This is a genomic window from Verrucomicrobiales bacterium, assembly GCA_016793885.1.
Classification (GTDB): domain Bacteria; phylum Verrucomicrobiota; class Verrucomicrobiia; order Limisphaerales; family UBA11320; genus UBA11320.
In genome coordinates, this window is record JAEUHE010000179.1 from 1 (window position 1) to 115,343 (window position 115,343).

Consider the following 115,343-nt stretch of genomic DNA (forward strand, 5'->3'; position numbering starts at 1 on the left):
AGGCGCTCCGGCTTCGCGCCAACCCTGGGCTTTGAGGCGGAATCCCTGTGGGATTCTAACATCTGGTCGAAGAACTTGTGGGTAATGCTCAGGGCACGACACCGCTGTTCCTTCACGCTGCCTCAACCTCTTCGAGCCACGCATTTACCAGGGGCACCTTTAGCCACTCCGTCGCGTGCAGGAAAAGCGGAGACATGTCTCCGCACTCCATAGGGCTAGGCCTCTAGCACGTCGTTGGGGAGCGGGAGCGAGATATGGACTGCGGTAGCCCTCTGCCGCTTTTGTCCCCCCGGCGGAGCCGGGATCCCCCTCACTTGCCTTGAGTGAGATACTTCCGAATCAACGCTGCGGCCGTCTCATCGGTCGCTTGTGCCGCCACATCGCCGCCCAGATTGGTGCATACCACCACGGCAAAGTTTCGCTTCGGAGCGATCCAGATGACCGCGAAATTCTTAGTGTTCGACCCGTTATGGGTGAGGACTTCGCCGTCGCCCCAGGCACGCGGAACTACATTCCAGCCCCCAGCATAGGTCGTCGCACCGCCCCCTCGGTAGGGCTGATGTAATCGCGAAAAGGTTTCCGGGCGTAGCAGGGTGCCTTGGCCTCGTGCTCCGCGGAGGTGCCACCGGGCGTAGCGAGCAAGGTCGAGAATGGTGCAATGGACGGTGCCTCCGGGCCCGATGGCCGCTGGGTTGTCACCGTTGGGACCGGGTTCGTCCGGCACATTCACCCCAGTGTCGTCACGGTGATGGCCCCACGGGCCGTTCAGCTTTCCTGGACTGGCGGTGCAACCAAACCCAACCGACCGCAATCCGATCGGACGGGCCAAGCGCTTCACCAATAGGGTTTCCCAGGGTGTTCCTAACTTCAGTTCGATCGCGTGGCCAGCGAGTGCGAATCCCGCATTCGAATACCGGAAATGCGTCCCGGGTGCATCCTGCGGTGTTTGCTTGGTGAGCAAGACGCGCGCGAGCATCGATCGTTGTTCCATCGCCGGAAGGCCGTGGCGGAGCCACAGAAGTGTCCAGAGACCGTCCTTGTCCAGGCTCTCCGGAGCGCCTGCCTGGTTCTTGAGCAACTGTTCCAAAGTGGCTGACCGCCACTCGGCTTGCATCGCATCCCGCAGATCTGGAAACAATTCGCCTACAGGCGTCGTCCACTCAAACCGTCCTTCCTGGATCAGTAGCCCTGCGAGCGAAGCCGTCATGGACTTGGTGCAGGACCCAATATGCCATCGGTCGCTCAGCCTGACTCGACGGGTAGCTCCTTCCTTCCTGACGCCCACAGCTCCCGCCGCTTGCACTTCACCATCCACCACCACCGCGGCCGCGAGGGCGGGCAAGTGATACTGTTGCCGAATCGGATTCAGGAGGGTGTCGAGAGAGGGGAGCGCCGCGACCGATCCGGTCCAACACGAGAAGAAGAGAATGGCTGTGAAATGGAGGGTGCGAGCGCTTGCCCAAGGCTGGTACCGCGGGCTACGGACACGCGAGAGGGAAAACTGGCCTTTGCTATCGAATGACTGCATCAAAGCTGGTTCTTGAGTCGAGCCCGCCGCGGCAGGCGGCAGGAACTCCGAGCGCCGTCCCGCCGAGTTAGGTGACCAACCAGTTCACGATGGACTTCTGCACGTGCAAGCGATTCTCGGCCTGCTGGAAAATTGTGTCGGCATGACCTTCGAAGGTCGCTTCATCAATCTCTTTGCCTCGATAAGCCGGCAAGCAATGCATCACTAAAGCATTCGGTTTGGCGCGATGCAGCAGCGATTGATTGATTTGATAACCTTGCAAGGTGCGAATTCGGTCCGCGGCTTCAGCCTCTTTTCCCATCGACACCCACACATCGGTGTAAAGCATGTCGGCACCGTCGGCCGCAGCCTGCAAATCGGCCGTGACAACCACATTGCCTCCGGCACGCTTCAGAATCGCTTCGGCCGGCTGAAACTCCTTCGGGGCGGCGATCCGGAGCTCGAAGCCCAGCTTCGCTGCCGCAAAGATCCAGGAGACCGGCATGTTGCACGCGCCATCTCCCACAAACGTTACCACCCGCCCCTGGATGGGCCCGCGTTTCTCTTGGAACGTGAAGATGTCCGTCAAGACCTGACAGGGATGCTCGTCGTCCGTCAGAGCGTTGATGGTTGGGATACCCGAGTACTGAGCGAACTCCTCCACATCCGCCTGCGCGAACGTGCGGATGACCGCTCCGTGCAACATGCGGCCCAAGACTCGGGCGGTATCCTTGATGGGCTCGCCTCGCCCCAGTTGGATGTCATTCGCATTGAGGAACAGCGGACGACCACCGAGTTCGTGGATCCCAACCTCGAAGCTCACGCGAGTGCGCGTGGACGATTTCGAGAAGATCAAAGCCCAGGTCTGGCCCTTCAGAGGTTGGGTGGATGGCGCTCGACGCTGTTGCTTAAACGCGACGGCATCCCGGAGGACGGCCTCCATGGCGTCGCGTGACATCGTCTCGAGGCTCAGCAAATGTTTCATGGCATCGAAATCCTGCGTTGCAGGAAAGCGGGTAGTTTGAGCAGGTCAGGCCAGCTTTGCCAATACCGATTCGAGGATTTCTATCCCGGTTCCCGCCTCGTTCCGACTGAGGTTCAGAGCGGGTAACAGGCGGATTCGATGCGTGCCGGAGGGGATCACCAGCATTCCGGCATCCTGAAGCCGGCCCACCATCTGAAGCGATGCCGCCTTCTCGGATCCAGCGAACGCTCGAATCTCGCGGGTCAGTTCGAATCCCACCATAAAGCCGACGCCTCGGACGTTCAGAATCAGCTGGGGGTATCGCTTCATGAGGCGGGTCAGCTCGGCCTGCAGAAACTCACCCGTCTCTCGGGCATTGCGCGCCAACCCGTCCCGTTCGATCACTTCCAACACCTTAAGCGCCACCGCACAGCCCAGAGGGGTGCCGCCATAAGTCGTTCCATGGGTCCCAGGTCCGAGAAGCTCGGTGTGCTTGGCATTCACCCAAAACGCTCCCATGGGGAAGCCACCTCCGAGGGATTTCGCCATGGATAAGCCATCCGGCAGGAACCCTTCCGCACCCATCACTCCCTCCAACGTTCGCTGAAAACTCTGGAATCGTCCGGTCCTGAAATGGCCACACTGCACGCCATCCATGAGCAGGAGCATCTTTTTTTCATCGCAGAGCCGACGCAACCCCAACAGGTACTCGGCGGTGGCTGGCGTGATGCCGCCCTCGCCCTGGATGCCCTCGATCAGAATGGCAACGGTGGAGGGTGACAGCGCCTCGCGGGCGGCCTTCAGGTCATTGAAGGGAATATGGCGAAAGCCCGAGACCATCGGCTCGAACCCCTTCTTCACCTTCTCTTGTCCCGTCGCGGCGATGCCCCCCAGGGTTCGGCCGTGGAACGAATCGAACGCGGTCAGGATTTCAAAACGACCTTCCTCGTGACCGAATTTGCGAGCCAGTTTGTAGAGGCCTTCGTTGGCCTCCGCGCCGCTGTTGCAAAAGAAGATCTTACCCGGGGCGAGGTGCTGGTTGAGAGCCTGGGCGAGTCGGCCCTGAGGCTCATGGTAGTAGAGGTTGCTGACGTGGACCAATCGCTGCGATTGCTCGGTCAGGGTGGCCGTGATCTCGGGATGCGCATGGCCGAGCGAGCAGACCGCGATCCCGCCGCCGAGATCCAAGAATCGCCGTCCATTGACGTCAAATAACCAGCTTCCCTGGCCGCGGCTGAGCACCAGATCAAAACGTGAATAGGTGGGAAGCACGTTCTTGTGGAACAGCTCCTGAATCGACTTTTGCTCCTGCCGAACAATGGCGGGAGGGGCCGGAACGAGATCTTTCATGGGTTGAAACGGGTTCTCACGGACAATGCAGCGAGCATAAAAGACAGAGGTTCGTCCGAAGCGCAAGCAGATGCTGCGAATGACCGATTATTTGAACGTACGTACGGAATAATCGGTAGGGGTGGGAATGCACTCCAAGAAGCCAGCGGCCTTGGCGAGGGTTTCCTGATACTCAGCTTCCGGCTGGGAATCGGCCACGATCCCAGCTCCCACGTAAAAGTGGGTTGAGTCCGGTTGGCAAATGGCGGTCCGAATCAAAATGCTCAGCTGGCTCTCGCGGTTGAATCCTAGGTAACCCAAGCTGCCCGTATAGGGTCCCCGGGTGACCGGCTCCAATTCTTCGATGATCTCCATCGCTCGGATTTTCGGAGCTCCGGTAATGCTGCCGCCCGGAAAACACCGAGCGAACGCATCCAGATGAGTGGTTCCAGGCCGGAGGCGTCCCTCCACAGTGGACACCAGATGCTGCACATGCGAATAGCGCTCGAGCTGCACCAGCTCCGGCACCTGAATGCTTCCATACTCGCAGACCCGGCCCAAGTCGTTGCGCAGCAAATCGGTAATCATGACCAATTCCGCCATCTCTTTGGCACTGGTCTGAAGCTCATAGCTCAGCTGCGCATCGCGAATTGGATCGTTCGATCGCGGCCGGGTGCCTTTGATCGGCCGGGTAACGATCTGGTCGGCACTCAACCGCAAGAACAGCTCCGGTGACGACGACGCCAAGGCGAAATCGCCAGCATGGTAGTAGGAAGCGAACGGCGCGGGCGACAAGGCCGAAAGACGCTGATACAGCGTCCACGGCGGCAACCCCGCCTCCACCGTCAACCGCTGCGCCAGATTCACCTGATAGATGTCTCCCGATCTGATATAGGCCTGCGCTTTCCGGACCGCTTCTAAAAAGGCTTCGCGCGGGAGACTCGAACGCCACAGCCCCGAAGCCAGTGCGGGTAGCAGCCGCGTTGAGGCGGTCGGGCTGTCGTGCTCCTGTGCGGAAGCGCTGGCCTTGCGCCAAAATTCGGTGGCCTGGGCAGCTCGCGTTTCGTCTCGGGATCCATCGGGGGACAGCCCCGTGCTCACGATCCAGGCTTGCTGCAACTCATGATCGAAGACCACCAGACTGTCATAAAAACCGACGACGCAGTCGGGGAGTTCCAAATCGCCGGTTGCCCTGCGGTTTAGCCGGGGCTCTACGAAATTCTTCAAGTCGTAACCCCAGTAGCCAAAACAACCGCCCAGCGGGAACGGGAAATCGATTTCGTCCAGAAGCTCACACCGGGCGAGGAGCGAGGCTTGAAGTTTCCAGGGGTCGCCATATTGGACCTGGGTTCCGGCGGCCGTGGTGATTTCGCAGCGAGCACCCCAGGAACGGAACGTGAGGAAGGGGCGGGCGCCCACCAAGGAATAGCGCGCCCGCTGGGGTTGAAGCCGGGCGCTTTCCAACAAGAAGCTGCCCGCCTCCGCATGAAATCGAGCCGCGAGCCCCTGGGGACCTGACTGCCACGGGACCTGTTCGATCAGCGGTCTCATGCGTCAGTCCAGATAGAGAAACTCGTTCAGGTTCAGAAGCACCCGGCAAACCTCGGTCAGGCTTCTTTGAGAAAGGAGCTGCTCGCACTCGCGCAGTTCCTCGGGAGCCGGGGGGCGCTGCAGCACGAGCTGGAAGGCACGCCGGATCTGGGCGGAGCCCCCAGCCTCGGACTCGCGCGAGACGCGCTCGGCTAGCGCGCGAGCACTCTGCACGGCCAGCGGCCCGTTCAGAAGTGCGAACGCCTGGGGGGCGACGATGGAAACCGTGCGGCGAGCGCAGGACGTGCTGTTCTCCGGAAGATCGAAAGTCTCCAGAAACGGCACCCGCACCGTTCGCTTCTGCACCAAGAAAACGCTGCGAACATGCTGGTCGCCCGCCGGGGAGGGATACCAGCCCTTGGTTTTCTCGGCATTGTCGTCGAGGAAGGCGGGATTGGCCTGCAGCACTTCGGGCGGGAGATCCGGCCAGGCGGGGGGGCCTCCAGGCCGGAGCTGTAGCTGACCGCTGGTCAGGAGCAGGGCGTCCCGAAGTTGTTCGGCTGAGAGCCGCCTCAGACTCTGCGTTGCATAGAGCGCGGCTTGGTCAGCGTTCTGCCCGGGCAAAGTCGCAACGCTTGGCGGGTTCCCCAAGCTGCGGCTTGAGCTTTGCCGGTAGGTGGCGCTGAGAACCACCGTGCGATGCAGGGCTTTGATCGAGTAACCACCCTGGATGAACTGCTCCGCTAACCAGTCGAGCAACTGGGGATGCGTCGGGCGCGACCCCGCGAGTCCAAAATCGTTGGGAGTTGCCACCAGAGCCCGATCGAAGTGTTGCTGCCAGACCCGGTTGACAAGAACCCGCGGCGTTAGCGGGTTCTGGGGATGCGTGATCCAATGGGCCAAAGCCAAGCGACGTCCGCTGGTCTTAGGGTTGGCTGGCTTGACTACCGGCGCAGGGTTGGGATCTAAGGCCGATGGAAAACCAGGCTCCACGGGATCGCGGGGACTCTTGTAATCGCCCTGGAACAAGATGCGCGTGACTGGGATTTTCTCTCCGTTCTCAGACATTAACAACCCCTGAGTCCAAGGCTTCAGCTGAGCCTTCAGCTCGGAAATCCGTTGCGCCACTGACTGTTCCGCCGCTTTCTCCTGCTCGCGCTTAGCCAGCGCGGCCTTCACTTCCTTGTCGGAGGGCTCCACCTTTTTTCGGATCCCCTCCAGGCGGCTTTTGTCCGCGTCTGAGGGAGCTTCCGGAGGCTTTTCGAGCAGTGTTCGTTCGTCGGCCGATAGCTTGGTCAGCCGCTCCTCGCGCAGGCTCTGACGGACTCGATCCAGGATGGCTTGGCGATCTTTCTCCAAGGGTGCGATGTTGCGCTCGAGGTTCTGGTTGAACGCACGGATCCGTTCTTGGTCGGCGGCGAGATCGAGGGGGAGATCGTCGGCTGGCCTCACGCCCTCAAAGAATGCCCGCATTCTGAAATGATCGGCCTGGGAAAGTGGATCAAACTTGTGGTCGTGACAACGGCAGCAGGACATCGACAACCCGAGGAAGGCCGAGGAGGTGGTCTCGGTCAGGTCAGCCAGGAGCTCGGCACGGCTCCGGTCCTGTTCATTGAACGCGGCCGAGGAATTATCCTGCGGTCCCAGTCGGAGGTAGCCGGTTGCAATGAGATAATCCTGCTCGGCGGGAGAGGACGGAGGGCCTGCTAGCAATTCATCACCGGCCAGCATCTCGCGCACCAGCTGGTCGAACGGTTTGTCGGCATTCAAGGAGCGAATGACGTAATCCCGGAAGCGCCAGGCCTTCGGCCGGAACTCATCCCAGTCGAAGCCATTGCTGTCGCTGTAGCGAATGACATCCAGCCAAAGCCGGGCCGCATGTTCGCCGTAACGCGGGGAAGCCAGCAATCGATCTACCAGATGTTCATACGCCAACGGAGATGGGTCCGAGACGAAGGCGGCTACTTCGGTTGGGGAGGGTGGAAGGCCCGTGAGATCAAACGTCAGCCGACGGATCAAGGTCCGGCGATCCGCTTCAGGAGCCGGCTGGGATCCAGCTTTTTCCAAGGAGGCGAGAATGAAGGCATCCAGGGGACTTCGAACCCAAGGGTTCGTGGCCGATGCGGGTAAGGCGGGCCGGGCTAGGGGACGAAACGACCACAGGTCCAGCCTCTGGCCCCCGAAAAGGCGGGTGATGGGATTCTTGGGATCGCTCCAGGCGTCGCCCACTCGCTCCCCCGGCGTCTGAGCGGCTGTCGAATTCGTAGAATGCCCCTGAGGCCACGGCGCGCCGGCGCCGATCCACCTCTCCAGCACCGCGATATCGGCGGGCGTGAGGCGTTCCTTCGGTGGCATTTCGAGGTCCTTTTTCTGGTGAAGCACCACTTGGACCAGCAGGCTTTCGGAAGGTTTTCCGGGGATCAAGACCGGGCCTGACTCGCCCCCTTTCAGCATCGCTTCCCGTGAATCCAAGCGGAGCTGCCCCTTTTGCTTGTCTGGGCCGTGACAGCTTACACAACGGGATTCGATCAGGGGTTGGACTCGGTCCTGAAAGAACGTCGGCGCGAGGGTGTCCTGAGCCTCTAGCAGAAAAGAGCTCCCAAGCACCATCGGCAAAATGCACCATGCAACCGTCACAGCGGGAATATGTCAGAGGAAGGTTGGTTTGACCAGTGGCCTGTGCGGGTTAATCTGCGGGTGGAGGGGGCAGGGAACCTGCCCGGGCCGGAACTGCCGGCCTCGGCAGCGTTAAACCCGAAATCGAAAATCCTAAAGGAGAATCCTCCTCCTTCTTCTGGCATTTTTGCCGTCCGCCTGCCATTCTTTCCCTCATGTTCGCCATCCCACAGAACTACACCCGGCGCGGGTTCCTCGCTCGTTGCGGAGCTGGTTTTGGCTCGGTGGCCTTGGCGACGTTGGCGGCCAGCCACGCACGGGGTTTGGGATCTCAGCCTCCCACGATTGATCCCCTGAATCCGTTTCTCTCCCGCGCTGGGCACCACCCCGGCCGAGCCAAGTCGGTGATCTTTCTTTTCATGGTCGGAGGTCCGTCGCAGGTGGACACCTTCGACTATAAACCCACGCTGCAAAAACTTCACGGCAAGCCAGTACCCGAGTCGATTCGCAAGGCCGTCACCGGCACCAAATTCGCCAATGTGTTTCACGGGTGCAAGGATGAGCTGCTCGCCAGCCCGTGGGGTTTTCATCAGTATGGTCAAAGCGGCATGTGGGTCAGCGACCTGTACCCGAATGTGGCCCGTCATGTGGACGACCTTTGCTTTGTTCATTCCTTGCAAGCCGATAGCAACAATCACGCCCCCGCCAGCTACCAGCTCCACACCGGCGACATTCGGCCGGGGAAAGCCAGCCTGGGATCCTGGGTGACCTACGGGCTAGGCACTGAGAATCAGGATTTGCCGGGATACGTCATGCTATTCGATGCCGGCCCATTGGGGGGAGCGGCCAACTACTCCAATGGCTTTTTGCCGGCGGCTTTTCAGCCCACGCGATTGCGCGATACCGGTTCTCCGGTTCTGGATCTAACGCCGCCTCCCGATTTCGCTTCCGGACAAAGGCATTCTCTCGACGTGCTGCGGACGCTGAACCTGCGACATCGTCAGGGACGGGAAACCTACACCGAACTGGATGCGCGGATCGCGTCCTACGAATTGGCCTACCGCATGCAAGCCGCGGCCCTGGAAGTCGGTGGCCTGGATAAGGAATCTGACAGTTTGAAAACCAGCTACGGGGTGGACCATTCCGACAAGCGCCTGGCGAGCTTTGGGCGAAAGTGCTTGCTCGCACGTCGGCTGGTGGAGCGCGGAGTGCGCTTCGTTCAGCTCTACGACATGCCGGACAAGGATGGATGGGATGCCCACGCCAAGCTCACGGACAACCACACCCCGCGCGCCCGATGGACGGATCAACCGATCGCTGCGCTCCTCGCCGATCTGAAGCAACGCGGTCTTCTCGACAGCACGCTGGTCATTTGGGCCAGCGAGTTTGGTAGAACGCCCATGATGCAAGGAGACCTGGGACGCCAGCACAATGCCGCGGGTTTCACCGTGTGGATGGCCGGTGGGGGCGTGCGACCCGGGATGCGCATTGGATCAACCGACGAGATCGGGCTCATGGCCGCCGACCCCGGGCATCCCATGAAGGACCTGCATGCGACCATCCTGGCTGCGATGGGTTTGGAAAACGACGCCTTGTATTTTCCTTTGGAGGGAAGACAGGAACGGCTCACCGGAGTGGCGAATAGTGCCAAGAAAATTCCGGGGGTATTGGGGTAAGAGTCGCCCCTGGTCGGAGGACAGGAGTCAGGGGAAGCCGGGTTACCGCGGCTCTTACCCATCTGGGTTTTCAAGAGCCTCTTGACGCCATGGACTTTCGCCAGCGAACCTCCGTTCATTCATGAGACCTACTTTGATCGCCCTCATCATCCAGGCGATGCTCCTCAGCGGCCTAGATGTCGTCTGGGCTCAGTCCAAGGCACCGTTGCCCGGCACGTTTCGTGTCACTCCCGCCGCGACCGGCACGCAGTGGATCCGCGCTTCGATTCCCTTGGGCCCTCAGGTGCTGACCAACCCGGCGTCCCTCCGGCTTCATGACGGCCAATCCCAAATGACACCTGCTGTTCGTCCGCTGACCTGGCACCATGGCGAGGGCCCTTCGATCCAAGGAATTCGGCGAGCCTTGGTGACATTTCTTTACGACTTCCGAACTTTGGACCCGGTTGATTTTCGACTCCAAACCGAGGCAGCCTCCGAACCGCGCATCGGCTCCTTCCCCCTGCGGCTCGGCTTCGAGGGCGATCGCTTGCTGGCGCGAGGTAGTAACGGCCCACTTTGGTCCGCTCGACTTCTCGCTCCACCCCGCACCGCGTCGACGCCTCCACGCGCCGAGCTCGTGGAATCGAATCAGTGTTTCCTTTGGACGCGGTTTCATTTTGCCGATCCGGACTGGCCGCGCATTGTCGAAATTCGGCAGGATTCCATGGGCGGACTAGTCGTAGTTGCACACCTGCAACGGAACCAGCCCACCAATGGGTGGGCGCCTACGCTGGGATGGGAGATCCTGCTCACAGCGAATCAGGCCCAATGGGTTGCGAGTCCCGGCTCTCCTTCGTCCGCCAGCGGTCCTGCCATTCACTCTTACGAGCAGGGGGCAGGAGGTAGGTTGGTGTTTGGGGAGGACTCCGCTCAATTGTATCACCCAACAGCTCCCTTCCAGCGGCGCGGATGGAGTGAGTGGACGCGAGTGGAGGACCTCAGCTGGCGCTATCGTTACTATCGCTCCCGTGTGGAGGAGAAGATTCCCATGCAGCCCATGAGTTGGCGTCGCGCCGAATTTGTGATCACCCCCCGCGGGGTCGCCCCGCTCACCCCCGCATTGGAACCACCTCATGCCATCACCTTCGCCATTCCGGATTGGCAGCGGCTCCATGCGTTCGCGGAGACCCCTGATCTCAGCGCTTACCCGAGACTATTGGAACTTTTGGAGTATCATCGCCTTGCCATGAGCCGCAGCGCGGCGATGGGCGATGACTGGGGAAATGTGACCGGGTATTCCGACGGTTCAACCCAGGCGGGGAACTTCGGCATGAACCGGCTCAACCACTGCCCGCCCCTGTTCGAAGAGGGATGGCGCAGCGCCGATGGCCGACTGCGGCAGGTAGGCTTGCTCTGGTGTGACAACTTTTACGATCTCAGCATCTGGTGGGGTGCGAAGGCCCGCGGCGGCACCCGCTACAACAACATTCGAGCCCAGAATCAAAGCCCACCGGATGACGACCAGGCCTTCATGTGGAGATCCAACAGTTCAGTCAACTTCTGCACGAAAGGGTACGATTCTTTCTATCTAGCTTACGAGGAATCGGGAGATCCCCGGATGTTGGAGGCGTTGCAGGCTCAGTTGGGCTACGCCGAGGAACACCTGCATGTGGATCGAGGGGAATGCCGCAACATCGGTGATGCACGAGACTTCGTGCGGCTGTACCGCTGGACAGGAGAACGCAAACACCTGAACGAGGCGCTTCGCCTGTTCCGTCAACTGCGCACCAAGCTGTCCACAGGAGATCTGTTTGACCAAGGAGGGAAACCTCTGACGGCGGAGCCGCCTTTCATCGAAGACGATGCAGCCGGTTTAAAGGTAGGATATGCCAAGCCCTACATCATCGGTTACGCGCTGGCGGGTCTACCGGAACTGGCAGGATTCGTCCCAATGGAACCGAAGCTTCGGGAGGTCATCGTGGCGGTGGCTGATTTCATGGCCGCCAGCCAGGACCCGGTGGGCGGCTGGCGCTACCCGCATCCGCGATCGAGTCATGTGATTATGGGACAAGCGATCGAACACGCCTGGCAACTGGTTCAGGCCGATCGCTATCTCGGACCCCAGGCTTCGCATCTCGACGCGATCGAACGAGTCTTGCGCCAGCGAATTCAGGGTTGGCTGCTGACAGGGAAACTCTTCGCCGGGCTGACCGGCTGGGAACTCGCCACTGGAAAAGTCAAAGTTCAGCAGGAGATCAACGCGCTCTACCCGCATCCTGAGGATCGGGATTTTCGACGGGACTACACCGAAGGGCGCGCCGATTGGGGCTCAAGTCCCCCCGAAGGGTTGGTTTACTTTCCGGAAGTGTTGGCCTTTTACCTGAAGCATCGTCCGGCCAGCCGACTGATGGAGGCGCCCAAACCGGACGAGCCGTTAGGCCAGGTGCTCAGTCGAGTGAAGGTAAGGTAGGCTGAAGATCCGCGATGCGCCCTGTATCGTCACGGCGGTAGGGCGAGATTCCACTCGAGCCCACTCTTGCCCCAGCTCGGGATTGATAGGTGGGCAACTCCGCGAGGGTCGACAGGCGGTCGTTAACCACTTGGCTCTCCATGAACTCTTTCCCCTCCGCGTTCTCCGCGCCTCCGCGAGAGATTCCGGCAGTCCTTCCGAGTTAGGGGAAGGATCTTTTCTCGCGGAGGCGCGGAGAACGCGGAGGAGTACTAAACCAGTGAGAACCGAAGGATCGTGCTGATCAGCCCGATCAAAGCCTGCTCCCCTCCATGAACCAAGCCTCGTCAACCGGCTCCTACACTTCGGACTGTAGGCGAATCTCGCCCTATGCCATCCCAAAAAACCGCTTCGCATTCTTGCTTAAAATCTTCTCGGCCAAACGCAACGCATCGTCGATGGCGAAGTAGCCTTGGTCGACCTTCTCGGCCAGGACCTCGGACAGAAGACGTCGGGCTAGTCGCATCGTGGCCCAAGTTTCTTCAGCATGCCAGTTATCGCCGCCGATCATCAGGCGCGATTCATCGGGCAAGAGTTCAATCGCCTCATGCAAGGCCAGTTTAAAATGCGAAGGACTGAGCAGCAGAGACCACGTCAAATCAATCCAGATATTGCGGTAAACGAAAGCCATCGCCAGCAGGTCCCGACTCCACGGATACGCCAGATGCATCAGCAGGAAACGCGTCTGCGGATGCCGCTCGATCAACGGTGCGACATTCAACGGGTGGGATCCTTGAATGATGGCGGTGCCGAGGTGCATCTGCATGGGAACTCCGGTTTGGGCGGCGATTCGACACAAATGGTCGACGACAAAGTCTCCGAAGGCCTTCTTCTCGGCGGGGTCGGGTTTAGGTTTTCCCCACACGGCGCGAGCTTCTTCGATAGATCCAGCGTCGAAGTGAAGGTCGCGGTCATACGCCAGAGCGTTCTTCAGTGCAACCTGTCCCCGGTCCGCCAAGGTGGCTACCAATCGGGTGCAACCCGCGCGAAACTCATCGAAATCTCCCGCCGGCGACCCGATGCGAGCCAGCAATTCCCGGCCGGAGTTGCCGTTATGGTCCCGCGATTCGGGATTCCACGCACAGGCGAGTGAGTTAATCCGCATGACGGATCGGTAAGAAGCGCCCAGCGCTTGACGGGCGTCCAGGAGCGGATCGGTGTAGGGGTCGGTGATGGTGGACTCGATTCCAGCCTTCGACTGCAGTTCGGCTGACCAACTGGGCCGGGCATGGGCCGATCGAATCGCGGCATCGATTTGTTCCCAGTTGCCTTGATGGATTTTTGATTCTCCCGGCGCGTGGAGGTCGAGGATCGCGTGAACGAGGTTCCGAACGAAGTGGTTGGATCCACAGTCCTCCGTGAACCGCCGGATGTCCTCCCAACACGCGTTGCTCGCGTCTTCGAGCATAGGGTCCGACGTGCGCGACTCGCTGGGTAGCGGGTAGGGACGAGCGACCGACCAGCCCGCATAGCTCTGTCGGAGTAGGTTGAGCAGGCCGACGGATCGCGAATTAAAGATCTCCGGAATATGATGTTCGTGGACATCCACGATTGTCATCCTCGACACGGCCTCTCGAATGATAGGTAGCGAGCTCATGAGCTCGTGAGCATGCGCCGAGCCGGGGCGGGTGACAATCTGAGAGTTGCCTGAGGTTGGCTCGCGAGCCTGAGTGGAAGCGGGTCAGCCAGGTGGTGAAGTTATCACAGACTCGGCGGCCTTATGTCGGGCTTTCAGCCCTGGATGGGAAGGGCTATGGGTGCCTCGGATTGTCACCCCAGGCTGGGATGGGACGCACCATTGGTGCTTGGGAGCGAGAGGTTACCGTTCCGGTATCGTGGTTCAACCCGCGTGGATGTAACGAGGTGCCTTAAATCCGCCTGCGAATGATCTGAGTCCAGAGAGCGTAGCCATCGGCGTTGAGGTGAAGGCCATCGGATTGAAACAACTCGATGCGAAGCTCACCCGACGACCTCAGCATCGGGGTGAACACATCTATGTAGCCCACCCGACTCTGCGTCTTCGCCCACTGCGCGATGGACTCGTTGGTGGTCTTGATCCGGTCGAACAGATGCCAGCGTGCTTTGCTGGGTTTGACGGCAATATAGTCAATTCGAACGCGAGGCAGTCGCGCTCGAACACGGGAGACAAAGGTCTGAAAGTCAGTTAGCACTTGCTCCGGGCTCTTCCCGCTCGCGAGATCATTGTCGCCCTCGTAGACAAGAATATGTCTAGGAGAATAGGGGAGCACGATGCGTTCAAGATAGTGGTTCAGGTCGGACATCTCCGAGCCGCCAAACCCGCGTCCCAACACATAGCGCTGGGGAAAGTCGGTTTCGAGGGTCTTCCAAAGCCGGATACTGGAGCTGCCGGTAAACAGGATCGCGCCGGGTTTGGGGGGGTGAGCGCGATCCTTTTCCTCGAACTGCCGAATCTCCTTCTCCCAGCGTTCGGCGGACTTCGGAGCCGCCGCCGATCCAGATACAACCAGGCCGAATAGAGCGAGCGCCACGACGAAAGGATTCAGGAGCCGGAAAAGATTCATAGGATGGGGCCCACTAAGGAGAATTGAAGGACGGGTGTCAATTCGGCAGTGGCGGTTCACCTCGATGCTCGTCGGATTAGAGTTGTCAGGAGTCAGGTGAACGAGGTCACGCCTTGGCGGTCGAAGTCCCGAACCCGGAGGGATCGCGGCTGGGAGAGCCTAGCTTTCTGACTAAACAAGGGACCCTTCTTGCGTTTGCTTTAGGCGCTGCGCTGCGATCCTCCGAGGCCCTGCATCGTGGAGACTACGATTTCCATACGCTTGGAGATTTCCGTCGTGGCCTCCACCTGCTCCCGCACCGAGGTGGAGATGCTCGAGGTGTTGCCATGGATCTGATGGATAAACTTCCCAATGCCTTCGATCGCGGACTGAACGTTCGTGGAAGATCGCCTCAGCAGATCAACTTGGGTGGCGATGTTCTCGATGGCGTTACTGGTGCCTTGCGAGAGATTTTTCACTTCCTGAGCCACGACATTAAAGCAGGCCCCATGCACCCCGGCTCGAGCCGACTCGATGCTGGCATTCAAAGCGAGCAGCTTGGTCTGACTCGCGATCTGGCTGATCAAGGTGACTACGCTCTCGATCTCCTGGGTAGCCTTCATCAGGGCGTTCATGGCCGACAACGTGCGATCGGTTTCGGACACCGCGGTGCTGGTAAGCTCGCTCGACAGGCCCGCTTGTCGAGAAATCTCGTTGGTCGTGGCGGAGAGTTCCTCGCAGGCCGCCGCAATCGACCCCGTGGTTTCGGTCACATCCTTCACGACGCGTTCCCGCTCGGCCTGGAATTCGGCTATGCGCCCCGCATCTGTCTTCATCTTCAGCGCGGCACGATTAATGGTGATCGCAGCCTTGCGATACGATCCCGCCAACCCTTGGCACAAGATGGGGCGTTCGTAGTGTCCCTCACTGCACTGGTCCATGGCCGCGGAGGATTCCCGCACGTAGGCATCGGCGACATCAAGCAGGTGATTAATCGAGCGGGCTAGAGGGCCGAGCGACGTGTCGTCGCAAAAACCGCTCAGGCGAGCTTCCAGATCACCGGCCGCAGCCCGGGCACAAACCTCGGCCATGTGATTGAGTCGGCCATCCAAATCCCCAGTGGGAAGCGCGCGCGATACCAATTGTAGGGAGTCGGTTAGCCCTTTCATACCGCCGCCTCCAATCGGGTGCTGGCAGACAGGCCAAAGACGAACCCTCGATAGTCGATGTTCTGGTTTCGGAGCATTCCGAGGAACAGGTTGTAACCTGCGCCAACGGCTTTTGCTCGTTCGTGGTGTCGCTGTTCTTCGGCTAGAAGCTGGGCATAGAGTTTTCTCACCTTGGGCAGGGCGTCGGGCGCGGGAACACGGCGATTCGAGTGGTATCCAATGCACTCCCCGGAGGCGTCAAAACTAGGCGTCATGTGGGCAAACACCCAGTAGTGCCCACCGTTTTTGGCAAGGTTGATGACATAGGCGAAAATCTCCTGGCCGCTCTTGAGGGTGTCCCAGGCCAGCTTAAAGACGCATCCCGGCATATCCGGGTGGCGGATCAGGTTATGAGGCTGGTTCAATAACTCCTCTTCGCGATACCCGGAGACGCGCATAAACACGTCGTTGGCGTAGGTGATGATTCCACGAGTGTCTGTTTTACTCACGATAAACTCGTCATCGCGGAATCGGATCTCTTCTCCGGTAGGGGCTAGCTTGCTCAAGGTGGACATGATCGTCAGGTGAACCGGGATTCACGGCTCTAGTGGAATTTCGACAATCCGGGGCAAATCCTAAGGGGGATATCCTCAACATTTCTTGGCCTAGCCGCCGGTCCGCCTTGTCCCCACTGCACTTGCGTCCGGTGGAGACAAGCCAGACAGGCTTGCGAGTAACGATTTCAATCGAGCAAGCCTTGATTCAGGCGAAGGCTCACAGCGAAGCCCTCCACTCGATCCGCCTGCTGATTGACCAACCGGTCCAGGTCATCGAGTGATCGGATAACCGTCTTTCGATAATAACCCAGCGAGCTGTCGTTCTCGATCATGGCTGGGTTGGCCCCGCTGGCCATGGAAGTCACACGATCGACCGCGGGAGGGAGGACTGCGGTTCCAGATCGATCGAACTTCCAAGCCCCGATGAGGAGCGCCAGCACCGCCGCTGCCGCAGCGAACCTTGGCAGCCAACTCCGCCTTGGATCGACCAAGCACGGCGGCGAAGCAAGTGGCGTTGAGTTCCTGATCTCCAGGGCCACGCGCTCGTAGATCTGAGTGGGTAGGGTAGCGGGTTGGAGATGATCCGCCGCCTCTGTCTGGCGTTGGCAGAGGGTCAGGATTTCTTGGTGGTACTCTTTGCACCCGGGGCAAAGGTCTAAATGTTCTTGGACCGGGGCACTCGCCGCTGACGAAAGGCTGCCCGCCGCGAAGAGGGCGATGGATTTGCGGTGCTGAGGACAAGGCTTCATAGGGTTGGAGTGTCGTTGGAGCGGGACTGGAGCTTCCGGAGACGTTCGAGGCCATGGAATAGGCGCGATTTCACGGTGCCGACCGAACAGCCGATCGCCCCAGCGATACCCTCCAAGCTCTCGTCGGCGTAGAATCGCAAGTAGAGAACGAGGCGTTGCTTTTCCGGCAACTGATTAAGGCTTCGAAGGAGTTGACCGGCCTGTTCGCCTAGCTCTGCTTGTAGACTCGGGCCGGGTTCCGGATCGGACAGTTGAAGGAGGTGAGACTGCACCTGCTTTTCTGAGCCGCCAAACAGCCAGCTAAACGGGGTGGGAAGACGCTTCCGCAAACTGTCTCGGTGTCTATGGATGAGAATGCTGCAGAACCAGGTGAACAATTGGCACTGGCCGTTGTATCGCCGCAGCGACTTCCAGGACTGGACGAGCGTTTCCTGCACGAGATCTTCTGGAGACCCGCGTCCGCCACACAGCGCCTGGGCTTGGCGGAGTAAACGGTCCCCGTACAAGCGGCAGAGGCGATCGAACGCCTCTGTGTCCCCCCGTTGAGCCCGCGCCACAAGCAGCAGTTCATCGGGCGCGGGCTCAACAATGGTCAGGATTTTCGGGGGGACGTTCACGATTTTAGCAAGCGAGGGGTGACGCTGACCGTCGCTATTTCAGCGGTTTTCCGGCGTCCTTTCCATAAGGATAAAACGCTGGGCCATCCTTTTCCGCGAAGATCAGCACGCCCGGCGCGTCCCCGAACCCGAACTGGGCACGCAGTTGGAAACCTCGCCGGGCTCCGTTGAGTGAAAACGGTTGGAACTCGAAGGGCAAGCGGGTTGAAGGATCGATCACGCTGTTCAAACCGGTTTCGCCTTGGGTGGTGTAGGCAACCGCGGCTCGGAGCATCGAAAGTTTCACCTCGGCCTCAAACTGCTTCGCGAGTGACCGATCGAAGGGCCCGAGAAACTCTCGAGCCAGCAAGTTCGGCTGGTTCTCGATCTTTTGGTTGAACTGCTTGATTTGAACGGAGGCTTGCGAATAGGGAAGGCGGAGTATGCTTTCCAGCTCCGTGTAGAGAGGATCCAGTTGCTTGACGTAGTTCATGAGCCCGTCCATGGATCCCCCCGCCGCAGCCAAAACGTCCTTCGCCCATTCGGGTCTAGGTTGATCCGGAGTGGACACGATCATCTGTAGGAGGGCTTGCGCCTTCTCGAGCATCTCTGGTTCGTTCTTGGCCTCTGCTTTTAGGTCGGCGAGTTTCACCAAGATCCATCCATACATGGATGATCGCTCGGTCGAGATGGAATCGGCGATGCTGCCGCGAGCGGGAGCGGCAGCGAACCCTGCCATTACTTCCTTCAAGGTTTCTGGTTTGAATCGGTGATAGTTGTCGACGACCGCGTTCATACAGATGTTTTCGATCGCGAATTGGACCAATGCCGAGATGAGAATCCGGTCGGTGGCGAGGTTTCTTCCCTCAATGAATGCAGCGATCAGTTCGTCGCGTGCCGCGGCCTGGTTGCCTTGCTGGAGATGCCAGCTCACCCGAAGCCGGGCGGCCTGGGCTACCGCCTTGGCCTTGGCCAACCCAGGGAGGAGCGCTTCTGGACCATCCGTGAGGTCGTATCCCCAGACACAGGGGACCTGCGCCTTGCCCCCGCGATACAACAGTTTGAAGACGCTGTTATAGCGGGACAAGAGCTCCCCGGCTCGGGGGGGGAGAACCTGGCCGCGCCACTCGTTGGTGAATAAGTAACCCCGGTCAGCTTCCGAGAAGTCGGGGATCTGAGCCCAGGCCTGCCAGTAGAGCAGGGCGGGGTTGATGTCTGTTCGGAATCGTTCGGCCGCCTGGAGATGCGCCGCGTTACCAAGGTATAAACCTATCAGAGAAAGAATGATGCGTTTGAGCATGGGATCTATTTGGTTGTGCTGATTGGAGTTCAGTTCGCGGCCGCTTGGGTGTTCATCGCAGAGGAGACGCAAAAGGTTCAAAGTATTTGTAGGGTTTACGGGATGAGAACCACGGATAGAGGTCTGTCCCTGCCTGCGAGGCGGCAGCGGATGAGGTCTGTCCCCAGTGAGGCGGTTCAGGGTGAGGCCTGTCCCTTGTCGGGGATTCTTGGGTTTGATGCGGTTGGATTGCGGCTCGGCCAGCGCGCGACGACAGAGGGGCGGGGAAGGGGACCTGCAGCGCGGATAGGCCCGATTTTGCTCACCTGGCGTAGGCTTTAGGCCCCACCCGCGGTTATGAGAATGGTGAGTAAGAATAATACCTCATGCAAAAACCTGAAAAAACCCTTGTGAAATAATTCACACTCCGGCAATTTCACGCCGCTCTTAGCGGTGACCCTTCATCTCGCGTCGTTTCTTTATCGTCGAGATGGCGACTTATTTATCACTCATGCGGCTGACAAAATTGATCTTGGCATTGGCTTTGGTTCTGGGATGGGTATCCCTTTCCCAAGCGGCAGAAGGCACCCACGCTGCGGCTACGGCGGTCGCGCACGCCGCTGAAGGAGCACATGGGGACGCCCATGGCGACGGCGGCCACGCTGGTTTGCCTCCCGCGGCCCTTGAGGTGTTTAACATCGGCGGTTTACCGGTCACCAACTCCATGGTGGTAACGTGGGTGGTGGCTCTGCTGGTGATCCTGTTTGCACGAATGGCGACTGCCAACATGAAGCAGGTGCCCGAGGGGGCTCAGAACTTCTGGGAGTGGCTGGTGGAGAGCTTGCACAATTTCCTTTCTGGAATTATCGGCGGTGAACTGGTGAGCAAGACCTTCTGGTTCTTCGCGACGGTCTTCATCTTCATCCTCTTCACGAACTGGTTCGGACTTATCCCGGGTGTTGGCACCGTCGGATGGGGCAGCCATTCAACCGGCAACCTGATCCTCCCAACTTTTGATCACGTCGAGAGGCCGCTTCTCCGCGGTGGTAACGCGGATCTGAACATGACCTCGGCCATGTCGATCGTGTTCTTCGCTTGCTGGATCGTTTGGGCTCTGCGGGCGAACGGTCCGGGCGGTTTTATCAGCCATATCTTCGGATACCGCGGCGATGCCAAGGGCGGGATGCGCGCCCTGCTGGTTGCGGTCTTTTTGGCAGTTGGCCTGCTCGAGGTCATCTCCATCATGTTCCGTCCAGTCTCCCTTTCCTTCCGTCTTTACGGAAACATCTTCGCCGGTGAGAACCTGCTCGAGGCCATGGCCGTCATGGGCGGTAAGTATTTTGGCTGGTTGGTCCCGCTGCCGTTCTACGGCATGGAGCTGATTGTCGGTTTGGTTCAAGCGCTGGTGTTCACGTTGCTCACCGCGATTTTCACCTCCTTGATCTGCGCTCATGGCGACGGTCATCACGAAGAGCATGCTCACGATCATGAGCATGGGCCTGACTGTAAACATGACCACGATCATGGTCATGGTCACAAGAACGCGGCGCACTGAGCCACGCTCAATTTAAACGATTTCGGACGTCGGACCGTGGCAAGACTGCGGGGGCGAACGAGAACAAAAGAAAGGATAGTCTATGGAAATGCTCGCAGAAATCACGGGCAGTTTGCACGTCGGTCTGGCTGCTATCGGTTCGGCCATCGGCGTGGGTATCATTGGTATGAAGGCATCTGAAGCGGTCGGACGTAATCCGGGCGCGGCTGGTGCTATCCTGACGCAAGCGATCATCAGCTCAGCGTTGGCTGAAGGTATCATCTTCTTCGCCATCTTCTTGGTGAAGTAACACCTTAGCCTCCTGGGCTCCGGCCCGGGAGGCAACCCCTTTTAAAAGAGCGACTATGGTTAACTGGTTTTTGATGGGAGCAGCGGCAGCGGGAGAACAGAGCATTCCGGCGAAGATCGCCGAGACGTTCGGATGGAATCCGACCTTGTTCATCTCCCAGGTCATCAGCTTTTGTTTGGTGGCTTTTCTACTGTCCAAGTTTGCTTACGGCCCGATTTTGAAGGTGCTGGATGAGCGGCGCCGGAAGATCGCCGAAGGTCTAGCCAACGCGGAAAAGATCAAAACCGAACTCGCCAACGCCCAAGCCAAGTCTCAGGAAATCCTGACCAAGGCCAGCGCGGAAGCGAACAAGCACATCGAAGAGGCGCGCCAGGCCGCTGCCAAGGTGTTTGAGACCGAATCGCAGAAGGCGATTGCCACCGCCAACGACATCATTGCCAAGGCTCGTCAGGCCAGCGAAGCGGAGCTCGCCCGTATGAAGGCTGAACTCCGTCGCGAGGTTGGACGTCTGGTGGTTCAGACCACCGCGAAAGTTGCGGGCAAAGTGCTCTCGCCTGAAGACCAGCAACGTTTGGCCGACGAGGCCACCCGCCATCTGGCCGCCTAATATTCCGCTGGAGCTACGCCTCGCATGAAAATCTCCAAGAACGCTCGCCGGGACGCCAAGTCGCTCTTCACTTGCTGCAAGGTGAACGGCATTCTGGACGAAGCGAAGGTTCGCCAAGCGGTGACGTCCGTCATCGCTCAGAAGCCCCGAGGCTACGTGGGCGTTCTTTCCCACTTTCAACGATTGGTGAAGTTGGAAGTCGCCAAGCGTACCGCCCGGGTGGAAAGCGCGGTGGCCATCACCCCAGCGATCCAAGCGAACATCGAACGCAGCCTGATCCAGAAGTACGGACCGGGTCTCACCACCACCTACAGCCAGAATGCCGCCCTGATCGGCGGATTGAAGATCCAAGTCGGCAGCGACGTGTATGACGGGAGCATTCAAGCTCGCCTGAATGCGTTGGATGAGAGTTTTTAAACGAAGTGACTTTTTCCATTTCCACTAAGAAGACAGAACTATGAGTTCACTACTCCAGGACATCGAAGCGCAAATCTCCGGCGTGAAAACGTCGGTCTCCAAGCAAAACGTCGGCGTCGTCCGCGAATGCTCCGACGGTGTCGCCAAGATCGAAGGGCTCTCCGATTGCATGGCCAACGAAATGTTGGACTTTGGCAACGGAACCGTCGGTCTGGCCTTGAACCTTGAAGAGACCGAAGTCGGCGCCATCATCCTCGGTGACTACCTCGCGATTCGCGAAGGCACCGAAGTGCGCACCACCGGCAAGTTGCTGTCCGTTCCGGTCGGCAAGGGCCTGCTGGGTCGCGTGGTCGACGTGCTTGGCCGCCCCTTGGACGGCAAGGGGCCGATCAAGGAAACTGCTTTCTATCCGGTCGAGAAGATCGCGCCCGGCATCGTCAAGCGCCAGTCCGTGAGTCAGCCGCTCCAGACCGGCATTATGTCCATCGACGCGATGATCCCCGTTGGCCGTGGCCAGCGCGAACTGATCATCGGCGACCGTTCGACGGGCAAGACCACGATCGGGGTGGACACGATGATCAACCAGGCGCGCATCAACAAGCAGGGGCGCGCGTCGGGGGACAAGAGCTTCCGCCCGGTTTATAACATCTACGTGGCTGTCGGTCAGAAGCAGTCCAACATCGCGCGAGTGATCGCTGAGTTGGAGAAGGCGGGCGCGATGGAAGACACCATCGTGGTGGCCGCCGGCGCGTCCGACTCGGCTGCGAACCAGTATCTCGCTCCGTTCTCGGGAGCGTCGATGGGCGAATGGTTCATGGATAACGGCATGGACGCGCTGATCATCTTTGATGATCTCTCCAAGCAGGCCGTAGCTTACCGCCAGGTCTCATTGGTTCTGAAGCGCCCCTCCGGCCGTGAAGCCTATCCTGGTGACGTTTTCTATCTGCACAGCCGCTTGCTCGAGCGTAGCGCTCGTGTGAACGAGAAAAACGGTAACGGTTCCCTCACCGCGCTCCCGATCATCGAGACGCAGGCGGGTGACGTTTCGGCTTACATCCCGACGAATGTGATTTCGATCACGGACGGCCAGATCTACCTGGAAACCGACTTGTTCTACCAAGGTATCCGTCCCGCGATCTCCGTCGGTCTGTCGGTGTCCCGCGTCGGTTCCGCCGCGCAGATCAAGGCCATGAAGCAGGTCGCGGGCAAGATCAAGCTGGAGCTGGCTCAGTATCGCGAGCTCGCCGCCTTCGCGCAGTTCGGATCCGATCTGGATGCCAAGACTCAGGCAACTCTCGAGCGCGGTAAGCGCATCGTCGAGTTGTTCAAGCAGAACCAATACAACCCGATCCCGGTGGAGATTCAGTCGGCGATCTTGTTTGCGATGCAGAACAACATGCTGGACGACGTCGCGGTGGAAAAGGTCAAGGACTTCCAGAACAAGCTGACAACCTTCCTTCAAGACCGCAAAGAACCACTGCTGGCCAAGATTCGCGCCGAGAAGGCGTTCAGTGACGCGCTGGGCGCGGAACTGAAGGCGGCAGTGACCGAGTTCAAGCAGACCTATAGGTAATTGCTTCCATGCCGAGCACACGCGACATTCGCCGCCGGATCAAGTCGATCAAGAACACGGCGCAGATTACGAAGGCCATGCAGATGGTGGCTTCGTCCAAGATGCGGAAGGCTCAGCTTGCCGCACTGGCGGGGCGTCCGTACGCCACGTTAATGAACGACATCCTCGCGGCGGTGAGCGAAGGTTCCGGCGATTTCTCCGATCCGTTGATGGAGAAGCGACCCGTTCGCAAACGGGCGGTCATCGTGGTGAGCACTGACAAGGGGCTCTGCGGAGCGCTCAATTCGAACTTGCTGCGCGAGGCGGGCAAGCTGGACAAGGACACAACCCTCTACATCTGCGCCGGCCGCAAGGGGTCGCAGTTCATCGCGCGCACCAAGCGTCAGCTGGCCGCCGAGTTCAACTACAAGGACGCCCCCCAGTTTGTGGAGGCGCGCGCCATCTCCAAGTTCGCTCAAGACTTGTTCTTGAAGGGCGAGGTGGATCGGGTGGATGTTCTGTTCACCAATTTTATCAACACGCTCACGCAAAAGCCGGAAATGCGTCAACTGCTCCCCATCGGAGAGCTGACCGCGGTCGATGCAGGAGTGGATGGGCAGGGTGCTGCCACCAGTCTGAAGAAGACCGAGCTGGAGTACTTGTTCGAGCCGGGCGCCGCCACGGTGCTGGGCAACTTGCTCCCGCACTATCTTAACTTTCAGGTGTTCCAATTCCTCCTTGAAGCCAAGGCCTCCGAACATAGCGCCCGAATGGTCGCCATGAAGAGCGCCACCGACAACGCGAAGCAGCTGATCAAGGATTTGACTCTCGAATACAACAAGCTTCGCCAGGCCAACATTACGAAAGAACTTTTGGAAATCACCAGCGCTGCGATGGCGATGGGCTAAGACTATATCTCATGAACAAAGGCAAAATCGTTCAAATCATCGGTCCTGTAGTGGACGTGGAGTTCCCCGGAGCACTTCCGGCGATCTACAACGCCCTGACCATTGAATTCACCCCGCCCGGCGGATCCAAAACCAAGTTGACCCTCGAGGTGCAGCAGCATCTCGGTGACAACTGGGTTCGCGCTGTCGCGATGAGCACCACGGAAGGTCTGAAGCGCGGTCAAGAAGTGACCGACGTGGGCGGGCCGATCATGATGCCTGTCGGTGAAGGTGTCATGGGTCGCGTGTTCAACGTGACGGGTGATCCCGTCGACGAGCAAGGACCGGTGGTCGCGGATAAATATAATCCGATCCATCGTAGTGCCCCCGCGCTGGTGGACCAGTCGACCAGCCCTCAGATTCTGACCACCGGCATTAAGGTCATCGATCTGATCTGCCCGTTCTTGAAGGGTGGCAAAGTCGGAGCGTTCGGTGGCGCCGGCGTCGGTAAGACCGTCGTCATCATGGAGCTGATCAACAACATCGCTAAGCTGCACGGCGGTATCTCGATGTTCGCGGGTGTCGGTGAGCGAACCCGTGAAGGTAACGATCTCTACAACGAAATGATCGAAGCCAAGGTCATCAAGGTGGAAGAGGACGAGAAGGGTCATCCGAAGAAGAACGCCGATGGTCTTCCGATCATCAAGAAGGGTTCTCGAATCGGGTTGGTGTATGGCCAGATGAACGAACCGCCCGGAGCGCGTTTGCGCGTCGCTCTGTCGGCTCTCGCGGTGACCGAGTACTTCCGCGATGAGAAGAACCAGGACGTGTTGCTCTTCGTGGACAACGTCTTCCGTTTCTCGCAAGCCGGATCTGAGGTGTCGGCGTTGCTCGGCCGCACGCCGAGTGCCGTCGGTTACCAGCCGACCCTGGCAGCGGAAATGGGTAACTTGCAAGAGCGCATCACTTCGACGAAGAAGGGTTCCATTACCTCCTTCCAAGCGGTGTACGTCCCTGCGGACGACTTGACCGATCCGGCTCCCGCCACGACGTTTGCGCACTTGGATGCGACCATCGTGTTGGAACGTTCGATCGCTGAGTTGGGCATTTTCCCGGCCGTCGATCCTTTGGCGTCTAACTCCCGTGCTCTAACCCCCGACATCGTCGGCGAGGAGCATTACAATGTGGCCCGCGGCGTCCAGAAGGTGCTGCAGCGCTATAAGGATCTGCAGGACATCATCGCGATTCTGGGCATGGATGAGTTGAGCCCGGAAGACAAGATGACGGTCTATCGCGCCCGTAAGATTCAGAAGTTCATGAGCCAGCCGTTTACCGTCGCCCAGGTCTTCACCGGCCGCGAAGGTAAGCAGGTTCCTCGTGAGGAGACCGTGCGCGCGTTCAAGGAAATCTTGGAAGGCAAGCACGACGACGTGGCTGAGAACAACTTCTACATGAAGGGTTCCATCGACGAGATCAAAGAATAGTTTACGAGAGGTGGCGGCGGTTCCATCTGGGACCGCCGCTCCTCGAGAAGGCCCGGGTGGGTCGAGTTCCGACTTATAGAATTTGCAGAGATCGCTTATGCCCCTCAAGCTTGAAATCGTCACTCCGGAAGCCAAGATCTATTCGGAGACCGTGGACATGGTGACCTTGCCCGGCGTTGAGGGCGAGATGGGAATCTTTCCCAATCACGTGCCCTTGATGACTCAAGTGGCGGCCGGCGAAGTGATCGCCAAACGTGGGGGACAGAACCAACACCTGGCCGTCGGCGAAGGGTTCGTGGAAATCACGGGCGAGCGCGTCGCGATCCTGACCGACATGGCGATCAAGGCGGACGACATTGACGAGGTGAAGGCTGAAGAGGCACGTAAGCGTGCCGAAGCTCGCCTCCAAGAGAAGCTCAGCGAAGAGGAATCGGTCGCCGTCACCGCTGCCTTGGCTCATTCCTTGGCGCAGTTGAAGGTGAAGCGCCGGAATCGGTCGTAGCAACTTGGATTCTCCCTGACGGCTTCTCGCCCTACCACGTCACGTCACTGAGGTAGGGAGAGACTCCGTCGAGCCCACAATGGCCCCCGGCTCCGCGGTAGATGGAGGGTTAACCCCGATGAGGGTACCTTCGACGTAGATGATCTCTGAGCGCTTCTCGCCGCGCCCCAAACAACCCTCTCACACGCTGAGCATTCATGGTCTCGAGCAGGGTCTCTCCCTACCCCGTCACGTCACTACGGTGCTCACTAGTTAGCCTTCTTCCCTGAAAGGGCGTTGCTCATTTCTTCCACTAAATCTTCAGGCTTCCACTCGTTTCCGATCAGAATCTTGTGAACTTTTCCCTGAGGATTCACGACCACCGTTCGCAGATTGTGGTTGAGCACTCCCGACTCCCGATAGAAGTTCAAACCGAAATGGCGTGCCAGTAACTCGATCTGAGCCTCTTCGCCGGTGAGGAAACTCCATCGGCTCGGGTCGTACTGTAGACTGGTCCCGTAGCGCTTGAGCACCTCGGGTTGGTCCGTGGCTGGGTCAATGGTGATACTAAAGAAATGCCAATTGGTCGGCCCGTTCGGTTGAGCTCCCAACAACTGATACGCCTTCTGGAAGTTCGAGCTCATCCGGGGGCACATGGTCGGGAACGGGCAGGTGGTAAAGATGAAGGTAAAGGCAATGGCCTGGCCTTCATACTGACTCAGCAGCACGGGACGACTGAACTCGTTGGTGAAGGCATAATCGGGAAGTGTGTCTCCCGGGAACAACGGCTCAGACGGGGCAATCTTGGGACGAGAAACCGAACTGTTCGTGCTAGCTCCCACCTTGGCGCCGGGCTCTCCGGTGCGCTTCAGAGCCTCGATCCACCCATCTTCCTCCGTGACCTTCATTGTGAAGCTGACGCGGTCACCAGGCTTGAGTACGGTCAAATCGCTTTGATCGCGGATCTCAAACTCCATGGTCATCTTGCGCATGTAGCCGGGAATCTCATCATGAGTGATCCGGGCGATGCGCTTCGAAACGTTGATCTCCTTGAGTTCGCCTCCCACTTGGTAGCTGGTAGGGGCTGCCGCTGCGTTGGTGGCAATGGTTGCGGCTGGACTCGGCAGGGCCGTCGCGGATGGGGAATTTGAGTTGGGCCCGCACCCGGTGAGAGCTAGCACGGCCCAGCCCAGGCTCAGAAAACCACACAAACCGCGAAAGGGCTGAGAATGGCTGACGACGATCAATCTCATGGCAGTTTTAGACCTTTGGACCAACTTTCTCCGGCCTTATTCATCCCGTCAGTAAACCCGGGCTGGGCAGCTCTTTACTGCTCCAGCTTTTCCCAGAATGCTTCGAGCTGATCGGTATCAAAATCCGAAAGGATGGTGCCATCCACGTCGAGAACCGGGGCCAGAGTTTGCCCTGATAGCTCCTGCATTTCACTACGGGCGCTCGCATCGCTGATGACATCGATGACCTCGTGGGGAATTCCTCGCTCGTCGAGCCAATCCCGGGCTTCCTGACACCAATCACAGTAGGGTTTTACGAAAAGTCTAACGTTACGAGGTTTCATGAAAAGGGAGGGATTCAGGGTTCGGTAAGGATGGTATCGGCGTGTTCATAGGCGGGAGCGCAGCAGCACAGGAGGCGAAGTGGCTCGGATCCTGTGTTCCAAAGTTTGTGCTTCTTGCCCGGAGGGATCGCGATGGCATCACCGGCCACCACATCGCAGGTCTCGGACTCGATTCGCATCTGTCCCCGACCGTGCGTGATGAAATAAATCTCCTCAGTCTTGAGATGATAGTGCTCCTGCGTGCTACCTCCGATCGGCAGCCGCGCTTCCGCGAGACTCTGCTGACGGATCGCCGAGTTGCGGTACGCCAGGAGTTCGCGGATCTCGGAACCATCCTTCGTAATGAAGGCAGGGATTGCCTCGAGATTTTTAACATCCATACCCCCATAAAATGCCCGACTGGGATCCAACTGCAAAGAGGAATTCTATCGTAATTTTCGTAGACTTTGGGCTTCCCAAGCGTTGAACTTTTGCATTCCTCAATGCGAAGTCGAGTCGGCGGTGCTCCTCGGCTGCGAAGAAACAATGCGATTTATGGGTCAACAAGTTTATCTCGGAATCGATCTGGGCGCGGAGAGCGGGCGGGTGATGGCCGGTTTGTGGAACGGCAACACGATCCGATTGGAGGAACTTCACCGATTCTCCAATGGCGGGGTCTGGTTGGGGGATTCTCTGCGCTGGGATATTCTTCGGCTTTGGGCAGAAATTCAGAACGGTCTTTCGCTGGCCGCACGGAGGTTCGGGGACTCGATTGTTTCCGTGGGCATCGACACGTGGGGCGTGGACTTTGTGCTCCTGTCCAAGTCGCAGGAGCTGCTGGGTTTGCCGTATCACTATCGCGATCCGCGTACGCAGGGGATCATGGCCCGGACCTTGCAGCAAGTACCACGGGAGCGCATCTTTCAGACAACCGGTCTCCAGTTCATGGAAATCAACACCCTGTTCCAACTGATCGCCTTCAGGGACAAAAACCCAGAGCTCCTCGCCGCGGCGGATTGCTTCCTGATGATGCCTGACTTCCTGAACTGGTGTTTGTCCGGCGAGCGGGTCTGCGAGTTCACCAATGCAACGACCACCCAATTCTTTGATCCGACGGCACGCGGCTGGGCGGTCGATCTGCTTCGTGACCTCCGGCTTCCTAACTCCATTTTCCCACGGGTCGTGCAGCCAGGATCGGTGCTCGGAGGCATTCGCCCCTCCGTGGCCTCGCGGACCGGCCTTAAAAAGGTCCAAGTGGTCGCCCCGGCTACACACGACACCGGATCGGCGGTGGCGGCAGCTCCCACGGCCAACACCGGTCATCCAACCTGGGCCTACATCAGTTCGGGCACATGGTCCCTGATGGGGGTTGAAGTTCAACAGGCCATTTTGACATCCCGCAGCCTCGAACTGAACATGACCAATGAGGGAGGGGTTGATGGCACATACCGCCTCCTTAAAAACATTATGGGCCTGTGGCTGTTGCAACAATGCAAACGGTCCTTTGAGAGGAGCGGCACGGTCTACTCCTATGAGCATCTGGTTAGCCTGGCCGCTGCGAGTACGCCACTCCGGAGCCTGGTCGATCCTGACCATCCGAGCTTTCTGAGTCCTGAAGACATGCCCTCCGCCCTCCAGGAATTTTGTCGCAGGACGGGGCAGCCTGAGCCTCAGTCCGAAGGCCAACTCGTCCGGTGCGTGCTAGAAAGTCTGGCGCTGAAGTACGCCACCACGCTCGGAGCCCTAGAAGACTTGGTCGGGAGGCGCGTGGAGGTAATCCATGTCATGGGCGGGGGATCGAGGAACGCCCTCCTCAACCAATTCACGGCCGATGCTTGCGCTCGTCCGGTGTTGGCCGGACCGGTCGAAGCGACCGTTTTGGGCAATCTGCTCGTGCAAGTGCAGGCCCGCGGGGAGCTGGGATCTTTGGCCCAACTCCGCTCGGTAGTTCGTCAGTCGAACGAGCTGCAGAGCTTCGAGCCTCAGAACAGTGAATCCTGGTCAGCGGCGCGGGACCGCTTCCAAACCCTTTCGCAGGCCTGAGATGATCCGGAAAGCCTTCAAGATGTTCGTTCATCCGGATCAGCATGCTGAGTATGAGCGTCGACATCGTCCGATCTGGCCAGAGTTGGAAGCGGTGCTCCGACAACACGGGGTGCGATCCTATAGCATCTTCATCGACAGCACTACGAATGAGCTGTTTGCGTACGCGGAGATTGAGGATGAATCTCGTTGGGAACAGATCGCGGCCACTGAGGTTTGCCAGCGATGGTGGAAGTCCATGAGCTCCCTGATGGAGAGTCATCCCGACCACCGACCTAAGTCGGTGGAGTTACGTGAAGTGTTTCGGCTAGGTGACCGAGGTGGATCTGCCGTTCGGGGCGCTGAAGAGGTTTAGAGGCAAGCGCGAGAAGGAGCCTCGGTAGATCGATCAAGCGTTGGCTCTCGGCGAGGCGGCTTCGTTCCCAACCCGAAAGCTTCTGGCCTATCGGGGCTCGAGTCGAATGTCGCCCTACCTCGTCGTAGCGTGAGGCTCCGTCGTCCTTGTGTTCTCTGCGCTCTTCCCGTCTCTGCGGTGCAAATCGGGCCTGTTTAGAGGAAGAACCTGGCTTCGCTTTTTTATTGATGCGGTTGCGGTCCCCTCTCACTGTCGCGCCATGCTCCGAATACTCCTCATCGCTTGGATCATTGTCTCGAGTGGCTTTGCAACTGCCGCCGCGCTTCCGCCGGTGGAGCTTTGGCCGGGAACGCCTCCGGGAGAACAGAAACCTCTGGGCGAGGAGAAGGATCTTTCCAAGCCGACCGATGGGTTAGTTGCCGGCAAAGCTGTCATTCGTCTGGGAAATGTTTCGAAACCCACTCTGCAAGTGTTTACCCCACCGCAGGGACAGGCCAATGGCTCAGCGGTGCTGGTTTGTCCCGGGGGAGGCTACCATATTCTGGCCATGGATTTGGAAGGGACCGAGGTTTGCGAGTGGCTGAACTCGATTGGCGTCACGGCCCTGCTGCTGAAGTATCGAGTGCCGAAACGGGAAGGGGCATCGGAAGGTCTCGCCCCCATCCAGGACGCGCAACGCGCCCTGGGGCTGACGCGGCTGAACGCCAAAGTCTGGGGGATCAATCCCGACCGAATCGGTGTGATGGGATTCAGCGCCGGAGGACATCTGTCCGCGCGATTGAGCAACAACTTTCGAGAGCGGAGCTATCCTGCGGTGGACGAGGCGGATCGACTGAGCTGCCGTCCCGACTTCACGCTGCTCATTTATCCCGCCTACTTAACCGACAAGGACAAGGGCGATCAGCTGCGACCCGAGATGCCGGTGTCGAACCAAACTCCACCTACTTTCATAGCGATCTCTCAGGACGATCCGGTTCGGGTGGAAAACGTATTGCACTACTCGATCTCACTTCAGGCCTCCAAAGTGCCCATGGAACTGCATATCTATCCCAAAGGCGGGCACGGCTACGGGCTGCGTCGCACGCAAGAAAACGTCACGAGTTGGCCGGATCGTGCCACAGACTGGATGCGCGGGCGAGGTCTCTTGCGGGCGAACTAGTGGAAGACACCAGACTAATTTTTACCGGGAGCAGTCGCATCGACCGCGGTTTTCTCAGCGGGCTTCGGCTGCTGCTCCTTCAGGAGCGTTTCAATTTTGGATTCGAGAGCCTTCTTGGTTACGTCGTACATCGTATTGGTGATGGCGGCCATCGCTTGGCGGGCGATGTCATATCGGCCAGCATTGATATTGAGGCGGGCGAAATGGATCTGGACCCCTTGACGTTCGATATCGTCCCTCGCCACCCGGAACGCGTTAGTCCAGGCTTTGAGGGCGTCGTCGGCCAGCTTGATACGCGCCAGCAAATCCGCTTTAGGATCTCCTGATTTCGGCTGGGGAAAGCCGTAATAGCTCTGGGCGAAATCGGCGGCGAGGATGAAGTTGGTGGGATCGAGTTCCAAGGCCCGACGGTACAGAGCCATCGCATCGTGCATCACAGCGGTAACGTCCTTCTTGAGGACTTTGGCACCATCCGCTCGGAAGAGATACAGCGTGGTGGCTAGATTGTGATAGTAAGTGGGTTCCCAAGGATTCAGTTCAATGGCTTTGGCATAGTGGAAAAAAGCGTTGGTCACGGGGCCTCGATGCCCGTAGAGGTTTGCCAGATTGTTCCAGGCCGCCGGATCCTGGGGATTCAGTTCCTTCGCTTTCAACCATTGGACATAGGAGCCCTCCTCGTCGTCGCTATCGCTAAGGAAAGCGCCGAAGGCGCTGCGTCCCTTGGCGTGGTTGGGGTAGAGCTGAACGAAGTCCTCGTAGGCTCGTCGGACCGGAGCCAGCTTAGCCTGAACTCGTGCCTTCAGCAGTTGGTCGGAGCCGGCCAAGGAGTTGGTGCTGGATTGCGTGATGAGGTCATCGATCTCGGCGCGAGACTGGTCATCCAGTTCCATGACGCGCTTGAGAGCCAGGTCAGCGGGGGAGTTGGTAGCTACGGGGCCGGACTTAGCGGTGTCGAGCCGGCTCGTCGAGAGGGTAGGCCGAGCGATCAGCCAGTTGCTGACCGTTGTGGGCGAATTCGTGGCCAGGAGGGCGGTGAGCACACCGACGAGCAGATCATTCACGTCCGGCAAGCTAACAAGGCCACTCCGCGAATTCCACAGGAGTTTTCCGCCGATCTGGCATTGTCTGATTCCGGAATCCGTCTAAGATCATTGGAACATGCATCTTGCAAACCGCATACCCCACTTCCCTCGAGGAAGGTCCGTCGGCTTCCTGGGGGCCTTGGTTCTCAGTCTTGGCTTCTTGCTCGGTTCCAATGCCTGGGCCGCTAGTCCCACGGCGGAACAAATGGAACGCGGACGAACGGTGTACCAACAGAACTGCTTTATTTGTCATCAGCTCAACGGATTGGGACTGCCGGGCACCTATCCGCCGCTGGCAAAGTCGGACTACCTTTTCGAGGACCGAGCCCGCTCCATCCGTGTCATCATCGAAGGTCTTTCGGGCGAAATTCGGGTGAACGGGCGTCGGTTTGCCGGCGCCATGCAACCTGTGCTCATCAACAATGAGCAGATCGCCGACGTTTTGACGTTCGTAGGCAACAGCTGGGGCAACGAATGGGAACCGTTTACGGCGGAAGAAGTGCAGCAAGTCCGCAGGAAGACCCCCTATAAGACTTTTGAAGCCCTGGTGGCTGCCAGTCAGTTTCCACCCTTACCTACTCCTCCTGAAGGCTTTACGATTCGCGAGGTGGTCAAAATGCCCGCTAACCCGCTCCGTATCGCCAGTGATGGCTCGGGCCGAATGCTTTACGTTTTGACCGGGAACAATGGCGACGTATGGCGAGTGGATCCGGTCAACAACGCGCTCAAGCAGGTACTCTGGGGTAGCAAGTATTTGGAAAAACGGCCGAAGGATCTTGGTGGGCCGATCATTCTGGTCGGGATGGTGATGGACAAGGAAGGTCGGCTCTATATCGGATCGAATCAGCAGAACGAAGAGACCTTGCCGGTGCAAAACATTGTGACGATCTATCGCACTACCGAAACCCTGGCTGGCGACCCGGCCAGCCCGAAGCCCTGGTATCAGACAAACTATCCGGGAAATGGGGCCTACGTCCATGGCTTGGAAGGCATGGCCTTCGCTCCGGACGGAGCCTTGTTTGTGGCGAACGGTGCCCGTACAGACGCCGGACAACTAGGCGGTGAGCCTCGGTTTTATGGAAAAGGGGAAACGGAACTGACCTCTTCCATCTGGCGGATCGACCCGAAGACCACCCCGCCTTCCATGGAGGTTTTCGCTCGTGGGATCCGCAACGGCTACGGGTTGGCGTTTAACGAAGCCGGCGAGCTCTTCGAGAGTGAGAACGGCCCGGATGCTCACGCTCCTGAGGAACTCAACCTGATCGAGAAGGGTAAACACTATGGCTTTCCCTATCGGTTCGGAGACTGGACCCGCAAAGCCTATAGCCATACCCCCGACGCCCCCGAAGGCCTCGAGTTCACGCTCCCGATCGTGAATTTAGGCCCGGATGGAGGTTACGGCGGAACCCCGCTCTACAGCTTTCACCCCCATTCCTCCCCGGGAGGTATGGCATTCCTGGGCTCCGACTTTCCCGAAGGATGGCGGGGAACCCTGCTGATGAGCCGCTTCGGAAACTTTATTCGCAGCCCGGAGCCCCATATGGGTTTTGATGTGCTTCAAATCAAATTGCACAAGAACGCCAAAGGAGTCTATGAGAGTTACGTCCACACGGCTTTGGCCCCTTTGGGACGCCCCAACGATGTTCATGTTAGCGGCAAGGGTAAGGTGTATATATCAGAGTACGGTCGAGCCACCAACAGCTTCGCTTCCTATTCTCTGCCCGGCCGGATACTGGAACTCGCCGTTAAACCCTCTTCAACAGCTCAGTAGACAAACGATAAGGTCCAAGGCAGGTTGGAGTGTCAGCTACACAGATCAGCCATTTGTATCATGGCCTTGAACGATAAGCGTCGTATTCGAGACCGAGTCGTGGGCAAAAATCCCTCGCCGGGCTGCTCTGCCTTCACGCATCCCCTGCATTTTGTGAACTCTCCGTTCCATTGCCTCATCCTGGCCTGGTGGTTGATGACCGCTGTAGGCTCCCTTTCAGCGGGAGATATTCTGTTCCATGAAATCCTGTTCCATCCCAAACAGCCGGTGGATGGACCGGAGCCGGTGGGAGAAGAGTTCATCGAACTTTACAACCAGGGTACAAACGCCGTCAGCCTGAATGGTTGGCGGCTAACCCGCGGAGTGGATTACGTGTTTGGCGATATCACGATGCCGGCGGGCGGATATCTGGTGCTGGCGGCCGACACCAACATCTTTGCTGCTCGATATCCGGGAGTGGCGCCCGTGGTGGGAAACTGGAGAGGGCGACTTAGCAATCGATGGCAGAGCCTGGACTTGGTGGAACCGACCGGGAGGATTCATGATAGCCTGAGTTATGCCACCGACGGAGACTGGGCGGTTCGGATTAAAGGCCCACCGCTGTCCGGCACCCGAGGTTGGGAATGGCATTCATCAGCTGATGGGCCAGGAGCATCCTTGGAAGTGATCCACTCCGATCAGGCCAATGAACACGGCCAAAACTGGAGCGCCAGTTTGATCGAGGGCGGCACACCGGGAGCACCCAATTCGACCGCCAGTTCCAGCATTCCTCCGATGATCCTTCAGGTGGAACATGCTCCGGCCATCCCTAGGTCCACCGACCAGGTCACGATTCAAGCGCGACTCGTCGACCGAAGCTTAGTGGGGGTCACGGCCCTGGTGCATTACCGCGATGCTAGCACGACGACTCCGGCTGACTTTGTGGCGGTTCCCATGTCTGACACCGGGCTCCTGGGCGATGGGGCTGCCGGCGACGGCGTATTCGCGGCCCGGCTGCCGGCTCAGCCGAACGGAACCATTATCGAATTCTTCATCGAAGCCAAGAGTCCAGCGGGCGGTCAGCGTTTTTGGCCGGCACCGGCGCTGAACGAGGCTGGACAGTGGGAGCAGTCAGCCAACGCACTCTACCAAGTCGACGAAAGCCCAATCGAAAGTTCGCAGCCGTATTACCGGATTGTGATGACGCAAACCGAGCGTCAGATCCTCCGCAATATCAATCCCTCGAGCGATGCTGCGATGAACGCCACATTCATCAGCTCGGATGACCGAGGCATCGAGATTCGCTATCTGTGCGCGGTTCGAATTCGCGGCGCCGGCAGCCGGTTTCGAAACCCGACCAATTTGCGGGTGAGCTTTCCCAACGACAAGTTGTGGAAAGGTATTCCCGACATCAATTTAAACACTCAATACACCTATCTTCAGCTGGCGGGAGCCCGGCTCGCTCAAAAGGCGGGGCTGAGCATGGCCGATGCGCGCGCCGTCCAGGTGCGCGTCAACGGGGCGAACCTCGCGGCGACCGGACCGGACAGCGTTCAACAAGGCTCCTACGTGGCGCTTGAGCCCTTGGGTCCCGACTGGGTGGAGAATCACTATCCCCTCGACTCGAATGGCAACCTGTACCGCGTCTCGGTCGGGAATCACGCTGGAACATTAAGTCCACTCGCGAACAAATCTCAGGCGGTCTCCATCGGTTACACCAAGAATTCCAACTCCAGCGAGGACGACTGGTCAGATCTCCTCCGACTCACCGAGGTTCTGAATAATGTCCCGGATGAGGAATACGTCGCGGAGGTTCGCAAGGTGATCGATGTCGAACAATGGATGCGCTACTTCGCCTTCATGACCTTGGCGACTTCCCTGGAAACCTCTTTCGCAACCGGCCGAGGCGACGACTATTCCCTCTATCGAGGAGTCACCGATCCACGCTTCCATCTGATCGTTCACGATCTGGACACCGTGTTCGGGTTGGGCGACACCACGAGCAATCCGGGGATCAATATTTTCCGCATGGTACCGGTTGTGAATCGGAACGCGAACACGACTGTGTTGAACCGCTTCATGCTGCATCCCGAATTCGTTCCCATCTACTTTCAGGAACTGATGCGGATGATCGAGACGATCTTTGACGCTCGATACCTGAACCCTTTCTTGGATTCCACGCTGAAAGAGTTTGTGAATCCCGACTTGATCGCCGCCATGAAGGCGTTCCAGGTGGCCCGGAACCAAGGCGTGCTCACCCAGATTCCCCGCGAGATGGTGATTACCAGCTCTCTGCCGATCGTTGACGGCTATCTGCGAACAGCGATTTCCGAGGTGGACCTCAGCGGGCTCGCCGACGTGGTCCAGACTCGATCCGTCGAAGTGAACGGCATCAAAGCCAACTGGACGGCGTGGAAGGGAGAGTGGTCTCGGACGGGGATCGCTCTGCAGCCCGGGATCAATCGGGTGCAGGTCCGATCACTCGATGCGGGCGGGAAGGAGCTGCGGCGACAGTTTCTGGACATCTGGTACGATGCTGGCCCCGCCCAGGCGGTGACCGGCCCCATCACCTCCGATACCACTTGGACGGCTGCCGGAGGGCCGTATGACATCTCTGCATCCCTTACCGTTCCCGTGGGCAGGACTCTCACGATCGAGCCGGGTGCCACCGTCTGGTTTGGCAACGGAGCTGGCTTGGTGGTTGCGGGTCGTTTGGTCGCAGAAGGAACGGAGACGGCCCGCATCCGATTCACCCGGCCGCCCGGGGGAACCGGCCGATGGAACGGTATCCAGTTCAACGGCACGCTCGCCGATAATCGGATCCGTTTCGCTGAGTTTGAGTTCTCCGACGGTGGCTCGCATCATGTGGGTGGCTCAAACTCCAAGTTGTGGATCGAAGGTTGCACCTGGCAGGCTGGGGGATCGAAAAGCATCATCGAACTGGCCAACTCTTCGGCACTCATTCGTGGAAACCAGCTCCCTGATCTGGTCGGAGCGGAGCATATCCATGGCGGGCCAGTGCCAGCCGGAGGCTTCGTTCGCATCGAGGAGAATATCTTTGGCACCACCACCCTGCTAAACGATATCATCGACTTTACGGGGGCCAAACGCCCCGGGCCCGTGCTCGAGATTCTCAACAATGTGTTTACTGCCGCGAGTGACGATGTGCTGGACTTGGACGGCACCGACGCCTGGGTGGAAGGGAACCTGTTCATGCACGTGCACAAGGCCAACCCCAACGCAGGGGACACCTCTAGCGCCATCTCGTTCGGAGAAGACAGCGGCTACGGGCCGCACGTGCTCGCGATTCGGAACTTCTTCTACGACGTGGATCACGTGGCCTTGTGCAAAGAGGGTGGCACACTGAGTCTGCTGAACAACACCGCGGTCGGAGTTCAGGTTGCTGCGGTGAATTTCAGCGAGCCCGAGCGCAACACCAGGCCCGGGGCCTCCGCCGTCTTGGATGGGAACCTCTTTTGGAACCCCCCAGGCTGGGCTGGCACCAATTTTCAGAATCGCTTTCCCACCAATGGGAGCGTTCTCCTGACCGCCCACCGCAATCTCCTGCTGCCGGGGGACACCGTCCTAGGAGGCACCGATAACTGGGTGGGAGATCCGATGCTCTTCGATGTCAGCTCCAATGCGGTTAGTGCCACCGGCTTCCGGTCTGCCCTTGCTCCACGATCTGGCTCCCCAGTGCTGGGACGCGGGCCCAATGGGATCGATCTCGGGGCAGCGGTGTCCTCCTGGGCTTCGCTCTCGGGTGTGCCTCTCGCCTTCAGTGGCCAGAGGGCAGTCACGCTCACCGTAGGTGGGCCGGGCATCTCCAATTATGTGTACCGGGTGAATTCTGGACCGTGGAGCCCGGAGCGCCCCGTCGCCTCCAAAATCCAGCTCAATGATCTAACGACCGGCGACTATCGCGTGGAAGTCCTCGGACGGAAGGCCGATGGAGCGGTTCAGCCTGCTGAGCAGCCAACGCAATCAACTTCCTGGACCGTCATCCAGGATCTCGCTGCCGTGCAGCTGAACGAACTCTTGACCCGGAATGATCGCGCACTCGAAGTCGAGGGTGAGTTCCCCGACGCCGTGGAATTGCTGAACCTGGGCACTACGAGCCTGGACTTGTCGGGGTTCGGCCTGAGCGACGATCCAGAGGACTCCTTTAAATTTACCTTCCCAGAAGGCACCGCCATAAGTCCATCCGGTTACCTCGTGCTTTACGCAGACCGGGGATCAGACCCCACCAAGTATCTTGGGTTTGGTCTGGGGCAGGCGGGAGGTCAGCTCCTGCTCACGTACCCGGACGGCACGATTGCCGACTCGATTCACTACGGACTTCAGCTCGCCGATTTGTCCCTGAGCCGCAAAAGTGACGGTACCTGGGGCCTAGGGCGGCCGACTTTGGGTTCCAGCAACCAAAGCATCCCCACCTCCGATCCCTCACATCTCCTGATCAACGAATGGCTCGCCAATCCTCAATTCGAGTCGAACGACGATTTCGTGGAGCTTTACAACTCCGGAGCTGCTCCAGTGGACGTGGGCGGATGTTACTTCTCGGATCAACCGGTGGGTGACCCCAAGCGACATCTCATTCCCGCGCTCAGCTTTGTAGCGGCCAAGGGCTACGCGGTGTTTCGGGCGGATGGGAACATCGGCCAAGGAGCCGATCACTTGGGATTCAAGTTGACTGCCGATGAGGGCCTTATCGGCCTGGCTGACCCATCGGGCATTCTCATCGACTGCGTGACCTATGGTCCTCAACCGGTGGACCGATCCGAAGGTCGACAGCCCAACGGCGGCGAGGGGTGGGCGCGATTTCAGGTTATAACTCCCGGTTCGGCGAATCCTTCCTTGGGCGGGGGGACAACCTCTGTCACCAACGAACTCAAGCTTTTGGTTCCGCTGGAAGCGACCTGGTCCTATGACGAGTCCGGCCAGAATCTGGGCACGGAGTGGAGTGCGGAAGCGTTCGACGACACGACTTGGGCGGAAGGGGTTGCCCTGTTCGGTGCTGAGACGACACCGGAGATTTATCCAATCCCATTCAGCACGCCGCTCACTCTGGCCAATGGCCGAGTGACTTACTACTTCCGAACTCGCTTCCTTTACGATGGTCCGCTCTCGGGTGTGCGACTCATCACGACCAATCTGCTTGACGATGGGGCAGTCTATCATCTCAACGGAATTGAAGCTGGGCGCCGTCGGATGAACGCAAATTATGACTTTCTAACGCGCGCGACTGGAGGTCCCGCCAACGAGGGGGCGTTTGAGGTGTTCGATATTTCCGCCAACACTCTTCGTCAGGGAGAGAACGTGTTGGCGGTGGAGGTGCATCAGAATAGTCTTAACAGCACTGACCTGGGGTTCGCGATGTCCCTAACTGCGTCCCGCTCCATCACTAACATCACCGGCCGAAGCGTGGTGCTGAACGAAGTGTTGGCCAGCAATGCCGGCTTGACTAATGAGTCGGGGGCAACCCCTGATTGGGTGGAGGTCTTCAACCCCGGCCCGACTAGCATCGACCTGGGCGGAATGAGCCTCACGGATGATCCGGCCTTACCAAAACGATGGGTGATCCCGGCTGGCATCAGCCTCGCTTCCCAATCGTATTTGCGAATCCGCTGTGATGCGGATCAACCGGCTACTCTGGTCGCTGGTCCCGATCTGAACGCCGGATTCGGCCTGAATGACCGAGGCGACAAGGTTCTGCTCTACGACGCCGAAAGCCGAGGCTCGAGTCTGCTGGATTCGATCAGCTTCGGACTACAGGCGGCGGACGTGGCCATCGGACGAGTGCCGGATGGGGAAGGGGCTTGGGGTGTCACCGCGCCGACCTTCACGGGCGATATCCCCAATCGGCGCACGCCAACCGCTGATCCGCGGAATCTGCGTCTCAATGAATGGATGGCCAATCCCAAGTCCGGTGAAGACTGGTTCGAACTGTTCAACCCCACCGCCCAGCCGGTGGCGCTGGGTGGTCTCTTCCTGACTGACGATCTGAACGACCGTCAAAAGTCTCGTATCCCCGCGCTTTCATTCATCGGTGCTTCAACCAACGGCTTCGTGCGCTTCGAGGCCGACAACGATCTCTCCAAAGGTGCTGACCATGTCGCCTTCAAGTTGAGCAATGCTGGGGAGTCTTTGGGTCTCTTCCTTCCCGATGGTGCCCTGGTGGACTCCGTCATCTTCCGGCAACAGTATTCGGGTGTCTCGGAAGGGCGCATTCCCGATGGAGGCGAGGCCATCGTCCAATTTACCCACACAAGCTCACCGGGGGAGGAAAACCATTTGGCGCTTTCGACGGTAGTGGTCAGCGAGATACTCACCCACACCGACCCGCCCTTCGAGGATGCCATCGAGCTGCAGAATCTTGCCGAGGAAGCAGTCGACATCGGGGGCTGGTTCTTGAGCGACAGCACGGGGGATCTGCGGAAGTATCGAATTCCCGACGGCCGAGTCATTCAGCCCGGTAGCTTCGCAGTGTTTTACGAGTACGAGTTTAACGCGCTTCCCGGGAATCGCAGGAGCTTCTCGTTGAGTTCCGTCAAAGGGGATCAAGTCTACCTCTCCGCTGCGGATCCTGCTGGCAACTTGCTGGGCTATCGGTCCACCGCCAAGTTCGGTGCTGCGAGGAACGGCGTGTCCTTCGGTCGCGTGGTCACGACCAGCGGTGTGGATTTCTCCTCGCTGTCCACACGTTCATTGGGAGTGGACAATCCTGCCACCACCAATGCATTCCACTTAGGCACCGGCGCAACGAACTCCACCCCGATGGTGGGACCCATCGTTATCAGCGAGATCCATTATCATCCGCCCAATCTCGGAACCAACGACAATCTCCGCGACGAATTCATCGAACTGCGCAACATCACCGCCTCGGCTGTGCGGCTCTTTCATCCCGTCTACACCACCAACACCTGGCGGCTGCGTGATGGGGTGGACTTTGAATTCCCCGGCAACACGACTCTTCCGGGCGGCGCCGCGCTGCTTCTGGTTGGCTTCGATCCCAAGACCAATGCTGCTGCGCTCGCCAGTTGGCGGACCCGGCTCGGTGTTCCTGCCGCTGTGACGATTCTGGGCCCCTACCGTGGCAAGCTGGACAATGGCAGTGATTCGATTGAATTGTATCAGCCAGACGACGTTCAACTGCCGCCCCATCCCGATGCTGGGGTGGTGCCCTTCGTCCTGGTAGACCGCGTCAAGTATTCCGACGAGGCTCCTTGGCCGACGCTCGCCGACACGGCGACAACCGGCAATGGAGCTTCCCTGCAGCGCCGGAGCCTCCCGGCGTATGGCAACGAAGCCACCAATTGGGTGGCTGGAACTCCCACCGCCGGCCAGGCTAACGCCTCCGCTCTGGTGACTCTTCCTGCGATTACCCTTCAGCCTCAGGGGGCACGGGTCTCCGAAGGGCTGAGCCACACGCTCAAAGTCACCGCCAGCGGAGCACCGCCGCTTGCCTATCAATGGCGTCTGGGAGCCGAGAGCTTGCTCAACGCGACGAACTCAACCTACGCGATCGGTGCCGTCGGCCCCACGAATGTGGGCCTTTATACGGTCGTGGTGAGCAATCCCGGCGGGGCTGTCCTGAGCAGTGGCGCGGTGATTCGCTCAGGCGGAGCTCCAGCCATTCTGGAGGAACCCGTGCCGCAGTATGTAGAGGTCGGGAGCACGGCTCAGTTTTCGGCGCTGGTCGGAGGGACTCTGCCGATTCGCTACCAGTGGCGGCGCGAAGGCGCAAACCTTACCGGAGCGACGAACCGGCTGCTCACGCTGACCAACGTCCAGGCCGGTAACTTGGGCCGATACGCCCTGGTTGCCACCAATGTCTTCGGGGCCGTCACCAGCACCCCGGCGGCTTTGGTGCTGGGGCTACGTCCATCCCTCTCCGCCACGCCTCAGAGCCGCGAGGTGCTCGCCGGCCAGAATGCGCTCTTCTCCGTCAGCGCTACGGGCACCGCACCGTTCTCCTATCAGTGGATGCGCGGAACGGTGCCCCTACCTGACGCCACTAATTCGACGTTACAGCTGAGTGCTGTCAGCCTGGGGCAGAGCGGCGACTACTCAGTCGTGGTGTCGAACCTGTTTGGGGCGGTGACCAGCCCCGCCGCCCGACTTTCCGTCTTTCCTCTACCGGCCGTGACGGTGACAGCCCTCGACGAGGTTATGTCGGAGTCAGGTCCCGATGCTGGAGCCTTTCTCATCACGAGATCCTACGCAACCAACCAACCCCTGACCGTCGCCTTTGGCTTCGGAGGCACGGCGATCCCTGGAAACGATTACACCGCTCCCGTCCAAGCCACCATCGAAGCTGGCGCATCATCCGCGGTTGTGTTGGTTACCCCCACAGATGACTCCATCAAGGAAACCACCGAGACCGTTCGTCTCACCTTGGCGTTCGGGGCTGGTTACGTGGTCGGGGTGCCTGGGAGTGCGACTCTCAATCTGAGTGACAACGACACGGTCCCCATCAACGGGACCAACGTGGTGGAGCTGGTAACCTTGACCAATCTCTGGCGTTTCGAACAAACCGACGACCTGTCGTCGGTGCCCTGGACTCAGCGTGGATTCGATGACTCAGGCTGGCCCGTCGGTCTGGGCGCGCTCACGGCGGAAACGGCCAACCTACCGGTGCCTAAGTTGACCCCGTTGGTACTCGGACGCTGGACCTATTATTTCCGAACCTCCTTCCAGCTCCTATCGACGCAATCGCTGACACTGAATGCCCTGATGGCGATCGACGATGGAGCCGTGGTCTACCTCAACGGACAGGAGGCGTATCGAGTCGGAATGCCGTCGGGTGACATTGTATACTCCACCCCTGCCACGCGCACGGTTGGTAACGCGACTTTGGCTGGACCTATCAGCCTACCGACCACCAATCTGGTGGTGGGAGACAACGTTGTCGCTGTGGAGGTCCACCAAAGTGATGTGGACAGCTCCGACGTCGTGTTCGACTTGGCCCTCACCGGCCAGGTAGTCGAAGAGGTTCCGCTCGAATTGGTGGACCCGCAGCAGGCGCCCAATGGCGATTTTGCCTTCAACGTGGTAGGGACCCCGGGTTCGGTGATCCAGATCGAGGTATCAGTCGATCTTGAGACCTGGGCATCCTGGCTGACCGTCGATCTTCCAGCCTCCGGAGTCCTCCGGGTGAGCGAGCCAACCGGGCTAGGGGCAGGGCCCAGGTTTTATCGTGCCAGGCTCGGTCCGTGATCGCCCTCGGCGGGATCCGGCAGAGGCGATCCCAGCCTTTTTAAATTCCTTGCAACTCTTTGCCCTTCACGCGGGTCCTTCAAGTATGTTGAGCTGGACGCGCTCGGGAGCGCCGGATGGATGATCTCCAACAATTCGAGGCTTTTATGCGAGCCTATCAGGACATGGTTTATGGAACAGCGGTGCGGCTGGTCGGAAGCCCCGCTGAAGCCCAGGACATTTCCCAGGAGGTCTTCCTCAAGGCCTACGAGCGCTTCAGCGAGATCGGGCAGAGCCCGACTGCAGGCGGCTGGCTCAAAACCGTAGCCCGTAACCTGGCCTTAAACCACCTGACTCGGTACCGGGCACGTTGGAACTTTTTTTCGGAGCTTGCGGCCCCGGGACAGGATGATCATGACCCCGTCGCCGATCTGCCGGCGCCGAACTTGGAATCCGAACGTTGGGATGCCGACGCGCGTAATCGTTGGGTTGAGGCCGGGTTGGCCCGTTTGCCGGCCGGTCAGCGGATCCCGTTGGTGCTGTATCACTTTGAGGATCTGAGTTATGAAGAAATTGCGGCCCAGCTCAAGATATCGCTGAGCAAGGTCAAAACCGACATTCATCGGGGACGCGAGTCGCTGAAACGTCACTTACAGCGGATACCGGAAGGAATCGATGACTTATGAGTGAGAACATGGATCAAGATCCGGAATTGGACCAAATACTGCGCCGTTTGCCCTATCCCAAGGCTCCGGCGACGCTCACCCCCTCCGTGCTCGCTCGCCTGACCGCCGAACGCCAGCAGGTGTGGTGGCGTCGTCCGATTCTTTCCTGGCCTTTGGCCGCTCGTGTTCTCGGGATGAGCTGGCTGTTCGCCCTGGCTCTCGGGGTCGCGTATTTCGCGGGAGGCTTGGCGGCAGAATCCCCTTTATTGTTTAGCGAAAGCACCTCCAGCGGGGGAGCCTCGTCGGTATTCGGACTCCTGGCTTTGTGCCTACAGGTCATCTCCAGCTTGGGGGCGGCTGTCGAGGCCTGTCTAGCGGTGGTTCCCATGACCGTGTGGTGGTTGCTCGGCGGCGGGCTTGCCATTGTCTATCTGAGCTGCCTGGCGGTGGGAACCCTCATTTACCGACGCATGTTTCCTCATCACTCATGAGCTGCCTCTCCGTAACCATCCGATCATTCTGGGGACAGGCAGCAGCGTTCCTCGGCATCTTGATATGGGCCGCAGGCCGAGCCCTGGGGGCTGAGGCGGAGCCCGAACCAACCCTACCCCAGCCGCCCCGGCTCCATGAAGTGGTTCGCTTTGGAAACGACGGAGCGGTTGCCGCTGAAGATAGCGTTTCCAAAGTCGTGGTCGTCAGCGGCGACGCCACCGTCGATGGCGAGGTGCGCGAGGGAGTGGTGGTGGTGGGCGGGAACCTCAAAGTGACCGGAAAGATTCGGGGAACGGTGGTGGTGGTCTTTGGAGATATCGAAGCATCGTCGAGCGCGGTCCTCCGTCGGCCGGCGTTTGTTATCGGGGGCAAGATTCAGCAACAGACCGGCGCTAAACTACGATCGGACAATATTGTCATCAACCAAGACAATTTCCCGCTCCTGACCGGCTTCTTGAAATGGGTGACCCAAGGCGCAGTCTATCTGCGTCCTCTTCCGCCCCGCGTGCTCTGGGCATGGTCGGTTCCGGCCGCCTTCCTGTTGCTCTATGCTTTGATGGGTTTGATTCTGGCAGGCCCCACCGACCGCTGTGTTCAGGTGCTGGCCAACCGCCCCATGGCCTGCTATTTGGCGGGATTGCTGGGCTGCGTTCTTTTTTCGCTCTGCTTTCTCTTTTTTCTAATTCTCGGCACGATCGGGATCGGACTGATCCTCGCGTTCGCTCTGCTCATGCTGGTGCTGTTCGGACGAATGGTGGTGGTCCGGTTCATCGGATTTCAGCTAGGACAGCAGCTTGGTCTAGCCTTCCTGCAGCGACCGTTGGTGAGCTTGATCTTGGGGAGTGTCGTGCTTTGCCTGATGTATATGATCCCGGTCATCGGTCTGGGGGTTTGGATTGGAGTGTTCCCTCTGGCGGTCGGGGGACTCATTCTCGCCGGTTTTCAAGCCGTGCGTCCCGCCCGCCCCCCCGAAGGCGAAGCCATGCTTGCCACCGAGCACGGCGCAGGGCAGGGGGGGCGCTCAGGGGAAGCCCCCATCCCTCCGATGCCTCCCCCCTACACCGTCGGTCGGCCGGTAGGATTCTTTGTCCGCACGGTGGCCACCCTGCTCGATTTCATCGTGGTTATCTGCCTGGCGCATCTAGTGGGTGCGGAAGGGCGGGGTTTTCTGCTGCTGTGGCTGGGATATCATGTGGCTCTCTGGTCCTGGTCGGGCGCTACACTCGGCGCTCGCGTTTTCGGCTTGGCGCTGGTTGAAACCGATGGCCGGGCCGTTGGCTTTCAGGTGGCCCTGGTTCGCGCTCTCGCCTCTTTTCTGTCCGCTATTCCCCTGTTCCTGGGGTTCCTTTGGGTCGCCTGGGATGTTCGCAAGCAGTCGTGGCATGACAAGCTGGCGGGAACGACTCTGATCTGGCGTCGGGGCTGAAGCCAGTTGGAGCCTACCCGCGATGAGCGTCGGCAAGGCTTCGGGAAATCTCCTCGGGAGATACCACCGCCGTGCCAATTTTTCCCACGACCACCCCCGCCGCGTGATTGGAGAGCAGAGCCGCCTCCACGGGCGAAGCCCCACTCGCGATGGCCAGCGTGAAGCAGGCAATCACCGTATCGCCCGCCCCCGAGACGTCAAATACCTCCTGGGCAACCGTTGGGATGTGCAAGGGAGGGGTGTCACGTTGACAAAGCAGCATGCCTTGTTCTCCCAGGGTGATCAGCAGGAGCGCCGGTTCCAGCTCCTCGAACAATGCGCGCGCGACCGCCCTGAGCCCTTTATCGCGCAGCGGATCTCGGTCTCGGGGAGCCTCGGTCATTCTCGCCAGCTCGAAGGCCTCTTTCCGATTCGGCGTGATTAAGGAGAGGCCGCGTAAATCCAGCCGGTGAACGGGCTTGGGGTCGAGGCTCAGCCACACTCCGTGGGCACGACAGAGTTCTTTCAGCGCATCCAGGAGCGTCTGGGAAACCAAGCCTTTGCCATAATCGCCCACGATGACCGCATCGCAGTGTCTGATGTCCCGTGCTACCGCCGCAATCAGGCCGCGAGTGGCCGCCTCGTCTAATTCCTCCTTGGATTCGCGGTCCACCCGGACCACCTGTTGCCGGTGAGCTACAATGCGCGTCTTGATGCTGGTGAACCGTTTCGGATGGCGGAGCAGGTGACGGCAGTTCACATGCTGGGCAGAGAGCAGGTTTTGCAACTGCTCTCCCGCACGGTCATCCCCAACCACACTATAGATCTTGGCCGGGCAACCCAGTGCCGCCAGGTTCCGGGCGACATTGGCCGCTCCGCCGGGAATAAAGCTTTCCCGCTCGAAATCGACGATCGGCACCGGCGCCTCCGGTGAGATTCGACCCACGCTGCCCCAGATGAACTGGTCGAGCATGACATCCCCGATCACCAAAACACGGGCGTCGCCGGCCCGCTTCAGCAGTGCCTGAATGCGTGCGGGTTTGGGGTAACCGTGGGAGGAATTGGACGGGGAGGATGCCATGGGAGATCAGATGAGGCGGTTTAGGTTAGTTGAGAAAAGCGGTGAGTGGACTGGTTGGCACGGCCGACGTCCCCGCCTCGGCCAGGCCCATCTCGTAGGCGGCGCGTCCCGCTTGAACCGCCTGGCTGAACGCTGTGGCCATTCGGCAGGGGTTGCTGGCGATCGCGATGGCCGTGTTGATCAGCACCGCGTCAGCTCCTAGTTCCATGGCCTCAGCGGCATGACTGGGCGCCCCCAAACCGGCATCGACCACCACCGGGACAGTTGCTTGCTCGATAATGATGCGTATCTGGTCCCGGGTTTGAACCCCGCGATTGGAGCCGATCGGCGCCCCCAACGGCATGACAGTCGCCACCCCCACTTCCTGAAGTCGCTTCGCGAGGACGGGATCCGCATTGATGTAGGGCAGGACGGTGAAGCCCTCTTTTACGAGCTGTTCGGCAGCCTTATACGTCTCGATGGGATCCGGCAGCAGGTAACGGGGGTCGGGGTGGATCTCCAGCTTTACCCATTTTGGCAACCCGGCCGCTGCCGCCAACCGAGCCAGCCGAACCGCTTCCTCGGCATTCATCGCTCCACTGGTGTTGGGCAGAAGGAGGTAACTGTCTCGGTCGATGAACTCCAGAATGTTGGCGAACGGGTCCTTCTTGCCGCTTAAGTCGGCCCGACGTAGAGCCACGGTGACGATTCCAGTGCCGCTGGCAGCCAAGGCATCTCGCATGGATTCCGGGGACGAAAACTTACCCGTCCCCACCAGTAACCGAGAGCTGAAGCTGCGGCCTGCAATGACCAAATCGGGCGCGAGTGACAACATTGCAGAAGAGCCTATAAGCGGCCGGGTAAGTTTGTCGAGAGTCCCGTTAGCCAGCCAATCCCAAGGACTTCTTCACCTGCTGAATCCCCAGCACCATGTGACGTAACTTGTCCCGGGCCGCCCACCGGGCCGTTTGACTCAGTCCACAGTCGGGCGCAAAGACGAGCCGCTCCGGAGGGGCATATTGGAGGCAATGCCGGACTCGTTCGGCAATTTCGGCCGGGCTCTCGATGTAATAGCTTTTAACGTCGATAATTCCAACGGCAGCGTCCATCCGCTTCACCACCTCACCGATCAAATCGATTTCCGTGAAACAGGTGTTGGCCATCTCGATATGCATTTCATCGACGTGCATGTCTAGAAAGTCGGGAAACAGCGCACGCGCCTTGCGCCCGCCCACGGCCCGGCCCTTGTAGTTGCCGAAGCAGAGGTGGGTGGCGATACGGCATTTGCCGCGCGCTCCCTCGACGGTTCGGTTAAAGATATCCACCAGTCGACGGCGATCCTCGCGATGCCCGTAGCAACTCATGGAGGGTTCATCGACACAGATTTCCTGGCAGCCGGCGTGGGCCAGATCAATGAGTTCTTGCCGCACGATGGGGAGCAGGGCCTCCGTGACAGCATAACGATCAGGATAGCGCGCGTTGGGCAACAGTCGGCCGCTCATGGTATACGGCCCGGGGACGCTGACCTTCAGCGTCGGCCCTGCGGGGGCAAGACGTTGCAGACGCCGAAACTCCGCCACACAACCCAATCCCCCGGGAGCCCGCAGCTCGTCTTGGATCTCATGACGCCCGCGCTGGTCATGTGCTGGTGGGCCCCAACGCCTCGGCGGCTGGCCTTCCAAGGAGATCCCTTGAAGATGTCCATAGAATGATAAATTGAAATCGAGACGGGTTTGCTCGCCATCTGTGATCACATCGAGCCCAGCCGCCGTCTGGTCGTGAACCGCCGCGATCACCGCATCCTCCTGAAGTTCCTCCACATCCTTGGAACCGAAACGGTCTAGATTCTGGCTCGCGAATTCGAGCCATCCTGGAAAAGGGTAGCTCCCGACGACCGAGGTGCGCAGTGGACAAGAGTTCATAGGCGAAAAACCTGCCCGATTCGGTTTCATCAGGGAAGGCAGAAGTCGCGGGGGGGAATAAGGGGGGGAGGGTGTGAGGCTGGTCAAGCGAAGGTAATCACACCCAACGCGCTCTCGTTGCAGATTTCGGTTAAAGTCGAATTGGGTTCGTTCCGATAGTGAAATCAGCGATGTGAGGTGTTCGGTTTTCTGACCGACCGATGCACCACAGTGGGACTGTCAATCCGACCATCTGGTTTTGCGCAGCTCGAGCGATTCCAAGACCGCTGCCGACGAACGAGCCAACCCTAGAGTGATGAACATGCGTTTAGTAAAACAAGAACGGGGATTTACCCTCATCGAGATGATCGGTGTGCTGGCGATCATCGGTATCCTAGCAGCGGTGCTCGTTCCGAAAGTGATGGATGCGGTGGCTCGGAGCAAGGTCAGTGGAACAGCGCTGATCTATAACACCCTGCGAACTGCGGCGGTGGACTACTATTCCAAGAGTAACGCGTTTCCCGTGCGGAACGGTACCGGAACCGCGGATACCGCCGTCGCGGCCGGTCGGTTTGACGCCGATCTGGTCATCGGGGGCTTCATTGATCGTTTGGTCAGCGTTCCTCTCGGCAGCCTCCTGACGTCTGGCGCACTGACGGCCCGCACTCACGTGCGCAGCCGGACCGCACAGGTCTCCGGCACCGTCACGGTAACCGCCGCCAACAGTGGCAACAATTTTGACCTCGACAACAATACCGCCACCTCCGACTTCTCCTCCGGTATTGTCATCGTCAGCCTGATGATTCCAGGGGTGCCGCTGAAGGATGCGATCTCCCTCAATCTTCTCATCGACAACGTGAACAATAACGGCAGCACTGCGTCGGACAACCGCGGGCGGTGCATCTATTCAGCGCCGGCGGCGAACGGAACGGTCACGGTCTACCTCTACATCGCCCATCAGTAACGGGGCCTCCCGTCCATGAGCCATCTGTCCAGGTTCGAATTCCTGCGGAATGCGTCTCTAGAGACCCGGCTCGGGAAACCCGGACACGAAGCCTTGCCCCGAATCCCGCGCTTACAGCCTTTCGAAAACAACGCGGCTCCGATGGCCCTTAGCCCTCGGGGCCGCAGTTTTCCTTTCAACCCTTAGCCTACCTATTCGTTACTCATGGCTGCGACTTCCCCCTCGCCACGACTCGGTGACTGGCTCCTGAACCAGGGTCACGTCTCCCAAACCCAGCTCGACCTTGCGCTGCGCGAGCAGAAGCGCAAAGGCGGCCTGTTAGGAGAGGTGTTGCTCGAGTTGGGCTTTGTCGAAGAACAGTTGCTGGCTTCGTTCCTGGCATCCAAGACCCAGGGCGAACAAATCACTCTGGGTAACCGTTCCATTCCCCCTGAGGTGATCCGGCTGGTTCCCCAAACCCTGGCTCGGCGGTTTACTGCGATTCCAGTGGAACTGGTCGATGGCACCCTCAAGGTTGCGATCTCGGATCCCCTCAACGTCATCGCCTTCGACGCGATCGAGCAATCCACCCAGCTTCCGGTGGAGTTTGTCGCCGCCACCGAGGGCGATGTCCTGCAGTCCATCGATCGCTGTTACGTCGAGGGTCAGCGGCTCGACCAGCTGGTCGATGAGTTGCTGAAGATGGGCACGGAGCGGCTGGCGACGACGACCGAGTCGGATGCCCCGATGATCCGGCTGGCCGACCGCATCATCAACGAAGCGATCCTGATGGAGGCGAGCGACATCCATATCCAGCCGGAGGAAAAGTATCTGCGTATTCGGTGGCGGAAGGATGGTATTCTGCAGCCTGGCTACCTGATGCCCAAGGAGCTGCAGGCAGCATTGATCGCGCGGTTTAAGATTCTCGGCAAGATGGACATCGCGGATACCCTAAGGCCGCAAGGCGGGCGCACCACCGTTACCGTGGGTGGTCGCGAGGTAGGATTACGGTTGTCGAGCCTACCGACCTCCTACGGCGAGAGCGTGGTTCTGCGGCTGTTGGATCGATCGGACAAGCGCTTGGACCTCCAGCGCCTGAACATGCCTCCCGACATGGAGCGCCGGTTCAAGGAACTGCTCGAGCGTCCCCATGGAGTGATTCTGGTCACAGGCCCCACGGGTAGCGGCAAAACCACCACCCTCTACACCGCGCTGGGGCAGATCAACGCAGCGGAAAAGAGCATTTTCACGCTGGAGGATCCCATTGAGTATCAGCTTCCACTCGTGCGGCAGACCCAGATCAACGAGACGGTAGGACTCACCTTCGCCGATGGGTTGCGAACGCTGCTTCGTCAGGATCCAGATGTCATTCTGATCGGAGAGACGCGCGACAAGGAGACCGCGCAGCTAATGGTGCGGGCCGCCCTGACCGGTCATTTGGTGTTCTCGACCTTGCACACCAACGATGCTCCGGGAGCCATCCACCGATTGATCGACCTGGGCGTGGAGCCATACCTTATCGCCCCGACGCTCGCCGGAGTCATCGGGCAGCGTCTAGTCCGCCAGCTCTGTCATGAGTGTCGCCGGCCTCTAGCGAATCCGGAGGCGGCTCTCGCCAAGCTGCGCCTTAAGCCCGCGGGAGATCTACCAGTCCAGCTCTGGGAACCCGTTGGATGCCCAACGTGTCGTCAAACGGGTTACACCGGGCGTCTGGGTATCTATGAGTTGCTGGCTCTGGACTCCAGCCATCAGGGGCTGATCGCGATCGACAATGATGAGGAGCGGAGGCGCCGTATCGTAACCGAGGCCGGCTTTGTGCCCATGCTGCAGGATGGGCTCAACAAGGCCATGCGGGGCCTAACGACACTGTCGGAGGTGCTCCGAGTGACGCAACTGTAGAGAGGCTCGCGCCATGCCAACTTATGCCTTCACCGCCATATCAGAGAAGGGCCTCGAATACACCGGCCAGGAGGAAGCCATGTCGGAGGTCGCCCTGGAGATGCGGTTTCGCAGCCGCGGCCACTGGCTAGCGAAAGTCAGGGAGGCACGCCCAGGACTCGCCTCAGGCGCAGGATTCACCAGAGGCATTCCCGCCCAGGTTCTGACGGAATTCTTTTTCCAACTCTCGCTCCAGCTGCGAGCTGGGATTCCGCTGGTGACTGCGCTCAGCAACGACATTACCGAGAACGCTCACCCGACCCTTCGAAAGGTCATGTTGGACCTGGTCGAGCGCGTCCAGTCTGGTCAGACGCTGAGCAGTGCTTTGTCCATGCACCCGCGGTCGTTTCCGCCTCTCGTCGTCAATTTGATTCGAGCGGGTGAGGCGAGCGGGAAGCTCTCCGAGACCTGCAATCAGGTTCGCTTGTATCTCGAGTGGTGCGATCACCTTCGCGCGGATGTGCGCCAGGCGCTCATCTATCCGATGTTTATCCTCGGTTGCGCTTTAATGTTCGTTGTGGTGGTCTTCACGTTCTTGGTTCCGCGGTTCGCCAAACTCCTAACGGAGCTGAACATCCCGCTGCCGGGGCTGACTCAGGCAGTTCTGGGAGTGAGCCAGTTCTTCGTGCAATATTGGCTGCAGATGCTGCTGGCTCTGGGGGCAGCCGCCGTGGGCTTCAAATTGGTGGTTCGATTCTCGCTGGCGCTCGCTACGGCCATTGATCGCTTCAAGCTGGCAGTGCCGTTGCTGGGGCCCATGTGGAAAATGGTGGGCCTCTCCCGATTCTCTCAGAACCTCGCGATCATGTATCAGGCAGGTTTGCCCTTGTTGGACTGCCTCGATCTCACCCGAACACTGACCGGCAACCTGGTGATCGAGCAGGCCATCGGAGATCTTCGCCAAGCGGTCAACGAGGGGCGTCAAATGCATACGGCCATGACTGCTCATCCGATCTTCGCCGGCATGCTGGTGCAGATGGTTCGGGTCGGGGAGAACACCGGAAGCCTGGGCACCGCGCTTGAAAACGTCGCCGCGTACTACAACGAAGTGCTTCCACGTCAGATCAAGCGGCTCTTCACTTTGATAGAGCCGATTCTGATCCTCTTCCTGATTGGTTTTGTTGGGATCATCGCGCTCTCCATTTTTATGCCCATCGTCAGCCTGCTAACCGTGCAATAACTCAGAATCTCATGAGCTCGATTGTCAGCCTTTTCGCCCAGAAAGACCACCGGCGGGGCAGGGGAGGATTCTCCATGATCGAGATGATCGGCGTGCTGGCGATTGTCTCCATCCTTGCCGGAATGGTGGGCCCAAACCTCATTCGGCGGGTCATCGAATCGAATGCTGCGCGGGAGGCCAAAACCCTTCAGACACTCGCTGACGGACTCAGCTCACACGTTCAGGCCTGGCAGACGATTCCCGGCTCGGCCTCGTGGGTCACCAATGTCAGCAGTTCCTTGGGGCTTAGCCCGACCGACGTGGCCTACAGTGATCCTGCGAATCCAGCAGGAAGCGGGCGTGTCTATCTGATTCATCCCGCATTCACCCCGTCCAACGGCACCGACCCGCTCTTCACGTCTTCGGCCTCAGGAAGCGTGGCGCCGACCAACGCTAGAATCCTGATCATTAGCTGCACCAAGCGAGGTCTGACGATCCCGGTGACAAGCGGCAAAGCGGCTAACACGGCCGGCAATCGGAACCGGTTCGACAATATATGGAACTGGTCCTTGAATCCATTCACCAAGGCTCCTCCCACCGGCTGGCCAGCAGCCTGGAACGGCAACGGACACCACCTCCACGTTCAGCGCATCAACCTGGCACCTCACTTTTTTCGCCTAACCGTGAGCAATCCCAGCTTCCCCGGTGAGATCCCGTTTGCCCAGTTCAACCAGAATCCCACCTTTGCCTTTGATGTCACGAACGCTGTGGATGCCTACTACTTGCGCGGCACGGTGGTGAGGTTCTATCGGCACGACACGCCCTACACGTCGCCTCCGGCCAATCCTGACGAGTTAAACCTGGTCCATACCGTTCAAGGGCCCGCGAATTTCATCTACGACGGAATTCCCTCGCGGTGGCGGTTACAGTGAGCCCGAGCCATGCTCCCGGACCTTCCACCTACCGTCGGCCGACGCGCTCGTCTCAACTCCGGGTTTAGCCTGGTCTGGGTCTTAGTGCTGCTGGGCGGCATGGCTGCGGTTGCCTTGGCTCTTCTGCCAACGATCGTCGCCCAGGCGCGCAAGACCGCCCAGGCCGAGGATGCGATCCTCTCCCAGTTGACGGAGGCCCTCCAAAAATCGGTTCTCTCGACTCGTACCGTTCCGGGAGCGAATACCTGGGCCCAAGCTGTGGTGCAGGTCAGCGGAATGAATTTGATCGCGGTGAGGCAGGTCTTCCCCCAGTTTCCCTCCGAACTCACCAGCCGCCGGATTTACCTGATCGATCCGCGCTTTCAACCGAACTTGGGTTCGGGCATCCTGCCGTTCAGCCAGCCCAACGGTGGCTTGGATCCATCCGTGCCCACGCAGGTCCCCAACGCCTTCGCGCGTGTCATGATTGTCAGCAGCACCAAGCGGGGGCTGACGCTGCCGTTCTCATCCGGTGTCGCCACCCAGCCGGCTTTCGATAGCTTGTGGGATTGGACGCCCAGCCCCTCCAACCCGGACCCACCGGTGGCCGCCGGGTTCGGCGCCGCATGGCAAGGCAAGGCGTCCCATCTGCACGTGGCGCGCCTCAGCTTCGCGGAGATGTTTAGCTACGTTGTATTTCGCTCTCTCGCCTTCGCAACCGACGGCGGCACGCCGATCGCCGCGCCTTCCACCGTCGCTCGATACCTGCTGCAGGGAACTCCTCTGAGCCTTTACGCTCCCTCGAATGGAGCGTTGGTCCAGCGGCATGTGGTCCAGGGGGACGCTCATTTTGATTTTCGATCTCCGCTGCCACCGATCGGTTATTGGTCTTTTGATGAAGGGGCTACCTCGATCATCTCAACCAACCTGGGAACTGCGGGTGTGCTCGCCAACGCCGCTCTCTCAGCAGGTGCGAGCGTGTCCAATTGCACTCTGGTGGTGCCCGCATATACCGGCTTCAGCGCCACCAACACGGCGTTAGCATTGAACGGCACTACCGGCTTCTCGGATGTCTCGCAATCCCTGATGAATGGATTGAACGAGTTCTCCCTGGCCTGCTGGGTGAATCCGACCAGCCTTTCGGCCTTGAGCCCCGCCGGTCTTTGCGGCCAGCAAGGAGTCGCGGTGCTGGGGTTTGCTGCCGGCGGCGACCTGGTCGTTACCACCCAGCGCGCTGGGCAGGCGGCCATCGCCTATCCCTTTCCCATGGGCGAGTGGCATCATGTGGCGGTCACTGCGGATGGTCAGGCCTTGCGGATCTACGTGGATGGCACTCTTCGCGCCGCCGGTGGTCAGCGGTTGAACCGTACGGATTTTGGCAGCTCGATGCACTCTTTTAGAATCGGTGGCGGGGGACTTTTTGACGGTGGCGGCAACTACTTCCAGGGAAGTTTGGACAATGTTTCTCTCTTCGATCGCGCCCTCTCCGCCGCTCAGATTGCTCGCCTGATGTTGAACCAAGGTCCTTCCGGACTTTGATGGAGTAGCTTCTCCGACACTGCCTCAAGACCAGCGTCCGACCATCGGTCAGGCTCCTCTCTTGTTCAGAAAACACTTTTGCGCACGGGTTGGCCGCAGAGTTGCTTGGAGAGGAATAGTGTCGTGCGCGATGCAGAAATTGCCTCTGTCGCGAGCGGTTGACCGTTGATCGGACCAATCCTCTTCGCGCACACCAACTATGAACCGAAGCATCTTGTCCCTGAGTTGGTTGAACGGGCAGGTGAAAGCCGTCCATGTGCGGGGATCCAAGCTTGTGTCCAGCTGGGTCTGCCCGACGGTGACGGATCGGGTCGAGGAGTTCGAACGGATCCTGCGGGACGCCGTTTCCAACACCGGATTCCGCGGTAAGGACGTGATGGTGGTGGTCGAAAACCGAAGCCTGCTGTACCATCTCCAAGAGGCTCCCATCGGCCGAAGAAGCCTCGTCCGAAGCTTCCTTGAGCGGCGAGTGCAGCAGAGTCGATTCTTCGAGGACCAGCCGGCCTGTTACGGGCTGAACACCCCGGTCCCGATGAAAACCAATCAGCGTTTCCTGCTCACCCTACTGCCTCGGGATTGGGTGACCAGCATTCGAGAGGCTTGCTTGGCGCAAGGATACAACCTGAGAGCGGTCTTCGCCCCCGCGACGGTCCTCACTCGGCAAATCCAAAAGCTCACGGCCTCCACTAACAAGCCAATTCTCCTCAGTGCTGATATCGGAGGCTCCATCGCCCTGGTGGTGGGACGGAAAGACCAAGTCTGGTTTGCTCGTTCGGTGGCCATGTCCGCGGCACCGTCTAGCAGTCCGCTTGATCCTACGAAAGCGGGGCCCACTCTCAAAGTTGTCAAGGCTGTTGCGCGTCCAACGGAACGACTGGAACAGGAGCTGAACCGCACCCGATTGTTCTGTCAGCAGCAGTTCGAATCAACCCTGGACGAATTCTGGGTGATTGGGGAGACAGCGAAACGGGCTCTGGAGAACGTCAAGGTGCCTTCCGGAATGAGCCAGCAGGCCACGGACGGTGCCGAGAATGAATTTCTGCTGGCCTGGGAAACATCACAGCTATCGCCTCGCACCCCGGGGAACCTGCTGAGTCAATTTCACAGCGAGGATGTCTACCGACGGCGGCTGGCGGCTGTCGCAGTCGCTGCCGGCCTTGTTTTCTCCGTCGGGTTCAGTGGGTGGATCAACCACTTGATCAAGGACCGGGATCTGCAACTGCAGAGCATTCAGTCTCAGATCGAGGAATCGCGGACACAGCATGAAGAAACTTTAAGCGTTTGGAAGATCGCCCTCCAGAAGCAGGCCTTTGTCGCGTCCGTCGGGAGCCCCACGGATCCGCCTGTCCCGGTTCTCTTGCTACGGTATCTCGGGTCGCATCTTCCCGAAACCTTTGTTTTAGGGCGCCTCGACCTCAACCGTGCCACCAATCGATGGTACTTCCGCTTGGAAGGGCGTCAAATGGTCTCAACGATGGACTTCTTCACCGCCTTGGAGGCGTTTGAGCGTGAGCTGACCAACAGCGTTTTCAAAGCCCAGATTGCCGCCAGCACCCGAACTCGCCTTTTTCAGGAGTCTTCCACTGAGATTCGGGGGCTAACCGCAGCCGGGTCCGGGAACGATGGCGAGAAGCCGTTTTTTGTGGAGGGAGTGATTCCATGAGCGACACGCCTGTACCTCGGGTTCCACCGGCTCCGGCGCAGCCGTCGCTCCCTCAACCGTCACCCGCCTTGAGCAAGGAGCCGCTCACGGTTGCCTCGCCCACGGATAAACCGGCCGTGAGCCGGATGCAATCCTCCGGAAAACCTCTGTCCTTGGTCGAGCAATGGGAACGTCGGCTGACCAGCATGACCTCCCTCGGCATCGGAATCGCGGTCTGCCTGCTGCTTACGCTGCACGCTTTGGTTCTCCAGCTGCCGAGGGCATCCCTGGCGCAGGTGGTGGCTGCTCGCGAAGAAGCCGCGGGCCTGGCGCAGGATATCGTGGATGCAACCGGATCCCAAGTGGTCGACCAAGCGAGCCTCAGCAACCAGGTCGCCCGTGCCGAGGATTTCCTGATCCCCAAACGAGAGAATGTTGTGGGGCTCGTGGTTGAAATAGAAAAGCTGTGTCGCCTGTCCGGCTGGAAGCCGGACCTGGTGGTGCGGACTTCCAGCGATCGAGTTCAGGCGGTGGACGGTGCGGTGATTCTTCCCGCCACGCTGCGCCTCCATGCTCAACCCGTAGCCGAAGGGGTGGCATCGTCCTTCGAGAGGCTCGTCAGCCTCCTGAGCCAAATTGAGCATTTCCCCCACAAAGTGGAAATTGTATCGCTCAGCGCTGTCGCCGAGAAGGACTCGTCCGTTTCGTCAGTCATCGTCGAACTCCAGTTCTGGACGCGGAAAGCCAATGACAAAGCTGCTGCAAAATAAAGTGGCGGTGGCCTTCCTGCTGGCAACCGCTGTGGGGATGGCCGCCTTCCAATTCAATCTGTTCACGGGATCTGGTCCCTTGCTCGTCTCCGGAAGGGAGGCGGACAGCGAAGCGCCGCCCGAAGGCGATGAAGGGGAAGGACTGAGCACGACCAACTCCCCCCCACGCTACCTGACGGGGCTCCGTGACTGGCCGCAAATGCTCATCAGCGAGCCGTTGCGACGGGATCCCTTCCAGCCAAGGCCCCTGCAGTCTGGTGACCTTGCAGCCCATGCACCTTTGGCACCAAGCCGAACGAACTTTCGACTGCAGGCAATCAGTCGACACCAAGAACGGCGCTTTGCTGTAGTCGATGGTGGCGTGTTCGGCGAAGGCGACCGGATCGCCGAGTTCAGAATCATCCTTATTGATTCTCACTCGGTCTTGCTCCGGGGGCACGATGGGACCGAGAAGAAGCTCGAACTACACTTTGACGGCGCCACCGCTAGACCCGGTCAGACCACGGATGAAGGCTCCGCCACTGATCCGTCCGACCCAACTGAAGCAGAACCGCGATGAGCGAGTGGCACACTCCAAAACCGATGAATACCATGATCGAACCTTCCCCGAGCCCCCTGGCTCGAGCCATGCGACAAGGCCGCGCCCTGAGTTGGCTTCTCCTGCTGCTCTGCCTGGTTACCCCGAGCTGCAAGAGCGGCTCCGCCAAGAAGAAGGTTGATGTGGCCGCCGCAAAGCCCGCAGCGTCGAAGCCCCCTCAGCGCCTCGAAAGCGAGTTTGCTCCGGCACCTCCACCCAAGACGACACCTCCGACCGCTCCGCTTCCCATCCCTCCACGGACTTCCCTCCTGCCACGTGACGCCCAGGCGGCCGCGGGTGGGCTTCCGGGTGGCGACCGGACCTATAGCTTCAGCGCGAAGGGACTCGATCTTCAAGATGCACTCGCTCTCTTCGCTCGCACCTTCGATTTGAACATCGTTCCCGATCCCGACGTCGCCGGATCTATCACCGTCGATTTCAAAAACCTCCCCCTCGACAAAGCGATGGACGCCTTGCTGGAAGTCTTCGGTTACTACGCCGAATACGATCGTGGATTGATTCGTGTGAAGAGCGTCACCAGCGAGGTGTTTACCATCGATTATTTGCGGTTGGTGCGTGGTGGAACCGGAAACAGCTCGGCTAACATCGCCTCGGGAGGATCTTCCGGGTCGAGCGGTGGATCCTCCTCGGGTGGATCCAGTGGCTCTTCTGGCGGGGGTGGAGGCGGAGGTGGCGGCGACGGCGCCGGTGTCTCCATCAACCAGACGGATACCGTCAAATTCTGGGAAGAACTTGATGAGCAAATGAAGGCGTTGATTTCCGACAAGGGCAAGTACGTGATCAATCGTACCGCGGGTCAGGTCTTCGTCAGCGACCAGAAGGCGACCATGGATCGGATTCGAAATTTCCTGAGCCATGTGCGTCAGACCCTTCATCGGCAAGTGGAGATCGAAGCCCAAATCTTCGAAGTGGTACTGAACGATGAATACCATCTGGGCATCGACTGGCAGAACGTGATGGGCAAGGTGGGTGACTACTATGTCTCCTCCGGTGGCGGAACGACCCTCATCCCCACGTCCCGGATGATCGTGGACTCTCCGATTGGAGGCAACGAACCTGCGGCTCCCGCGCTTTCAATGGCCATGGGACGGAAGGACGCCCGCGCCGTGGTGGACGCACTGAAGCAAATGGGCACCCTCCGAATCGTGTCGCAACCGCGCATCCGGACCCTGAACAACCAGGCCGCGATGATCAAAGTGGGCCTCGATAAGCCGTTTTTTCGTCGTACGACTCAGGTCATCGCTACCACGGGAACACCCATCACCCAAAGCAGCGTTGAGATTCAGGTGGTGACGGTCGGAACCATCCTATCCATCACTCCGCAGATTTCGGATGACGGCCATGTGAGCATGGACATTTCGCCGATTATCACCCGACTCATCCAGACGGCCCGCGGTCCCGACTCCTCGACCGCCCCGGAAGTCGACATCAAGCAGACTTCCTCCCTGGTGCGCATGAAGGACGGAAACACGGTCGTGATCGGGGGACTGATTCAGGACGAATCCTACAAGACGGTCCGGAAGGTGCCATTCCTCGGAGACATCCCGATCATCGGACGGCTGATGACCGGGAATTACGATAACAAGCGCAAAACCGAGCTGGTGATCTTCATCACCCCGACGATCGTCGACTGAGCAGAGAATTGCTGCCGCTTCTCTGCTCAGGTTGTTGAGCCCAGTCGGGTACAATCGACGGGCTGCTAGTGGCAGCCGCAGCCACTACCACAGCTGCCGTCTTGGAAATCTTCCTCGCCTGGAGTCCGACCCAGTTCGAACGTCTTGGTGACGTAGTCAGCAATGAAGCGTTGGATGGTTTGGATCTCCTGCTGAGCCTGCAGAAAATCCTTGATGATCGCGTTCTGGAGAACCGCGTCACGCTTCCCCTCGAAATCGGCCACCTCTTCCTGAGTAATGGTCCCACCGGTCTGCTGGCGATGTTCCAGCATCTGCCCCTGTTCCACCAGCGCATTGTATTGATCGCGGGCTGAGTCGTTGGTCAGGAAAGCGTCGACCCTTCCCTTAAGACTCAGAAAGTCGGGATGGGTCGTGATTGTTTCACAAAGCTCGACCGTCTTTTTTTGAATTGCCGACTCTTGAGTGCTGGTTTGCATAATGCGTTAGCGGGTATGATATCACACGATGACACGGACCGCCACATTTGTGGCCGCCTTTGGACCATCGCCCAAGGAATACAGCACAAACAGGGCTCGGTGGCAAATGAAAGCTGACCTGTTGGACGAGAGGCCCCTCCGCGCTTAGGGTGTTAAAGCGAAGCGATCGAGAAGTCGCTGATGGATGTTTCCAAACCCACCATTGGTGAACACACAGACGACCTCTCCGGAGCGGGCGGTGGTCCCCAAATGATCGACGATGGCATCGACCCCGGGTAAAAAGGAGGCATCCTTGCCCCTGGCTTTCAGCTGTCGAGTGAGCTTCTCGGGGTCAAGCCGCAGATCGGCCGGGATAAGCTCCGGATTGGCGATGGCGGCAACTACGACGTGATCGGCATCATCGAACGACGTGACGAGGTCCTCCTGGAAGACGTTGCGCCGGGTGCTGTTCGTTCGAGGCTCAAAAATGGACCAGATGGGCTGAGCCGGAAAGCGCACCTTGAGCGCTTTGAGGGTCTCACGGATGGCCGTCGGGTGATGGGCAAAATCATCGATCACCGTCACGCCATTTCGAACTCCGCGCACTTCCATGCGCCGCTTTACCCCTTGGAAGGTATCAAAAGCGGCTTGGATCTGAGCGTCGGTAAGGCCGCAGTGCAGCGCGCACGCTGCCACGGCCAGCGCATTGCGGACGTTGAGTTCGCCCACCAGGGGGATTCTGAAGCGGGAGGATCCGACGGAAAACGAAGATCCGGCTGGGGAGAGGTCGAGGGCGGTAGCACGGAAATCATTTCCTTCTCCAAGGCCGTAGCGGCGCACGGGGGCGTGCTTGATATCCAAAAGGGGAGCAAGATTGGGGTCGTCTCCGTTCGCCAGAACGAGGCCATTCCGTGGGACCAGCACGATCAGCCGTTTAAACGAAGTCTGGACCGCGGCGACATTCTCAAAGATGTCCGCATGATCCAGTTCGACGTTGTTGATGATGGCAACCTCGGGCAGGTAGTGAACAAACTTGCTCCGTTTGTCGAAGAAAGCCGTGTCATACTCGTCGCCTTCGATGATAAACCACTCGCTGTCGGTGAACCGAGCGCCTTGCGAAAGATTGTTGGGAATGCCGCCGATGAGATAACTCGGTCGCAGCCCGCTGTGCTCGAAAACCCAGGTCAATAAGGACGTGGTGGTGGTCTTGCCGTGCGTGCCCGCCACGACCAGACACCGCTTGCCACGGATGAAAAACTCTTTGAGCAGCTCCGGAAGCGAGCAATACCGCATCTTCTGCTCGAGGACCGCCTCAGCCTCGGGATTGCCACGTCCGATCGCGTTGCCGATGACCACCAGGTCCGGACGATGCGAAAGGTGGCTTTCAGAGTAACCGGAGAAAACCTGAATCTTCCTCTCCGAGAGGAAGGTGGACATCGGCGGATAGACATTCGAATCCGAGCCGGAGACTTGATATCCGCGCTCCTGCATCGCAGCGGCCGTTGAAGCCATTGCGGTGCCGCAGATCCCGACGAAATGAACCGAGCGAATAGTTGAAAGCATGATTGATTCGACGCGCAGAGCGCTGACTAGGTTTCAGCCTTCGCTGGGAAAGACTTCTGGTCAAGGCGGAAGATGAATTTGAGTGGGTAGGGTGCCAGCCAGCTAAGGGTTGTCAACGGATCAACTTTATCCCAAAGTCATCCGCCTATGCCACGCCGACTCTTGCTCGCCCTTGTGATTTGGAGCCTCATTTCCCCTCAGAGTTCATTCAGTGCGGACACCGCAAACGACTCCCGGGATCCCGCGTCGGCCTGGATCGAGCTCTTTAATGGCAAAGACCTTGATGGCTGGATCCAGCGCGGAGGCAAAGCCCGGTATCGGGTAGAGAATGGTTGCATTGTGGGTACCTCGGTTACCAATACGGGAAACTCGTTCTTATGCACCCGCCGTGATTTCACGAATTTTGTGCTGGAACTGGACTTTCGAGTGGCCACCGGCGTGAACTCGGGCGTTCAAGTGCGCAGCCATTGCTTCACGAACGCCACTGAACTGAATTGGAAGGGACGTCAGATTCGTGTCCCCGCGGGCCGCGTTCATGGTCTGCAAGCCGAGATCGACACCTCCGCCCGGGCTTGGACAGCGGGCTTGTATGATGAGGGGCGTCGCGGGTGGCTCAACGATCTCAAGGAAAACGAGGCTGCCCGCAAAGCCTTCAAGGCCGGAGAGTGGAACCAGCTTCGCGTTCAGTGTGATGGCTCCCGGGTTCGCACCTGGCTCAACGGCGTGTCCGCCGCAGATCTCCAGGATGATCTTTCCCCCGCTGGTTTTATTGGGCTTCAGGTGCATAGCGTGGGAAAAAATGGCACTCCAGGGCACGAAATTTCCTTCAAGAATATCCGACTACGGGAGCTTTAGTTAATGGCGGCTCGCCCCCCATGAGTGGCGCTGCCGCTACTGGGGTGATCGGACCCCTTACCCTTCAACCCTTTCGCCGACGGCCTCCCAAGCTGGAAAGCTGCTGAAAGCCTTCGCTTGCCCGAGCTTGAACTCTGCCTATAATCGGCCCCGTGCTTGATATTAAATTAATTCGAGACCAGGCGGACATGGTGCGTCAGCGGTTGGCGACGCGTGGGGCAGGGGACGAAGCGAAGATTGATGAGGTCCTGAAATTGGATGAGCAGCGCCGCAAGCTGCTGGTCGAGGTGGAGGAGTTGAAGGCCGCCCGAAATCGAGTGTCCAAGGAGATTGGCATTTTGATGGGCAAGAAGGAACTCGCGGCCGCCGAAGCCAAGAAGTCTGAGACGAGGACTATCGGCGACCAGATCACAGTGCTCGACAAACAAGTGGCCGAGGTGGAGCAGGCGCGCGAGGATATCCTGCTGCGACTCCCGAACCTCCCGCACACGAGCGTCGCGCTCGGGAAGTCGGCCGAGGACAATCCGGAGATGCGCACCTTCGGAGCCAAGGCGCAATTCGACTTTAAGCCCAAGGACCACATTCAGCTCTGCCAAAGCCTCAAGTTGGTGGATTTTGAACGTGGTGCAAAACTTTCTGGCAGCGGCTTTCTGCTCTACACCGGGTGGGGTGCGCGCTTGGAGCGAGCCCTCATTCAATTTCTCCTCGACCTCCATGTGCGGGAGCATCACTACACGGAAGTGTCGCCGCCGTTTATCATCAATCGCGAATGCATGGTTGGGGTGGGCCAATTCCCGAAGTTCGAGGATCAGGCCTATGCCGTTCAAGAAGGCAAGGACGCTTCCACCATGGGCAAGCTCTACCTGCTGCCCACCGCTGAGGCTCCGGTGGCGAATATCCATCGTGATGAGACTCTGAACGAATCCCAGCTCCCCATCCAATACGTCGCCTACAGCCCTTGTTTCCGCGCCGAGGCCGGCGCCGCAGGGCTCGGTACTCGCGGGATGATCCGTGTCCATCAGTTTGACAAGGTGGAACTCATCAAGGTGGTCAAGCCCGAGCACGGCTATGAGGAATTAGAGAAGATGGTGGCCAACGCCGAAAAAGTCCTCCAACTCCTGGGACTGCATTATCGGGTGATCATGCTCTGCACCGGCGACATGGGTTTTGCGAGTGCAAAGACGTATGACATCGAGGTTTGGGCCCCAGGGCAGGGGACCTACCTCGAGGTGAGCAGCTGCTCCAACTGTGAGGATTTCCAGTGCCGCCGCATGAACTTGAAGTTCAAGACCGCCGCTGGCGACAAAATCGCGCCCCATCTGCTCAACGGAAGCGGAACTGCTTTGGCTCGGCTCTTCGTCGCGCTCTTGGAAACGCATCAGCAGGCCGACGGCTCGATTCGGATACCGGAGCCACTGCGGCCGTATCTGCAGACGGAGCGCATCGTGCCATGAGCTCCCGGAAACGGGCCCAATCAGCCCGGAAAACGAGCTCACCGACGGTTTCGCCCTCAGCGACTCCTCCGGGGCTCCGCTTGCTGATCGGCTGCAGCGAAGTGCATCCTTACAGCAAAACCGGAGGCCTGGCGGACATGGTCTCCGCTCTGGCCAAGACCATGGCGCGGCGAGGACACCGCGTCGGTGTGGTCACACCTCTGTACCGTGGACTGCTGGAGAAACTCCAGGGACTTCAGCGATTAGACTACTTCATGCGATTGCCCATGGGGCCGACCGACTGGGTTGAAGCTTCTGTCCACGTGCTGGAGCCGGAGCCAGGGTTGACGATTTACTTCATCAACCAGCCCATCTACTATGATCGTGGCGGGTTGTATTCCGAAGCGGGTCGAGACTACCCGGACAACGCCCAACGCTTTTTCTTCCTCGCCAAGGCCGTGGTGCATCTGGCGCGCTATCTGCCATGGCAGCCTGAGATCGTTCATGTTCACGACTGGCAGGTCGGTATCGTGCCCGCGCTCATTCGCCACCAAGCCGAGCGTGAGGGATGGCACAATCCACCGCGCTCCATCTTGTCCATCCATAACCTGGCATACCAGGGTGTATTCGGCCCGGAGGCCTTTCCCTGGGCGAATCTGCCTCGCGAATATTTTACCCCCAGCAGTCTGGAATTCTACGGAACCGTGAACTGCCTCAAGGCCGCGATTGTAGGATCCGACCTGCTCACCACGGTCAGCCCACGCTACGCGCGCGAGATCACCACGGCGGAGTACGGCTGCGGCCTGGATCCTTTGCTGCGCCACCGGCAATCGATCCTCAGTGGCATTTTGAACGGCGTCGACTACGAGGAATGGCAAACGGAAAAAAATCCGCATCTGCCGGCCGTCTATTCGGCCAGGGATCTGGCGGGTAAAGAGACCTGCAAGGTCGAGTTGCAAAAGCAAATGCGCTTGCCGGTGGATCCAACCGTGCCGCTCTTTGGCAGCGTCACGCGTCTGGCTGATCAAAAAGGCGTCGATATCCAGTTGGGCGCACTGGAGGAAATGCTCGCCTCCGGAATGCAATTTGTCTTGTTGGGATCCGGGGCCGCCGACCTCGAGCGCGCCTACCGAGAGCTCGCCGCCCGGTATCCCACCAAAGTCGCCGTTCAAATTGGCTATAACCACGCGCTCTCTCATCGAATCGAAGCCGCGGCGGATTTCTTCCTGATGCCGTCGCTGTTCGAACCGTGTGGATTGAACCAGATGTACAGCCTCCGTTACGGGACAATTCCCATCGTTCGTGTGACCGGCGGATTGGATGACTCGGTTATCGATATTACCGAGGATCCCAAACACGCCGATGGCATCAAATTCCACGAGTACAGCTCCCGGGCCTTGGCAAAGGCGATCCGGAAAGCGCTAGCGCTCTACCAGCAGCCGCGGTTGCTGAACTGGTACCGCAAGCACGCCATGGCCGCCGATTTCTCCTGGGACCGAACCGCCAGCCAATACGAAGCGGCCTACCGATCGTTAAAAGCTTAACCACACCAGCTGTCCAACTTAGTAAAGGCAACTTCTTCAGCCTGAAGTATTTATAGTATTTAACACACATTGTGCGAGTACTGAGAATCCGACGAGTCATGCCTGGCTTTTCAATCCGATGGCATGCGTGATTTGGGAACCTCGATGACCAAGGAGCCTAGGCTGTGCCGGCGGACGGCGGTTCCGGATTTCAAGAGCGCTGAGATTCCTGGTGCGGATGCGCTTCGGCTCTAATCGTGCCCCCACCAACCGAATCGTTTGCCGAACGGCCAGTAGACGAAGAACGATTTACCGATGACATTTTCTTTCGGGAACGTGCCCCAGTAGCGGGAGTCGGAACTGTCACAGGTATGATCGCCCATGACAAAGTAGTGGTCTTCGGGAACGTTGAGCACCGAATCTCCGTCCGGGAACAACGGGATTCCCAAGCTGGGCCGAAACCTCGCGTTGACGTGGCCCATGTAACCGTCCTCAGCCCACTTGGACTCATCGTAGATTTTCTCGAAATGAGGCGTGGAAGAATCCAATCGCTTTCCATTGATCACCGCATGGCGATCATTGCCAATCTGAATCTTCTCGCCGCCCAACGCGACCAGGCGTTTGATGTAGTGCTGATCCTCCGACATGTTGCGATACTTGATGCCGTAAGTCTTGAACACGACGATGTCGCCCCGAGTGGGCCGGCGAAAGTTGTACGTCATGCGATCCACAAAAAGATGGTCGCCGCTGACCGCACGCATTTTTAGAACATCCTGACCAGCCCTGAACGTGACTCCATATCCCAACTGGGCGTGCTTGGGAAACAGGTTCTCTGGCGGGAACCAAACGGTGTACACCTCGTCGCCGATCTTAAATCGTTGCCGCAGATTAAAGAGCAAAAATCGCGAGGGTTGTTCGTCCATCAAGCTGAACTCGCCGTCGTTCCTGGCCACGATGTGATAGTAGGTCGCCCCGGCGCTGATGAAATCCCACCAGCGCTTCAGGGTGCCCGGAATCACAAAGGTGGGATCCCCGGGACGATTCTCAGCCGTGACTCCATACAGGGTTGGCTGCATGGATCCGGTCGGAATTTTGAACGGTTGGAGTAGGAATGTCCGGATTCCCATGGCCACCGCAATCGCCACGAGAAAGACCTCAACATTTTCCCGGTAAGAAGCATGAGGATAGCGCTTAAGCCACTTTTCCGCAGTGTCGTTGAGCACCGTCATTTTCTGCTCTATCACCGCGCGGTCGATCGATCCGCGAGTGGAATCGTAGAGATCTTTGGTAGCTTGTTGCACCGCACTGATGGCCGAGGGCGTTAGCAGATCGCGCTGAGCGGAGATCAGCTTGTCGGCGTGTCCACACATTTGACGGGCGTGGCGGACCGTGCGAGATAGAAACCAGTTCAAAAACGCTTTCATCAGGAGTTTAGAGATCGTGCCTCATCCGCTCCGAGCCCCGGGGCCCGGATGCACTAGCAAGGTCGTCTTAGGCCTTAAGCACCTCGATAAAGGCCTCTTGAGGAATATTGACGCTGCCGATGGACTTCATCCGTTTCTTACCTTCCTTCTGCTTTTCCAGCAGTTTGCGCTTCCGCGTGATGTCACCGCCGTAGCACTTGGCGGTAACGTCTTTGCGCATGGCGCTGATACTTTCCCGAGCGATGATCTTTCCTCCAATAGCCGCCTGGATGGCCACCTGATACTGCTGCTTCGGAATCACTTCCTTGAGCTTCGCTGCCAGAATACGTCCCCTGCTCTCCGCCTTCTCGCGATGTACAATACACGAGAATGCGTCGACCACCTCGGCGTTAACCAACATATCGAGCTTCACCATGTCGGACTCCCGATAGCCGGCATATTCATAATCCATCGATCCGTAGCCCCGGGTGATGCTCTTGATCCGATCGTGGAAGTCGATCAGGATCTCGTTCAACGGAATCTTGCAGGTGATCATGACGCGACGTATGTCCAGCGTCTCGGTATGATCGCAGGTGCCACGTTTCTCCGAAACCAGTGACATCATGTCGCCGATGTACTCATTCGGACAAATCACGAAGGCCTTAACCATCGGTTCCTCAATCGAGAAAATATAGTTCGGCTCTGGCATGAAGGCGGGGTTGTCAATGTCCTTCAGCGTGCCATCCGTGAACGTAACCCGATAGATGACGCTGGGATACGTGGCGATGATGTGCATGTCGTACTCCCGACGGAGCCGTTCCTGCACAATCTCCATATGAAGGAGCCCCAGGAACCCGCAGCGGAATCCAAAGCCCAGGGCCACCGAACTTTCCGAGCTGTACACAAAGGCGGAGTCGTTGAGCTGAAGCTTAGACAGGTTGACCTTGAGATGCTCGTAGTCGGCCGTGTTAATCGGATAGATACCGCTGAACACCATCGGATGGATCTCTTGAAACCCAGGCAGAGTCGGCGAAGGAATTCGCGTATCCGTCAGGGTATCGCCCATCTTCACGTCCTTGGGACTCTTGATATTCGCCGTGATATAGCCGGTTTCACCCACTTCCAGCTTCTCGCGGACATAAGGCTTCGGATTGAAGCTGCCCACTTCCTTGATCTCCACCGAGCGGCCTGAGTGAAGCAGCTTCACATGCAGCCCAGGGCGCAACTCCCCGTTGAACACGCGCACATGCGACACGACGCCTTTGTAGGTGTCGAAATAGGAATCGAACACCAAGGCCTGCAGCGACGGCGCGCCCGTAGGCTTGGGCGGCGGCACCCGTTTAACGATGGCCTCGAGTATGTCCTCGATCCCGATACCTTGCTTGGCGCTGGCCAGGATCGCGGAGTCGCCAGGGATGGCCAAAATTTCCTCGAGCTGCACTTTCGCCTGATCGACGTTCGCATGAGGCAGATCAATCTTGTTGATGACCGGGATGATCTCCAGATTCTGCTTCATGGCCAGGTGGACGTTGGCCACTGTTTGAGCTTCGACCCCCTGGGCGGCATCGACAATCAGCAAAGCGCCTTCGCATGCGCTCAGGCTGCGCGACACTTCGTAGGCGAAATCCACATGCCCCGGAGTGTCGATCAGGTTCAGCTCATAGGTCTCCCCATTCTTGGCCTTGTAATACATCGTGACCGGATGCGCCTTGATGGTGATGCCCCTCTCGCGCTCCAAATCCATGGAGTCCAGGTGCTGTTCCTCAATGTTGCGATCCGCCACCGTGCCCGTGTGCTGGAGCAATCGATCGGAAAGCGTAGTCTTCCCGTGATCGATATGAGCGATGATGCTAAAATTTCTTATGTGTGCGACGTCCATCAGACAACCCTATCTCAAAACTCACCTGTGGCGGCGCAACTCTTTGCACCGCTGGCAAGTGGCTCGTGAGTATGCGAAATTTCCCCCCGGACAAGCAATCGTAGAAAATTTAAACCTTTAGGGAGGATGAAATCGGTGTTCTTGATGGATCCTCTCGAATTTTCCTCCTTGAATCACAGTCTCAAAACCGTTAACGGATCTGACGTTTGACTAAATCAGCAACCAGTTCAGCCACCCCGGTTTGCCCGTCGCCTGCCCTTTGCCCCTTGAATCAGGTCAAAGCCGGTGCGTCCGTGCGGGTTCGCCAGTTGTGCGCACCTCCCGATGTCAACCAGCGGCTGCGCGAGATTGGCTTCGCGGAACAGCAGCAGGTACGGCTCGTGAGCACCCAGCAAAGCGTTATCTGCATGGTGTGCAATGCCCGCTTAGCGATCAGTCAGCAACTTGCAGAAACAATTATGGTGGAACCACTTGAGACTGGATTACCCCATAAACGCTAAATACCCACCTCAATGGGTTACGTTTCTGAAGCCAACCACAACCCTCAGATACCCGCGGCTGTATGCCTGAGGCTCCCCTTCCTTTAAGCAGCATGACTGCCGGCGCCACCGGCACCGTTGTCGAGCTTCGTCTGCCTCCTGAAAGCCGCGGTCGGCTGCTCGAGATGGGCTTGCTGGTCGGTACCGCCATCGAACTTGTGCGTTTCGCACCGCTGGGGGATCCAGTGGAAATTAAAATCCGAGGTTATCACCTGTCGCTGCGTCGTCACGAGGCGGAGCTGATTCTGGTCCGGCCTAAATAGGACCGCCGCCACTCATGTCGACGCCGGAGTCATCTCCCCCATCCCCCCCCGTCTTGAAGGGCCCCTCCTATGTGGTCCTGACAGGGAACCCCAATTGCGGTAAGACCACCCTTTTTAATGCCCTCACGGGCTTGAGGGCTCGAGTGGGCAACTACGCCGGTGTGACCGTGGAGCGCAAGGAGGGTTCCTTGCAGCATTCGAAAACGCTCATCCAGATTCTCGACCTTCCGGGTACTTACAGTCTGAGTCCCGCTTCCCTGGACGAGCAGGTAGCCCGCGATATCCTGTTCCATCGCTTGCCCGAGGTGCCTCCCCCTGCCCTGGTGGTCGTGGTCGTGGATGCCTCCAACCTCCAACGGAATCTCTATCTGGCCACCCAAGTCATCGAGCTGGGTTACCCTACTCTGGTGGCGCTGAACATGGTGGATGTGGCGGAAACCGCCGGACATTCCATCGATGCGACCCAACTGTCCAAGGCCCTGGGCGTGCCGGTCCTGCCCCTGGTGGCCACTTCCGGCCAAGGGCTCGATGAACTGCGACGACACATCGAAGGGCAGGTGAGCACCCCCGCCCCGCCCTCTGCCCCCCGTCTGTTCTGCGAGCTTTCGGAGAGCTTTGGGAAGGAATGCCAGCACATCGCCAAGCTGCTCGAGTTGAGCTTTCCTCAGTCCCGCTATCACGCACTGGCCGAGGCTCTGCTGCTGCTGGGCGATGAACGCATTCTAACCGCCCTCCCCGTTCGCTATCCCGAGTCCCTGGTCGGCGAGGTTCGATCGGCGCGGCTGCGGCTCGAAGCGCTAGGGGTTGATTGGCGCAGCGCCGCGATCGAGGCGCGCTACGCCCGCGTTTCTGCCATCGAGGAAATGGTCACGACAGTGACTCAGATCGAGGGCGAGAGCACTACCGATCGATTGGATCGCATTCTGACACATCGAGTTTGGGGCATCCTCATCTTCCTGCTGATCATGGGAGCGATGTTTCAAACCATCTTCTCGTTCGCTGAACTGCCGATGAGCTGGGTCGAAGCCGGGGTAGATTGGCTCGGCGATAAAGTCTCTCACCTCATGCCGCCTGGCCCCTTGAACGAGCTGATCCAGCTGGGCGTGTTTAAGGGGGCGGGTGCCGTGGTGGTCTTCCTCCCCCAGATCTGCCTGCTGTTTTTCTTCATCGGTCTGCTGGAGGACACCGGCTACATGAGCCGAGCGGCCTTCCTGATGGACCGTCTCATGAGCAAGGTCGGCCTACATGGCAAGAGCTTCATCCCCATGCTCAGTTCGTTCGCCTGCGCCATCCCGGGAATCATGGCCACCCGAACGATCGAGAGTCCTAAAGACCGGCTGGTGACTATTCTGGTGGCCCCCTTGATGAGCTGCTCGGCCCGACTTCCGGTCTACACTCTGCTCATCGCCGCCTGCATTCCCAATCTCACGCTGTTTGGCTTTCTGAAGCTGCCCGGACTGGTGATGCTGGGTATGTATCTCCTGGGAATCGTCGTCGCACTGTTCATGGCCTGGCTGTTCAAAAAAACGCTGCTCAAAGGGCCTACTCCCATGTTGATCCTGGAGCTCCCTCCATACAAATGTCCGCTGCTGAAAGTGGTCGCCCGCCACATGTGGGACCGGGCGCGGTTGTTTCTGCAACGAGCCGGCACCGTCATCCTGGGGATCAATGTGCTGCTGTGGTTTCTGGCGACGTATCCCAAGAGTAGTCAAACCGAGCAGAGCTTCGCCGACCGGCGCGCTGCGCTGGTGCAGCTGCCGACCGGCAGCCCAGCCGAGCAGGAGGCAAGGGCGCTGGAGCTGAAGGTACTGCATGATCAGGAGTCGGGAGAACGACTGCGCAACAGTTTCGCCGGCCGGATGGGGCGAGCCATCGAACCATTAATCAAACCGCTGGGTTTTGACTGGAAAATCGGCATCGGGATCGTGGCATCGTTCGCCGCTCGGGAAGTGTTCGTCAGCACCATGTCCCTGGTCTACAACGTGGGTGAGGAAGCGGATGAATCGGAGGGCATGCAGACTCTCGCCGCCACGCTGCAAGAGCAGAAAACCCCCGAGGGCCAGGCCCTTTATCGGCCACGGGTGGCGTTAACCCTGATGGTCTTCTATGTCTTCGCCCTCCAGTGCGTCAGCACGGTCGTCGTCGTCCGACGCGAAACAAACTCCTGGAAATGGCCCCTGTTTCAGTGGTTATATATGGGTGCTTTGGCCTGGGTGCTGGCCTTCGCGACGTATCATCTCTGCCCGCTGTTCGGATTGACCTGAGTGCCAACGTCGCGTGTCGGTGTTCCGCAGCCTAGACCTGATCACACACTTATGACTTTAACACGCACCTGCCCCGGTTGGTCTTTCGGATTCTGCCTGGGCTGGATGGCGCTAGCCACCATGACCTGGGCGGCGCCACTTCAGCTCACCTTGGACACCAATCTCTCCACCATACGCGTTTCGATCGATGCCTTCGGCCAGCGTGACACCCAACAAACCAAGCTGGCGGGAGAAATCCAGGTGGAGGTGACACCCGCATCTGCTCCGACTCAGATCGCCGTCGGAGATTTCTCAATGCGCACCGTCCAGGACATGAATTTCAGCATCAGCTTCGGCTTCCTGGGCAAAGCGACGGCCAAAGTGAACGACCTAGAGCTAACCCGCATTGAAACACCCGTCCCCTTGCAGTACGTTCCGCTCTCAGTCACGGGCGGGTTCGCGGTCGACAACCTGCGCTACCGCACCTTTGGCGATGGCTCCTACGCCCTCAGTGGACTCCCCTGCTCTCTGGCTCAGGGTTCCGGTCGAGAGTGCAACGACTCCGTAGATTTCGATAGCGGCCCTCCGGGAACCATTAGCCAAATGACCGGCAAACTCGACGTGAACGAAGGCAAGCTCAGGCTCGAGATCGAATACTTCTTCTCCCAACCGCTGGACCCTTCAACCCCCGATTTCGCTACTGTCAGCGGACCGGTGACCATCGTGGCAACGGGAGATTTACCCCCCGCAGAGGTACGACTGCAGATCCAGGCTCAGTCCACCGGTCAAGGGATCCTGCTTCGCTGGCCAGCCTCGGCGAAGGGACTCAACCTCGTGGCGACTCCCGATCTGGAGGCCCCCATTAATTGGCGGCCGGTCGACACCGCACCTGTCACCAACGGGGAGTTTCTCGAAGTCCTGCTTCCTGGGACTGCCCCCAAGCGCTATTTCCGACTTCAGTGAGTCGAGGACATCGCAAATCCGGTATGTAAGTCAATCCGAAGGAGGGCAAGGAGTTCGGGTCCGTCGCGTGCAGGAAAAGCGGGACATGTCTCCGCACTCCATATCCGTCACGTCCGTCCCGAAACGTCTTGGAGTTGATCGAGAACCGATCCGGCTAAACTTTTAATTCATTCTTCGTGTAAGCCTCTCTCAACCTTGCCCTAAGTATCGAGGCTGAACACGAGCTGAGGATTTTACCCCTGATGAGGCAGGGAGAGACTCCGTCGAGCCCATGAATACTCTAGGTATGTATAGGCTGAAGGGGACACCGCGAGGAGCGATCATGGGCAATCGACGTCCAGAGGTCCTTTTCGGGCTGACTCGTTGTTCGCACGAGAGCTCTGGGCCATTGTGGGCTCGACGGAGTCTCTCCCTACCTTGAGATGGTGTTAGGAAGAGTAACCCTCTGGCGCATTTGTAATGCCGACGAAGACAGGGTTTTCCATAGGCGCAGAAACGTCCTCAAGCGAAATGAGTCACACCATCAAATCCCCGGAACGGACCATCGCACTACGACAACCTCAGTTCACTTGCTCACGACACAGCGAAACCCGCTGTGGTTGAGCCCAGTGTCGGGAGAGGCTTTCATCCGGGTGCTGGGCCGATAGCCCGAGCAATAGACATCGTTGCAGAGAAACGATCCGCCACGCTGGACGCGCTTCGCGACCCCTGGCTCGTTGGGGTCCTCGCTCGTCGATGGACCGGGGGGGTTCTCGGCCGGACAGGTTCCATAGTAGTCAGGCAGGTACCAATCCTGACACCACTCCCACACGTTTCCAGAAATGTCGTACAGCCCATAGCCGTTGGGCGGATACGACGCCACCGGAGCGGTGGTAAGGAAGCCGTCTTCTCCTTTGTTCGAGTTGGGAAATTTGCCCTGCCAGATATTGGCCTGCCATCGGCCTCCGGGAACCAGCTCTTGTCCCCAAACATAGTCGGCCCCTTTCAACCCCCCGCGCGCCGCAAACTCCCACTCGGCCTCGGTCGGGAGACGCTTTCCGGCCCACTCCGCATATTTGGTGGCATCGAACCAACAGACCTGCACCACTGGATGCTTCTCCTTGCCCGCCAAATTAGACCCCGGGCCCTCCGGATGACGCCAGTTGGCGCCAGGAATATACTCCCACCAGCTGAGAAAATCAGCGAGTGACACCTCTTCCTTCGGCGCATGAAAAACCGCCGCACCAGCCACTAGCTTGTCCAACGGCACACCCGGATACTGGGCGGGATCCGGTTTGCGCTCCGCCACCGTCACATAGCCGGTAGCTTTCACGAACCGCTCGAATTCCTCATTGGTCACTTCCGTTGAATCCATCCAAAATCCAGAAACGGTGATCTCCCGAACGGGTTGCTCATCCGGCGCCCCGTTAGCAGCGCCTCGGGCAAAGCTCCCCCCTGGAATCCAAACCATGCCGTTGGTGCCGCGCGCACCCGCCGGCGCCGTCCTGGCCTCGGGTGACGCCGGTTTGACGGGCGTCGTTTCCGGGGGACGCGACGTCGGAGCCGATGGCGGGGCAGCCGGCTGCCCTGAAGGAGTCGTCTGCTCGTCGCCCGCCGGAATCCGCTGCATGTGATACACGCGCCGGATCTCCTTGCTCATCCAAAAGCAGGCAAGTAACAAACCCAAGCCGAAGGCTCCCCCAACGATGAGCAGGGTCCGCCGTTGAACCGCCGGATCAATAGGTGCCCGTGGTGGCTTGTTCACAGATGAGGTAAGTGTTTCTTCGACGGATGATGCTCGAGGACACCAAAGTCGTTCGAGGGGCCGGTTGATTCAATTCACCGCCATAGGCCAGATGAAATACATATAGCCCGAGCGAAGCTTCGACTTCTCCAGGCCGAGATCGACCTTCACCGGACGGGCCTTCGCGTCGCCAAACAGGCGGAAGAGATGGCTGAAGTCGAGGACGGGCTGATACTCCACGAGTTCCGGACGGCGCAGCCCGGCAATCTGCATCGTACGTTCAACCGCGGTTTGGAAGTTTCCCAATTCGTCCACAAAGCCATGTCGAAGTGCTTCCTTGCCCGAGAGAATCCGACCGTCCGCATACGCCATCCATTCGGGAACCAAAGTGCGACCTCGGTCTTCAACTTCTTTCTCCTCAGCGTTGAGCTTGTTGGCATTCTGTCGTCCTTCGGCCACGACTGCCTTAAAGCGGTCGAAAGTTTCATTGACCATGCGCTGAACCATCGCTCGCTCCTCCTCACTGATCTCCTCCTCGCGCTTGTCGCCGCTCAGCATGTCCTTGAACTTCCCACTCTTGAAGACCTCAGGTCGGATGCCAACTTTGTCCATCAACCCGCGATAGTTGAATCCATGCATGATCACCCCGATGCTGCCGGTGATGGTCAGCTCGTTGGCGACGATCCAGCGGCATGGAGCGGACACGTAGTATCCTCCTGAAGCGGCTAGATTTGCCATCGAGGCGATGATGGGCTTGCGATGCTTTTCCTGAAATTCCTTGAGCAGCTGATACATGTCATCCGAGGCCAGCACTTCTCCTCCCGGGGAGTCCACTTTGAGAATGACCGCCTTGATGCGGTCCTCATCGGCCGCCTTCTCAAGCTGGTGTTTCAGCAAGTCCACCATGCTGTGCCCCACACTTTCCAACGGAGCCGAGGTAATGATTCCTTCCATCGGAATCACCAAAATGCGCTCGTCCGAGTCCCCCTCCTCCTGAATTATCTCCACCAGCCTGGGGCCGTGATCCGTCGCCGCCATCGGCCCACCGGGTATCCCACCTCCGAACAACCCTCCAAGCATGCTCCCTAACATGAGAAAAACCAGAAGCACGAGTCCGCCTCCGCCCAGCAGGATGAGCATCAGCCAGAAGAGCCCGCTTCGTCCGCGACGCGGTGCAGATCCCGTCGGAGCGGGGCCAGCTTGGCTGAATCGCTGCGGCTCGCGCGCAATGACCGGGGGCACTTGGCGTGGGGGGGCAGACTGAGTCGGCTCCGGCTCGGCCGCCGGCACTGGCGGAATCGGCGGAGGCACTGGCGAGGTTTCACCCGGAGCATTTTGTTGATCCATACCGGCGCAACCTAGACAAAGATCTGGCCCCCAGCAAGTCCTAGCATCATCGCCGGCCTAGGAGGGGCCGATGCCCCTCTTCAGGCCTTCCTTCCGTCACGCCGAAGGTTTGGGCGCAGTGTCGCGACGAGGAAACAGCGCTGCGGGTTCCCCTACCGGGTGCCCCGCTTCGAGTTTTCCCCAGGCAGAGTCGGCAAACCGATCCGGCGTGCCCGACAAGCCGAGCTGTTGGAACATCTTCTGGGAAGTCGCTGGGACGACCGGCCAAACCAGAATCGCCAGGATGCGACACACCTCGACCAGGTTATAGAGCACCTCATCCAGCCGCCCTGCTTGGGCAGGATCCTTGAACAGCTTAAAGGGAGCGGTCTGGTCGACATATTGGTTCGCTCGAGTCACCAGCGCCCAGGTGTTGACCAAAGCCTCCTGCAGTTCGTAGCCCTCGTAGCACTCGCGAACGGCTTGAACCGCCCGCGCCGCATCTGGCGCCAATTCGTCGTGCCGAGCCGGAACGATGCCATTCCGGTACTTCTTGAGCATGGACAGGGCCCGATTCACCAGGTTCCCCAAACCGTTCGCCAGCTCCGCATTATACCTCGACGCGAAGCCACCATCGGTCCAGTTGCCGTCCGGCCCCACACTGAGTTCCCGAACAACATAGTATCGGAATGCATCCACTCCCCAATCGTTGATGACTTCGACTGGATCGACGGTCACCCCCGTGCTCTTGCTGATCTTCTGACCGTCCTTCTGCCACCATCCATGAACCACCAGCTTCTTCGGCAATGGAAGCTCCGCGGCTTTCAGCATAATCGGCCAATAGACCGCATGAAATTTGACGATGTCCTTGCCCACGACATGCACGTCGGCCGGCCAGAGGGAGGGTCCCGAGCTTGGGCCTGCACCCGCGGCCACCCTGATCCATTCCGGAAGCCCCGGATCGCCCAGCGCCGCCGGAACCGTGATGTAGTTTGTTAAGGCGTCGAACCACACATAGGTCACGTAGTCGGGGTCGAAAGGCACCTGGATGCCCCAGGTCAAGCGTGCCGAGGGACGAGTGATGCACAAATCCTCCAGCGTGTTGTTCTTCAGAAAACCGAGCACCTCGTTACGACGGTAGTCGGGATAGATGAAATCCGGATTGTTCTCGATGTGATCAATCAGCCACTGCTGGTGCTGTCCCAGCTTGAAGTAGTAATTGTTCTCCTTGAGTTGCACGACATCGCCGTATTCGGGATCGAAGGTGCCGTCGGGCCGACGGTCTTTCTCGGTGAGAAAAGTCTCCGCCTTCGAGGAATACCATCCCTGATACTCCTGCACATAGAAGTGTCCGCGTTCGTGAAGTCGGTTCAAGACCGCTTGAACGACTGCCTTGTGACGCGGCTGGGTGGTGCGAACGAACTCATCGTTTGTGAGGTTGAGCGTGCCAGCGAAGCGCTGCCAATCCACTGCCAATCCATCACAATACTCCTGGGGGGACTTGCCTGCTTTGACTGCAGCCTGTTGCACCTTTTGGCCGTGCTCGTCGAGTCCCGTCAAGTAGAAGACTTCACCCCCCATGCTGCGCCGCGCGCGGGCGATCACATCCGTGATCACCTTCTCATAAGCGTGGCCCAAATGCGGTTGGCCGTTGACGTAGTCAATGGCGGTCGTGATGTAAAAGCGCTTCGACATGCGCCCCCAGTCTGGCCGAGGATTGAAAGCATATCAAGGAGTTGCGATTTTGGATTTTGGATGGCCGATGGCTTTCCTTCGGCAAATCCAAAATCGCAAATCCAAAATCCAAAATCGCCACCCCTTTCCCATTGCCTTTGCTTTCTTCCTCCCTAAATACTGACCTCCTATGAAGCCGCTGCTGTCCTGCATCGCATTTGCCCTGCTGCTGTCCCTCAACCTTCAGGCCGCTATCCAGACCGAGACTGTCGTGTATCGCTCCGACGGTGTGGAGTTGGAAGGCTTTCTCGCATACGACAAAGCCAAGTCCGGCCCCCGGCCCGGCGTGTTGGTCGTTCACCAGTGGAAGGGCTTGACGGATTACGAGAAGAAGCGCTGCGAAATGCTCGCCAAGCTGGGCTACACCGCGTTCGCGGTGGATATCTATGGCAAGGGCATTCGTCCGGCGACCACTGCGGATGCGGGCAAACTGGCCGGACAATACAAATCGGATCGCACCCTTCTTCGCGCGCGCGTAAACGCCGGCCTGGAAGCCTTGCGCAAGTCAGGCCAGGTGGACGCGAAGCGCATCGCCTGCATCGGCTACTGCTTTGGCGGCACCACCGCCTTGGAATTGGCCCGGAGCGGCGCCGATGTAGCAGGCGTTGTCAGTTTTCACGGAGGCTTGAGCACGCCCAGTCCGGAGGATGCCAAGAAGATTCGCGGCAAAGTGCTCGTGCTCCACGGCGCGGACGACCCTTACGTTCCTGCCCCGGAGGTCACTGGGTTTCAGGAGGAAATGCGCCAGGCCAAAGTGGACTGTCAGTTTGTGGCCTACAGCGGAGCGGTTCATAGCTTCACGCACTGGGATGCCGGTTCGGACAATAGCAAAGGCGCGGCCTACAACGAGAAAGCTGATCACCGTTCCTGGGAAGCCATGCGCACCTTCTTCGCCGAGCTGTTTGGAGAACATTCCCGTTAGCAGATCGCTGTCTCGCTCGGCTCTCCGCCTGCCGCAAGTTACCTGGCGGATGGCCCATCCAGGCTGACGGGGGTTTCGCCCTGCTGTAGATCCAACCTTCCCCACGACCCAAACTCACGACCAAACGGTCGAACGTACGTTCAGCCGGTTGGTCGTCCGATTCCGGGGAGAGGGGCAAGCGTATTCCATCTCCACCAGTCGCAAGTAGTTGACAAACCGAAAGCTGCAGTGGGGCCTATGACTCCCCCCGCTCCACCTCCCAAGACAAGTCCGCCGAACGTACGTTCGGCGATCTCACTCCGCCTCCAAACGCTCTGCGTGGACCCATTTGACATGTCTAGCGCGCTTCTCCTAGCATGCATGGAGTTGTTAAATGCGTTTATGAAGTACCACGTCCTTACTCCTCGGTGGGTCGACCTGTCACGTTCCACGGTTCCATCACGCGTTTCGGGTTCCTATCGGGGCTGGGTGAGCTGGATTTGCACCTGGTTCCTGGTTCTTACGGCCATCCCCCTGCTTGGCGCTCCTCCCAAAGTGGTCTCCGTATCTCCAGCCATCGGGGCTACGGGCATACCACTTAACACGGAACTCGTGATCGTTTTCGATCAGGATATGGACGTCGAAGCTGCGCCCATCCCCAGCTTTCCTCAGATCTTGGTCGGCAACACCCGGTTTGCCCCCGACGGCGTGACCTTAACCGGCAGCTGGGAAGAGGACGGCCGAACCTTGCGGCTGTTTCCGCAAAACGACCTGCCCGCCGACACTCTCATCCAATGGACACTCAATCCGGCCGGGATGTCGGGGTTCGTTCCTCCCCTCAGGAACGCTGCCGGTGAAGCGGTCCCTACCATCACGGGCAGCTTTCGAACCGTCGCAGGCGGTGGCCAAGTCCCCACTTTGGAATCCGTCGAACCCTTGGATGGGGAGACCGAGGTGGATCCGGCGTCTCCTTTGACGTTTGTGTTTTCCGAGATGATGAATGTGGCCATCCCGCCTTTGAACGGGAGCGGTGGAGGGGTGGTGGGAAATCTGCTGATCTCTCCCCCCACGGTTACCTACACCGGAACCTGGCAAGCCGATGGGCGAACCTTGCAGCTTCAACCGATAGCGCCAATCCCCGCCAATACGGTGGTGACTTGGACGCTGAATCCGTCCGGGAGCGCCCTGCCCTTCCGAAGCGCAACGGGTGAGAATCTGCCCAGCATCAGTGGAAGCTTTACGATCGTCTCAGGCGGGCCCACCGAAACGAACAAGGAAGACTGTGTGGGCATCGATATCGGCGCAGGGTATTACAGCTTTAACAAGGGCATTTGGTACGAGCAGATCGGGGCTGCCGACCCCGTGGTCAGGTCGCAGTTCCCAAACTTCGTGTCCGTCCAAGTCGGCCCCCCCGATGCCGGCCCGGTAGTCACCGGTGCCAGTCTCACCTTGCCCGGAGGCAGTCGCAAAGATCTGACCGGGTTCTCGTCGCTGTTCTCCACCACGCAGACGGCAACGAATGAGGCGGCACTGGATGCGAGTTTCCCTTCGGGCAACTACACCCTGCGTTTTGACCAAGTCAACCAACCAGAGCGAGTCGTTCCGATGACGATGCCTCCCACGCCGTCGACGGTGCCGCGCATCGCCAATCTGGCCGCTGCCCAAAACATCGATTCATCCCAGAATTTCACTCTCAGCTGGAATGCCTTTAATGCAGCTGGCTCGGGAAATTACATCGTGGTGATACTTTCGGATTCGAGCGGTGAAACCGCATTTATGGCTCCTAACCCGTGCATCCCCCGCCCACTGGCCTCCACGGCAACCTCGGTCGTGATTCCGGCGGATACCTTGAAGCCCGGCTTAACCTACGATGGACTCATCCAATTCGGGAAGAACTTCTACTCCGCGAGCAATGCCATCCCGAACATGTTCGGCGATGGGCGGGTGATGCGAAGCACCTATTTCAAAGTCCAGACGAAGTCTTCCGGAACCAATGTCCCACCGGCAGCGGCACGTTTTGTGGATTACCAACTGCCCACTGATGGACGTCCGCGGTTGACGCTCACGGGTACTGCCGGACGGACCTATACGATTCAGCGGACCACCTCAGTGTCCGCACCTCAGTGGGCCGATGCGGGTGCAGTTGTGATGAGCAGCGAAGGTCGGGCTGTCTTTCAGGACACCCTAACTTTCAGCACCGGCCGGCGCTTCTATCGGGCGGTCAGCCAATAAGAACCGGCAGAGGAACGCCTCAGGAGGCGTTGGAACTCGGGGGCTTGGCAGCGCGAATGAGCTCGGCCTGGTTGTTCTTGAGAACTGCCGCAACGTCGTGGATCGGAGCCAACGTGACGGGCACTCCTCGCTGCTTTTCGGTTTGGGAACGGCGATAATGAGCCAGGGTTTTGCCCAGTTTGACGATCTCTACGAATCCTTTGGGCAAACGCCACACTTGTCCTTCGGCCAGCGTCACCGCTGGTTTGCTCGTTTTTGCGTTTCGTGTCACGGTCGCGACCCTATCAAAAGTGAGGGCTGCTTTCCAGCCTGGAATGAGAATTATTTAATTTTGCTAAAGACGATCGAGCGCACAGATCCCAGGTTTGTCAACTGGGCCGCCGAGGGGCGCAAAAGGCCCCTATACAAGGCGAAGGCTTGCCGCAATGTCTCAGGATTTAGCCGGGCCGGAACGGGACACCGGCCGGTTCAGAGTCACCCACGTCTTGATAGCCAAACCGAGCACAATGCCCGCAAAGAAGATACCCCAGAAGAGAAGGACTCCCATCGATTCAATGCCGCTGGGCAGGTTCATGCCAAACACGCTCGTGAGAGCGGTGAGCGGGAAGAACAGAGCGGCCAGGGTATTGAGACGGCGGCTCTCCTGAAGGGCCTCCTGACTGAGGCGTGATTCGATCTCCGCTTCACGAGCCGTTTGGCATTGGATGGCATTACGCACGTCTTGCAGCAGCAAGTCCAGGTTGCGATCCACTTCATACGCAAGATCTCTCATTTCAATGAGAAAGGGGTCGTTGTTCAGAGACTCCCTGGCTGTCTGAAGTGCCGCATGCAGGTTCGACGCCGTGCGAGCCAAAGGCGTCACCGCTTCGAGGACATCGAACAGCGCTTGAACATCCTTGGCCGATTCGTAATCGGTGCTCAACTTCTTCTCCAGTTCCGCGAATGCTTGGACGTGACGTTTGAGCGAGCCCGGGCCTGCCCCACCACGATTTGCCATCCATTCGCCCCGCTCGTTCCTCCAAAACAGCACACCTTCTCGTGACCGCTCCGCTGGCGATGGCGGCTTATGCAACACCAGCAACACATGCCCGTCAGCGGGGATCGCCCGCTGGCGGCCGTAGGTTGTTTGTCCAAGGCGAAGCTGAATGGCCTGTGGGAGGGTCCAGGTCGGTGGAATGAGCATAGGGAGTGTCCTCGTGGTTATGTTTGTCCAAATCTAGGAGACAGCTGATCATCTATCAATGCCCGGTTTTTCTCAGCTTTTTCTCAGCTTTGACTTGCCCGATCGTGGGCTTTTTGTTAAGGTCTTCGTACCAAATCCCTCTGCGTTCGTCTCGGGTCTTCCCGTGAACTCCGTGGAGGCGTTATGTACAACCCAAACCGTAAAGCCAACCGCCTATGCATCCTCGTCCCCGTGCTAGCTTCTTGTCCCTGGCGATCTTGTGTCCCCTGCTCTGTCAGTCGGCCGGATTGATCACCACGGTGACTCAACTCAATGGCGATACCGACCGACCCGACGCGAAATTCACGGGTCAACGGTTCGATGTTATCAACGGTGGAACCACCCTCCGCACTGGATATACCGTGCCGTCTTACGGAGAAAATGTTCTGGCGATGACGGATCGGATTCACGAGCACAACAGCGCCACCGCCGATCTTCCATTGCCGGATTATCTGCTGGGACGCGAGTATATTCTCATCGCCAACAACAATCGCGATAATCTGAGTTTCCAATTGGACGTGGGCCTTTCCGAACGCTGTGTGGTGTATCTGCTCATCGACAACCGGGTTGGCGACAACAATGCCGCGACTCCCCCCGACTTTTCGTCGCTCATGTCCTGGGTAGTTCGGGATGAATGGCAACCCGTGATCAACGGGTTGAACCGAACCGCCAATGGCGAATGGCCAGATGAAACCGGGTACGATGAGAATGGGGATGGATCGATCAACCAGTACGCGTCGGTTTACATGAAGGTGTTCGAAGCCGGAGAGGTGGCGTTCTCGACCTATGAGATGGGCCAGGGAATCAATATGTATGGTCTTGTTGTCGATTCGGCGGTTCCGCCCTCGGTGCCGACCGACCTGGCGGTGGCCTTGAATGGTGACGGTTCCGTTAAGCTGGGGTGGACTCGCGCCAAGGGGGCCACCTCTTACTCGCTCAAACGTGCTTCACTGCCGGGCGGACCCTACACGACCATCGCCTCTGACCTGCGGGATCCTAGCTACGAGGATACGGGACTGGCCAATGGCACGACCTATTACTACGTGGTGTCCGGCCTCAACGGCTTTGGGGAAAGCACGGACTCCAACGAGGTGCAGGCACGGCCGAATGTGCCCGTCACGGGCCTCTCCGCCATTGGCAGGACAAGCAAGATCTCGTTGGCTTGGAACGCGCTTAACGGTGCCACCAGCTATCTCGTCAAGCGCAGTGGGACGCCCGGAGGCCCTTACAGTGATGTTGCGACCGCGGTGCCGGGAACCCAGTACGAAGACACAGGCCTGGCCGGAGGCACGGTCTACTACTACGTCGTTCTCGGAAACCTGCCGGGAGGAACGAGCGGGGCGTCCGTCGAGGCCTCGGCGCTCACTGCGGCCGGAATGCCCAGTGTCTCGATCGAAACCTTTTCCACGACGGGACTGCGCGTCAATTGGACGAGCTCCGATCAAGTGGTCAACACCTTCGTGGTGGAGCAGTCCGCCGATGGAGTAAATTTTAGCGAGATAGGGCGGGTCGATTCCCCGCTTCGCTACTTGATCGTTTCCGATCTCACTCCGGATACGGTGTATCATTTTCGCGTGCAAGCTTCCAACGACACTGGTTCATCGGAGTTCTCCCCCGGGGCCAGTGGACGAACGGCCGCAACCGGGCTTTACATCAACTTTGCCGCCGCCGCTTTTACCGACGGAGTGAGCGGCTATCCGCTGCCGGGATTCCTCAACGACTACGGCGATGAGTTCGGAGATCGAGGAAACGGCTACAGCTATGGGTGGGATGTTCCGAATGGGGCCAATGCCCGTCTTCGCAACTCGGCCAATTCCCGCGATCGGCGTTACGATACGCTCAATCACATGCAAAAGCCGCAGCCCGCCGGACAGATTTGGGAAATCGAGGTTCCCGCAGGGAACTACTCAGTGCGGATTGTCGGCGGTGATCCGGACAATGTGGATTCGGTGTTTCACTACCTCGTGGAAGGTGTGCTGTCGGACAGGCGGGCTCCGGGCGGAGGATCAAATTTCGCTGATCTCACCATGACCGTGGAGGTCACGGACGGCCGCCTTACCATCGAGAATGGACCGGAAGCAGCCAACAACAAGCTGGCCTTCATCGAGATTCAGCCAGCCGTTGAAGTGCGGATTACGCGTGCGGAGTTGAACGCCGGGAAACTGAACATCGAATGGATGGGTGGCGGGGTCCTCCAGTCCAGTGCTTCGTTGACCAATCCTAGCTGGCAGGACATAGCCACCGGGGGGAGTGCTGCTATCGATGCTCAGGCGCCCGCGCAGTTCTTTCGGGTGGTTAAGTGACGTCGCAACTTCAAAGCCGTCGGGAAGCGTCTTGGAGTTGGCCGTGAAGCGGTCTGAGGGTTATAGTTCCAGGGTCCTGTAGGTCCTTGCAGCTTTTGGGGGACCGAAGAGGGATGCCAGCTACGCTGGGGGCACCAAAGCGGCAGAGGGCTGCCGCACTCCATAGGGGTCAAGCGCCTCGCGTGACCTCTTGGACGGCTATAGCCCCTTTGCAGCGTTTCGGGGTCCCTCCCAAAGGGGATTGCCCCGCCTCCTGGTTGTTCACGTCCTCCCCCGGTCCCTGGGCTACTTTCTTTGATGCTTTTGGTCATCCTCCACGTCAAAGTGGACGTAGATCTATGCTCCGATCCGACGCTCTCTGGATACAGTTCTATTCGGCGACTGGCCACCAGCAGTGGTGGAAGCTGCTGTGTTGCGTCAGCGTGCTGGCCTTGCTGCCGGCTGCCCTGCCCGCCAAAACTCGCGCTCCCGACGGCAAGGCCATCTACCGTCAGCAGTGCGCCAAGTGCCATGGGCGGCAAGGCGAGGGCGTCGAAGCCAAGTACAAAGAGCCACTCGTAGGCGATTGGTCGGTCGAGAAACTGACTCGATACATTTCCAAGTCGATGCCCGATGATGCTCCCGGTACCTGCGTGGGTGACGACGCCGAGGCTGTCGCTCAGTTCATGCACGACGCGTTTTATTCCCGCGAAGCCCAAGCGCGCCTGCATCCGGCCCGGGTCGAGTTGGTGCGGCTAACCAATCGACAATATGTCAACACGGTGGCCGATCTGTTGCGCTCTTTTACCGGGGAGGACAATCCCGCGATCACCGATCGGGGGTTGAAAGTCACGTACTACCACTCGCGAAATTTTCAGTCGGACAAAAAACGGCTGTCGAGGATCGACGCCACCATCGATTTTGACTTTCTTAAATCCGATCCCGAAGGCAAGGCGCTTGGGACCAACGAGCTCTCGGCACAATGGCGAGGGTCGGTGCTGGTGGAAGAGTCCGGAGATCACGAGTTCATTCTCAAGACGGCCAATGGAGCGCGGCTCTGGATCAATGAGGAGGAGGATCCTGCGATCGATGCCTGGGTCGCTTCCGGGGAGATGAGCGAGCATCGGGTCGTCCTGCGCCTCATCGGCGGCCGCAGCTATCCACTCAAGCTGGACTACTTTCGCTTTAACGACAAGACCGCCTCAGTATCCTTGTTGTGGAAGCCGCCCCACGGAGTCCTTTCGGTGATTCCCAAGCGGAACTTGATACCGGCAAGATCTGCTTCGACGTTCGTCTGTTCAGTCCCCTTCCCTCCCGATGACAGCAGCGTGGGCTACGAGCGAGGGGTGGGAATATCCAAGGCTTGGGATGAAGCCACGACCCAAGCGGCATTGGATGTAGCGGCGGGAGTGGTGAAGCGGCTCGATTCCTTGAGCGGATCCAAACCCGGTTCCAAGGATCGTCTGGAGAAAGTGGAAAGCTTCTGCGTGCAGTTCGTCGAGCGAGCGTTCCGACGTCCCCTCAGCCCGGACCTTAAACGTAATCTGGTCAGCTCACCCCTTCGACGAGCTCACAAGCTGGAAGACGGGGTCAAAAACGTCGTTCTACTCACGCTCAAGTCTCCGCGCTTTCTCTACCTGGGACTGGACCGCGGTCAGGCGGACAGCTTCGAGATAGCCAGTCGGCTGTCGTTTGGCTTGTGGGATTCGCTTCCCGATCGTTCGTTGCGCGAACTGGCGTCCGGCGGTAAATTGCTGGAAGCGAGCGAGGTTCGCGCGCACGCGGAGCGCATGCTGAAGGACCCGCGCGCACGCTCGAAGATTCAGTCCTTCCTTCACCACTGGCTCCAGGTCAACCATGTCGAAGACCTGTCCAAGGACGCCGAACTCTACCCGGGATTCAGCCCGGAGATCATCGCCGACTTGCGAACCTCCCTCAATCTCTTCCTGGAGACCACCTTCTGGAGCAAGTCCTCTGATTACCGCGACCTGTTGCTGGCGGATACCCTTCAGGTGAACGGCCGGCTGAGAAAGTTTTACGGGCTGGAGGAGGTTCCACCGGCGGAAACGGCCGAGTTTACCCCGATCAAGTTCAGCCCGAGCGAGCGCTCCGGGGTCATCACTCACCCTTATCTGCTGTCGGCATTTTCCTATCAGCGTTCATCCTCGCCCATCCACCGGGGCGTCTTTCTAACGCGGAATATTGTGGGACGTGCTTTGAGACCTCCCCCCATCGCGGTCGCCTTTAAGGATGCCGAGTTTGCTCCCAACCTGTCCATGCGGGAGAAAGTAGCCCAACTCACGCGTCCGGACGCCTGCCAGACCTGCCATTCCGTGATTAACCCTCTCGGCTTCAGCCTGGAGCAATACGACGCCGTGGGGCGGTTTCGAACGGAGGATCGCAACCGTGTCATTGATGCGGTGAGCGACTATGTGACCGATGATGGCAAAACCATCCGCTTGAAGGGAGCGCGGGATATTGCCGAATTCGCCGTCAACAGCGAGCAGGCCCAGACCGGTTTTATTGAGGCCATGTTTCATCAGGTTGTCAAACAGCCCGTTCGTGCCTATGGTAGCGACGCCATGGCTGGTTTGCGCCAATCCTTCGTCGCCTCTCAGTTCAACATGCAGCAGCTGCTGGTGGACATCGTGACTCTTTCTGCCCGGCACTCCGATCTCGTCGCCAAGAACCCTTAAATCCCTCCACCATGACTCCTCTAGATCGTCGCCAATTTCTCCGCTCCTTGGGCATCTCTTCCGCCTGCCTCCCCTTCCTGATGGGCTTGCCGAGTCTCGGAATGGGAAGCCCGGTACGTCCACGCCAACGTTTGGTGGTGATGTTCACCCCGAACGGCACCGTTCCGCCCGCCTTCTGGCCCGAGGAGACGGGCAAGGATTTTAAACTCAAGCCCATTATGGAGCCGTTGGAGGCGTTCAAGCAGCGCATGCTGATCCTGAAGGGGCTCAGCAACCGAGTTCGCGGCGATGGTGACAACCATATGCGGGGCATGAGCTGCCTCCTGACCGGCATCGAGCTGTTCCCTGGAAACATCCAAGGGGGTTCCGACACGCCCGCCGGATGGGCCAGTGGCATCTCGATCGATCAGGAGATTCGCAATTATCTTCAAGGGCGTGAGTCCACCAAGACTCGCTTCGGTTCGTTGGAGTTCGGGGTGGGCGTTACCGACCGGGCCGATCCGTGGACGCGCATGTCGTATGCCGGTCCGAACCGACCGATCGCGCCGATCTCTGATCCCTACCAGATGTATGCGAAGCTCTATGGGCAGTCCCAGGACCGCGAGCACCTGAAAGGGATTCTGGGCGATGTGCGAGCCGATTTGAAGAAGGTGAGAAAGCAGTTGAGCAGCGAGGATCGCCGGCTACTTGATGAGCATCAGGCCCTCGTGGCGCAGATGGAGAGGGACCTCAAGGACCAAGGCCAGCAGGCACTCCGCATCTCCCCTCCGACGTTGGAGGCAGGAATCGCCGACCAAAACGACAATGTGCCCCGGCTCAGCCGGATGCAGATTGATCTCCTCGTAAACAGCTTTGTGAATGACATGGCCCGGGTGGCCACCTTGCAGTACACCAAGTCGGTGGGCATGGCCAAGATGAACTGGCTGGATATCAAGGATGGGCATCATTCGCTCTCCCATGAACCGGATAAGGACGAAGCCTCACAGGACAAGCTGATCCGCATCAACCGATGGTTCGCCGGCGAGCTCAGCTATCTCGCGGAAAAGCTCTCCACCACACCTGAGCCTGGTGGCGAAGGCACACTGCTCGATAATACTCTCATCGTTTGGACCAATGAACTTGGGAAAGGCAATTCCCACACTTTGGACAACATTCCCTTCGTCCTGATCGGCGGAGGCTTCGGTTTCCAGATGGGACGCTCCCTCAACTTTGACAAGGTGCCGCATAACCGGCTTCACCTCGCCCTCGCCCACGCGGTTGGCCACAAGCTGGAGACGTTTGGCAAGGCGGCGCTTTGCGACAAGGGACCGCTGTCTCTGAGTTAGTGATCATTTTTGGATCTGCTCCATCAGGGACTGAAGGCGCTTTGGCGACACCGGTTGCGCCGTGCCCAGTTCCTGAGCGAAGACCGAGACTTTGTACTCCTCCAGGAGCCACCTGAATTGCTGCACTTCGTCTCTCTCCTGCATTCCTGGAGTCTGCCAGCGCGTGAGGGCATCGCTGAAGGGTTGGACCAGGCGCGCCCGCTCCTGATCCTTGGCGGGGTTTACGCTGGCGCGCTCCGCTCGCACCAGCATTGCCTTCAAATAGCGCAGCAGATGGGGAAGCTGCTCGTGGGGGGTGAGTTCCAAAAAGCGCTTGCCGATGAGACGATCCAAGTCCGAGCGCAGCGAGGTGTAGGGCTTCTTGAAGACCAGCAGTTCCTGTCGCCGCTGCAAGATCATCCCTACCAGGTCCACGAAGGGAGGGACGAGGCCTTTGGTCCGCTCCTGCGCCATGGTCACGGCCGCGCGGAAACTGGGTTCATCGAGTTGCGACGGCGGTGGAAAGAGATGCTTCTTGAGGTGCGTAAGCGCGCCCTGCACCAACTCGTCGCCGGTTCCCAGAGTGGCGAAGAGAATTTTGTGGCGCTCGAGTGACTTCAGGTCCTTTTGCAGCCATGCCAACTCGCGGGTAACTGAGAGTTCCACGAGCCGAGCCCAGGCGGGAGCGGTGGACCGTTTGGCCTCGTCGGGCTTGCGGAACAGGCGAAGGCAGACTTCCTCATCTTCCAGCTTGAGACCAGGGAAAGCCAGCATCGCGCTTCCGCCGGGCCCGCTGAGCTCCAATCGCTCGGGGATCGCTCCCAGCGACCACGTGGTCAACGCGTCCTTTTCCCACTGCCGAGTGGCCGTTTTCCACAGCTCATCCAGCGCCGGGGCCTTGACGGTGGTCAGCCGCTTTTCCAGGGCCAGGAGATCGCGGCTCCAGGCTAACGTTTTGCGGTCGGGCCCGAGCACCTCCACGCGCGGTCGCAGATGGTTCGGCAGCTGCTCCGGAGTCCAGGTGCCGGAGGGGACGATCACCCGATACTTCTTCGAAATAAAGGCGGCCAGCTCGTCGAGAAACCGATCGCCGGTCGGACGAAATTCCGCAGCAATCTCCTTCACCTTGGGCGCGAAGGGCTGAAGGTCACGGCGTAAGGCTTTCGGAAGCTCCCGCAACAAATGGCTAATTTGCTCTTCCCGCAGCCCGGGAACGCTCCAGACCACCGTTGTGTCCTTCAAGGCAGCGAGCATTCCCAGGGGCACTTGCAGCGTGGGACCGTCATGCTCCTCGCCGGGAGCGTAGGCGTAGGTGATCGCCACGGGCTGTGCCCCGACTTGAACCGAGGTGGGAAAGGCCGAAGCATCGAAACTGAGATCGAGATCGCCGATGAGCTCCGACTCTGGAATGCACAGGAAGTCGGGCTCGATGGGGAGCCGACGGCGGAGGAGCTCGTTTAACTCGTGAACAGAACTCACCCCCGTCAACTGGGGGAGGTAAAAACGGAACAAGGCATCGTCGACGTTGCCCAGCGCATGATGCCGGGTGCGCGTGCGCCACATTTCGATTTTCTCCCGCAGCAGGCGGTTTTTCTCAAAGAACCCAACACTATGGATCTGCCATCTTCGGCGTCCCGGAACGTGTGGAGTCCGGTGTTGCGAAGGAAGATGGGCTCCTCCTTCGGCCCGGGCGGGCTCGGTTTCGTCCTCCCCCAGCAGTCCCTCCTCAACCAGCGCGGAGCGCACAAAGATCTCCGTAGCCGTCTGAGGTTCGATCGGTCCGTAGGCCACTCGACGCGTGGCCACCTCCAGGCCTTGAAAGGTGATTCGCTCCCGGGCCATCACCTGGCCAAAGGCCGGTTCCCATCTCGGCTGATCATAGGTCCGCTTACACAAATGGGCACCCAAGTCCGCGATCCATTCGGGCTGAATGCCCACCAAGGTGCGGGCGAACAGCCGACTGGTCTCGACGATCTCTCCGGCCACGATCCATTCGGGCTGCTTCGACTTCGGAGCGGGGGGCCGATCCTTGGATTCTCCTCGTCTGGCCGGAGGTGGCTGGGGAGTCGGTTTGTCGTGCAAAGCCGACCCCGGAAAAACGGCCACCTGCCGATTGCCGGTCGCCTTGTAGAGGTTACGCTCCGCACGCTGGGCGACATGCCCGAGAAACCCGCTCAGGATGGAGCGGTGAATGGCCTTGAACCGAGGATCATCAGGCTTCGTGGCCGAGGTCGGGACGCTGACTACCGGCGTTTTGGAAGCGGCTCCGTCCGAGCGCTCGAGGTTTCCCGAGGCGGGCTTCCCTTCGTCGTCCTCCTCGTCATCCAAGCTCTCGAAGGCGTAGTGGCTGAGAACGTCGTGGAAGGTCGACGAGAGCTGACCGTGGATCTCGACCCACTCCCGCATGCGCAGGTAGGAGAGATAGTTGGCTTTGCAGAACTTCCTCAGCTGCCCCTGGGTCTTGAGCTTCTCCCACTGATCGTGAAACGTATCCCAAAGATTCAGCAGGGTTAGGAAGTCCGAACCTGGATGCTGGAATTTACGGTGGGCGGCGCTAGCCGCATTCGCGTCGTCGAACGGCCTCTCGCGTGGATCCTGAATGCTCAGGCCTGAGGCAATCACCAAAACCTCTTCCAAAACCCCTTCCCGACTCGACTGCAGCACGATCCGCGCGATGGTTGGGTCGACCGGCAGTTTGGCTAAATCCTGTCCGAGGGGAGTCAGCTGTCGTTGCTCGTCGATCGCCCCCAGTTCCCTCAGTAACTCGTAACCGGCACGAATGGCGGCCGGCGATGGTACTTCCAGGAATGGAAACGTCTCGATCTCGCCAAGCCGTGCGGCCTTCATCCGCAGGATAACTTCGGCCAGGTTGGATCGTTGGATCTCGGGCTGGGTGAACTCCGGACGAGCCAGAAAGTCCTCTTCGGAATAGAGCCGGATGCAGACGCCGTCACTCACCCGTCCGCTTCGTCCTTTGCGCTGATTCGCGCTCGACCTCGACACGGGTTCCACCGGAAGCCGCTTGGTGCGGGTGCGCGGGTTGTAGCGGCTGATGCGCGCCAATCCTGCATCGACGACGTATCGAATGCCCGGAATGGTAATCGAGGTCTCCGCAATATTGGTCGCCAATACCACCTTGCGCAGATTCGAGCCGCCAAAAGCCCGCTGCTGATCCGCTCCCGACAGCCGTCCGAACAGCGGAATCAGATCGACGCCTCCTACGCCGCGGGACTCCAAAAGATCCCGAAGCTCTCGAATATCCCGTTCTCCCGGCAGGAAGACTAGAATGTCGCCCGTGTAGGTGCTGGTGAGCACATCCTCCACGGCGGTCGCGGCCGCATCGACATATGTCTGATCGCCGCTTTCCTCGGCGAGCTCATCCAGCGGGGCGTAGCGAACTTCCACCGGAAACACCCGCCCAGAGACCTCGATGATGGGGGCATCTCCAAACGCCGCCGAGAAGCGGGCCGTATCGATGGTTGCCGAGGTAATGATGAGTTTGAGATCAGATCGACGCTTGATCAGTTGCCGTAGGTGCCCCAGCAAGAAATCAATATTCAATGATCGCTCATGCGCTTCGTCGATGATGATCGCATCGTATTCCGTCAGATTGGGATCCCCCTGCACCTCGGCCAGGAGGATGCCGTCGGTCATGAACTTGATGAAGGTCTTGGACGATGTTTCGTCGGAGAACCGAATTTTGCATCCGACCTCACGCCCATGGTTGACCCCCAGTTCCTCGGCCACCCGGCGGGAGATCGAAGTGGCCGCCACTCGGCGAGGCTGGGTGCACCCGATCTTTCCGCGAACTCCCAGCCCTGCTTCTAAACACATTTTCGGAAGCTGAGTCGTCTTCCCGGAGCCCGTTTCTCCCGCCACGACCACCACCTGATGAGTGCGGATCGCCTGAACGATGTCATCCCGACGGCCACTCACCGGGAGCGCTGGAGGATACGACACCTCCGGACGGTTGGCCGCCCGCAGCGCACAGGCCTCGGCCGAGCGCTGGGCCGCGTGGCGCAATTGAGTGATCTCCTGGAGCAGTGCAGAAGGGGCAGCCTGGCCGCGCTCCCGCAGCAGCACCGCCAAACGTGACCCGAGCCGAACCTGGTCAAACAGGAGGCATTCCGGGAGAAGACGTTTGAGATCGTCCAAGGGGTCCATGGGAATTCGATGCGTCGGAAGTGCGGCTCCTCAGCCCATTGCCGGTCTAGCCGAGGGGCGAAGCGGACCGCTTACGTAGCGGCGCCGGGCCTGGGCTTCACAGCGCGGAATGCGGCGGCTTGGGGTTGGTGTTGCGGATTCGTTCGATCTCGACCGTCCGAAGCGTGTCGTTCATCTCCGTTTGTTGACTCTGGAGGCGTCGGATCGCCTTCCCATGCTCGATCACGATCTTGTTGAGTTCATCCGCCATCCGTTCCAGTTCAGCGACATGAGACTCCAGACTCACAAACCGTTGCTCCCCAGGTCCGGAAGACGGGTGATCGCTTGGTTCGGTTCGATTACTCATTCCGCTATGGTGCGGAAAAGAGGGGTGCCAGGGCAATGCTGGATTAGCTCATTTTCAAGTGGCGATGGCTCCGGGGGGGCTGAGGGAGGTTCGAGCAGTTCTAGAGAAAGCTAAGACGGAAGGTTTAACCACGGATTTTTCGGATGACTCGGATGGAAAAGAAGAAGGCCCCCCGACTCCGTGTGTTCTGTGTGTTCCGTGGGCAAAACCCTTCCTTGGAGGTTGTCTCGGCTTTCCATTCGAGCCTTGTAGGAGCCGAGGTGACGAGGCTTGGTTCTTGGAGGAAACCTGGCTATGATCGGGCTGATCGGCAAGATCCGTCGGTTCTCACTGATTGAGTGCTCCTCCGCGTTCTCCGCGCCTCCGCGAGAAACGATCCCTCCCCTGACTCGGAAGGACTGCCGGAATCTCTCGCGGAGGCGCGTAGAGGAAAGAGTTCATGGCGAGAGTCGAGGAGCTACGGAGTGGTGCTGCGCGGACGGGCCGCGGGGCGCAACGCCCTGGTGACGGCGGACTTGATGCCGTTTCCCCGCAGGTTAAAGCCGACCACCTTACCGGCCGGGTCCAGAACCAGCGCACTCGGGAAGTTCTCGATCCCAAGTGACACAATGAGCGGGTGCTGGATGGGGCTAGTCAACGCGCACACCTGGCCTGGAACTTTCCTGGCTTCCACGAACTTGCGACAGGCCGTGGCATCGCCGTCGATGTTCCACATCAGCAGTTCCACCTGCGCTGGTGCGTTGCCGGCCGGCTGCACCAAATCTCGAAGCATTTTAAGCTCATTATCGTTCATGTTTCGAGCACTCCAGAGATACAGAACACCCACCTTGCCCTGGAAGATCTGCTGCGTAATAGGTTTCCCGTCGAGTCCTTCAACCTGAAACGCAGGGAGCTTGCGGCCAGCCTTCAGCAGTCCCCGCACCACCAGGTCGATGGGTGCAAGATCGAAGGGCGCTCCATCCCCTGTGCCCGCCGGAATCTGAACCTCGTGGCTCACGAAGCCCAGTTGACGTGAGTTGTAGCCCTCCGGGTCATGTTCGTTGGGCGAAATCTGAATGCTATACCGCCCGGGCATCACGTTCTCGACCTCGAAGGTCCCGTTCGGACGAAACACGAGTGCGTAGCTGTGTCGATTCCTCTGCACTTGCAAGCCCTGGGGGCTGCTCATGAACTGACTGAGCTCTGCCTCATATTTCCGAATCCGTTCGGCGCGAATCGCGCTATTCGTCTCCCCTTTCAACCGAAGCATCGGGAAGCCCTCCTCCTGCGTGGACAACCAGGTCATTCGGTGAACGTCAGCGGTCCAGTCGATCATTTCCGGATCGGCTCCGGACAGACGCACACCCCCCCGAACCAGGCGTCCCGCCCCTCCCAGGACAATCTCCGATGTTTCACCCGGGCGCACATAAACCAGTGTATCATGGCTGTAGGGAGTATCCGCATTGCGTCGATTGGTGAATTTGTATTCCAAGCTGACTTGCCGGAGCCCGGGCGGGACCTTGTCGAACACGAAACGGCCATTGCCAGCCGGGAGCGTCCTGAATCCCAAGGACGTGGCAGAGATTCGGTCACCGGAATCCCCGGTGCCCAACCAGAAGGTCTGAAGGCGCAGCTGCTGCATGACCGGCTTCCAGTTGCCGTCACCCACTTGGAAAGTTCCTTCGATTCGGCCGTATTCTTGAAGTTTAACCTGGCGATCCACCTTGAGTTCGTCCACCGAGATATCGGCGAACCCGGAATCGTGAACGGCGACCACTCGCGAGGCGAACAGCCGCGGCTGAAACTCGAAACGTCCTTCGGAATCGCTCTTCGTCTGGTCGGAGTAGTTGCTGGAGCGGCTCGGCTGGCCTGGCTTTTCCAGATAGACGGACTCCTGGGCACTCAGAAGCGTGAGGGTCGTATTGGCCAGGGGCTTCCCGGCTGGATCCAGCAGCACCCCGCTCAGCCCTCGGCCGGGATGCAATTCGAAGTCTTGCGTGATGCTTTGAACCCCCTTCACTTCCTGGCTCACCATCGGAAGGTATCCTGGCGCTTCGATCATGACGGCCAGTCGACTATTGGATCCATAGTTTTGCAGCCTTACCGAATACGCACCGTTGCGACCCCGGAAGGTATTGTAGCGTTCCCACTGAATCGGAGTTCCGACATTGTAGCTCCATCCCCGGAGCACTCGGAAATCACGAATCGGCTTGCGCGTCACTGCGTCGATAACCGTGCCCGAGGCTGTGTAATGACGGTAAACAGTCAGACGCAACTCCTGCTTGGCGTTCCAGTCGAGACTATACCGGTTCTGTTGGTAGTCTGCTTTGGTCAAACGCAGCATCACTGTGCCAGGGGCGGCGTTGCTCCAAGCGAATCTCCCCTGCTCATCGGTCACGCTCTTCCAAGGGAAAAGTGGCGTTTCATTCCAAGTTTCGAGACGCACCTCCATTCCCGGCACCGGCGCGCCCTGCTGATCTTGCACCACGCCGGTGAGGACCACGGGCTTCGTCAAAGCGACCGAAACGCTCTCCGAACTGTCACCGATCGAGGTGCGCACGAGGTGAGGCGCGAACCCGGGGGCCTCGAGCAAGAGGCCGGACTCGGAAGGGATATCGATCGCGCTCACGACAAACTGACCACGCTCATCGGTTCGGCCCAGCGGCACCGCGGGAAGACGGCCTTGTTTGAGGGTTGAGACCAGCACCTGCGCCAACGGTTTGGCGCCGTCATCGTTCACGGTAAGTGTGAGCTGAGGAGCTGGCTCCAGCGTCGCCACCGCAGCCCGTTCGACCAAGGAAGCCCGAGACCATCGGTCCGTGGAGGCCGAAGCGCTGTCGATTCGAAAACGACGGGTCACGAAACCTGGATGAGTCACCTCGAAATCGACGCCTTCAGCCTCCGCCGGGAGCGAACTGAGAGTCCATTGTCCTTGGCTATCCGTCCGCACCGTCTCCAGATCGGCCCGCCCCCAACTGCGGCCTCGAAACGAGGTGAGCACATAGGCTGTCACGAAGGCGCCGGTGATCGGTTTACCTGCAGCGTCCCGGACCGTCCCGCCGACCTGAATGCCGGGGGACAACTCCGTGGTGATCGTCTCCGGAAAGGCACCCTCGACCGCGCGGCTCTGGGAAAGGATCACCGGGTCCTTGCCGGGGGCCCGCACCACCAGGTCGAAGGAAACAGTATGAGCGGGAGGATAATGAACGGTCCCTTCTCCAACGGCGTTCAAACGAACCTTATCGAGCAAAAAGCGAACCTCGCCATCGCTGATGCTGAGGAAGGCTTCGGCATTGGTGATCGGGGCGCCACCCAGTTTTTCCGTGACTTTCAGTCGCAAGGGCCGTCGCCAAGCGTCATCGGAAAGACTTGCCGCCCTTTTCTCGAGGGATGTCGGCTTTTTCTCAATCATCGACGGAGGACGCTCCCCCTCCCAAGCGGCCGCGACCACCAGAGGGGAGGCATCGCTGAACATGGATACGAACTGGATTCCACGCAGCGGTTCACCAGGTCTTGGATTGGGCAACCGAGTCAGGCAAATCGCAGAACCGCCCCCCGGCACACCAGCGCTCGACTCCGTCCAAACCACCCGAGAGTGCGGGTCGGCCAATGGCCTCGATTGGTTCAGGGGTCTGACGTGCACCCCCGCGGCGATACGAGTCAGGCGTGCCATGCCGTCGGCATACAGGAAAACCACCGCCATGACGGGTGTCCCTGCTCGAACTTCTCCGATCAGGCCGTGCAGGAGATGCAACGTGCCCAGTTTGCCGTCGTCGGCCAGCGGGAACACCTCCGATTGGGGCGGAACCCATTCGCCTTGGCGAGCGGCATCTAAGCCCAAAAGTTCGACGGCACCGCCCATCGCGAAAGTTACCCCTTCGAATGCTTGTCGGCCGGGAGACAAGCGCAGCAGCAGCCCTCGGCCGGCCGCGCTGGGCACGACTGGGTTCGGCATGGAGAGTCGCACCGGGTGGAAGCGCTCTCCTTCCTGCCGCTCGGCAGCGCCAGCCAGCGCCAAGCCTAGCCAGGTGATTCCCAGCTGAATGAGCAAACCCAGAGCCCGTCGGGTTCTGAGCCAACCACGGATTGTTTCCAGGGGCGGCATAGGCATCGCCTGCGAACGGACCATCCGGGGCGATGTGGGAATAGTATCAACTGGAGTTTTCCCATTTGCCAAGCAGCATCCTCCTTCTGCATTGTCGAAGGCACCAAGCCATCACGGGAAGCGTATGAATGCCAGGCAGCTCAACCGCGCCATCGGAAACTGTTCGCCTCCTGCCGAAACCAGGACTGCACGTCCTGGTCCACGGCGGCAAATGGTTGCCACGACTCCGCAAGTACCGGAGATTGCCACCTCTCTTTCTAAGGAAGCGAGCTCCTGGGCGTGGGTCTGGCTCCTCGCGTTGGGACTCTTGGCCACGGGGACTCGGTGCCTGGAAGCCCAGCCGGCCGACCCAGGTTCCCGCTTGCCAGAGGCACCCTCCGTTTCACCTCCGGGTGGAGTCTACGCCTCGAACGTTGTGGTTACGCTCGCGGCTCCGCGAACCGACCGCGACGTCGTGTTCACGCTAACTGGGCAGGACCCCGTGCTGCAATCACCTCGATGGAAAGGGGCACTCGTGCTGACGAACTCAGCCTGGTTGCGCTGGCGTGAAGTCCAGGGTGTCACCAACCTGGGACCGGTGCGGTCGGAGCATTACACCTTGCTCGATTCGGACCTGGTGGCTTTCACTTCCAATCTACCCTTGGCGATCATCGATACGCAGGGAACCGAGCTCAGCCGCGATCGAAAGGATCATGTAATGGTTCGATTCGTCGAAGCCGGCCCGTCCAGGACCACGCTGGTGAGCCCTGCGAATTTCGCCGGGCACGCCTTGGTCAACATTCGTGGGCGAGCGTCCCTTCGTTATCCGAAACGCAGCTATACCCTCAAGTTGATTGATGAATTCGGCGAAGATCGAGCGGCGAGTTTGATGGGGCTGCCCAAGGATGAGGATTTTATCCTCTACGCCCCCTACCCCGACAAGACGCTCATGCGGGATGTGCTGGCCTATGAACTTGGGAATGCCATGGGACATTGGGCGCCTCGAACCCGCTTTCTCGAGGTGTTCGTGACCGATGGCACCCGCCGCCTGTCCAGACAAGACTATGTCGGGGTCTATGTGCTTGAGGAGCGAATCAAACGGCACAAATCGCGCGTGAACATTGCTAAACTTACCCCGGCCGATGTTTCCGAGCCAGCGATCACCGGTGGCTATGTGTTCAAGAAGGATCATGTGGACCGTGGCTACTATGGTCCGCCAGATCTGCTCGGCGGAGGTATTTACCAGTCATCCAGCACCAATAAAACGGGCTTTCCCACGGCGCCGGGTGGCTTTCCGGCCGATCCGAAAGGCTTCCTGCCCACCTACCGCTCCAGCACCACCCGAAGCAAAGAATCGTCGGACAGTTCCATCTCCTCATCGAGTCGAAGGTCCCGGCAGGCGGCACCCCGTCCCCTGACCAATCTCCTGACCGGCCCGATTATTCAGGAACTCGAGGGAAGGGTTCGCTCCACGACTTACAACGAGGATGGCGAAGAGTTCATCGAACGGATGGAGGTGGGCTTCCAGACCAGTTTGCGCACAAACCAGTTTTACTGGGTGGAGCCGGAGGAGGATGAAGTGACTCCAGTTCAGCGGGATTGGCTCAAGCGCCACCTGGATCGATTCGAGAAGGCGCTGTATGATCCCGATTTCATAGATCCCCAGCGCGGCTATGCCGCGTTCATCGATCCGGGCTCGTTTATTGACTATCATCTACTCGTCGAGGTGACCAAGAACGTGGATGGCCACCGATTCAGCACCTTCTACACAAAGGACCGAGGCGGCAAGATCCGTCTGGAGCCCATGTGGGACTGGAATCTGAGTTTCGGCAACTGCAACGGAAAACAAGGATGGATTCCGGAATATTGGTTTTGGCCGCAGCTGAATGAGCAGGAATACACCTGGTTCCGACGGTTGTTTGAGGATCCCGACTTTGGTCAACGCTATGTGGATCGGTGGGGGGAGTTGCGAGAAACCCTGTTCGCCACTTCCCGCCTGATGAGTCGGATCGATGAGCTCGTCGCCACCCTCAACGAAGCGCAGGAGCGCAACTTCCAACAATGGCCCATCCTGGGTCAGGGAGTTAACCCTAATTTCTTCATCGGTGAGACCTACCAAGATGAGGTCGACTGGATGAAAGATTGGCTCACCAAGCGGCTGACCTGGATGGAGGCTCAGTTTGTCGCGCGTCCAAGCGTGAAGACGTCGAGTGAATCCGAAGGGCAGTTCCGACTCCAGGCTCGTCCGGATCAAGGGGAATTGTATTACACGTTGGATGGGCAAGACCCTCGAGCCGCCGGAGGTAAGCCTTTGGCGGGCGCACGAGTGGGTGCCTGTGATGCGAAGGTAGCACCCGGGGCCCAGTTTGTCGGAAGGGTGTTGCTGGATGGACGTTGGAGTCCGCCAACGCGGTGGGTCGCGCGCTGAAAGGGCGATCCTGTTTGTTGAGAGGGGTTCTCCTAAAGAGGAGGATGGATGGCCCGCGAAACACGAAAAACAGGTGCCAGCGCGTCGGAGGTGGGCACTGCTAGCTCTTCATGCGATGCCGGGCAGCCTCCAAGGTCTTCCGCTCGTCGGCGGTCAAACTTTGAAAGCCGTGGGTGGAGATCTTGTCGAGAATGGGGTCGATCTCCTTAGAGATGAAGTCCTGTCCTGAGGGGGTCGCCGAACGGGAGACGGGCGGGTCAACTTTTTCCAAAGCCCAGCCTGAAGTTCGGCTGCTTCCAGAGGACCTTCGCGGCTCGTTCTTGCGGGAGAACCAGCCGCTGAGCCAGCTTAGGTTGGGATAGCCATAGCGGATGATCGCCATTCCAGCCAACAGTCCTCCGAGATGTGCGGGATGGGCCATTCCGGCGTCAATCGGTACCAAGGTCAAAAAAAGGCTGAGGCCGAGGCTGATGTAGAGAACGATCCGGGCCTGAACCGGGACAAAATAGAGGATCACGGTGCCACTGGGCTCAAGCAAGCAGAAGGCCGCCAGAAACCCCATGGTGCCTGCGGAGGCGCCCACCACGGGGGAACTCCACCCCGGGATGATGAGGCTGACGAGGATTTGAAGCAGTCCGCCCGCTATGCCGCTGAGAAAGAAAAGCTGCAGCATCCGGACCGGACCATGGATGGACTCGACCGCCCGACCGAAAAACCAGACCCCGAGCAAGTTGAACAGAAGATGTATCGGTCCCCCGTGCAACAGCTGAAAGGTAACCAGCTGCCAAATAAAGCCCCGTCCCAAGACATCCGCAGGCCACAATGCCAACCAGCCTTGGACTCCGGATCGGATGTACGCTTGATCAATAGCCTGAAACACAAAGATTACCCCCAGGGCAATCATGAGTTTGGCGGATGCGGACAACCCCTGACCGTAGGAGGGCTCTCGCATATAAGATCGATCTTCGAGCATATCTTAGTAGTCAGAACCTATGCCCGGCCTATCGGTATCGCAATGCCCATTTTTGAAGCATTTTCGGAAAGCATTTTCCGTCACTAGAGAACTATCGGCATCGAAGCGCCCACCTGAAGCCCAGGACCAAGCCGGTCTTGATCGCGGTTCCGACCGGGGCATCGATCGGGAACCTTGGCCGGACATACCAACTCGCTGAACGTACGTTCAGCGAGTTGGTCATGCCCGGGACGTTGAACCTCTTAAACCGGGGATCAAACCAAACCTATTTCGCCCCCCAGTGGGTGTTCTTAAGGAAGGTCACCAGGTCAGCCAGCTCTTGGCGGGACAGCTGTTCGTCGAGGCCGGAAGGCATCATTGAAACGGGGCTGGGACGCTGCTCAACCACGTCTTCCCGGGGAATCCGCTGCTCAGCCCCCGGGCCGAGGACCAGGGTGACGGTCGTGTCGGATTCATCTTTGATCATCCCGCTGAACGCATCCCCGGACTTGGTGATCACGGTCACCGGTTCATAGCTGCGAACGAAGCTCGCGCTGGGGTAGACTACGGCCTCTAGCAAGTCGCGCTCGGTTCGAGCCTCGCCGATCCGCGTCAGGTTGGGGCCCACCTCCCCCCCCGCGTAGCCAATCCGATGGCACTGAACGCAGGCCGTCTTCGTGCTGTTGAAAACAGCCTGGCCCCGGCTCGAATCCGAAGGAATCGACTTCAGCTCCTTAAGCAAGGCATCGATGCGGGCAGACTGCTGTTTCAGATCAGGAAGGAGCTGAGCCAGGAGTTCGGCGCCTTCGGACTGAATCGTCGGCGAATATTTTTCGAGCACAGGTTTAAGCTGTTCAGGACGAAGGGAGTTCCGCGCTTTGGCGGTGCGGAGCGAAGACAGAAGCCGCTGCCCCATTTCGTCGCCGGCTCCTTCTTCAAAACATGGGAGGAGGGCATTGATCTCCAGAGGACCGACTTCCCGCAGAGCATCCAACAGGGCGGCACGCTGGTCCCTGGCGATCTGCGATCGGGTCAAGGCCTTAACGCTCAGGCTGCGCAGCGTGGGATTTACGTCAGGAGAGAGATGGGTTCGAACCAGGTCAAACTCAGCTGCACCCAACGGACTGCGCGCCGAACGGCTGGCGAGCGATTGAAGGCGGATATCGATCGGAGCCGTCAGGTTCGCGGCCAGATCCTGGGCGGCCCGTTGCGCCGCATCCTCAGCCCCCGATGGTTTCAGCTGCCGAAGCAAGCGGAGAGCGGAGGAGAACAGGTCGCGCTGGGCGGCTTCGGAGCCCAGGGACTGAACGGCCGAGTGATCCGATAGGATAGCTGCCACCAGCTTATTCCAGGAAGAGGGAGGCTCCTTGATCCCAGCATTCGCCAAACCCTCCAGGATGACGTTTCGTAACGGCAGCGAGTAACCCAAATTACCCGCGGCCTGCGCCAGCAGCTTTTGGCCATCCGTGTTCTTGATGAGTACCGGGATCAACGTTTTAACCTGAGCCACCTTCGCTTCCTGAGCCCAGGTGGATAGCTGCAGCTTCGCCCATTCGACAAGCGTTTCCGCCCAGTCCGATCGACGTCGGATAATCCAATCCGCCGCACGTCGAAGCTCGGCATCGCTGGAGGTCAGGAACGGTGTGACTTCCTGCGGCTTAAGGTCAGTTCCATCGCGTTCGGCGAGTGCGATCAGCGCGGCCCGTTGAACCGCAGGCGATGGCGCCTCCAGAGCGCTGCGCAGCTCGCCGACAGCCCCGGTGCGAATCAAAGCTTCGATGGCAGCATGAGTGGCAAAGGGTTCCCCCTTGGCCTCGGAGACGCGCGCCTGCCAGCCGCTGGTGTTGCCTTTTCGCACGCTGGCAGTGACGCGGCGGGATGGGGGTGAAGCTGGAGCACGAACCAGCTTGCCCGACTTGGACAGGGGCCGAACCCGGTAGAGGTTGCCCAAAACGTCCGGCTTCCACAACTGACTCGTCGGGCAACAGAGTTTATACCAGCCACCGGTATCCACTACGACGATGGAGCCATCGATGTCTTCGAGCACATCGGTCGGATGAAAATCCGTGTCGTCCGTGCTCAGAAAGTCGGTCGAGTCGGCCGTGAACGTGGCTCCGGATGCCCGGAGCTGATGCCGAGTGATCTTGTGCAAGTTGAACAATGTTGCGAAGAAATGGTTTTGGGAGGGATCGCCCCAGACTGGAGAGGTCGCACGACAGAGGCCGCTCGGAGCGCCGGCCCCGTATTGAACGAACGGATGCAATAAGTCCGGGCTCGTTCGCTTCACCGCTCGGTCCTCGACATTGCTGTTCTCCTTCCCGTAAACGCCACCGTAGATGGCGTGGGCCAGGCCATCGCGAAAACCCGGCTGGCTGAAATCGATGAACGTGCTGGTAAAGATGCACTCGCCATCGGCGGTGAACGCGACCTCCACCGGATTATCCATGCCTCCGGTCATAATGCTGTCCATCTCGGATCCATCGGGGCGGGCTCGAAAGATGTGCGCGCCCCGGTCCAGATGTGCTTTTCCCGAAACGCCGTTGGTCCATTGGATGGGTTCGAAGGCTCCTTTGGTCCAGTAAATGAAGCCATCCGGCCCCGCATAGGGTCCGTGAACCTCGTTTCCACAATGAGTGGAGGGACGCCCCACATTCCACCACTCAACACGCTCGTCGGCTCGGCCATCGCCATCCTTGTCGAGGAGTTTCCAGATGGCCGGCGTGCCACCGACATACACCACTCCGTCATGCCAAAGAATTCCCTGGAGCATGGGCAGCTTGTCGGCGAAGACCTCCGCGTGTTCGAATTGACCGTCGCCATCCCGGTCCTCCAGGCGCAGGACTCGCCAGCGCGGATTCTTGGCTTGCTCGGCGGGCGGCTGGCTGGAGCCACTGGCTTCCGTCACGTACAGGCGACCGCGGTCGTCCAGGCAGGCATTGACGGGTCGGAGCACCTGGTTGGTAGTCGCGATCCGTTCAACGGTGAATCCCTCCTGGACCAAGAAGCGACGCCCGTCAATGACGACGGATGCCGAAAAGGCGGAAAACGCCACGCTGAAGACTGCGGCCAACGGAAGGACTCGTCGAAGCATGCTCCTTTGTGCCCTGAGCGGCTACGAACGTCAAGCGACGCGTCTGGGCGGACACCGGGGGGCGTGATTAGCCGGGGCCATCGCCACCGACGAAACCGCACCGAGCCGCCCTATGGTCCCCCCCGCTACTGCGTCACTCGCAGCCGCAGGAAGGAGACGTGTTTGCCAATTTGCTGCGCTGGGACAGTGCTGCGCAGGTTAACCGTGGCCGTGCCGTCACCATTGTGCTGCGTGGATAGGTAGACCCAGTCATTGCTGGCAGAAGACCAATTGACAGCGTCGGGACTGCCCTCGATGTCGAACCGGACGCCCTCGGACTGCAGATTGAGCCGGTAGCTGAGCACAATGTGCGTCGCGGTAGCGCCGTTGATCTCGACAGTTCGAACGCTCGCCTGGATCACTTTCACGACCAGCGGAACCGACGGATCGGTGCCGGTTGCATACTCCAACAGATTGAGCTGGCCATCTCCGTCGGTGTCGCCCTGTGGCGATAATGTCAGCGGGACGGTGTCGGACTCACCCGGCTTGCCGTTCAACCCCGCGCTACAGCGCCAATTTCTTCCCAAGGAGTAATCTGGAGCCGGCTTAGACAGCGGGTTCACCAATACGATGCTATAGCCGCCTCCATCGGCATCGACCGGCCAAGGCTCCGAATCCTCGTAACGAAAGTCAGCGATGATTCCCCCCGCTTTGTCGACCAAGGTCAAACGTTCGCCGCCGTTGCTCAGGTTGTCGACGAAAGTCCCAGCGATGCGGATTTCCGGACGATTGCCATAACGGGCCAGAAACGCAGCTCGGTCGCCGCAAACCACGACCCGCCCGCCGGCCGGAAGGACCAGAGCGGTTGGATCGCCGCTGCTGAAATTGAAAGTGACACCGTTCGTGAACCGCACTTGCGACAGATCAATGGCCGCGGCTCCGGTGTTGAGTAGTTCCAAGAACTCGTAGTCCGCAGCATTGGGCGATACCAGCGCTTCAGTTGGAGTGGGAGCGGCGGGATTGTACATGATCTCCGAGATCACCAAATCAGACTTAGATGCCGGCTGAGCACCTACCACATAGGTTGCGACGGTCAGCGGAGACCAAACGCCGTTCGCGAACGTTCGCGCTTTGATGACGGTCGACGAGGTCAATGTGAGCGGCTCGGTGTAAGCCTGGGCCGTGATCGGGGTGGCGGGAATGTTGGCGAGAGTCGCCGTAAGCTTGGGGCTGAACAGCGCATCGTCATCGGTCTTGCTGAGGTTGATACCCAGAATCGCCAAGACGTTCTCTCCTGCCACCAGACGGGGCACGCCTGCCCCAACGACGAGATCGATCGCCGTCGCAGCGCTTGAGTCCCGCCATCCAGCCGGTAAGGCGTTGGGCACATTCGTGTAGGAACCGACGACGTTGCTGCGGATGTTGGATCGCGCGACTTCAGCGCCATTAATATAGGCGATAAAGGCATCGTCTCGACGGATGCGCAACTTCAGGGAGGAAATCCTTGAGAGCAGGTCGTTGTTTACGGTGAAAGGAACGCGAATAAACACCGTTGAGCTTTTCCCCAGCATCGCCTCTCGAATGTCTCCCTGACCGGTGGCACCGCCACCGATGTGGGGATACAAGGGGGAGGCTGCGTCGTCAAAGCCCAGCCCCATTTTGGCACCGGTCCAGGCGAGAGTGGAGGCCGTCGGGCCTAGCTCGCGATCGGTCCAGTCAGCGAAGGCTACCGAAGACCCGCCGTTCTCGGCGGTCGGCACGAAGTAGCTGCCAGGGGAGTATTCCTCTAGGATTACCTGATCCTGAGACGTTGGAGTCGGATAGTTGGCCGGACGTGGGTCGGATCCATCGGTGGTGTAGTACACCGTTCCGTTCACGTACGCCTTACCGGCGGGAGCCGTGCCCGAGAAGGGGCTCAGGTTCAGCTGAAAACCCGAAGGCACCGCGCCGCCAGGATGATTGAGCACGGGAGGGCGGAAAATGTAGACACCGTTGGCAACCTGGTCGTCGATCCAGTTCAGCCGGGTCGTGATCCAGTTCTTCATGTAATTCACGGTGGACTGGAACGTGGTCAACGAACTCTCGATCGCAGCGTTGGGCCACGGAGCCTGCCCTAGGATTTGGTGCTTGCGATACTGCCTCGCGGCGGGTGATTGCACACTTTCGGGCATGCCATTCCGAATGAGGTTGGTATTCCCGTCCAGCATAACCGCTACCACCGCCTCGATGCGAGCCATCAAGGCGGCCGTTGACCAAACACCCTGGCGCAGTTCCCAATAACGATCAAAAGTTCGCAGGCGATATTCCGTGTCTCGGTGGAGCGAAGGATACCAAAGGCCTCCGGCCAAAGCGCCCGTGCCCGATTCATCGTACAGCCAACCCGTAGGCACTTCGCCCGTGGCATAATTGGCGTTGCCCAAGGAGATGTTGAAATCCCACAAAGGCCCGGCCCGCATTTTTCCACCCCGATCCTTGTGATAATAAGTGCTAAACACGTAGCCATCCACCTGCTTCGAAATCTCGACCCACCACTGGGCGTCGATAAACGAGGAGACATCGATCCAGGCCGCGTATCCTTTGACTGGATCGGCGAAGGATGGAGACGTCAGTGCTCCTTCGAAGTTGGTCAGATAAGCGGTGAGATATCGGGTTTGAGCCACCGAGAAAGCCTCGGGATCATGACTCTGGATGGACACGCCTCGGGGAGTCGACCAGGAGGTGGAGCCAGGGCTGCTCTTGTCGGTCTTAAAGATGTAGCCGCCAGAGATCAAATTGGAGTCGGTAACCCTCGGATTAATCTTCTCGATGTTCACCCGATTCTTGTTGCGCTTGATTTTCTCCACCAATAAGTAAACGCCACGATAATCCCCGTAAGCCACCGGTTGGTTCGCGCGTTGATTGAAAATGACCTCCACGAATCGGGTGCGAGACCCCAGATAGTCGGGGCGAGCCTCATTCATCGTTGAATACACGAGGTAATTTCGCATCAGGGTCTTGTCCGACCAGGGTCCATGCAAAATCCAATCCGACTCCGCCGGCAAGCCAAGCACCGAATCATCCCGATCCTGATTCCGTTCGTCCCAAATCTCCCACGCGTAGGACTTTTGTCCGAAACCGGAAGAACTCTCACCGCGCATGTGGGCGCCACCACGACTCTGGAACGATGGCACGGAGCTCAGGCTCACTCGGCCTGAAACCGGGTCCTTGTCAAACACCGCCGCGTAGATCGGACGGAACGGGCGTCCGCCGCTGGCGTCCGTGCCGCCGGATTCAACATCCACCCCGAAGCTATCCATGACAATGACCGGCAACGGGCTGGAGAAGGGCTTGCCAGTTCCGGCGAACTGAGTGAGCGAAGCATCGAGCTTCAAGAAAGTGCGGCTGGCTACCTTGCCGGGCAGTAGCCCAGGAGCGAAGACGCGCGCCCTAATGTTACGGGTGTTCGTGATCGTGAACGGTGATGTGTAGAGCGGTGAGGCGATGGTTGGAACCGTGTTGTTCAGGGTGTAACGAACTTCCGCCCCCGCCGCTTTGGGTGGAGCGATCGAAAGCAGTACCGGTTCGGAGGTGGAGATCACCCCGCCCTCACGCGAAAAGACCACGTCTTCCGCCGGCAATCCGTCCGCAACCAGGCTGATGTTCTTGTTGGTGGGGGTGGGCGTTTCGAGATAGCCCAACTGACGGGCGAAGCCAATTTCCCCGTAGGAAACATCCGCCTGCTGTGGCCCATAACGAAACTCCGAAGCCACCGTCATCGTGGGGCTGATCAACGCCAGGTAGCCGCCATTCTTCTCGAGGCTAAAGTTGGCATGCAATTCCGCGTTCGTGGCGCGGCGGTCCAACCCGGTAGCCCAAATCAGGCGATACCTGTTGGTGGCCAGGTTGAAAGCCGGAAAGGGCCATTTGGTCTTGTTGGTAGGATCATCCGTCAAATACCAACCGGCCATGGACATGGCTGTCGCGCCGCCATTATATATTTCGATCCAATCGGAAGCGTTTAGGTAGTCGTCTTCGAACCCCTCCGCGTTGTCCGCCAGAAACTCGGTAATCACCACCCCTCCGGTCTGGATAAAGGCAGTGGGAGTGGTGGCTACGTCCAGAGAATCGATGAAGATGTCTTGGGTGGCTTTCTCAGTCGTGCGGGCAGTGATGGCAAAGCGGTCACCGACGTGACGAATGTATCCGGGCACGGCCAGATTCTCCACGATCACCGCGGTGCCGTAGATAATGTCCAGGCCTGCGCTGTCGTTTCGAACGGTCAACAGACGGGAAACCCCATCAAAAACGAACGGATAGGGAAACGAAGCGATGCGGGAGCGATCCGTGTAAATCACAAACTGGCCGGCGGTTTCACCGGTCTCGGGATCCACATAAGTATCGAGCCCGACCACCAAACCATCTTCAAGCGAGTACCCCAGCTCTCCGTCCCCATAACCCGCAGGCAGATCCCCCACATTCAGTGCCAATCCCATTCCTGGAGTGCCGGTGGCCGTGAGTTTGAGGTTAAATTTAGCCGTGAAGCCCGAGATGTCCTGCCCTATGTCCAGGTCCGGAAGCTTCAGGGCCACGCTGGTGTTGGTGTAGCCATCCCGCGTTAGACGCAGGGTGTTGGTCAGAACCGAGGCGGTGGGAGCGCCCAGCGACTCGATGAACGTGCTTTCGAGCACTACCCCATCGTTCCAGTTGTTGGTTCCGGGAACGGTGCCATTGGCAAAGGTGAAGGATTGGGGGCCATACTTTCCAGCCATGGCCGATGGAATGAAGCCAGCCATCGACAGCAGGACCAGGAACCCATGGAATGACAGCACGGTGGCAAGTGGGCGAAGGCGGGCAGAACGACAATTCATAAGCTCAGTGAAAGGGATGTCTGTCCGAATAATGTGTCCTCGATCCCCGGCCAGGGCAATCCATAAATCGCGTCAGACAGTACAACTCCTGATCTGGTGTAGTATCGGCCGTTCCGGCAAATGGTCAAGCAGAGGCAGGGTACGGCGGGGTGTGCTCCGAGAACGATTCAACGCTCTCGCTTCAGTCGCAAGGCTTCGCGGAGCTTGGCCAGAGGCAAGGTGTTGATGACATCATCCTTACGCAACCACCCCTTGCGAGCAATCCCAGCCCCCAAGCGGAGATACCCGGCATGGCTATTGCGATGAGCATCGCAGTTAATGACGCACTTGACCCCCTTCTTGCGGGCGTACGGCCAGAGCCGCCAATCCATATCCAGCCGATAAGGGTTCGCATTCAGCTCGATCCAGGTCCCCGTCTCCGCGCAGGCATCGATGACCGCCTGCTGATTCACGGCGTAACTCTCGCGCTCCAGCAGCAGCCGCCCGGTGAGGTGTCCCAACATCTGCACGTATCGATTCTCGCAGGCGCGAATCAAACGCTTAGTCATCTCTGCTTCGCTTTGGGTAAAACCCTGATGTATGCTGGCCACCACCACTTCCAGCTCACTCAACACATCATCCGGAAAATCGAGCCTTCCCTCGGAGAGAATATCCACCTCACTGCCGCTCAGCAGACGAAAGTCACTTCCTTCATCGGAAAACCCGCGATTGATTTCGGAGATCGCCTTCAGCTGAGTGCGCAGGCGACCCGCATCAAGCCCTCGGGCCTGCGCCGAGCTGCGCGAATGATCGGTGATCGCCCAGTAGTCGCAGCCCAGCTCGTGAACATGGGCGGCGATGTCCTCCAAGGGATGATGTCCATCACTCCAGTTGGAGTGATTGTGAAGCGATCCCCTGAGCTCGGTCCATTCCAGAAGCCGGGGGAGCTTCCCCTGCTCCGCAGCTTCAAACTCCCCATGATCTTCCCGAAGTTCCGGTGGAATCGGCTGGAGGTCCAGCGCCTTGAAGATTTCTTCCTCATTCGCACAAGGCACGGCCAACTGGGGATCGCGGGTCTCCTCGGACGATCGAAAAAGGCCATACTCGTTCAAACGGAGCCCTCGCTCGATCGCGCGCTGCCGCATGACAATGTTGTGCTCCTTGCTGCCGGTGAAGTAAGCCAAGGCGAAAGGAAACTCCGTATCGCTGACCACGCGCAGGTCGGCTTGGATTCCGTGCTCCAGGATGACGCTGGCCTTCGTATCGCCCTTGGCCAGCACTTGGCTCACTCCCGGCTGGCTGGTGAAGAAGTCCAAAATCGACTCCGGCTTCCGGGACGAAACCAGAAAGTCCAGGTCGCCCACGATCTCCTTCCATCGGCGAGCGCTGCCGGCCAGGCTGCAACGGGTGACGTCGGGGTGGCCTCGCAAGGTATCGAGAACGGCCTCCGCGGTCGTTAACGCCACGTCCAAACGGTGCCGGGAGGCGAACTTTTGACGAAAAGCGATCCCATCCAGAATCTTGGCCTGCGTTTTCTCACCAAATCCGCTCAGCTCAGCGATCTTGCCCTCACGGCAGGCTTGTTCAAGCTTGGGCAGGGAATCGATGGACAGTTTGTCGTACAGGGCCTTGACCTTCTTGGGTCCTAGCCCTTGGATGGTCAGCAGCTCCATCAGGCCCGCTGGCATCGAGGCCTTCAAGGAATCGTAATACTCCAGTTTCCCGGTGGTCACGAGCTCAGTGATCTTTTGCTGAAGCGCCTCGCCAATGCCCTTGAGTTCCCCGAGCCGCTGCTCGGCGACCAGGGTCGCCAAGGGCTCGGTCAGGGCTTCGAGATTTCGGGCGGCGTTGGCATACGCGCGGGTCTTGAACGGGTTCTCCCCCTTCAGCTCCAGCAGCACCCCAATCTCCGTCAGTATCTCCGCGACCTGGTCTTTATCCATGTCCGCGAATCATGCGAAATCTTCTCTAGTTTGCCAAGAGGCTACTCGAGATCCAAGCGGCCCCAGTCCTCCGGACGCCCCTGCACTCCGGGACGAGGAGACCAGGCCAGCCTCGACTTGTTGATGTTCTCCCCGCCCGCGGCATTGGCTTTGTCCCCATCGTAGATCAAGAGGTTGAAGCCAATTCGGCGGGTTAAGGTGATTCCGGCCTCGTGGAATGGAATAGCCACCTGGACGCGGTAGCCGTCCGCGGTGCGCTGAGATCGAATGAGAGTCCGGGGAGCTGTCTGGGCGATCGGCCCTGGCCTCGCATCGGCATCCCGCGCGGCGTTGACCTGGCCGGTGCTGTCGAAGGGAAAGATTCCGAGTTTGAAGCAGCTGAAGGTGTTTTCGGCCCCACCGCTGGGATCGACGCAAATTTCCACGGAGTCCGAACGCCAGTGCCCTTTGATGTCGTTCGGGGCGATATTGCTGACGACCGAATCGTCTTTCACGTGAACATCGACGTAGAGGGTTCGATCGACCACCGCCAGCCGAAACTCCCCGCTGCTGTCCGCGGAATCCTTGACCTTCCCCTGCCAGGTCTGCGTGAAGGGGATGTAGTGCACCGGAGTCGACTCCCATCCGCGGCCACTCCCATCCATCGAAGGTGGCTCCGTGAGGGCTCTGACCTTGATCAGAGGCACGACATTCGCGATCAGGCTGGCCTGGGTCTCTCCGTTGACGTCAGTGGTCACGACCTGGACGACCGCGGTGCCCAAGGCGTGGGCGGGGGGAGTGATGCGGGCCTTGAACATTTGGGAACGGTCGGCGGGCACCCGATACGAAGCCTGCTCGGATCTCAGCAACCAGTCGCTCTGGCCTGCCAAGCGTAGAGTTCCCTGGAGTGAGTTGGTGGTGGGATTCGCCAGCTGAAATCGGATTTCGTTCGCCTCCCCCGCAACAAGGGACAGATCGGCCGGGACGCGGCGAGCCAGGCCCTCAATGTGCTGCTCACGAATCCAGCGGTTATAATTGGAAATCGCAGCTCTGCTTTGGAATTCGATCTTGATCCCGGCGCGGGTCTTGGGATCCGGCTCCGGGCTGAGCAGGCGGTCCTGCGTGGTCGGGAGGCCGCGAAACAAATCATCCTCCTTGGCCAAAGGCAGGACACTCAGGATCGGACGGAAGAGTTGGGCTTGCCGCATCCTAGGGCCGGCGGTGAAACTTCCAAAGGCTTGAGAACGGTGGTGGGCGATGCCTTCCGCGGCGATCTGCCAAGGCTGCCGACCATCCACCAAAGCCCGGGTCGTGGGAATCACAGTACTCAGGGTTTCATCACCACCTGTATAGTAGAGCTTCCGACACTGCCAAACAGTCAAGCCTTCGGAGCTAAGCTGGTCCGGGAACCGTTTAGGATCCGCGGCGGCCACCACCGCTTCCGTGGCCAGCACTCCGGCCGCCTGATGGTTGCCGTGCTGACCAGCCACCGGAGCAGGATCCATAGTCACGATCACTTCGGGTTTCAGCACCCGGATATAGCGCACCAGTCCCCGTAGTGTTTCGTCCCGGTTCCACCGCTGCAGAGTGGCGAGCAAGCTTTCCGTATACGCGAAATCCTTTCGATCGAGAAAGTAGCAGTAACTCACACCCAGGGTTTGGAGGCAGGCGCGCACCTCGGCTTCTCTAAGGATGCCCAACGCGTCGCCCGACTGGGTGCCGACCATATTGCCTCCCCCCTCGCCCCGGGTGCAGTAGACCGCAGCGACGACCTTGCCCTGCCCGTGCGCATAGTAGGCCAAGGTGGATGCGACTTCAATCTCGTCGTCCGGGTGGGCGAACACGCCGAGCAGATCCACCTTGAGCGCCGCTGGCCGAACCTGGGCTCCGCACACGAGCGCAAACCCACTCAAGATGGCAGCGACGATCAGCGCTCGGCCACCGCTTAACATGTTTCCTGATTTCATCTCGAGAATCCCACCATACTACATCTTTCCGCTAGTCTCGGCTGCCACGAGGGCTTCCCAGGACTGCCAAAGCTGCCGAGTTAACGGGTGACACCTCAGCTGGGTGCCGTCAAGCCCCACCACTTCAATGACCCCATACGTGCTCAAACTGATGAACATGCCTTCCACAGGCAACAGGTCGTCTGGCCGCACGGTGACTTCGCTCACCGGTACTCCCAGGGAACTCGCTAGCCCGACGATGGTGGATCGAGCAATACCAGGCAACCCACCCGATTCAATCGGCGGCGTGAACAACCTTCCTTCTCGAATCCAAAACACATTTCCGCTCGAGGCCTCGGCCACTTGCCCAGCCACATTGCACACCAATGCCTCTTCCACCCCCGCTTCCTCCGCTTCGCGACGAGCCAGGATTTGGGGGAGCCGATTGGCCGTCTTCATCGATGCCAGCGCCCCGGGTTGCAGCCGGATCTGCCGCGATGTGACCAACCGCCATTGCGATGGAGAACCGGATTCCGCGCCGTTGGGTTTCTGGGAAAATGCGGCCAACGTCATCACCCAGGTTGGATGCTCAGCACCTCGAGGTGAGTAACCCCGTGGCCCCACTCCTCTGGACACCGCCAATCGGAGGACCCCTTCTGAGATCCCGTTGATACGGGACAACTCCTCAGCTGCCTGGCGCAAGTCGATACTCGAAAAAGGGGCGCGAAGCTGTAGAAACTCCAAGCCACGGCTGAGCCGATCCCAATGAAGGTCCCATTGGAAAGGCTTTCCGTTCGCGACTCGCAGGGTCTCGAACAGGCCGTCCCCGTACATCCATCCCCGATCAAAGATCGAAACCTGAGCCTGCGCTGCCGGGATAAAACGGCCGTTCAGAAAAACGTTCCCGATCATGGTTGTGACGGATGATGTTGCACGGGTGATCTTTAGCTTACCCACACTCACTCACTCGAGCAAAATCATGCCTAGCAGGCCGCCTGAAGGCGGAACTCCGTACGAGGGACAAGCCTTTCGGCGCACGGAGTTCCTGCTTCAGCAGGTCGGGCGCGCGATCTCACTTCGAGGCCCCCCTCCGCCTGAAGGCGGAACTCCGTACGGGGGACGGAGGCCTTGGGGTATGGAGTTCCTGCTTCAGCAGGTCGGGCGCGTGATCTCACTTCGAGGCCCCCCTCCGCCTGAAGGCGGAACTCCGTACGGGGGACGGAGGCCTTTCGGCGCACGGAGTTCCTGCTTCAGCAGGTCGGGCGCGCGATCTCACTTCGAGGCCCCCCTCCGCCTGAAGGCGGAACTCCGTACGGGGGACGGAGGCCTTGGGGTATGGAGTTCCTGCTTCAGCAGGTCTCCGCACGCAATGTCACGTGGGTGCCACCTCCGCCTACGGACCAGCTAGCGCCAGCACAACCCGGAAGCCGACGTATCCAGTCTCACCTTCAGGATTGGCCTCCCGGATGGCCGAGCGACATTTCTCCGGTCGACATCCCCAGCTTCCCCCACGATAAACTCGATAGGTGCCGCTAGTTGGCCCCTGAGGGTTCGTCACTTGTCCTCCCGGATAGGGACCATACCAATCCTGGCACCATTCCCACAGCCCTCCATGCATATCATAAAGTCCCCACGGATTGGGCAGCTTCTCGCCTACGGCCCGCGTGGTATGGCCGCTGTTCGAAACGTACCAGGCGTAGTTGGCCAGATTTGTGTAGCCAGGGTCATCCCCGTAGCTGAAACGGGTCGTGGTCCAGGCTCGGCAGGCGTACTCCCATTCCGCCTCCGTCGGCAACCGGTAGACGCAGTTGGGGGGGATGACTCGGGCTGCCCGTTCCCGCCGAGTCAGTAGGGCGCAGTAATTGGTGGCATCCTCCCAACTCACCGTCTCGACCGGCCGATTGAAATCCCCGGTAAACACACTCGGGTAGCTTCCCACGACCCACTGATAATCAGTCTGAGTTACCTTGTAGCGAGCCATGTAGAATCCTTGAGTCAGAGTCACGACTGTTTGCGGACCTTCATCTGGGAGTCGACCCACCTCGTTCGAGGGGCTTCCCATGCGAAAGCTACCGGGCGGGATGAACACCAAGTTCGGCCGCACGTCCAGAGTCGCGCGATAAAAACGCTGCGGGCCAGTGGCAGGGGTAGGATCGGTCCAGAGATGGGTCGGCGTTGACAGCTGAAGGAAGCTCAAACAGCGCCAGGAGGTCTTCACTGCCGGTGAGGTTGTGTATTCGATGGCATAGACACTTCCGACGGCTCCAGTGATCGTGAGACCCGAGTGCAACCGAATCTCGAGACTGGCGGGGGCGGACTGCGCAGCGAGGCCGGAAGGCGTTTTCTCAAGGGCCAGACACAGCAGGAGAACTCGAAGAGCGGCTCCACAAGAAAGAAGCGGACATAGCACCGCACGCTGTTTCGGAGTGGTGGTCATGGGGCGACATTCGATGGAGCTGGCAGGCCTGTCAAGCCGCAGAATTCCACTTGGACGATGAATCGGGCGCTGCTAGCTTTCAGCCACACCCCGTGGGAACGCGCACGGCCCCCTCGTGGTTGTAAATCATGACGCACCCACGTTGTAGCATCCTTCCCGCGGTTTGTGCCTGGCTGGGCGGTGCCAGCGCACTGATGGCCGCACCCTGGCTGGAATCCGCCGCTCCCCAGCTGGCTATCACTTTTCCTGAAAGCCTGGTAAGTCGGGTCACGGTCCAGGGAACTCCCGACATCGCCTACCGGCTCAACTTCACGGGCGACTTCCGAATCTGGAGCCAGTCGCCGGCCCAAACCGCGGATGCCGAAGGGAGAGTGTCGTTTCCCATCTCCGCAGAAGCGAGGGGACGCTTCTTCCAAGCGATCTCCACCGGCGAGCCAAGTTCATTCGCGGATCCGGCGGAAGTCACCCTGGGTAGAAGGCTCTTTCTCGAAACGCGGTTTGCTCAATTCTTCGCCGCCCACTGCGGCTCCGAACTCAACGCCCCCTTGGCGAATGGCGGAGATCCGGCCTTGGCGCGAACGCTTACTGTCAACGGCGCTCTTCCAGGACCGTTCCTCGGCC

At 59.3% G+C, this 115,343-nt stretch carries 79 protein-coding genes and 1 pseudogene (1 of these 80 running past the window's edge); 41 read left to right on the forward strand and 39 right to left on the reverse strand.

Annotation, left to right across the window (positions count from 1 at the left end):
* Positions 1 to 310 precede the first annotated feature (310 nt).
* The 5 genes from JNN07_20345 to JNN07_20365 all read right to left on the reverse strand — a co-directional run bounded on the left by JNN07_20345 (position 311) and on the right by JNN07_20365 (position 7,967).
* Positions 311 to 1,528, reverse strand: a complete 1,218-nt coding sequence (locus tag JNN07_20345; protein ID MBL9170096.1) for a beta-lactamase family protein — start codon at positions 1,526 to 1,528, stop codon at positions 311 to 313.
* A 67-nt stretch (positions 1,529 to 1,595) separates the two neighbouring features.
* On the reverse strand, positions 1,596 to 2,492 hold the full coding sequence (gene argF / locus JNN07_20350) for an ornithine carbamoyltransferase (protein ID MBL9170097.1): 897 nt from the start codon (positions 2,490 to 2,492) through the stop codon (positions 1,596 to 1,598).
* A 45-nt stretch (positions 2,493 to 2,537) separates the two neighbouring features.
* Positions 2,538 to 3,821, reverse strand: a complete 1,284-nt coding sequence (locus JNN07_20355) for an acetylornithine transaminase (protein ID MBL9170098.1) — start codon at positions 3,819 to 3,821, stop codon at positions 2,538 to 2,540.
* 87 nt (positions 3,822 to 3,908) lie between these two features.
* Positions 3,909 to 5,351, reverse strand: coding sequence for an anthranilate synthase component I family protein (locus tag JNN07_20360; GenBank protein MBL9170099.1), 1,443 nt, complete (start codon positions 5,349 to 5,351; stop codon positions 3,909 to 3,911).
* 3 nt (positions 5,352 to 5,354) lie between these two features.
* The gene (locus JNN07_20365; GenBank protein MBL9170100.1) at positions 5,355 to 7,967 is read right to left on the reverse strand and encodes a DUF1549 domain-containing protein; all 2,613 of its coding nucleotides are present in this window, start codon (positions 7,965 to 7,967) and stop codon (positions 5,355 to 5,357) included.
* Between the two features lie 194 nt (positions 7,968 to 8,161).
* Between JNN07_20365 and JNN07_20370 the strand changes: the two genes are divergently transcribed.
* Both JNN07_20370 and JNN07_20375 read left to right on the forward strand, forming a co-directional pair.
* Complete coding sequence (locus tag JNN07_20370) at positions 8,162 to 9,622, forward strand: DUF1501 domain-containing protein (GenBank protein ID MBL9170101.1); 1,461 nt, start codon at positions 8,162 to 8,164, stop codon at positions 9,620 to 9,622.
* 121 nt (positions 9,623 to 9,743) lie between these two features.
* Entirely contained in the window at positions 9,744 to 12,071 is a 2,328-nt protein-coding gene (locus tag JNN07_20375) for a hypothetical protein (GenBank protein ID MBL9170102.1), read from the forward strand.
* A 367-nt stretch (positions 12,072 to 12,438) separates the two neighbouring features.
* On the opposite strand, the gene JNN07_20380 is transcribed toward JNN07_20375, so the two are convergent.
* The 7 genes from JNN07_20380 to JNN07_20410 form a co-directional block, all read right to left on the reverse strand.
* Positions 12,439 to 13,707, reverse strand: coding sequence for an amidohydrolase family protein (locus tag JNN07_20380; protein ID MBL9170103.1), 1,269 nt, complete (start codon positions 13,705 to 13,707; stop codon positions 12,439 to 12,441).
* A gap of 271 nt (positions 13,708 to 13,978) precedes the next feature.
* Positions 13,979 to 14,653 (reverse strand): hypothetical protein, encoded by a 675-nt coding sequence (locus JNN07_20385; protein ID MBL9170104.1) that lies wholly within the window; start codon positions 14,651 to 14,653, stop codon positions 13,979 to 13,981.
* Between the two features lie 200 nt (positions 14,654 to 14,853).
* Positions 14,854 to 15,801, reverse strand: a complete 948-nt coding sequence (locus JNN07_20390) for a methyl-accepting chemotaxis protein (GenBank protein ID MBL9170105.1) — start codon at positions 15,799 to 15,801, stop codon at positions 14,854 to 14,856.
* Positions 15,798 to 16,355, reverse strand: coding sequence for a PAS domain-containing protein (locus JNN07_20395; protein MBL9170106.1), 558 nt, complete (start codon positions 16,353 to 16,355; stop codon positions 15,798 to 15,800). The genes JNN07_20390 and JNN07_20395 overlap by 4 nt, the downstream gene beginning before the upstream one ends.
* A gap of 167 nt (positions 16,356 to 16,522) precedes the next feature.
* Positions 16,523 to 17,086: a hypothetical protein gene (locus JNN07_20400; GenBank protein MBL9170107.1), complete on the reverse strand. Its 564-nt coding sequence runs from the start codon at positions 17,084 to 17,086 to the stop codon at positions 16,523 to 16,525.
* Positions 17,083 to 17,703, reverse strand: coding sequence for a sigma-70 family RNA polymerase sigma factor (locus JNN07_20405; protein MBL9170108.1), 621 nt, complete (start codon positions 17,701 to 17,703; stop codon positions 17,083 to 17,085). The genes JNN07_20400 and JNN07_20405 overlap by 4 nt, the downstream gene beginning before the upstream one ends.
* Positions 17,704 to 17,737: 34 nt before the next feature.
* A complete protein-coding gene (locus JNN07_20410) occupies positions 17,738 to 18,982 on the reverse strand; it encodes a hypothetical protein (GenBank protein ID MBL9170109.1) in 1,245 nt (414 codons plus the stop codon).
* A gap of 490 nt (positions 18,983 to 19,472) precedes the next feature.
* Here JNN07_20410 and atpB point away from each other — a divergent pair, with 490 nt between their 5' ends.
* The 8 genes from atpB (at position 19,473) to JNN07_20450 (ending at position 26,254) form a co-directional block, all read left to right on the forward strand.
* The gene (atpB, locus tag JNN07_20415) at positions 19,473 to 20,516 is read left to right on the forward strand and encodes a F0F1 ATP synthase subunit A (protein MBL9170110.1); all 1,044 of its coding nucleotides are present in this window, start codon (positions 19,473 to 19,475) and stop codon (positions 20,514 to 20,516) included.
* Positions 20,517 to 20,598: 82 nt separating this feature from the next.
* Positions 20,599 to 20,805 (forward strand): ATPase, encoded by a 207-nt coding sequence (locus JNN07_20420; GenBank protein MBL9170111.1) that lies wholly within the window; start codon positions 20,599 to 20,601, stop codon positions 20,803 to 20,805.
* Positions 20,806 to 20,878: 73 nt separating this feature from the next.
* Complete coding sequence (atpF, locus tag JNN07_20425; protein ID MBL9170112.1) at positions 20,879 to 21,412, forward strand: F0F1 ATP synthase subunit B; 534 nt, start codon at positions 20,879 to 20,881, stop codon at positions 21,410 to 21,412.
* Between the two features lie 24 nt (positions 21,413 to 21,436).
* Positions 21,437 to 21,829 (forward strand): F0F1 ATP synthase subunit delta, encoded by a 393-nt coding sequence (locus JNN07_20430; protein ID MBL9170113.1) that lies wholly within the window; start codon positions 21,437 to 21,439, stop codon positions 21,827 to 21,829.
* A gap of 40 nt (positions 21,830 to 21,869) precedes the next feature.
* Complete coding sequence (locus JNN07_20435) at positions 21,870 to 23,402, forward strand: F0F1 ATP synthase subunit alpha (GenBank protein ID MBL9170114.1); 1,533 nt, start codon at positions 21,870 to 21,872, stop codon at positions 23,400 to 23,402.
* 8 nt (positions 23,403 to 23,410) lie between these two features.
* Positions 23,411 to 24,289, forward strand: a complete 879-nt coding sequence (gene atpG / locus JNN07_20440; GenBank protein MBL9170115.1) for an ATP synthase F1 subunit gamma — start codon at positions 23,411 to 23,413, stop codon at positions 24,287 to 24,289.
* 11 nt (positions 24,290 to 24,300) lie between these two features.
* The gene (gene atpD / locus JNN07_20445; protein MBL9170116.1) at positions 24,301 to 25,752 is read left to right on the forward strand and encodes a F0F1 ATP synthase subunit beta; all 1,452 of its coding nucleotides are present in this window, start codon (positions 24,301 to 24,303) and stop codon (positions 25,750 to 25,752) included.
* 97 nt (positions 25,753 to 25,849) lie between these two features.
* On the forward strand, positions 25,850 to 26,254 hold the full coding sequence (locus JNN07_20450) for a F0F1 ATP synthase subunit epsilon (protein MBL9170117.1): 405 nt from the start codon (positions 25,850 to 25,852) through the stop codon (positions 26,252 to 26,254).
* Positions 26,255 to 26,502: 248 nt separating this feature from the next.
* Here the strand turns inward: JNN07_20450 and JNN07_20455 are convergent, their stop codons facing one another.
* The 3 genes from JNN07_20455 to JNN07_20465 all read right to left on the reverse strand — a co-directional run bounded on the left by JNN07_20455 (position 26,503) and on the right by JNN07_20465 (position 28,189).
* Positions 26,503 to 27,486 carry an SCO family protein gene (locus JNN07_20455; protein MBL9170118.1) on the reverse strand — a complete coding sequence of 328 codons (984 nt, stop codon included), beginning with the start codon at positions 27,484 to 27,486 and terminating at the stop codon, positions 26,503 to 26,505.
* A 74-nt stretch (positions 27,487 to 27,560) separates the two neighbouring features.
* A complete protein-coding gene (locus JNN07_20460) occupies positions 27,561 to 27,809 on the reverse strand; it encodes a glutaredoxin family protein (GenBank protein MBL9170119.1) in 249 nt (82 codons plus the stop codon).
* Positions 27,810 to 27,823: 14 nt separating this feature from the next.
* Positions 27,824 to 28,189 (reverse strand): cupin domain-containing protein, encoded by a 366-nt coding sequence (locus JNN07_20465; GenBank protein MBL9170120.1) that lies wholly within the window; start codon positions 28,187 to 28,189, stop codon positions 27,824 to 27,826.
* 154 nt (positions 28,190 to 28,343) lie between these two features.
* Here JNN07_20465 and JNN07_20470 point away from each other — a divergent pair, with 154 nt between their 5' ends.
* From JNN07_20470 to JNN07_20480, 3 genes are all read left to right on the forward strand, one after another.
* Positions 28,344 to 29,831: a rhamnulokinase gene (locus tag JNN07_20470; protein ID MBL9170121.1), complete on the forward strand. Its 1,488-nt coding sequence runs from the start codon at positions 28,344 to 28,346 to the stop codon at positions 29,829 to 29,831.
* Position 29,832: 1 nt separating this feature from the next.
* The gene (gene rhaM, locus JNN07_20475; GenBank protein ID MBL9170122.1) at positions 29,833 to 30,186 is read left to right on the forward strand and encodes an L-rhamnose mutarotase; all 354 of its coding nucleotides are present in this window, start codon (positions 29,833 to 29,835) and stop codon (positions 30,184 to 30,186) included.
* 259 nt (positions 30,187 to 30,445) lie between these two features.
* Entirely contained in the window at positions 30,446 to 31,345 is a 900-nt protein-coding gene (locus tag JNN07_20480; GenBank protein ID MBL9170123.1) for an alpha/beta hydrolase, read from the forward strand.
* 14 nt (positions 31,346 to 31,359) lie between these two features.
* Here JNN07_20480 and JNN07_20485 read toward each other — a convergent pair whose 3' ends face one another.
* A complete protein-coding gene (locus JNN07_20485; protein MBL9170124.1) occupies positions 31,360 to 32,406 on the reverse strand; it encodes a hypothetical protein in 1,047 nt (348 codons plus the stop codon).
* Positions 32,407 to 32,503: 97 nt separating this feature from the next.
* On the opposite strand from JNN07_20485, the gene JNN07_20490 reads away from it, so the two are divergent.
* The 5 genes from JNN07_20490 to JNN07_20510 all read left to right on the forward strand — a co-directional run bounded on the left by JNN07_20490 (position 32,504) and on the right by JNN07_20510 (position 45,955).
* Positions 32,504 to 34,198, forward strand: a complete 1,695-nt coding sequence (locus JNN07_20490) for a PQQ-dependent sugar dehydrogenase (GenBank protein ID MBL9170125.1) — start codon at positions 32,504 to 32,506, stop codon at positions 34,196 to 34,198.
* A gap of 60 nt (positions 34,199 to 34,258) precedes the next feature.
* Positions 34,259 to 43,393: a lamin tail domain-containing protein gene (locus JNN07_20495; GenBank protein ID MBL9170126.1), complete on the forward strand. Its 9,135-nt coding sequence runs from the start codon at positions 34,259 to 34,261 to the stop codon at positions 43,391 to 43,393.
* Between the two features lie 146 nt (positions 43,394 to 43,539).
* Entirely contained in the window at positions 43,540 to 44,058 is a 519-nt protein-coding gene (locus JNN07_20500; protein ID MBL9170127.1) for a sigma-70 family RNA polymerase sigma factor, read from the forward strand.
* Positions 44,055 to 44,528, forward strand: coding sequence for a hypothetical protein (locus JNN07_20505; protein ID MBL9170128.1), 474 nt, complete (start codon positions 44,055 to 44,057; stop codon positions 44,526 to 44,528). The genes JNN07_20500 and JNN07_20505 overlap by 4 nt, the downstream gene beginning before the upstream one ends.
* Positions 44,525 to 45,955: an RDD family protein gene (locus JNN07_20510; GenBank protein MBL9170129.1), complete on the forward strand. Its 1,431-nt coding sequence runs from the start codon at positions 44,525 to 44,527 to the stop codon at positions 45,953 to 45,955. The genes JNN07_20505 and JNN07_20510 overlap by 4 nt, the downstream gene beginning before the upstream one ends.
* Before the next feature lie 13 nt (positions 45,956 to 45,968).
* On the opposite strand, the gene rfaE1 is transcribed toward JNN07_20510, so the two are convergent.
* Genes rfaE1 through JNN07_20525 form a run of 3 tightly spaced genes read right to left on the reverse strand, consistent with a single transcriptional unit; the run spans position 45,969 to position 48,916 of the window.
* A complete protein-coding gene (rfaE1, locus tag JNN07_20515) occupies positions 45,969 to 47,015 on the reverse strand; it encodes a D-glycero-beta-D-manno-heptose-7-phosphate kinase (protein MBL9170130.1) in 1,047 nt (348 codons plus the stop codon).
* A gap of 25 nt (positions 47,016 to 47,040) precedes the next feature.
* Positions 47,041 to 47,829, reverse strand: coding sequence for a thiazole synthase (locus tag JNN07_20520; GenBank protein MBL9170131.1), 789 nt, complete (start codon positions 47,827 to 47,829; stop codon positions 47,041 to 47,043).
* Between the two features lie 46 nt (positions 47,830 to 47,875).
* Positions 47,876 to 48,916 carry a methionine synthase gene (locus tag JNN07_20525; GenBank protein MBL9170132.1) on the reverse strand — a complete coding sequence of 347 codons (1,041 nt, stop codon included), beginning with the start codon at positions 48,914 to 48,916 and terminating at the stop codon, positions 47,876 to 47,878.
* Between the two features lie 301 nt (positions 48,917 to 49,217).
* Here JNN07_20525 and JNN07_20530 point away from each other — a divergent pair, with 301 nt between their 5' ends.
* The 9 genes from JNN07_20530 (at position 49,218) to JNN07_20570 (ending at position 60,029) form a co-directional block, all read left to right on the forward strand.
* Positions 49,218 to 49,859: a prepilin-type N-terminal cleavage/methylation domain-containing protein gene (locus tag JNN07_20530; protein ID MBL9170133.1), complete on the forward strand. Its 642-nt coding sequence runs from the start codon at positions 49,218 to 49,220 to the stop codon at positions 49,857 to 49,859.
* Positions 49,860 to 50,063: 204 nt separating this feature from the next.
* On the forward strand, positions 50,064 to 51,737 hold the full coding sequence (locus tag JNN07_20535) for a type II/IV secretion system protein (GenBank protein MBL9170134.1): 1,674 nt from the start codon (positions 50,064 to 50,066) through the stop codon (positions 51,735 to 51,737).
* 13 nt (positions 51,738 to 51,750) lie between these two features.
* Complete coding sequence (locus JNN07_20540) at positions 51,751 to 52,956, forward strand: type II secretion system F family protein (GenBank protein MBL9170135.1); 1,206 nt, start codon at positions 51,751 to 51,753, stop codon at positions 52,954 to 52,956.
* An 11-nt stretch (positions 52,957 to 52,967) separates the two neighbouring features.
* Entirely contained in the window at positions 52,968 to 53,867 is a 900-nt protein-coding gene (locus tag JNN07_20545; GenBank protein ID MBL9170136.1) for a type II secretion system protein, read from the forward strand.
* Between the two features lie 9 nt (positions 53,868 to 53,876).
* Complete coding sequence (locus tag JNN07_20550) at positions 53,877 to 55,385, forward strand: LamG domain-containing protein (protein MBL9170137.1); 1,509 nt, start codon at positions 53,877 to 53,879, stop codon at positions 55,383 to 55,385.
* A 199-nt stretch (positions 55,386 to 55,584) separates the two neighbouring features.
* Positions 55,585 to 57,048 (forward strand): hypothetical protein, encoded by a 1,464-nt coding sequence (locus JNN07_20555; protein MBL9170138.1) that lies wholly within the window; start codon positions 55,585 to 55,587, stop codon positions 57,046 to 57,048.
* Positions 57,045 to 57,797 (forward strand): hypothetical protein, encoded by a 753-nt coding sequence (locus JNN07_20560; protein MBL9170139.1) that lies wholly within the window; start codon positions 57,045 to 57,047, stop codon positions 57,795 to 57,797. Before JNN07_20555 ends, JNN07_20560 begins: the two co-directional genes overlap by 4 nt.
* On the forward strand, positions 57,775 to 58,356 hold the full coding sequence (locus JNN07_20565) for a hypothetical protein (protein ID MBL9170140.1): 582 nt from the start codon (positions 57,775 to 57,777) through the stop codon (positions 58,354 to 58,356). Before JNN07_20560 ends, JNN07_20565 begins: the two co-directional genes overlap by 23 nt.
* A gap of 23 nt (positions 58,357 to 58,379) precedes the next feature.
* Positions 58,380 to 60,029, forward strand: coding sequence for a secretin N-terminal domain-containing protein (locus JNN07_20570; GenBank protein ID MBL9170141.1), 1,650 nt, complete (start codon positions 58,380 to 58,382; stop codon positions 60,027 to 60,029).
* A gap of 65 nt (positions 60,030 to 60,094) precedes the next feature.
* On the opposite strand, the gene JNN07_20575 is transcribed toward JNN07_20570, so the two are convergent.
* Both JNN07_20575 and mpl read right to left on the reverse strand, forming a co-directional pair.
* Positions 60,095 to 60,505: a YlbF family regulator gene (locus JNN07_20575; GenBank protein ID MBL9170142.1), complete on the reverse strand. Its 411-nt coding sequence runs from the start codon at positions 60,503 to 60,505 to the stop codon at positions 60,095 to 60,097.
* Between the two features lie 144 nt (positions 60,506 to 60,649).
* Positions 60,650 to 62,047: a UDP-N-acetylmuramate:L-alanyl-gamma-D-glutamyl-meso-diaminopimelate ligase gene (gene mpl, locus JNN07_20580; GenBank protein MBL9170143.1), complete on the reverse strand. Its 1,398-nt coding sequence runs from the start codon at positions 62,045 to 62,047 to the stop codon at positions 60,650 to 60,652.
* 147 nt (positions 62,048 to 62,194) lie between these two features.
* Here mpl and JNN07_20585 point away from each other — a divergent pair, with 147 nt between their 5' ends.
* From JNN07_20585 to glgA, 3 genes are all read left to right on the forward strand, one after another.
* Positions 62,195 to 62,902 carry a DUF1080 domain-containing protein gene (locus JNN07_20585; GenBank protein MBL9170144.1) on the forward strand — a complete coding sequence of 236 codons (708 nt, stop codon included), beginning with the start codon at positions 62,195 to 62,197 and terminating at the stop codon, positions 62,900 to 62,902.
* A 152-nt stretch (positions 62,903 to 63,054) separates the two neighbouring features.
* Positions 63,055 to 64,356, forward strand: a complete 1,302-nt coding sequence (gene serS, locus JNN07_20590; protein MBL9170145.1) for a serine--tRNA ligase — start codon at positions 63,055 to 63,057, stop codon at positions 64,354 to 64,356.
* Positions 64,353 to 65,879: a glycogen synthase GlgA gene (glgA, locus tag JNN07_20595; GenBank protein ID MBL9170146.1), complete on the forward strand. Its 1,527-nt coding sequence runs from the start codon at positions 64,353 to 64,355 to the stop codon at positions 65,877 to 65,879. The genes serS and glgA overlap by 4 nt, the downstream gene beginning before the upstream one ends.
* A 230-nt stretch (positions 65,880 to 66,109) precedes the next feature.
* On the opposite strand, the gene lepB is transcribed toward glgA, so the two are convergent.
* Positions 66,110 to 67,282: a signal peptidase I gene (gene lepB, locus JNN07_20600; GenBank protein ID MBL9170147.1), complete on the reverse strand. Its 1,173-nt coding sequence runs from the start codon at positions 67,280 to 67,282 to the stop codon at positions 66,110 to 66,112.
* 67 nt (positions 67,283 to 67,349) lie between these two features.
* Positions 67,350 to 69,140, reverse strand: coding sequence for an elongation factor 4 (gene lepA, locus JNN07_20605; protein MBL9170148.1), 1,791 nt, complete (start codon positions 69,138 to 69,140; stop codon positions 67,350 to 67,352).
* A gap of 266 nt (positions 69,141 to 69,406) precedes the next feature.
* On the opposite strand from lepA, the gene JNN07_20610 reads away from it, so the two are divergent.
* The 4 genes from JNN07_20610 to JNN07_20625 all read left to right on the forward strand — a co-directional run bounded on the left by JNN07_20610 (position 69,407) and on the right by JNN07_20625 (position 73,148).
* Positions 69,407 to 69,640 (forward strand): ferrous iron transport protein A, encoded by a 234-nt coding sequence (locus JNN07_20610; GenBank protein MBL9170149.1) that lies wholly within the window; start codon positions 69,407 to 69,409, stop codon positions 69,638 to 69,640.
* 62 nt (positions 69,641 to 69,702) lie between these two features.
* The gene (locus JNN07_20615; GenBank protein ID MBL9170150.1) at positions 69,703 to 69,942 is read left to right on the forward strand and encodes a ferrous iron transport protein A; all 240 of its coding nucleotides are present in this window, start codon (positions 69,703 to 69,705) and stop codon (positions 69,940 to 69,942) included.
* 14 nt (positions 69,943 to 69,956) lie between these two features.
* Entirely contained in the window at positions 69,957 to 72,206 is a 2,250-nt protein-coding gene (gene feoB, locus JNN07_20620) for a ferrous iron transport protein B (protein MBL9170151.1), read from the forward strand.
* Positions 72,207 to 72,257: 51 nt separating this feature from the next.
* On the forward strand, positions 72,258 to 73,148 hold the full coding sequence (locus JNN07_20625) for a hypothetical protein (GenBank protein MBL9170152.1): 891 nt from the start codon (positions 72,258 to 72,260) through the stop codon (positions 73,146 to 73,148).
* Between the two features lie 565 nt (positions 73,149 to 73,713).
* Here the strand turns inward: JNN07_20625 and JNN07_20630 are convergent.
* The 3 genes from JNN07_20630 to metG form a co-directional block, all read right to left on the reverse strand.
* Positions 73,714 to 74,787: a formylglycine-generating enzyme family protein gene (locus JNN07_20630; protein MBL9170153.1), complete on the reverse strand. Its 1,074-nt coding sequence runs from the start codon at positions 74,785 to 74,787 to the stop codon at positions 73,714 to 73,716.
* A 174-nt stretch (positions 74,788 to 74,961) separates the two neighbouring features.
* Entirely contained in the window at positions 74,962 to 76,218 is a 1,257-nt protein-coding gene (sppA, locus tag JNN07_20635; GenBank protein ID MBL9170154.1) for a signal peptide peptidase SppA, read from the reverse strand.
* Between the two features lie 96 nt (positions 76,219 to 76,314).
* Positions 76,315 to 77,892, reverse strand: a complete 1,578-nt coding sequence (gene metG, locus JNN07_20640) for a methionine--tRNA ligase (GenBank protein MBL9170155.1) — start codon at positions 77,890 to 77,892, stop codon at positions 76,315 to 76,317.
* 169 nt (positions 77,893 to 78,061) lie between these two features.
* On the opposite strand from metG, the gene JNN07_20645 reads away from it, so the two are divergent.
* Positions 78,062 to 78,853: a dienelactone hydrolase family protein gene (locus tag JNN07_20645; protein MBL9170156.1), complete on the forward strand. Its 792-nt coding sequence runs from the start codon at positions 78,062 to 78,064 to the stop codon at positions 78,851 to 78,853.
* Between the two features lie 381 nt (positions 78,854 to 79,234).
* A complete protein-coding gene (locus JNN07_20650; protein ID MBL9170157.1) occupies positions 79,235 to 81,064 on the forward strand; it encodes an Ig-like domain-containing protein in 1,830 nt (609 codons plus the stop codon).
* A gap of 19 nt (positions 81,065 to 81,083) precedes the next feature.
* On the opposite strand, the gene JNN07_20655 is transcribed toward JNN07_20650, so the two are convergent.
* A complete protein-coding gene (locus JNN07_20655; protein MBL9170158.1) occupies positions 81,084 to 81,335 on the reverse strand; it encodes a hypothetical protein in 252 nt (83 codons plus the stop codon).
* Positions 81,336 to 81,494: 159 nt separating this feature from the next.
* Positions 81,495 to 82,247, reverse strand: coding sequence for a hypothetical protein (locus JNN07_20660; GenBank protein ID MBL9170159.1), 753 nt, complete (start codon positions 82,245 to 82,247; stop codon positions 81,495 to 81,497).
* A 215-nt stretch (positions 82,248 to 82,462) separates the two neighbouring features.
* On the opposite strand from JNN07_20660, the gene JNN07_20665 reads away from it, so the two are divergent.
* From JNN07_20665 to JNN07_20675, 3 genes are all read left to right on the forward strand, one after another.
* Positions 82,463 to 84,589, forward strand: a complete 2,127-nt coding sequence (locus JNN07_20665) for a fibronectin type III domain-containing protein (protein ID MBL9170160.1) — start codon at positions 82,463 to 82,465, stop codon at positions 84,587 to 84,589.
* Positions 84,590 to 84,927: 338 nt separating this feature from the next.
* Positions 84,928 to 87,264 (forward strand): DUF1592 domain-containing protein, encoded by a 2,337-nt coding sequence (locus JNN07_20670; GenBank protein MBL9170161.1) that lies wholly within the window; start codon positions 84,928 to 84,930, stop codon positions 87,262 to 87,264.
* Between the two features lie 11 nt (positions 87,265 to 87,275).
* Positions 87,276 to 88,589, forward strand: coding sequence for a DUF1552 domain-containing protein (locus JNN07_20675; protein MBL9170162.1), 1,314 nt, complete (start codon positions 87,276 to 87,278; stop codon positions 88,587 to 88,589).
* Positions 88,590 to 88,592: 3 nt separating this feature from the next.
* Here the strand turns inward: JNN07_20675 and hrpA are convergent, their stop codons facing one another.
* From hrpA to JNN07_20695, 4 genes and pseudogenes are all read right to left on the reverse strand, one after another.
* Positions 88,593 to 92,732 (reverse strand): ATP-dependent RNA helicase HrpA, encoded by a 4,140-nt coding sequence (gene hrpA, locus JNN07_20680; GenBank protein MBL9170163.1) that lies wholly within the window; start codon positions 92,730 to 92,732, stop codon positions 88,593 to 88,595.
* Positions 92,733 to 92,829: 97 nt separating this feature from the next.
* Positions 92,830 to 93,078 (reverse strand): SlyX family protein, encoded by a 249-nt coding sequence (locus JNN07_20685; GenBank protein ID MBL9170164.1) that lies wholly within the window; start codon positions 93,076 to 93,078, stop codon positions 92,830 to 92,832.
* 54 nt (positions 93,079 to 93,132) lie between these two features.
* Positions 93,133 to 93,303, reverse strand: a pseudogene (locus JNN07_20690) (DUF1990 family protein).
* A gap of 232 nt (positions 93,304 to 93,535) precedes the next feature.
* Positions 93,536 to 97,162: a carboxypeptidase regulatory-like domain-containing protein gene (locus JNN07_20695; protein MBL9170165.1), complete on the reverse strand. Its 3,627-nt coding sequence runs from the start codon at positions 97,160 to 97,162 to the stop codon at positions 93,536 to 93,538.
* 211 nt (positions 97,163 to 97,373) lie between these two features.
* Between JNN07_20695 and JNN07_20700 the strand changes: the two genes are divergently transcribed.
* On the forward strand, positions 97,374 to 99,569 hold the full coding sequence (locus tag JNN07_20700; protein MBL9170166.1) for a CotH kinase family protein: 2,196 nt from the start codon (positions 97,374 to 97,376) through the stop codon (positions 99,567 to 99,569).
* A gap of 100 nt (positions 99,570 to 99,669) precedes the next feature.
* Here the strand turns inward: JNN07_20700 and JNN07_20705 are convergent, their stop codons facing one another.
* The 7 genes from JNN07_20705 to JNN07_20735 form a co-directional block, all read right to left on the reverse strand.
* Positions 99,670 to 100,521: a rhomboid family intramembrane serine protease gene (locus JNN07_20705; protein ID MBL9170167.1), complete on the reverse strand. Its 852-nt coding sequence runs from the start codon at positions 100,519 to 100,521 to the stop codon at positions 99,670 to 99,672.
* Between the two features lie 286 nt (positions 100,522 to 100,807).
* On the reverse strand, positions 100,808 to 103,612 hold the full coding sequence (locus tag JNN07_20710; GenBank protein ID MBL9170168.1) for a c-type cytochrome: 2,805 nt from the start codon (positions 103,610 to 103,612) through the stop codon (positions 100,808 to 100,810).
* A gap of 125 nt (positions 103,613 to 103,737) precedes the next feature.
* Positions 103,738 to 108,438 carry a CotH kinase family protein gene (locus JNN07_20715; protein MBL9170169.1) on the reverse strand — a complete coding sequence of 1,567 codons (4,701 nt, stop codon included), beginning with the start codon at positions 108,436 to 108,438 and terminating at the stop codon, positions 103,738 to 103,740.
* A gap of 167 nt (positions 108,439 to 108,605) precedes the next feature.
* Positions 108,606 to 110,360: a DNA polymerase/3'-5' exonuclease PolX gene (polX, locus tag JNN07_20720; GenBank protein MBL9170170.1), complete on the reverse strand. Its 1,755-nt coding sequence runs from the start codon at positions 110,358 to 110,360 to the stop codon at positions 108,606 to 108,608.
* Between the two features lie 41 nt (positions 110,361 to 110,401).
* The gene (locus tag JNN07_20725) at positions 110,402 to 112,306 is read right to left on the reverse strand and encodes a PIG-L family deacetylase (protein ID MBL9170171.1); all 1,905 of its coding nucleotides are present in this window, start codon (positions 112,304 to 112,306) and stop codon (positions 110,402 to 110,404) included.
* A gap of 18 nt (positions 112,307 to 112,324) precedes the next feature.
* Positions 112,325 to 113,197 carry an aminodeoxychorismate lyase gene (gene pabC, locus JNN07_20730; GenBank protein MBL9170172.1) on the reverse strand — a complete coding sequence of 291 codons (873 nt, stop codon included), beginning with the start codon at positions 113,195 to 113,197 and terminating at the stop codon, positions 112,325 to 112,327.
* 481 nt (positions 113,198 to 113,678) lie between these two features.
* The gene (locus JNN07_20735; GenBank protein ID MBL9170173.1) at positions 113,679 to 114,722 is read right to left on the reverse strand and encodes a formylglycine-generating enzyme family protein; all 1,044 of its coding nucleotides are present in this window, start codon (positions 114,720 to 114,722) and stop codon (positions 113,679 to 113,681) included.
* 128 nt (positions 114,723 to 114,850) lie between these two features.
* On the opposite strand from JNN07_20735, the gene JNN07_20740 reads away from it, so the two are divergent.
* Positions 114,851 to 115,343: the start of a hypothetical protein gene (locus JNN07_20740; GenBank protein MBL9170174.1), read on the forward strand. The gene runs 1,391 nt beyond the window's last position; 493 of the gene's 1,884 nt are visible here — the first part of the coding sequence; it begins with the start codon at positions 114,851 to 114,853; the stop codon falls past the right edge of the window.

Excerpts from the sequence above, each read along its gene's own strand:
- mpl (MBL9170143.1), bottom strand. The coding sequence starts at position 62,047 with ATGCTTTCAACTATTCGCTCGGTTCATTTCGTCGGGATCTGCGGCACC.
- JNN07_20385 (MBL9170104.1), bottom strand. The coding sequence starts at position 14,653 with ATGAATCTTTTCCGGCTCCTGAATCCTTTCGTCGTGGCGCTCGCTCTA.
- JNN07_20715 (MBL9170169.1), bottom strand. The coding sequence starts at position 108,438 with ATGAATTGTCGTTCTGCCCGCCTTCGCCCACTTGCCACCGTGCTGTCA.
- JNN07_20400 (MBL9170107.1), bottom strand. The coding sequence starts at position 17,086 with ATGAAGCCTTGTCCTCAGCACCGCAAATCCATCGCCCTCTTCGCGGCG.
- JNN07_20345 (MBL9170096.1), bottom strand. The coding sequence starts at position 1,528 with ATGCAGTCATTCGATAGCAAAGGCCAGTTTTCCCTCTCGCGTGTCCGT.
- JNN07_20700 (MBL9170166.1), top strand. The coding sequence starts at position 97,374 with ATGGTTGCCACGACTCCGCAAGTACCGGAGATTGCCACCTCTCTTTCT.
- feoB (MBL9170151.1), top strand. The coding sequence starts at position 69,957 with ATGTCGACGCCGGAGTCATCTCCCCCATCCCCCCCCGTCTTGAAGGGC.
- JNN07_20670 (MBL9170161.1), top strand. The coding sequence starts at position 84,928 with ATGCTCCGATCCGACGCTCTCTGGATACAGTTCTATTCGGCGACTGGC.
- lepB (MBL9170147.1), bottom strand. The coding sequence starts at position 67,282 with ATGAAAGCGTTTTTGAACTGGTTTCTATCTCGCACGGTCCGCCACGCC.
- JNN07_20570 (MBL9170141.1), top strand. The coding sequence starts at position 58,380 with ATGAATACCATGATCGAACCTTCCCCGAGCCCCCTGGCTCGAGCCATG.
- JNN07_20465 (MBL9170120.1), bottom strand. The coding sequence starts at position 28,189 with ATGGATGTTAAAAATCTCGAGGCAATCCCTGCCTTCATTACGAAGGAT.
- JNN07_20645 (MBL9170156.1), top strand. The coding sequence starts at position 78,062 with ATGAAGCCGCTGCTGTCCTGCATCGCATTTGCCCTGCTGCTGTCCCTC.
- pabC (MBL9170172.1), bottom strand. The coding sequence starts at position 113,197 with ATGATCGGGAACGTTTTTCTGAACGGCCGTTTTATCCCGGCAGCGCAG.
- JNN07_20450 (MBL9170117.1), top strand. The coding sequence starts at position 25,850 with ATGCCCCTCAAGCTTGAAATCGTCACTCCGGAAGCCAAGATCTATTCG.
- JNN07_20545 (MBL9170136.1), top strand. The coding sequence starts at position 52,968 with ATGAGCTCGATTGTCAGCCTTTTCGCCCAGAAAGACCACCGGCGGGGC.
- JNN07_20695 (MBL9170165.1), bottom strand. The coding sequence starts at position 97,162 with ATGCCGCCCCTGGAAACAATCCGTGGTTGGCTCAGAACCCGACGGGCT.
- JNN07_20550 (MBL9170137.1), top strand. The coding sequence starts at position 53,877 with ATGCTCCCGGACCTTCCACCTACCGTCGGCCGACGCGCTCGTCTCAAC.
- JNN07_20710 (MBL9170168.1), bottom strand. The coding sequence starts at position 103,612 with ATGCTTCGACGAGTCCTTCCGTTGGCCGCAGTCTTCAGCGTGGCGTTT.
- JNN07_20470 (MBL9170121.1), top strand. The coding sequence starts at position 28,344 with ATGGGTCAACAAGTTTATCTCGGAATCGATCTGGGCGCGGAGAGCGGG.
- glgA (MBL9170146.1), top strand. The coding sequence starts at position 64,353 with ATGAGCTCCCGGAAACGGGCCCAATCAGCCCGGAAAACGAGCTCACCG.
- JNN07_20585 (MBL9170144.1), top strand. The coding sequence starts at position 62,195 with ATGCCACGCCGACTCTTGCTCGCCCTTGTGATTTGGAGCCTCATTTCC.
- argF (MBL9170097.1), bottom strand. The coding sequence starts at position 2,492 with ATGAAACATTTGCTGAGCCTCGAGACGATGTCACGCGACGCCATGGAG.
- JNN07_20560 (MBL9170139.1), top strand. The coding sequence starts at position 57,045 with ATGAGCGACACGCCTGTACCTCGGGTTCCACCGGCTCCGGCGCAGCCG.
- JNN07_20535 (MBL9170134.1), top strand. The coding sequence starts at position 50,064 with ATGGCTGCGACTTCCCCCTCGCCACGACTCGGTGACTGGCTCCTGAAC.
- atpG (MBL9170115.1), top strand. The coding sequence starts at position 23,411 with ATGCCGAGCACACGCGACATTCGCCGCCGGATCAAGTCGATCAAGAAC.
- JNN07_20525 (MBL9170132.1), bottom strand. The coding sequence starts at position 48,916 with ATGAACTCTTGTCCACTGCGCACCTCGGTCGTCGGGAGCTACCCTTTT.
- JNN07_20575 (MBL9170142.1), bottom strand. The coding sequence starts at position 60,505 with ATGCAAACCAGCACTCAAGAGTCGGCAATTCAAAAAAAGACGGTCGAG.
- JNN07_20555 (MBL9170138.1), top strand. The coding sequence starts at position 55,585 with ATGAACCGAAGCATCTTGTCCCTGAGTTGGTTGAACGGGCAGGTGAAA.
- JNN07_20630 (MBL9170153.1), bottom strand. The coding sequence starts at position 74,787 with ATGAGCAAGGAGATCCGGCGCGTGTATCACATGCAGCGGATTCCGGCG.
- metG (MBL9170155.1), bottom strand. The coding sequence starts at position 77,892 with ATGTCGAAGCGCTTTTACATCACGACCGCCATTGACTACGTCAACGGC.
- sppA (MBL9170154.1), bottom strand. The coding sequence starts at position 76,218 with ATGGATCAACAAAATGCTCCGGGTGAAACCTCGCCAGTGCCTCCGCCG.
- JNN07_20455 (MBL9170118.1), bottom strand. The coding sequence starts at position 27,486 with ATGAGATTGATCGTCGTCAGCCATTCTCAGCCCTTTCGCGGTTTGTGT.
- JNN07_20685 (MBL9170164.1), bottom strand. The coding sequence starts at position 93,078 with ATGAGTAATCGAACCGAACCAAGCGATCACCCGTCTTCCGGACCTGGG.
- JNN07_20530 (MBL9170133.1), top strand. The coding sequence starts at position 49,218 with ATGCGTTTAGTAAAACAAGAACGGGGATTTACCCTCATCGAGATGATC.
- rhaM (MBL9170122.1), top strand. The coding sequence starts at position 29,833 with ATGATCCGGAAAGCCTTCAAGATGTTCGTTCATCCGGATCAGCATGCT.
- JNN07_20370 (MBL9170101.1), top strand. The coding sequence starts at position 8,162 with ATGTTCGCCATCCCACAGAACTACACCCGGCGCGGGTTCCTCGCTCGT.
- atpD (MBL9170116.1), top strand. The coding sequence starts at position 24,301 with ATGAACAAAGGCAAAATCGTTCAAATCATCGGTCCTGTAGTGGACGTG.
- JNN07_20355 (MBL9170098.1), bottom strand. The coding sequence starts at position 3,821 with ATGAAAGATCTCGTTCCGGCCCCTCCCGCCATTGTTCGGCAGGAGCAA.
- JNN07_20460 (MBL9170119.1), bottom strand. The coding sequence starts at position 27,809 with ATGAAACCTCGTAACGTTAGACTTTTCGTAAAACCCTACTGTGATTGG.
- lepA (MBL9170148.1), bottom strand. The coding sequence starts at position 69,140 with ATGGACGTCGCACACATAAGAAATTTTAGCATCATCGCTCATATCGAT.
- JNN07_20410 (MBL9170109.1), bottom strand. The coding sequence starts at position 18,982 with ATGCTCAAACGCATCATTCTTTCTCTGATAGGTTTATACCTTGGTAAC.
- JNN07_20380 (MBL9170103.1), bottom strand. The coding sequence starts at position 13,707 with ATGAGCTCGCTACCTATCATTCGAGAGGCCGTGTCGAGGATGACAATC.
- JNN07_20510 (MBL9170129.1), top strand. The coding sequence starts at position 44,525 with ATGAGCTGCCTCTCCGTAACCATCCGATCATTCTGGGGACAGGCAGCA.
- JNN07_20395 (MBL9170106.1), bottom strand. The coding sequence starts at position 16,355 with ATGTCCACCTTGAGCAAGCTAGCCCCTACCGGAGAAGAGATCCGATTC.
- JNN07_20615 (MBL9170150.1), top strand. The coding sequence starts at position 69,703 with ATGCCTGAGGCTCCCCTTCCTTTAAGCAGCATGACTGCCGGCGCCACC.
- JNN07_20565 (MBL9170140.1), top strand. The coding sequence starts at position 57,775 with ATGACAAAGCTGCTGCAAAATAAAGTGGCGGTGGCCTTCCTGCTGGCA.
- JNN07_20505 (MBL9170128.1), top strand. The coding sequence starts at position 44,055 with ATGAGTGAGAACATGGATCAAGATCCGGAATTGGACCAAATACTGCGC.
- hrpA (MBL9170163.1), bottom strand. The coding sequence starts at position 92,732 with ATGGACCCCTTGGACGATCTCAAACGTCTTCTCCCGGAATGCCTCCTG.
- JNN07_20435 (MBL9170114.1), top strand. The coding sequence starts at position 21,870 with ATGAGTTCACTACTCCAGGACATCGAAGCGCAAATCTCCGGCGTGAAA.
- polX (MBL9170170.1), bottom strand. The coding sequence starts at position 110,360 with ATGGATAAAGACCAGGTCGCGGAGATACTGACGGAGATTGGGGTGCTG.
- JNN07_20660 (MBL9170159.1), bottom strand. The coding sequence starts at position 82,247 with ATGCTCATTCCACCGACCTGGACCCTCCCACAGGCCATTCAGCTTCGC.
- JNN07_20650 (MBL9170157.1), top strand. The coding sequence starts at position 79,235 with ATGAAGTACCACGTCCTTACTCCTCGGTGGGTCGACCTGTCACGTTCC.
- JNN07_20540 (MBL9170135.1), top strand. The coding sequence starts at position 51,751 with ATGCCAACTTATGCCTTCACCGCCATATCAGAGAAGGGCCTCGAATAC.
- JNN07_20500 (MBL9170127.1), top strand. The coding sequence starts at position 43,540 with ATGCGAGCCTATCAGGACATGGTTTATGGAACAGCGGTGCGGCTGGTC.
- atpF (MBL9170112.1), top strand. The coding sequence starts at position 20,879 with ATGGGAGCAGCGGCAGCGGGAGAACAGAGCATTCCGGCGAAGATCGCC.
- atpB (MBL9170110.1), top strand. The coding sequence starts at position 19,473 with ATGCGGCTGACAAAATTGATCTTGGCATTGGCTTTGGTTCTGGGATGG.
- JNN07_20725 (MBL9170171.1), bottom strand. The coding sequence starts at position 112,306 with ATGAAATCAGGAAACATGTTAAGCGGTGGCCGAGCGCTGATCGTCGCT.
- JNN07_20625 (MBL9170152.1), top strand. The coding sequence starts at position 72,258 with ATGACTTTAACACGCACCTGCCCCGGTTGGTCTTTCGGATTCTGCCTG.
- JNN07_20480 (MBL9170123.1), top strand. The coding sequence starts at position 30,446 with ATGCTCCGAATACTCCTCATCGCTTGGATCATTGTCTCGAGTGGCTTT.
- JNN07_20420 (MBL9170111.1), top strand. The coding sequence starts at position 20,599 with ATGGAAATGCTCGCAGAAATCACGGGCAGTTTGCACGTCGGTCTGGCT.
- JNN07_20490 (MBL9170125.1), top strand. The coding sequence starts at position 32,504 with ATGCATCTTGCAAACCGCATACCCCACTTCCCTCGAGGAAGGTCCGTC.
- JNN07_20520 (MBL9170131.1), bottom strand. The coding sequence starts at position 47,829 with ATGTTGTCACTCGCGCCCGATTTGGTCATTGCAGGCCGCAGCTTCAGC.
- JNN07_20375 (MBL9170102.1), top strand. The coding sequence starts at position 9,744 with ATGAGACCTACTTTGATCGCCCTCATCATCCAGGCGATGCTCCTCAGC.
- rfaE1 (MBL9170130.1), bottom strand. The coding sequence starts at position 47,015 with ATGGCATCCTCCCCGTCCAATTCCTCCCACGGTTACCCCAAACCCGCA.
- JNN07_20360 (MBL9170099.1), bottom strand. The coding sequence starts at position 5,351 with ATGAGACCGCTGATCGAACAGGTCCCGTGGCAGTCAGGTCCCCAGGGG.
- JNN07_20705 (MBL9170167.1), bottom strand. The coding sequence starts at position 100,521 with ATGCGAGAGCCCTCCTACGGTCAGGGGTTGTCCGCATCCGCCAAACTC.
- JNN07_20430 (MBL9170113.1), top strand. The coding sequence starts at position 21,437 with ATGAAAATCTCCAAGAACGCTCGCCGGGACGCCAAGTCGCTCTTCACT.
- JNN07_20495 (MBL9170126.1), top strand. The coding sequence starts at position 34,259 with ATGGCCTTGAACGATAAGCGTCGTATTCGAGACCGAGTCGTGGGCAAA.
- JNN07_20675 (MBL9170162.1), top strand. The coding sequence starts at position 87,276 with ATGACTCCTCTAGATCGTCGCCAATTTCTCCGCTCCTTGGGCATCTCT.
- JNN07_20735 (MBL9170173.1), bottom strand. The coding sequence starts at position 114,722 with ATGACCACCACTCCGAAACAGCGTGCGGTGCTATGTCCGCTTCTTTCT.
- JNN07_20390 (MBL9170105.1), bottom strand. The coding sequence starts at position 15,801 with ATGAAAGGGCTAACCGACTCCCTACAATTGGTATCGCGCGCGCTTCCC.
- JNN07_20665 (MBL9170160.1), top strand. The coding sequence starts at position 82,463 with ATGCATCCTCGTCCCCGTGCTAGCTTCTTGTCCCTGGCGATCTTGTGT.